This is a genomic window from Streptomyces actinomycinicus (assembly GCF_016741775.1).
Classification (GTDB): domain Bacteria; phylum Actinomycetota; class Actinomycetes; order Streptomycetales; family Streptomycetaceae; genus Streptomyces; species Streptomyces actinomycinicus.
On sequence record NZ_JAERRK010000016.1, the window covers coordinates 1 to 115343 of the forward strand.

Below are 115343 nucleotides of genomic sequence, written 5' to 3' on the forward strand. Positions count from 1 at the left end.
CTTCGGGTCCTTCGGGTCCTTCGGGTCCTTCGGGTCCTTCGGGTCCTTCGGGTCCTTCGGGTCGACCGGTGCCTTGGGGTCCTTCTTGCTGTTGTCGTTGTTCTGGGTGACGACCACCGTGGTGTTCTGGACCACGGTGCTGCTACCGCCGCCACCGCCGCCGCCACCGCCACCGCCATGGCTGCCGCCTCCGCCGTGACCGCCACTGCCCCCGTGGCCGCCACTGCCGCCGTGACCGCCGCTGCCGCCGTGACCGCCACTGCCGCCGTGGCCGCCGCTGCCGTGGTGGCCGGAGCCGTGCCCGTGCCCGCCCTTCCTGCACCACTTCTTGATCTTGCTCTTGTTCTTGCTCTTCTTGGCCTTGTGGCACTTCTTGCCGTGGTGCGAGCCATGCTCGACGACACTCACCGCCGCCTGCTCGTGCTGCGGAGCCGCTACGGCCGAGGTGGCCGGCAGGACGAGGCCGCCGGTTATGAAGGCGGAGGCGACCAGAGTCGAGAGGCGAACGCGCCGGCGCTTAGCACGGGTGGCTTCGGAGATTTCAACGGTACGGTTCATGGCTTTTCCTATCTGAGAGGAGCGGTTTCGCCGGGGATCGGCGGTTCCAGGAAAGGGAGAATCCTTGGTGAGGATTTCCGCTTGCCTGCGGCCCATTTCGTTGCCGCACCTCAAGTAAGCCAAAACGCCATGACGGGGACACGTTCCGAGGACTCGGGACTTGTCAGCGCAGGATTCGCCTGGTAAAAGGGCGCCCGCGGGTCGTACCGGCTGTCAGGCAGGCCCTCGGAGCACGGGTACCGCCCAGGCCGGCGGCTCGGGTACGACGACCCGCGCCGCCTCCGCCTCCGCTTCGGCTCCGGGATCGGCACAATCGGCACCCACCCGCATGTCGACCAGCGTGGGCGTACGGCCGCGTGGGCCCACCTCGCCGACGGCCGTGCGCAGGGCCGACACGAACTCCATGCAGGTGTCGTAACGGTCGTCCGGCACCTTCGCCAGCGCCCGGAACATGACCTCGTCGGCCTCGGCGGGGATGTCCGGCCGCCCCTCGCTCAGGGCGGGCGGCTGGTCGCACTGGTGGGCCCAGAGCAGCTCGAGGTGGTCCTCGCGGTGGAAGGGCGGGACGCCGACGAGGGTCTCGTGGACGACACAGGCGAGGCTGTACAGGTCGGACCTGCCGTCCACCGGCCGGCCCGTGATCCGCTCGGGCGCCACGTAGTCCAGCGTGCCGACGAACTCGCCGGCCGAGGTGAACCCGGTGAGCGACAGCGACTTCTTCGCCAGACCGAAGTCGGTGAGGTAGACGTGCTCGGGGTGATCGCTGTCGATACCCTTGGCGACCAGCACGTTCCCGGGCTTGACGTCCCGGTGCACCAGGTCGCGCGCGTGGGCCGCGTCGAGCGCGGAGGCCAGCTGGGCGGCGATCCGCAGCGCGGCCGGCACCGTCAGCCGGCCTTCGCGGTCGATCAGGGCGCGCAGGTCGAGGCCGGACACGAAACACATGGCGATGTAGAGGATGCCGTCCGCCTCGCCGGCCTCGAAGACGGGGACGATGTTGGGGTGGTCGATGGCGGCGGCCACCCGGGACTCCTGGGCGAAGCGGCTGCGGAAGGCCTCGTTGCGGGTGTACTCGGGGGCGAGGAGCTTGAGGGCGACCGTGCGGCCGAGGCGCAGGTCCTTGGCGCAGTAGACGACGGCCATGCCACCGCGTCCGAGTTCGCGCTCGACCCGGTAGCCCGCGATCTCGGCCCCGATCAGTCCGGAGGCGCTGCGGGGCGGCCAACTCGCCTGCCTGGACGCCGTGTTCATCGAGACACCACCCTCACCCCGGTCGGCCACGGAGGGCTGGCTTCTACCTGAATCCTATCGATTGATCCCCGTATGTGCCGCATCTGTGTCCGGGTACGGCGGGGCCCGGGCCTCCCTCACGGGACCCGGGCCTCGCCTTTCCCGCGGCGTCCGTCACGCCGCCACGGGAACCTCCGGCGTCGCGCCGTCCGTGGCGGGCGCGAGGGCCAGCTCCAGGACCTGGCGGACGTCGGTCACGGTGTGGACGTCGAGCTTGTCCAGCACCTCGGCCGGGACGTCGTCCAGGTCGGGCTCGTTGCGCTTGGGGATGAACACGGTGGTCACCCCGGCGCGGTGGGCGGCGAGCAGCTTCTGCTTCACGCCGCCGATGGGCAGCACGCGGCCGGTCAGCGAGACCTCGCCGGTCATGGCCACGTCCGTGCGGACGAGCCGGCCGGAGAGCAGCGAGGCGAGGGCCGTGGTCATCGTGATGCCCGCGCTCGGGCCGTCCTTGGGCACCGCGCCCGCCGGGAAGTGGATGTGCACGCCCCGGTCCTTGAGGTCGGCCACCGGCAGCTCCAGCTCGGCGCCGTGGCTGCGCAGGAAGCTCAGCGCGATCTGCGCCGACTCCTTCATCACGTCGCCCAGCTGCCCGGTGAGGGTCAGGCCGGACGCGCCGGTCTCCGGGTCGGCGAGGGACGCCTCCACGAAGAGCACGTCACCGCCGGCGCCGGTGACCGCGAGACCGGTCGCCACACCGGGCACGGCCGTACGCCGCTCGGCCGGGTCCTGGGCGGACTCGGGCACGTGGTGCGGCCGGCCGATCAGCCCGCGCAGGTCACCGTCCGTCACGGTGAACGGCAGCTCTCGCTCCCCGAGTTCGTGCTGTGCGGCGACCTTGCGCAGCAGCCGCGCGATGGACCGCTCCAGGGTGCGTACGCCCGCCTCGCGGGTGTACTCGCCGGCGAGCTTGCGCAGCGCGCTCTCGTCGAGCGTGACCTCGTCCGCGCCCAGGCCGGCCCGCTCCAGCTGGCGCGGGACCAGGTGGTCGCGGGCGATGACGACCTTCTCGTCCTCGGTGTAGCCGTCCAGCCGGACGATCTCCATGCGGTCGGCGAGCGCCTCCGGGACGGCCTCCAGCACGTTGGCCGTGGCCAGGAAGACGACGTCCGACAGGTCCAGCTCGACCTCCAGGTAGTGGTCGCGGAAGGTGTGGTTCTGCGCCGGGTCGAGCACCTCGAGCAGGGCGGCGGCCGGGTCGCCCCGGAAGTCGGAGCCCACCTTGTCGATCTCGTCCAGCAGGACCACCGGGTTCATCGAGCCGGCCTCCTTGACGGCCCGCACGATCCGGCCGGGCAGCGCACCGACGTACGTTCGGCGGTGACCGCGGATCTCGGCCTCGTCGCGGACGCCGCCGAGGGCGACCCGGACGAACCGCCGGCCCATGGCGTGGGCGACACTCTCCCCCAAACTGGTCTTTCCGACCCCGGGCGGCCCCACCAGTGCGAGTACGGCACCGCCGCGCCGGCCGCCGATGACGCCCAGTCCGCGGTCGGTGCGCCGTTTGCGCACAGCCAGGTACTCGGTGATGCGTTCCTTCACGTCCTCCAGGCCCGCGTGCTCGGCGTCGAGCACCGCCTTCGCGCCCTGGATGTCGTAGGCGTCCTCGGTGCGCTCGTTCCAGGGCATCTCCAGGACGGTGTCCAGCCAGGTGCGGATCCATGAGCCCTCGGGCGACTGCTCGGAGGCGCGCTCCAGCTTGTCGACCTCCTTCAGGGCGGCCTCGCGGACCTTCTCGGGCAGGTCGGCGGCCTCGACGCGGGCCCGGTAGTCGTCGGACTCCTCGGCGGAATCCTTGGAGTTCTCGCCGTTCAGCTCGCGCAACTCCTTGCGGACGGCCTCCAGCTGACGGCGCAGCAGGAACTCGCGCTGCTGCTTGTCGACGCCCTCCTGGACGTCCTTGGCGATGGTCTCGGCCACGTCCTGCTCGGCGAGGTGGTCGCGGAGCTGCTGCGTGGCGAGCTTGAGGCGGGCCACCGGGTCGGCGGTCTCCAGCAGGTCGACCTTCTGCTCGGTGGTGAGGAACGGCGAGTAGCCGGAGTTGTCGGCGAGCGCGGAGACGTCGTCGATGGCCTGGACGCGGTCCACGACCTGCCAGGCCCCGCGCTTCTTCAGCCAGGTGGTGGCGAGTGCCTTGTATTCCTTGACCAGTTCGGCGACCTGGCCCGGCAGCGGGTCGGGCAGGTTCTCCTCGACGCGGGTGCCCTCGACCCATAGTGCGGCGCCCGGACCGGTGGTGCCGGCGCCGATGCGCACGCGGCTCCGGCCGCGGATCAGGGCTCCCGGGTCGCCGTCGGCGAGCCGGCCGACCTGCTCGACCGTGCCGAGGACGCCGGTACCGGCGTACGTGCCGTCGATGCGCGGCACCAGCAGCACCTTGGGCTTCCCGGGCTCCGACCGGGCGGCGGCCTGAGCGGCCTCCACCGCGGCCCGCACCTCGGCGTCGCTCAGGTCCAGCGGAACCACCATGCCGGGCAGCACGACCTCGTCGTCGAGCGGCAGCACGGGCAGCTTCAGCGTGAACGCCGGTGACTCAGTAGCCATGATCTCCCCTTAGGCAGTCAACTTGAGCTATGCCGACTCAATGTTCTGCGCGTGGTGATTGTTCCCAGGGAGTTGTTCGCTCTGAGCGATCATGCGCCTCTACGAGTGTGACCTGCGCGAACCCGCAGTCCCTCCGGGCCGGTCGGGACTGCGCACGCGGTTCCCCGCATTCCGTCAGGCGGGCCGGTGCCGGCGGCGGACCAGGGGCCAGCAGGCCACGCCGATGGCCAGGGCTATGACGTGGCCCCAGTCGGTCAAGGGGTCCGTGTAGGCGATCAGGTCGTCCAGGAGCAGGCCGGCCGCGAGGACCAGCAGGGGCCAGCGCACCCAGGGGCGGAGCAGCCCCGCGAGGGCGGCCGTGCTGGTGGCCACGCCGAAGCTGATGCCGTAGTCGAGGCGGTGCAGCGAGGTCGCGGGCAGGTGACCGAAGAGGACGGCGAGGCCCACCGGGACCTCGGTGGCGAGGGTCGCCAGGACGTGCCCGGCCAGGAAGACACCGGCGGTCCGTGGCCCGCCGGTCCGCCGCTCCAGCGCGGTGAGCACCAGCACGCACACGATCGCGTACGGCGAGAGCACCCCGCCCGCGATCCACAGCGCGCTCGCCAGCAGCACGGGCACGGGCGCGCTCAACAGGTGGGCGACGTCCGTGCTGGAGCCCTGGTGGAGGGCGTGCAGCAGGCCCGGGCCGGCCAGGGCCGCGACCGCCGAGGTGAAGGCGAGGACGGACACGTAGGCGAAGGTGAACGGGGTGCCGGCCGGGGTGGGCAGCAGACGCCACAGCCAGACCCACAGCCGCGACAGCGGCAGGAGCGGCGCGGCGGCGGGGGGTGCGGCGGCGGGAACGGCGGGTGCGCCGGGGGCCGGGAGAGCGGCCGGGGCGGCGCCGCGCTGGCGCGGCATTCCGTCCAGCAGCCCGGCGAGTGCCGGGGGCGGGACGACGGCGGTGCCGTCGGGAAGGGGCGTACCCGTCACGTGCGGGGACGCGTCCGTCGCAGGGCCCGGCGTGATCCGTTCCACGGTGAGGCGCTCCTTCCGTCGCACCCCACCCTTCGTGTTCGGCATGCCGCTGTCTATGACCGGCGCCACGCGAGAGCGGATTCACAGCAACCTCTCAGCCACCGCTTGCGTCCGGCCCCCGCCATCGGCCACCCGTCCGTGGGCGTCATGCGCAATTCGCATGAATGCCGGGCTCCGTTCAAGCAGGATGGGCTCATGACTGCCGTGTACGACTCCCCCGTGGTCCTGGACCGGCGCGACGGCCCGTACGGCGAGGTGGTGCTGCGCAGGCACGGTGGGCTGCTGCAGATCATCGCCAACGGCTGCTTCCTGATGGACACCTCCGACGGCCGCTCGGAGCGGCTGCTGATCGATGCCGCGCGCGACGCGCTGGACGACAGGCCGGTGCCGGACGTGCTGGTCGGCGGCCTGGGAGTGGGATTCTCGCTCGCACACGCCGCCGCCGACCCCCGGTGGGGGCGGATCACCGTGGTGGAGCGCGAGCCCGCCGTCATCGGCTGGCACCGTGACGGTCCGCTGGCCGAGATGACCGCGGACGCGCTCGCCGATCCGCGGACCGCACTGGTGGAAGCGGATCTCGTGTCGTACGTCAATGAGACATCGGACACGTTCGACGCCTTGTGCCTCGACATCGACAACGGCCCCGGCTGGACGGTCACGGAGGACAACGGCAGCCTCTACTCCCCGGCCGGAATCGCCGCTTGTGCACGGGTGTTGAGGCCCGGCGGAGTGCTGGCGGTATGGTCGGCGGAACCCTCTCCGGTATTTGAAGGAAGCTTGCGGAATGCCGGGTTCCGGCAGGTGCGTACCGAAGAGGTGCCCGTTGCCCGGGGCGTTCCCGACGCCGTGCACCTTGCCGTCAGACCTGGATAGCGACAGCGCGGTGAGTCCCCGTAATGTGCTGCCCTGACGCGGATCATTCAAGCGTCAAACGCAGACATGGGATCACCCCACGGATTCCGGAAAGCAACAACAGGGGCGGGCGATGGAGCAGACACACACCTCCCAGAGCGGCGCGGCGACGACCACCCCGGGCGCACAGCGCCGGGTGCTGGTCGTCGAGGACGACCCGACGATCGTCGACGCTATCGCGGCCCGGCTCCGCGCCGAGGGATTTCTGGTGCAAACAGCGGCCGACGGTCCGGCCGCGGTCGACACGGCCGAGGCCTGGCAGCCCGACCTGCTGATCCTCGACATCATGCTGCCCGGCTTCGACGGGCTCGAAGTGTGCCGGCGGGTGCAGGCACAGCGGCCGGTGCCGGTGCTCATGCTCACCGCGCGGGACGACGAGACGGACATGCTGGTCGGGCTCGGCGTCGGCGCCGACGACTACATGACCAAGCCGTTCTCGATGCGGGAACTGGCGGCGCGCGTGCACGTGCTGCTGCGCCGGGTGGAGCGGGCCGCGCTGGCCGCCACCACGCCGCGCTCCGGCATCCTGCGGCTCGGTGAGCTGGAGATCGACCACGCGCAGCGCCGGGTGCGGGTGAAGGCGGAGGACGTCCATCTGACGCCGACCGAGTTCGACCTGCTGGTGTGCCTGGCGAACACCCCGCGCGCGGTGCTCTCCCGGGAGCAGCTGCTGGCCGAGGTGTGGGACTGGGCGGACGCCTCCGGCACCCGCACGGTCGACAGCCACATCAAGGCGCTGCGGCGGAAGATCGGCGCCGAGCGGATCCGCACCGTGCACGGCGTGGGCTACGCGCTGGAGACACCGAACCCATGACCGGCGACGGGCGCCGGACCGCACGGAGGAGCCCCGGGAACCTCGGCGAGGAACCCTGGGGCGGCGTACGCCCGTTCTCGATCAAGACCAAGCTGGGCGCACTGGTCGTCATCGCGGTACTGATCACCACCGGACTGTCGATCGTCGCGGTGCACACCAAGACGGAGCTGCGCTTCATCACGGTCTTCTCGATGATCGCGACCCTGCTGATCACGCAGTTCGTGGCCCACTCGCTGACGATGCCGCTGGACGAGATGAACGCGGTGGCCCGCTCCATCTCGCACGGCGACTACACGCGCCGGGTCAAGGAGAACCGCCGGGACGAGCTGGGCAACCTGGCCCAGACGATCAACGTCATGGCCGACGAGCTGGAGGCCCAGGACAGCCAGCGCAAGGAGCTGGTGGCGAACGTCTCGCACGAGCTGCGCACCCCCATCGCCGGTCTGCGCGCCGTGCTGGAGAACATCGTCGACGGGGTCACCCAGGCGGATCCGGAGACCATGCGGACGGCCCTGAAGCAGACCGAGCGGCTCGGCCGGCTGGTGGAGACCCTGCTGGACCTGTCCCGGCTGGACAACGGCGTCGTCCCGCTGAAGATGCGGCGGTTCGAGGTGTGGCCGTACCTCTCGGGCGTGCTGAAGGAGGCCAACATGGTCGCCTCCGCGCGCGCGGGCATCGCCTCCGGCTCCGGCAGCCACACACGCACCGACGTCCATCTGCACCTGGACGTCTCGCCGCCGGAGCTGACCACCCACGCGGACCCCGAGCGCATCCACCAGGTCGTCGCCAACCTGATCGACAACGCGGTCAAGCACAGCCCGCCGCACGGCCGGGTGACGGTGAAGGCGCGGCGCGGGCCGCAGCCGGAGTCGCTGGAGCTGGAGGTCCTGGACGAGGGACCCGGCATCCCGAGGTCGGAGTGGCACCGGGTGTTCGAGCGGTTCAACCGCGGGGCGGCGACCCGGCCGCACGGGCCGGGCAGCGACGGCGGCACGGGACTGGGGCTGGCCATCGCCCGGTGGGCGGTGGATCTGCACGGCGGCCGGATCGGTGTGGCCGAATCCGAGCGGGGCTGCCGGATCATCGTCACTCTCCCGGGACTGACTTCCGTCCCAAGTTGACGTAAAGTCCGAACCGGAAGCACAAGATCCATGAGCGTCCGCGCATCGCCGTGCAGCTGGACACGTGTGATCAGGGGCAGGCCCGCGCCACCCGTCGAACGAAGACGCGCAGGGCCCGGACCGGTGCACCCTCTCTCATGCGGAACCACGCTTGTTTCCCGCCATATCAAGCCCTGAAACAAGATTTCCGATGTGACTTACGCGACGATGAACGGGCCCGACCTGACCTTCACGGTCTTGGAGGCGTAGCCTTTATTCCCGCTGTCCATCACCTTGTGAAGCGGAAGAGGGCGGTTGCCGCCGTGTCGCCACAGTCCCCCAGTAACTCGAGCATCTCGACCGACGACCAAGCCGGGAAGAACCCCGCTGCCGCGTTCGGTCCGAACGAGTGGCTCGTCGACGAGATCTATCAGCAGTACCTCCAGGACCCGAACTCGGTAGACCGAGCCTGGTGGGACTTCTTCGCCGATTACAAGCCGGGTGCTCCTGCCACCCCGGCTCCGGCGGGTACTGCGGCCGCGGGGGCCGCAGGTACCACCTCCCCCACGGTCGACTCCGCTCCCGCGGGGGGAGCCCCGTCGGCCGCTCCGGCCCCGCAGCCCGCCGCTCCGGCCGCTGCCCCGGCCCCGGCCGCGAAGGCCCCCGCCCCGGCTCCCGCTCCCGCGGCGAAGGCCGCCCCCGCCCCGGCCAAGCCGGCGCAGCCCGCACAGGCGCCCGCTCAGCCCCAGGCGAAGGCCGCCCCCGCGACGGCGGCGCCCGAGGGTCCCGAGTACGTGACGCTGCGTGGTCCGTCCGCGGCCGTCGCGAAGAACATGAACGCCTCGCTGGAGCTGCCGACCGCCACCTCGGTCCGCGCGGTCCCGGTGAAGCTGCTGTTCGACAACCGCATCGTCATCAACAACCACCTGAAGCGCGCCCGGGGCGGGAAGATCTCCTTCACGCACCTGATCGGCTTCGCGATGGTGCAGGCCATCAAGGCCATGCCGGCGATGAACCACGCGTTCGGCGAGAAGGACGGCAAGCCGACCCTCATCAAGCCGCCGCACGTCAACCTCGGCCTGGCCATCGACCTGGTCAAGCCGAACGGTGACCGCCAGCTCGTCGTGGCCGCCATCAAGAAGGCCGAGACGCTGAACTTCTTCGAGTTCTGGCAGGCCTACGAGGACATCGTCCGCCGCGCCCGCGACGGCAAGCTGACGATGGACGACTTCACCGGCGTCACGGTCTCCCTGACCAACCCCGGCGGCCTCGGCACCGTCCACTCCGTGCCGCGTCTGATGCCCGGCCAGTCCGTGATCATGGGCGTCGGCTCCATGGACTACCCGGCCGAGTTCCAGGGCACCAGCCAGGACACGCTGAACAAGCTCGGCATCTCGAAGGTCATGACGCTCACGTCGACCTACGACCACCGGGTCATCCAGGGCGCCGCCTCCGGCGAGTTCCTGCGCCAGGTCGCGAACCTGCTGCTCGGCGAGAACGGCTTCTACGACGACATCTTCGAGGCCCTGCGCATCCCCTACGAGCCGGTCCGCTGGCTCAAGGACATCGACGCGTCCCACGACGACGACGTCACCAAGGCCGCCCGCGTCTTCGAGCTGATCCACTCCTACCGGGTCCGCGGCCACGTCATGGCCGACACCGACCCGCTGGAGTACAAGCAGCGCAAGCACCCCGACCTGGACATCGTCGAGCACGGCCTCACCCTGTGGGACCTGGAGCGCGAGTTCGCCGTCGGCGGCTTCGCCGGCAAGTCGATGATGAAGCTGCGCGACATCCTCGGCGTGCTCCGCGACTCGTACTGCCGCACCACCGGCATCGAGTTCATGCACATCCAGGACCCCAAGCAGCGCAAGTGGATCCAGGACCGCGTGGAGCGCCCGCACTCCAAGATGGAGCGCGAGGAGCAGCTGCGCATCCTGCGCCGGCTGAACGCGGCGGAGGCCTTCGAGACCTTCCTGCAGACCAAGTACGTCGGCCAGAAGCGCTTCTCGCTGGAGGGCGGCGAGTCCGTCATCCCGCTGCTCGACGCCGTGATCGACTCGGCCGCCGAGTCCCGCCTGGACGAGGTCGTCATCGGCATGGCCCACCGTGGCCGCCTGAACGTCCTCGCCAACATCGTCGGCAAGTCGTACGCGCAGATCTTCCGCGAGTTCGAGGGCAACCTCGACCCGAAGTCGATGCACGGCTCCGGCGACGTGAAGTACCACCTGGGCGCCGAGGGCACCTTCACCGGCCTGGACGGCGAGCAGATCAAGGTCTCGCTGGTCGCCAACCCCTCGCACCTGGAGGCGGTGGACCCGGTCCTGGAGGGCGTCTCGCGCGCCAAGCAGGACATCATCAACAAGGGCGGCACGGACTTCACCGTCCTGCCGGTGGCGATCCACGGCGACGCGGCCTTCGCGGGCCAGGGCGTGGTGGCCGAGACCCTGAACATGTCGCAGCTGCGCGGCTACCGCACCGGCGGCACGGTCCACATCGTCATCAACAACCAGGTCGGCTTCACCGCGGCCCCCGAGTCCTCGCGTTCGTCCATGTACGCGACGGACGTGGCCCGCATGATCGAGGCCCCGATCTTCCACGTGAACGGCGACGACCCCGAGGCCGTCGTGCGCGTCGCGCGGCTCGCCTTCGAGTTCCGCCAGGCGTTCAACAAGGACGTGGTGATCGACCTCATCTGCTACCGCCGCCGCGGTCACAACGAGTCGGACAACCCGGCCTTCACCCAGCCGCTGATGTACGACCTGATCGACAAGAAGCGCTCGGTGCGCAAGCTCTACACCGAGTCCCTGATCGGTCGCGGCGACATCACCCTGGAAGAGGCCGAGCAGGCGCTGCAGGACTACCAGGGCCAGCTGGAGAAGGTCTTCACGGAGGTCCGCGAGGCCACCTCGCAGCCGGCCTCCGGTGACGTCCAGGCCCCGCAGGACGGCTTCCCGGTCGCGGTCCCGACCGCGATCTCCGCGGAGGTCGTCAAGCGGATCGCCGAGTCCCAGGTCAACGTCCCCGACCACATCACCGTCCACCCCCGTCTGCAGCCGCAGCTGCAGCGCCGTGCGGCGATGGTCGAGGACGGCACGATCGACTGGGGCATGGGCGAGACCCTCGCCATCGGCTCCCTGCTGCTGGAGGGCACCCCGGTCCGCCTCGCGGGCCAGGACTCCCAGCGCGGCACCTTCGGCCAGCGCCACGCGGTGCTCATCGACCGGGAGACCGGCGAGGAGTACACGCCGCTGCAGTACCTCTCGGAGGACCAGGCCCGCCTGAACGTCTACAACTCGCTGCTCTCCGAGTACGCGGCGATGGGCTTCGAGTACGGCTACTCGCTGGCCCGTCCCGACGCGCTCGTGATGTGGGAGGCGCAGTTCGGCGACTTCGTCAACGGCGCGCAGACGGTCGTGGACGAGTTCATCTCCTCGGCCGAGCAGAAGTGGGGCCAGACCTCCGGCGTCACCCTGCTGCTGCCGCACGGCTACGAGGGCCAGGGCCCGGACCACTCGTCCGCGCGTCCGGAGCGGTTCCTCCAGCTCTGCGCCCAGAACAACATGACGGTCGCGATGCCCACGTCCCCGTCGAACTACTTCCACCTCCTGCGGTGGCAGGTGCACAACCCGCACCACAAGCCGCTGGTCGTCTTCACCCCGAAGTCGATGCTGCGCCTGAAGGCCGCCGCGTCGAAGGCGGAGGAGTTCACCACGGGCCAGTTCCGTCCCGTCATCGGCGACAGCACGGCCGACCCGGCCGCGGTCCGCAAGGTCGTCTTCTGCGCCGGCAAGGTCTACTACGACCTGGAGGCCGAGCGGGTCAAGCGCGGCGCCACGGACACGGCGATCATCCGCATCGAGCGCCTGTACCCGCTGCCGGGTGAGGAGCTGCAGGCGGAGGTCAACAAGTACCCGAACGCCGAGAAGTACCTGTGGGTGCAGGAGGAGCCGGCGAACCAGGGTGCCTGGCCGTTCATCGCGCTCAACCTGATCGACCACCTGGACCTGGCGGTCGGCGCGGACATCCCGGCCGGCGAGCGGCTGCGGCGCATCTCGCGCCCGCACGGCTCGTCCCCGGCGGTGGGTTCGGCCAAGCGTCACCAGGCCGAGCAGGAGCAGCTGGTGCGCGAGGTGTTCGAGGCGTAACGCCTCCGGCGGTTCGCCGAAGTGTGCGGGCCCGGTACCGAGTTGTCGCTCGGTACCGGGCCCTTCGCCTGTCCGGTCGGCCGACTGGGACCCGTAGGCGGCTGCGGGTCCGTCCCGGCCGGTCGCGCAGTTCCCCGCGCCCCTTCGGGGCGCTTCAGCCGAGGTACGGCTCGAAGTCCCAGTACGGCCGGGTGCGTTGGCGGGCCGAGATGGTGTGGGGGTGCTGGGCGCCCAGGCTGCGGGTCAGCGCCAGCAGGCCGTCGTCCTCCAGCTTTCCGGCCTCCTCGTCCTCCCGTGCCGCCCTCAGGTCCGCGGCGAGAGCCACCTGGCCGGAGAGCGTCAGCGGATGGTCGTGGCCGAGCGTGTGCCGGGCCCGGCGCAGGGTGTCCCGGCTCAGTTCCACGGCCTCCGGGATCCGCCCGTTGAAGTTGCGCCCGCTGGCCGTGTTGAGGGCGCAGCCGAGGACCCACGGGTGGTCGCCGCCCAGGGTCGCGGTGAGCCCGGCGAGTGCCGCCTCGAACATCGACAGGGCCTCGGCCCGCTCACCGGCGGCCTGCATGACCAGCCCGGTGTTGGAGAGCATGCCGGTGGCCACCGGGTGGGCCGGCCCGAGCAGGCTGCGGTAGCCGGCCTCGGCCTTGTCGATCAGTTCCCGCGCCTGGTCCAGGTCGCCGTGTTCGCGCAGGAAGTTGCCGTAGTTGGTGACGAAGGCCAGGGTGCGGTAGTGGTCCGGGCCGTGCACCTGCTGCAACTGCTCCAGCAGGCTCGCCATGTACGGCCCCACGTCCTGTTGGTGGCTGCCCTCCCGGCGCCGGCACATGGCCAGGTGGGTGCGGGCGCCGAGGGTCTGCGGATGCTGCGGGCCGAGCACCTGCACATGCAGCCGGACCAGCGGTTCCTGCCGGGCGAGCGCATCGCGGTAGCGGCCCAGCAGGCGCAGGTCGTGGGTGACGGCGCTGCCGGAGTTGAGGGTGCTGATGTGCCGGGCCCGCAGCACGTTCTCCCGCCGGGCCAGGGTCTCCAGGTCGAACTCGTACGCCTGCTGGTACCGGCCGAGGAGCCGCAGGCCGACGGCGACGTTGTGCCGGGACACCAGCGTGGGGACCTCGTCCGGGCCGAGCAGCGCGGTGTAGCCGTCGAGGACCTGCCGCTGCACCTCGTCCGCCTCGGCGTACCGCCCGAGGTGGCGCAGGCTGTTGGCCATGTTGCCCTGCACGGACAGCTCGGCCAGCGGGGCGGACCGCCCGGCGGTCAGCAGGCGCTGGTGGATGCCGTGGTCGAGGTCGTAGGCGTCGCGGAACCTGCCGCTGGCGCGCAGGATGTTGCTCTCCTGGTAGGTCAGGTCGAGCATCAGCTGGGACAGCGGGTCCATGGTGCGGGACCAGCGTTCGCGGATCCGCTGGGCCAGGTCGAGGCCGCTCTTGTACTCCCCGCTGCGGAAGCAGTACCGCAGACAGTTGAGGACCATCTGCTGGACCCGGGGCTGGGTGCTCTCCAGCGCGCCGGACGGCTCCAGGTGCGGGAGCAGTTCGGCGTACCGGGGCCAGTTCCTGCTGTCCATGGGGTTGCCCGGGTCGGCCTCGGCGAGCAGGCTGCGCACGACCCGCTGGTGGGCGGTGCGTCCGGCCTCTCCGGTCAGCTTGGAGACGATGTCGTGGACGAGCCGGTGCATGTGCACCGACTCCTGGTGCGGGCCCATGTCGGCGCCGACCGGGCCGCGGGTCTCCCGGGTGAGGACCGAGTAGTTGACGAGCGTGTCCAGGGCCCTGGTCCAGGCGGGCAGGTCGGTCGTCATCCAGCGGAGTTCTTCGGGGAGGTCGATCTGCGGGTAGGCGCGGATGAGGCCGATCGGGATGCGCCCGGGGGCGAACGAGGTGCACAGGCCGAGCACGTCGATGGCGTGCGGCTGCGACACCCGGAGCCGGTTGAGCAGTATCGACCAGGACGTCATGGAGGACTGCGGGAACCCGTCGCCGGTGGCGGGCTCGTCGACCGTGGAGAGCCGGCGCTCGCGCACCATGCGCAGGTACTCGGGCACTTCCATCCCCGACTCGCCGAGCCAGGAGGCGGCCTGCACCAGTGGCAGCGGTACGTCCCCGAACTCGGCGGCCACCTCGTCGGCCTCGGCCGCCGTGATGTGCGGGGCGCGGCGCATCAGGTAGCCGGTGGACTCGGGGCGCAGGAAGGCGGGGATCTCCAGGATGTCGGTGTGCTCGCTCCAGCCGCGGTTGCGGGAGGTGATGAGGACGTGGCCCGGGCCCTGGGGCAGCAGGGTGTCCATGCCCGCCGTGTCGTCCCAGCCGTCGAAGATGATCAGCCAGTTGGTGTGCGGCTCGCCGCGCCGCAGGCAGTCGCGCACGGCGCGGATGCGTTCGCCCGGCTCGCTGCCGATGCTCAGGCCGAGGTCGACGGCGAGTTCGCCGAAGCGGTCGCGCTGGATGTTCCGGTCGTCGGAGTTGACCCACCACACGAGGTCGTAGTCGGTGCTGAAGCGGTGCGCGTACTCGGCGGCGAGCTGGGTCTTGCCGATGCCCGACATGCCGAGCAGGGTGCAGACGGCGTTGCCGCGCTCGGCGTCCGCGAGCCGCTGGTGGAGATCGGTGAGCAGGTCGTCGCGGCCGGTGAAGCGCGGGTTGCGGCGCGGGACCTCGCTCCAGATCTCGCAGCGCGTGTCGGGGAAGCGTACGCCGCCGGGCAGCACGCGTGGGGTGCGGCGGCGGTCGACGCCGAGCCGGGCCAGCAGCCGCTCCTCGGCGGCCTCCTCGCTGAGTCCCCACAGGCTGGCGGGTTCCAGGACGGCCGTGGCCGGCAGCAGGGAGCGGTTGGTCAGGTTGACGGCGGCGAAGCGGTCGGCGTGTGCGGCGACGAAGCCGCGCAGGACGTCGTTCCACTCGCCGGCGGGCCGGGGGCCGAGTTCGAAGAACCAGTCGTTGAGGACCAGCAGGATACGGCCGGTGGACAGCAGCAGGTCGCCGAGCGAGTCCTCCAGCGGCACCTCGCGGGGCGGGTCCCAGCGTTGCAGGGTGGTGCGGTGGCCGTGGCGCTCCAGGGCCTGGGCGATCCATGCCGCCCAGGAGCGGTGGTAGCCGGGGAAGACCACCAGGAAGTGTTCGGGTGCCGTCGCACCGTCCGTGTCCGACCGCCGCTGTACCACCATCGTCACTCCCTGTTCCCGCGCCTGTCGCATGCCCGGAGAGCCGCTCGCATAACGTAACGCAACCGCACGCTCATGCAGCGTCACTCGCGGCTGTGCGCCATCGAGCCGAGGCCGGCGTGATGTCCGCTCATCGCCCGGACGAACTTCCTTCCGGCACAGGTCAGTTCATCGGAGTCGCGGAGCACGGACAAGGCGCCGCCGACCTCGTCGCGGTACCGGTCGAACTGCTGGGCCGCCCGGGCCCGCCACGCCGGGGGCAGCGCGCCCGTGGTCCGGGCCCGCCACCACAGGTCCGCCAGCGCCAGATGGGCGTAGGCCCCCTGGAGCACCCCGGGCACGGGGCGCGGGTCGGGCCGCCAGGCCACGCGGTGCAGTGTCCCGGCGCCCGGGCGGCACAGCGGGACGAGCCCTTCGAGGACGGCGAGCTTGGTGTGGTGGGTCTCGTGCACCAGGCACTCGGCCAGTTCCTGTGCGTCCCCGGGGAGCTGGGCCAGTACGGCACCCGGGGCGGCGCGCAGGGTGGCGGTCATCGGCTCGCCGGCGCCCCGGCCGGCCGGTTCCAGCGGGACCACGGCCCGGACCAGCGCGGCGATCTCGGCGAGCCGGCCCGGGTCGGTCGCGGCGAGCAGCTGCCGGGCCTCCCGCCAGCGCCGGGCCCACGCCTCCGGGGCGGAGTGGGGCCGCTCGGCACCCGGTACGCCCTGCGGCCCGATCCCGGCCGGCGGCACCCGGTAGGGGTCCAGATCGTCGAGTACGGCGTCACCGCCGGGCAGGGTGCGCAGCGCGGTCCAGCCGTGCGGCTCGCCGGCCGGGGCCACGCCCGCTCCGGGCTGTCGGCGCAGGGCGACACCGCTGCCGCCCCCGGCGTCGTCGATCCGCAGCAGTCCGGCGCCGCCGCTGAGCCGGGCCCGGCCGGAGGGCACGCCGAGCACGCCGAGCCCGGGCAGGACCAGCGTGCCCGAGGGCACGGCCAGCGTGCCGCCGACGTGGGCCCCGGCGCGTACGGCGGCGGCGACGGCGAGTCCGCCGAGCCGGGCCAGGTGCTCCTCGAAGCGTGGCCCGTCGGCCGCGGTGAGGGTCTCGGCCAGCCAGGTGCCGGTCGTCGGGTAGTCGACGGTGTCCCGGACCGCGTCCGCGTCGATGCGCTCCAGCAGCCCCCAGTCCCGTTCGAACCGGCGCCGGGCCGCGGAACTGGTCCGGGCCCGCCGGCGTTCCACCCGGACGAGGAGGGCCTTGAGATGGAGCATGCGACGCGCGTGGAGTGCGGCGCGGAGTGTCCCGGTGTGCGCGGGCCGGGGACGGGTGCTGGCCACCTCGGTGAGGGTGCCGGAGGTGACGTCCGGCCCCGTCATCCCCCGCTGTCCTCGTCCGGGGCGCGCCTTCCGAGTCCGGCCGGAAATGACCGTCGCAGGCCCTCGCCGCTGCCGGAGTACCACACCTCCTGGAACTCACCGGTACCGCTCAGCACACGCTCCACGGCGGCGACGAGCACGGGATCGTCCATGGCACGCAAGGACGCCAGATCGACGCCGGTCAGGTCGGGCAGGAACTCGGTCCGTCCGGCGTCCTCACCAGGGCCAGCCGCCCATGTCCTGTGCTCCCCCACCCTCTGCTCCTCCCTGCCTGCGCCCGCCCCGCACGGCCACCATGGCTGCCCAGTTCTTCCCGACAGAGCGGAACCAGAAACCCTGCCCGGATCAACTCCGGTCAACCTCGGGCCAGTTGTTCCAGGCCTGCGACCACGGCCACCAGGGCGGGGCCAGTTCGGCCCACTCGCCCGGCACCGGCGCCGGGACCCCGGCGGCCACCGGCTCCCGCTCGGCCCGCCGGGTCAGCTCCACGTCCGCCCAGTCCACCTCCCGCAGCGATCCGACCAGCCGCCGCCACTGCTCCCCGGCCGCCCGGAACGCGCTCCGGGCTGCACTGGGCCGCCCCAGCAGCGCCAGCACCGTCCCGCTGCCGTGCCGGGCGCGTGCGGCCGTCACCGAGCCCGGGTCGCCGCCATGGGCGGACTCGGCGTCCCGTTCGGCGTTCTCGTACGCCTGCAGCGCGTCCATCAGCACCGGCGCGCCCGCCTGGTGCCAGCCCTCCAGCCGCACCCGGGCCAGTTGCAGCCACGCCTCGGCCCGTACGGCCGCGTCCCTCGTCGCGCGCACCGCCTGCCCGAGCAGGTGCCGGCTCTCGAACAGGTCGGGCAGGAAGCCGACGTGGCGGAACCGCTGGGCGAGCGCGCTGCCGACCAGGCCCTGGAGCCGGCCGCGCTGCGCGGACCGGGCGGGCAGTGACTTCAGCGCCTCGCGCAGCACGCGCTCGGCGTGGTCGACCACGTCGGCGCCGTCCGGTGCGGAGGCCCGCCGGAGCAGGGATTCGCCCCAGGCGGTGAGGAGCGGTACGCGTCGTGCGCCGTCCGCCTGGGCGAGCAGTACGGCACGTTCCCAGGCGGCGTCGGCCTCGCCGTACTCCGCCGCCGCGTCGTGGAACGCGGCCAGCGCGGCGAGGCACGGCAGCAGCAGCGCCGGGTCGTCCCCGGCGGCCCGGCGGGCCTCGCCGAGCGCCTGGCGGACCTCGGCGTCCTCGGCCCCGGCCCCGCGCAGCGCCCGCGCCAGATCGAGCAGGGCGGGTGCCCGTACGGCGTCGGAGGCGCTCGTCCGGCTCAGCAGTGCGCAGGCTTCCCGCAGTTCGTCTGCGGCCGCGCCGGGCCGCCGCAGATCGAGCAGCAACCGGCCCCGCAGCAGGAGACGCGACCGGTGAGCGCCCACCTCCCAGGCCCCGGCGGCCACCTCCCGGGACCCGGTCTCCCCGTGCGCCCCGCCGGCTGCCCGCCCACCCCGCGGCGAAGCATCCCCGACCGCCACGACGGCCCCGCCTTCTTCCCCGCCGCCCTGCGCAACGGCGGCCCGCTCACCTCGGTCGCCCTGGACGACGTCGGCTGCCTCACCGTCACCGCCGCCCTGCGCAACGGCGGCCCGCTCACCTCGGTCGCCCTGGACGACGTCGGCTGCCTCACCGTCACCGCCGCCCTGCGCAACGGCGGCCCCCTCGTCGCCCCGCTCACCGTGCGCCACGCCGGGCGCGTCGTCGTTCCGGGCCTCCTGCGCCGGGCCGGTGTGCGGGGTGCGGGCGTGGGTGGCGACGTACGGCCAGGGCGGGGTGGCGGGGTCGAGGGTGCGGAGCGCCTCGGTGAGGTGGCCCGTCTCGGCCGTCAGCTGCCACAGCTCCCGTCGGCAGGCGGCCAGTTCCAGGGCCGCGTCGGCCCGCTCCCGGCTGTCGGCGGGGGCCGACGCGTACGCCCCTGCCAGTTCGGTCACGGCCTCCCGCAGCAGCCCGGCGCGCCTGCCCTCCGACCGCGCGCCCGCCGTACCGGCCTCGGCGCGCAGCACGCGGCCGAGGACGAGGCGCGCCCGCACCGCGGGTGCGGGGCCGTCGCCGGGGGCGGGGGCGGGGGTGGGAGTGGGAGTGGGGACGGTGCCGGGGGTGGCAGCGTTGCCTGGAGCGGCTTCGGCGCCTGCGGTGGTGCCGGTGCCCGTGTCGGTGCCGGTGCCCGCGTCGGTGGCGGTCCTCGTGTCGGCTGTGGCGGCGCGGGCCTGTTCGCGGGCGCGGCGCAGCATCTCCGGGTCGGCCAGCCGGTGCCACTGGTCGAGCAGCCGCTCGGCCTCGGCGAGCGGGTCCGGGGTGACGAGGTCCGGCAGGTAGAACCGCAGCACGCGCGCGGGGATGCGGGCGAACAGTTCCGCCTCCACGCTGCCGCCGCCCCGCGGACCTGGGTCCTCGGCCGGGTGCCCGCTGCCGGCGGCCGGATCGTGGTCGGCGAGCCGGGCCGCGGCCAGCGCGGCGAAGTTGCGGGTGCCCTTGCCGAAGTGCCGTTCCACGTAGGCCGAGCAGTGCTTGAGGACGAGGCCGGCGGTGTCCTGGTCGAGGGAGGCGAGGAGCAGGTCCTGTACCCGCGGCGGGTAGGCGAAGCAGGGCTGGCTCTCGGTGCCCGGCAGTTGCCGCAGCAGTCCGCCGAGAAGCACCTCGGCCAGTTCCATGGGTCCGGTGTCGGGCAGCATGGCGCGCTGGACCAGCTGCATCACGGGCAGCGTGAGCGGCGCGGCGGCGAGGTAGACGGCCAGCCGCAGGGCGCCGGTGGAGGCGCAGGCGCGGAAGGCGCGCAGCAGTTCGTCATCGCTGCGCACCGGCGGCGCCGCGGCCGCGGCGCCCGGTGCCGTGGCGGGGTGGGCGAAGGCCGCCCAGGCGTGCTCGCGGGTCGGACCGGTGCCGGCGAGCAGCCGGGCGAAGGCCTCGAACGCCTCCGGGGTGGGCTGGAGCACGGGCACGGGCCGGGCGCCGGGCGGCGGGTCCTCCCAGGGCTCGTCCTCGGGCCGGAACTCGAGGCGCCCTCCGGTCTCACCGGTGCGGACGAGCAGCCCGGGTTCCGCGGGCAGCGCGGTACGGCCCCACAGCCGGGGCGGCAGCGGCTGGACCACGGCGAGCGGGGCGGTCCGCGGCCAGCCGTGCAGCAGGCGCGGGGCGGCACCGTTCTGCCACAGGGGGCCGACGCAGTCGCTGATGACGAGGGTGAGCCGGCGCCCGCTGGGATCGTGCAGCTCGTCGGCGGGGCGCAACCGGGTGTGCCGGCCGGGACCCGCGGTCGTACCGACGAGGGGGCGGCCTGAGTCGTCGGCGTACAGCTGGTGGACGGCGACGGAGGCGAACGCGCCGGACTGCTGGCAGGCCTGGCGCAGTTCCTCGACCATCTGTGCCCAGACGGCCATGGCCGGCCCGGTGTCCATGAGCAGCTGGATGTCGCAGCGCCGGCGGCGGCCGGGCCGGGTGACGGGGAGCAGGATGCCGCTGGCGGCGGCCCGGTCGGCGGTGGCCGTCTCGTCGATCCGCTCGTCCCGGCCGCGCGGGGAGGCGATGCGGTAGCGGCCGAGGGCGCGCAGGGCCTTCTGCAGGTCGAGCAGTCCGGGCAGGGCGGCCGCGGCGGGCGCGCGGACGGGGAAGGCCGTGGCCGTGCCGTCGGCACGCGCGCGCGGGCCGGTGCTCGGGGTGTGCAGCGCGACGGCGCGGGCGAGGGCGTCCGGGGCGGAGGTGGCCGGGGCGGCGGGACCGTCCGCCGCGCGGTCACCCGGCGGGGCGGCGTCCTTCCCCGGCCCCGGCCCTGGCGGTACGGCGTCCGCTCCCGGGCCGGGCGGTACGGCCGGGCCGGTGCCGTCCGTACCGGGTCCGGGCGTGCCGCTGCCGGTGCCGGGCGTGCCGGTGCTGTCGTCGGGTGTGGCCGCGCCGAGCCGGCGGGCCAGCCAGAGCGCGTCCGCCACGTCCTCGGCGGTCGGCTGGAGCCCGCCCTGGCGCAGCTTGCCGATCAGCTCCTCCAGGCGCATCCCCGGCACCCGCCTCTCACCTAGTGCGGTCGAGCGGTTGCATGAGCATCTCGGTGATCCGCTCCCGGGTGAGGCCCTGCGCATGCGGATCGTGCTGGGTGAGGAACAGGGCGTTCAGGAGCTGGTCGGCCGCGAGCACCTCGCCGGGTTCGCGGTCCAGGAAGCGGCGGATCAGGTCGGCGCCGGCGGCGACGCCGTCCGCGCCGAGGTGGGCCTCGACCATGGCGGTGAGCTGCTCCTCGCCGGGCGGGTCCAGCTCCAGCTGGATGCAGCGCCGCAACAGCGGGGCGGGGAAGTCGCGTTCGCCGTTGGAGGTCAGCACGATCACCGGGAATGCGGTGCAGGCGATCCGCCCGCCGTGCACGGCCACCCGGTCGCCGTCGTGCGTGAGGACCTCGACCACGGGTTCCCGGTCGGCCAGCCGCTCCAGCTCGGGGATCGAGAACTCGCCTTCCTCCAGCGTGTTCAGCAGGTCGTTGGGCAGGTCGAGGTCGCTCTTGTCCAGCTCGTCGATGAGCAGCACGCGGGGCCGCGCGGTGGGCAGGAGAGCGGTGCCGAGCGGCCCGAGCCGGATGTAGGAGCCGATGCCCGAGGCGCCGCCGCCGTCGTCCCCCCGGGCCCGCTCCAGCTGGACGTCCTGGAGCCGGGCTATGGCGTCGTACCGGTACAGGCCGTCCTGGAGGGTGGTGCGGCTGACGATGGGCCAGCGGAGCACCTTGCCCAGGCCGAGTTCGTGGGCGATCGCGTACGCCATGGTCGACTTCCCCGTCCCGGGGTTGCCGGTGACCAGGAGCGGCCGGCGCAGGTAGAGGGCCGCGTTGACGGCGTCCACCTCGGCGGGGCGTGGAGCGTAGTTCTCGACCAGCCGGCGGCGCACACCGAGCCGGCGGGCGCTGCTGGGGTCCTCCGGGCCGTTGTCCGGGCCTTCCCGGGAGGCGGCGAAATCGCGCCAGGGCGGCGGCGCCGGCAGTCGTTGCATGCCGTCGTGCGGCTGACCCACTCCGCGGTAGATCCGCCAGTCGTTCACCTTGGGCTCCTCCCGGATCTGGTGATCGTGCAGCGGGCCGGGCCGTCCGACGTACGAGCGTACGCCCCCGCCGGCCCTCCCCGCGGAAATTCGGGGCGTCCGACGGCTGCCTTTCCCTCCGGCGAACACCCGTACGGCTCAAGGCGGTTGACGGGGCGTCCGCCACGAGCGCCGGGGTCACCGGCGGTGTCAGCCGCCGGGTGCGGCCAGCGGCGGCGGTCGCATGGTCTCCGTCCCGTACGGGGGCCGGTCCGGTGGATCGAACAGGACGGCGATCTTGCCGCGCAGGCCGTGCGCCCGGGCGGTGTCCGGGTCTGCCAGGCGGATGCGCAGGTCCCGGACCGGGCCGTGCAGGCCGTCCGCGTGCGCGGCGAGACCCAGCAGGGCGGCGGCCTGGTGATGGAAGTCGAGGCATTCGGCCGGGTCGTGGCCGTCGCGGCGCCACAGCACCAGCGGGTGCCCGGCCCGTAACGCGTCCCGCATCGCCGCGTATCCCTCGCCACTGCCGACGGGACCGCAGTAGAGGGGCACGGTGGCGTCGCCCATCGCCGACAGGGCCCCGTAGTACGGGTACTTCCCGCCGGTCCGGGGTCCCGCCGGACGGCACTCGCCCGGGGGCCGCCCGTGCAGCGTGCCGGGTTCCAGCGGGCCGCGCTGGACTCCCTTCCAGCGCCGGCGCCATTCCGGAGAGGGCGGCAGGCCGTTGCGCCGGACGTCCCGGACGACGACGGTCCGCCGTATGCCGAGCGGCAGCGCCCGTTCGTCCACGAAGTCGTCGTCCTCGTCGTCCTCGCCGCTGTAGGCGTCCTCGGCGCCGTAGCCGTTCTCGCCACGGTGGGTGTCCTCGTCGCCGTGGTCCGGGGTGCCGGACGGCGGGCCGAACGCGTCCGCGCCCGGGGCGGACAGCAACTGCCACTCGTCCACCGGCAGATCGAACAGCTTGCGGGGCAGGAAGACCTCGATCGCGGCGAGGTGCTCCCCGTGGTCCCCCTGGCTGAGCGCCCGGGCCACCGGTTCCCGCAGCACGCGCGCCAGTTCCTCGGGCCGCGCACCCCGGTCGTCACCGTCGACCGGCGTGACGTCCTGCCCGTCGTAGATCAGCTGCACACTCCAGGGATGCCGGCCGTACGTGGCGGGGCCGACCTTGACCAGGACGTCGGTGGGTGTGCCGGAGGACGGTGTGACGACGGGCGGCGCCCCGCGGTCCCACTCGGGCGCCCGGCCGGGGCCGTTTCCGGCGGGGACGGCCCCCGGTGCGGGCACGGCGGTCGCCGGGCCGCCTCCGGCCGGGAGCGGCGCTCCGGCGAACCCGGCGGGCCGCGGCGTACCGGCGTACTCGGCGGGAGCCGGCACCTCGACGGCCGCGCCCTGCGACGGCACTCCGCCCGGCCCGCCGCCGGCGCCGTCCAGCAGCGCGCGTATGGCGTCGCCGACCGCCCAGTGCCGGTGGTCCGCCGCCTGCCCGGCTATCCACTCCCCGAACGCCCGCAGCCGCCCCTCGTCCACGCCCCCGGGGCGCTCCCGGCCGGCCCGGCGGGCGACCCGCGCCGCGTACAGCAGTACGGCGTCCAGGTCGACCAGCGTTCCGCCGCCGCCCGCGTCCAGGGTGCGCAGCCCGTACAGCAGCGCGGCGCCCTCGCGCCAGGTCCGCACGTTCCGCAACACCAGTGAGCGCAGCCGCTCGCCGCGCACCTGCTCCTTCACGTCCTCCACGAGGTGGACGACCTCTCCCGCGCCGGCCGGCGGCGGAAGCTGGGCGAGGTGGCCGTAGAGCCGTGTCCGCAGCTCGGCGGTGATGCCGGAGACCTCGGGGGCGTGGCCGGGCAGCGCGGCCTGGAACGCGGTCCAGTCCGGGTACGGCGAGGGTCGGCCGAGGAGGCCCGCGTGGTGCAGTTCATGCGCGCGCAGCACCTCGCGCACCACCCGGCCGGCCTCGCGCGAGTCCAGCAGTTCGTACAGCGCGGTGACCGGAACGGCGACGCCCTCCTCCCGCCGGCGGCCCTTGATCACGCCGATGACGGAGCCGTGCCGCAGGTCGAGCACCGGCCCACCGGACAGCCCGCCGATCGGCAGGCTCCCGGCGAGCAGCAGGGCCCGGGCGTCGGACCCGGCGAGTTCGCCGGTGGCCTCGCGGATGCCCAGCTCGCCGGTCTGCACCGACCAGCCGTAGAGCCCGAGCGGGCTGCGCGGGCCGGCCTCCCGGTCGCCGAGCCACAGACAGCGCACGTCGTCGGCGCCGGTCACGCGGACGAGTGCGAGATCGGGGAACGGCCACGGGTCACGCGCCTGTCCCGCTCCGTCGGGCCGGGGCACGACGACGACGGCGGTCCCGGTGCCGCTGCACGGCTCCCAGGCGCCGACGGCGGTGCGCTCCTGCCAGGTCACGCTCAGGGGGCTCTCCCCTCGGCACACCGCGGCTCCCCCCTTCCCCACGACGTGGGCGCAGGTCAACAGCCAGCCCGGGGCTACGAAGAACCCCGACCCCCAGTACGAGTCACGGTCCGTTGCATACCCGTCACCCGGTGCGCCGATGCGTGCCAGCGAGGGGCGCACCATCTCGTCGAAGGCGCTCATACGACGTCGGGGGCCGGGGACCGGGGCGCTACGACACCGCCGCCCGGCGCCCCGGGGCCGGTGCCGTCCGTCGTCGCGGCGGGTTCCGTCCAGGTCAGGGACACGGTGAGCGAGGAGGTGCCGCCAGCCTCCGCGATGGCGCTCACGATCTTGCCCGACTGCGCCGTCAGTTCGATTCCGAAGCTGACCGAGACCTCGACCGGGGCCGGTGTGTCCAGACCGGCGCGCAGGGAGCGCACGACACCACCGACGGTTCCGGCCAGCCCCCCTGCCATGTCGAGGACCCTGCTGCCGAGTCCGGTGTCCCGGAAACCGTCGTCCTCGAGCGCGTCCTCGTCCGCCGCGCCGATCCTGGCCCAGACGACGGTTCCGTCGTCCAGACGCACACGTTCGACTCCTCCAGCCATGACGCCCCCGTTCGCCGATGGGAGGAGAAGGCTAACTCCCGGGGAGGGAGAGAGGGAGGGGAAAGGGAGGGGAAGAGGACAGCCGACGACCGACACGGTGAATACGGCCGATGATCGCCCTTGAGCCGCGCCACGCTCACCGGGTCCCGGGCGGACCGGCCGCCGGCTCCCCGTACCCCCGATCGCCGTAGCCCTGTCGCGCCTGCGCGCCCGTGCGGCTGTGCGCCGGCACCGGCGGGCGCGCACCCGCGGCCTGCGCGCCACGGGCGTCGCGGCCCGCGTGCCGGCGTGCCTGCTCACGCCCTGCCTCGTACGCCCTGCGCCCTTACTCGTCGTCCTCGTCGTCGAGACGCGCGAGCCACGTGGCCAGTCGCTCCACGGGCACCTCGAAGTCCGGGTTCAGATCCACAAACGTGCGCAGCTGCTCGGCAAGCCACTCGAAGGTGACCTCTTCCTCGCCACGCCGCTTCTCCAACTCCTCGATACCGCGGTCGGTGAAGTACATGGGCTCGCATCTCCTGCGTATACATCCAGCCTGCTGAAACTCCTCACCAGCCTAGACGCCGCCGGCCGGGCCCCGACGCCCCGCCCGACACCCCTGCCCGGCACCCCGCCCGGCCCGGCCCTACCGGCTGCGGCCCGTGACACGGAGGAGCGCCTTGACTTCCCACAGGCGCGATATATCGTGTTTGACGGAGGACGCGATATGGCGTGTCCGCCCCGCGTCCGCGCCCCTAGGAGGCCCCATGCCCGAGTGGTCCGTCACCGAGGCTCAGAAGCTGACCTTCGACACGCCCCTGCGCGACCTCCGGGTCCGCATCGTCAACGGCACCGTGAACGTCGTGGGCACGGACGACCGTTCCGCCCGACTGGAAGTCTCGGAGATCGAAGGGGCGCCCCTGGTGGTCACCCAGAAGGGCGACACCCTGACCGTTGCGTACGAGGACCTGCCTTGGAAGGGCTTCCTCAAGCGGCTCGACCAGAAGGGCTGGCGCCGCACCGCCGTCGTCTCCCTCGCGGTCCCCGCCGACACCCGCGTGGAGGTGGGCGTGGTCGGCGCCGCCGCCGTCGTCTCCGGCATCCGGGGTCCCGCGGTGATCAAGGGCGTGAGCGGCGACACCACCCTGGTCGGCATCTCGGGCCCGGTCCGCGCCGACACCGTGTCGGGCAACCTGGAGGCCCAGGCGGTCACCGGTGATCTCCGCTTCCGCTCGGTCTCGGGAGACCTGACGGTGGTCGAGGGCTCCGGCCCTTCCGTCCGGGCGGACTCGGTCAGCGGTTCCATGATCGTCGATCTGGACCCGGGCGGCCCCACGCAGGTGGGCCTCTCCAGCGTCTCCGGCGAGATCGCCGTCCGCCTGCCGCATCCGGCCGACGCCGAGGTGGAGGCGAACACGGCGAGCGGCACGATCTCCAACGCCTTCGAGGGGCTGCGGGTGCACGGCCAGTGGGGAGCCCACAAGATCACCGGCCGGCTCGGCGCGGGCACCGGCCGGCTCCGCGCCACCACGGTCTCCGGCTCCATCGCCCTCCTGCGCCGCCCGCCCCGGGCCGAAGCGGAGGGCACTGCGTGGGAGACGGAACCCCCACAGACCCCGGACCCCGGCACCGACACCGGCACCGGCACCGGCACCGCCACCAGCTGCGGCACCGACTCCGGCACCCGCTCCGGCTCCGGCTCTGGCTCCGATACCCGCTCCGGCTCCGGCTCCGACATGGAGGCCGGCACAGGCGCTGGCACCGACTCCGGCACCCGCTCCGACTCCGGCCCGCACACCGGTCCCGCACCTCACCCGGTCACCGGTGCCCCGGCCGCTTCGGGGGACAATTCCGTCTCCGGCCAGGACGCCGGCGCCAGCGGCGCCCCGGCCGACGGCACGACCGACAAGAAGGTGCTCTGACATGCCTCCCGTCTTCGCCCACGGACGCCTCCGCCTGTACCTGCTCAAGCTGCTCGACGAGGCCCCGCGCCACGGCTACGAGGTGATCAGGCTCCTGGAGGAACGCTTCCAGGGGCTGTACGCCCCGTCGGCGGGCACGGTCTATCCCCGCCTGGCGAAGCTGGAGGCGGAGGGCCTGGTCCGGCACACCAGCGAGGGCGGCCGCAAGGTGTACGCCATCACGGACGCCGGCCGCGCCGAACTGACCGAGCGCAGCGGCGAGCTGGCGGACCTGGAGCTGGAGATCCGGGAGTCGGTCGCGGAGCTGGCCGCCGAGATAAGGGCCGATGTGCGGGGCGCGGCGGGTGACCTGCGCCGCGAGATGCGGGCGGCGGCCTCCGAGGCCCGCCGGGGCACCGACGCAGCCGGCACCGGCCCCTTCGGGGAGCACACCGAGCCGGGTGACAAGGAGGCCTGGAAGGCCGCCAAGGAGGAGATGCGCCGGGCCAGGCAGGAGTGGAAGGAGCAGGCCCGCCGCGCCAAGGACGAGAGCCGCCGGGCCCGCGACGAGGCCCAGCGGGCTCGCCGCCAGGCCCAGGAGGCACAGGCCCGGGCGCAGGCCCAGGCCCAGGAGGAGGTCCAGCGCATCGCCCGCCGGGTCCAGGACCGGGTACAGGACCACTTCACGCGCGGCGACTGGCCGACCGGCGTCCGCGAGGGCCTGACGGAACTGGCCAAGGAGTTCGGCGAGTTCGGGAAGGACTTCGGCAGGGGGTTCGGCAAGGACCGGGGCTTCGGCCGCCCGGCAGGGGACCCCGGCACGGGCAGGCCGGCTGCCGCCGCGGGACCGGAGTACTCCACGACGCCGGACGACTTCCCCGCCGGGTACGAACCGTCGTGGGCCCATGAGCCCCCCACCGGTGACCCGGCCCGCGATCTGGACCGCCTCCTCGACCGCTTCCGCGACGACATCCGTGACGCCGCCCGCGACCACGGCGTCACGGAGGACCAGTTGCGCGACGCCCGCGGCCATCTGTCGGCGGCGGCGACCCGCATCGGGGCGATACTGCGCGGCCCGAAGACCTGAACCGTCCGGTCCGAAGGCCTGAACCGTGCGCGGCCCGACGGCCTGAACCGTGCAGCCCGAAGACCTGAACCGTGCACGCCCCGAAGACCTGCACCGTCCGGCCCGGAGCGGCACACCCCGCCGAGCCGGCACCGCCCGTCCCGCGCGTATGCCGTCGTCCGGTCGCACGGCCGGATCGTCGGCCGGTCGTACGGCCGGGTCGTCGGCCGGTCGTACGGCCGGGTCCGCTCCGGCCGTCCGCGCGGGTGCCGTCAGCCCGCCTGTGCTGTTCCCCGGCCGTACAGCACCCGCCGCACCGACTCGTAGGTCACCCCGTGGTCGGCGAGCACCTCGGCGGGCACGCCGGCGCGGACGGTCAGGGCCAGGAGGATGTGTTCGTCGCCGATGTGCCGGTCACGGCGGTCGAGGGCGGCGCGCAACGCGCCCTCCAGGACACCCTTCGCGTCGCGGCCGAAGGAGCGGCGCCCCGACCACCAGCCCCGCTCCCGGTGGTCGCCGGACATCGCTCCGGCACCGTGCACCTCCTCGACCCGGGCGACGACCTCCGTGACGTCGATCCCGAGCCCGGCCAGGGCGTCCGCCTCGGCCCGGGACAGTCCGGCCCGTCGCCGCGCCCCCTCCAGCGCTTCCCGCACGGACTCCTTGCGGTCCGCGAGCCCCAGCGCGGCCAGGGCAAAGGAGGCACGGCTCGCCTCGCGGTCGAGGAGGGCGAGCAGCAGGTGCTCGGCGCCGACGGACCGCAGCCCCTCGCGCCGTCCGTGCTCGACCGCGCCCTGTACGACCTCGCGGGCGTCCCTGGTGAAGCGTTCGAACATCACTGCCTCCCGTACTTCTTGTGCACGGCCTGCCTGCTGACACCCAGCTCCGCGGCGATCTCCTGCCACGACCAGCCTTGATTGCGCGCGCTGCGCACCTGTACCGCCTCCAGCTGCTCCAGCACCCTGCGGAGCGCGGCCACGGCACGCAGCCCCACCCGCGGATCGCGGTCACCGGCACGCTGGGCGAGATCCGTCGCCTCGGTCATGATGTCAACTTACGTTGACACTCACGGTTACGTCAACCAAAGTTGACAGCGGGGGTGAGAGAAAGGCGGGCCCGGCACTGCGGACCCGCCCGGCCGTCCCTCCGGAGGGAGTTCAGGAGTTGGTGAGCACGATCTTCCCGAACTGCTCCCCCGAGGCGAGCCGCTCGAAGCCCTCGCGGGCCCGGTCCAGCGGCAGCTCCTCGTCGATGACGGGCCGTACACCGGTCGCGGCACAGAAGGAGAGCAGGTCCTCCAGTTCGTCCTTGGTGCCCATGGTCGAGCCGACGACCTTCAGCTCCAGGAAGAAGATCCGGGTCAGCTCGGCGTGCGAGGGCCGGTCCCCGCTGGTCGCACCGGAGATGACGAGGGTGCCCCCGGGCCGCAGGGACTTCACCGAGTGGGACCAGGTGGCGGCGCCCACGGTCTCGATGACGGCGTCCACCCGCTGCGGCAGCCGCGCGCCGGGCTCCACGGCCTCCACGGCCCCGAGTTCGACGGCTCGCTTCCGCTTCGCCTCGTCCCGGCTGGTGGCGAAGACCCGGAGCCCGGCCGCCTTGCCGAGGATGATCGCGGCCGTGGCCACGCCGCCGCCCGCGCCCTGGACGAGGACCGAGTCACCGGGCCGCACGCCGGCGTTGGTGAACAGCATCCGGTACGCCGTCAGCCAGGCGGTCGGCAGACAGGCGGCCTCCGCGAAGGACAGCTCCTTCGGCTTGGGCAGGACGTTCCAGGTCGGCACGGCGACCTGTTCGGCGAAGGTGCCCTGATAGCGCTCGGTGAGGATGGAGCGCGGCTCGTCGGGGCCGACGCCGTGGCCGCTCTGGCCGATGACGGAGTGCAGGACGACCTCGTTGCCGTCCGCGTCGACGCCGGCCGCGTCGCAGCCGAGGATCATCGGCAGCCGGCCCTCCGGGAGGCCGACGCCCCGCAGGGACCAGAGGTCGTGGTGGTTGAGGGAAGCGGCCCGCACATTGATGGTGCTCCAGCCGGGCCGGGCCTCGGGAGCCGGACGCTCCCCCAACTCGAGGCCGGTGAGCGGCTGGTCGCGGTCGATTCGGGCGGCGTAGACAGCGAACATGCAGCCGACGATAGGGGCACTGATCAGCGGGCGGAACGGCGATGGCCTGTGACACATGCCCTCTTGCGCAGCGGCACCCGTCCAGCGCAGCCCCATACCGAGGCCCACCGCGGCCCCCGACCGCGGGGTGCCTCGTCGACGCGCGAGACGGGTGCGCGGGGGGAAAGGAAATGGCCCCGCCCAGACGGACGGGGCCATGCGAGCGCGACGTCAGCGACGAGCGACGCCCTCGGCACGAGCAGCCGCAGCCACCGCCGCGGTAACCGCCGGAGCGACCCGCTCGTCGAACGGCGAGGGAATGACGTAGTCGGCGGCGAGGTCGTCACCGACCACCGCGGCCAGCGCCTCCGCCGCCGCGATCTTCATCCCCTCCGTGATCCGCGTGGCCCGCACCTGCAGCGCGCCCGCGAAGATCCCGGGGAAGGCCAGCACGTTGTTGATCTGGTTCGGGAAGTCCGAACGCCCGGTGGCGACGACCGCCGCGTACTTGTGCGCGACGTCCGGGTGCACCTCGGGGTTCGGGTTGGCCATCGCGAACACGAAGGCACCCTCGGCCATGGAGGCGACGGCCTCCTCGGGGACCGTGCCGCCGGAGACACCGATGAAGACGTCGGCGCCCGCGAGGGCGTCCTCCAGCGAGCCGGTGATGCCGGCCTTGTTCGTGAACCCGGACAGCTCGCGCTTGACCGGGGTCAGGTCCTCCCGGTCCGCCGAGACGACGCCCTTGCGGTCCGCCACGGCCACGTCCCCGATGCCGGCCTCGACCAGCATCTTGGCGATGGCGACACCGGCCGCACCGGCACCCGAGATGACGGCGCGCAGCTGCCCGATCTCACGCCCGCTGAGCCGCGCCGCGTTCCGCAGCGCCGCGAGCGTCACGACGGCCGTACCGTGCTGGTCGTCGTGGAAGACCGGAATGTCCAGACGCTCCTGCAGCCGGCGCTCGATCTCGAAGCACCGGGGCGCCGAAATGTCCTCGAGGTTCACTCCGCCGAACGAGGGAGCGAGCCGGACGACGGTCTCGACGATGTCGTCCACGTCGGTGCAGTCGAGCGCGATCGGCACCGCGTCGACACCGCCGAACTGCTTGAAGAGGATGGCCTTGCCCTCCATCACGGGGAGGGAGGCCTGCGGACCGATGTCTCCGAGTCCGAGCACGGCCGTACCGTCGGTCACGACGGCGACCACCGACGACTTCCACGTGTAGTCGTTGACCAGCTCCGGCTGTTCCGCGATCGCGGTGCACACGCGCGCGACGCCGGGCGTGTACGCGAGGGAAAGGTCGTCCTTGTCGCGGACCGGCACGGTGGCCTGCACGGCCATCTTGCCGCCGCGGTGAAGCGCGAACGCCGGATCGAAGGAATCGAGGGGCTCCGCCCCGCCGTCCTGGTCCGTTTTGCCGTCGCTGCGAGGATTGACGATCTCCGCTGCCACTTTGTCTTACCCCTTAGGTATGCATGGTTTGAGGGTCGACCACTCCTGGTGAGGGGTGGGCGGGCACCACGTACGGCTCGATTGCGGATACGTACGAGCTGTACGCGACGGGCGCGCCGCACACGCGCCCTGAGCCCCGGATGAGGGGTGTAAAGAACCTTCTTACCGGACGGACGGTGCCCGCGACGAGTCCATTAGGTGCAAGGTCACATCTCGGAACCGGAAAGCGACGGCAAGGTGACGCCCGGCCGACGGGCCGGATCGGCGCGAAAACACCCAGGCCCGGACTGCCCGCATCGTGAGACACGCTGAAGATTTTCCGGCTGGAACGCTGGATTCCCGTAGATGGTTCGGTGGCTATGGACCGGTGTTGTACCGACCTGATGCGATTCGGGGGCCACCCGTTATCCGATTTTGACATAGCGACGACCCTGAATGGCGTAGTCCGAATGGCAAGATGCCGTAAACCCACGAGGTCGCGACACCCGAAGGTGTGTGTTTCCGTCGACCCATCGGCAACTCTTCCCATCCGCCGGAGGAACCACGATGACCGCAAGCTCCACCCGTCGTACCAGCGCCGTGCGCTCCCGTCTGGCCGCGGTCGGTGCGATCGCGGTCGCGGGCGCCCTGCTGCTCACCGGTTGCGGTGACCAGACCCAGGACAAGGACAAGGACTCCGGCAGCGCGTCCAGCAACAGCGCCCCGCTCGCCGACAAGCTCCCGCAGGACATCCGCAGCAAGGGTGTCATCCGGGTCGGATCCGACATCGCGTACGCCCCCGTGGAGTACAAGGACGACTCCGGCAAGGTCGTCGGACTGGACCCCGACCTCGCGGAGGCCCTCGGCAAGCAGCTCGGCGTGAAGTTCGACTTCCAGAACGGCACGTTCGACGCCCTGCTCACCGGTCTGCGCTCCAACCGCTACGACATCGCGATGTCGGCCATGACGGACAACAAGAACCGTCAGGAGGGCATCGACCCGGACACCGACAAGAAGGTCGGTGAGGGCGTCGACTTCGTCGACTACCTGACCGCCGGTGTCTCGATCTACACCCGCAAGGGTGACACCAAGGGCATCACGACCTGGGACGACCTGTGCGGCAAGAAGCTCGCCGTGCAGCGCGGCACCACCTCCGAGGACCTGGCCAAGGCGCAGGCCAAGAAGTGTCCGGGCGGCAAGAAGCTCTCCATCGAGGCCTTCGACGACAACCAGCAGGCCCAGACCCGGCTGCGCTCGGGCGGCGCCGACGCCGTCTCCGCCGACTTCCCGGTGGCCGCGTACGCCGTGAAGACCTCCGGCGGCGGCAAGGACTTCGAGATCGTCGGTGACCAGGTCGAGGCGGCCCCGTACGGCATCGCCGTGGCCAAGAAGGACACCCAGCTGCGCGACGCCCTCCAGGCCGCGATGGACGCGATCATCAAGAACGGCGAGTACAAGCAGATCCTCGAGAAGTGGGGCGCCCAGGACGGCGCCGTCACCAAGTCCGTGATCAACGGCGGCAAGTGATCCGCGACAGCCTGAGCGGCCACTGAGAGGCAATACCCGTGACTGACATCGACAAGACGGCGGGGCCGACGGACACGCCCCCGGCCGGCGCGGAGGCCCTCAAGGCCATCCCGGTCCGGCACTACGGACGGTACGTCGCCGCCGTCATAGCGATCGCGATCTTCGGTGCGATCATCTACGCGTTCAGCCAGGGCCAGATCAACTGGCAGGCGGTCCCCGACTACTTCTTCGACGACCGGATCACGACCGGTGTCTACAAGACGCTGCTGCTGACGGTCCTCTCGATGCTGATCGGCATTGTCGGCGGCATCCTCCTCGCGGTGATGCGGCTGTCGAAGAACCCGGTGACCTCGTCCATCGCGTGGTTCTACATCTGGTTCTTCCGCGGCACCCCGGTCCTGGTGCAGCTGTTCCTCTGGTTCAACCTGGGCCTGGTCTTCCAGTACATCAACCTGATGCCGCTCTACAAGGACGAGTGGTCGAACTTCATGACGCCGCTGCTGACGGCGTTGCTCGGCCTGGGTCTGAACGAGGCGGCGTACATGGCCGAGATCTGCCGGGCCGGCCTGCTCGCGGTGGACGAGGGCCAGACCGAGGCGGCCCACGCCCTCGGCATGAGCCACAGCAAGACCCTGCGCCGGATCATCATCCCGCAGGCGATGCGCGTGATCGTGCCGCCGACGGGCAACGAAGTGATCAACATGCTGAAGACGACCTCGCTCGTGGCGGCCGTCCAGTATCCCGAGCTGTTCCGCTACGCCCAGGACATCGGCCAGAACTCCGGCGCCCCGGTGGAGATGTACTTCCTCGCCGCTGCCTGGTACCTGATCATGACCTCCGTCCTGAGCGTGGGCCAGTACTACATCGAGCGCTACTACGCCCGCGGCTCCAGCCGCCAGCTGCCGCCCACGCCGTGGCAGAAGGTGAAGACGAACATGCTCTCTCTGGGCCGTCCTAGTGGAGGCATGGGATGACCGACAAGCTCAGCAAGACGCAGGACACCCCGCCGAAGGGCACCGTCCCGATGGTCAAGGCGGAGGGCGTCCACAAGTCCTTCGGCCATGTCGAGGTGCTCAAGGGGATCGACCTGGAGGTGAAGCCGGGCGAGGTGTTCTGCCTCATCGGCCCCTCCGGTTCCGGCAAGTCGACCTTCCTGCGGTGCATCAACCACCTGGAGAAGGTCAACGCCGGGCGGCTGTACGTCGACGGCGAGCTGGTCGGCTACCGCCAGCAGGGCGAGAAGCTGTACGAGTTGCGCGACCGCGAGGTCGCCATGAAGCGGCGCGACATCGGCATGGTCTTCCAGCGCTTCAACCTGTTCCCGCACATGACGGCTCTGGAGAACGTCATGGAGGCGCCGGTGCAGGTCAAGGGCGTGAACCGGACCCAGGCCAAGGAACGCGCCATGCAGCTGCTGGACCGCGTGGGCCTGGCCGACCGGGCGGGGCACTACCCCTCGCAGCTCTCCGGCGGCCAGCAGCAGCGGGTGGCGATCGCCCGGGCCCTGGCGATGGACCCGAAGCTGATGCTGTTCGACGAGCCGACCTCGGCCCTGGACCCGGAGCTGGTCGGTGACGTCCTGGACGTCATGCGGGACCTCGCCGAGTCCGGCATGACCATGGTCGTCGTCACCCACGAGATGGGCTTCGCCCGCGAGGTGGGCGACAGCCTGGTGTTCATGGACGGCGGTGTGGTGGTGGAATCCGGCCACCCTCGGGACGTCCTGACGAACCCGCAACACGAGCGGACGCAGTCGTTCCTGTCCAAGGTGCTGTGAGGCTCCGCCGGTAGCCGTCGTTTCGGTTGCGGGTCGGCTGTGGCCGGCCGCGCGGTGTCCCGCGCCCTTCGGGGCTCGGCCCGGACGTGCGGAGGGGCGGTACGAGTGTTCTCGTACCGCCCCTCCCGCATGTCCGGACCGACGCGTTCTACTTCACGGCGAGCAGCAGGCTGTCGGACGGCGACGCCCACACCGCCCGGGCCTCCGCGAACCCCTTCTCCTTCAGCACCGCGGCGTGCCACGCCGCCGACGGCGTGTCCCCGTCCGCGTGCTCGCCGTAGATCTCGAAGCGGCGGGCGGTCGGCTCGGCGAGGACCGGGTCCTCGGCCGCCAGCTGCCACCACTGCGCCCAGTCCAGGGCACCGTCCCGCTTGGCCTGATCCATGCGGGCGTGTCGCTGGGCGCGCTCGGCCGCGTTGATCCGGGGCGTGGACTCGTCGATCATGTGGTCCGCGTTCATGAAGACACCGCCGTCGCGGACCAGCTCCGCGACCCGACCGTAAAGGGCCGCGAGGGGTGCTTTGTGCAGCCAGTGCAGGGCCGTGGCGGTCAGGACGGCGTCGTAGGAGTCGTACGGCAGCTTCGCCGCCCAGTCGGGGTCCTTGAGGTCGGCGGTGACGAAGGAGACGCGGCCGTCGCCCTCGAAGGTGCCGCGCGCGATGGCCAGCAGGGCCGGGTCGAGGTCGACGCCGGTGCTGGTCGCCTCGGGGAAGCGCCGGAGCAGCCGGGCGGTGATGGTGCCGGTGCCGCAGGCGAGGTCGAGCACGCGCGGGGCCGTGCCGACGAGCGCCTCGACCATGTCGAGCATGATCCGGAAGCGCTCCTCGCGGTCCGGCATGTACCACTCCTGCTGCCGGTCCCAGCTCTCCTGCCAGGCGGACCAGTCGGTTCCGGTACTGGTGGTCATGGAAACACCGTCTCCTCGCACTCGCGTAATACCCTGGAAGCACGACCGGCTGTTACCCCGCTCGCAGCCACGACCATAGAGCGCCCCCGTAAGGACTACAAGTGGAACTGGCCTATTACTCGGATTACGCCGTACGTCTCGTGAACAGCGAGGAACCGGCCCGGGGCAAGGACTCCCTGACCTCCGTCGAGGCCGTCCGCGACCTGTTCGGCGACAACTCGTCGGCGGCCCGCCGCGCCACCGACGCCGATGTCACCCGCTTCCGCTCGGTCCGGGGCCGGCTGCGCGCGGTCTTCGAGGCCGCCGACAAGGGCGACGAGACCCTCGCCGTGGACCTGCTGAACTCACTGCTGCTGGAGTTCCCGGTCAGCCCGCAGATCTCCGGGCACGACCACCGCGACGAGGACGGCCGCCCGCTGTGGCACATGCACCTGGCCGACCACCCGTCCAACGCCACGGCGGGCTACGCGGCGATCGCGGCGATGGGCCTGGCCTTCCACCTCACCGAGTACGGCGTGGACCGCCTCGGCTTGTGCGAAGCCGCCCCCTGCCGCAACGCCTACCTCGACACCTCCACCAACCGCTCCCGGCGCTACTGCTCGGACCGCTGCGCGACCCGCGCCAACGTGGCCGCCTACCGGGCCCGCAAGCGCCTGGAGGCCGACCGGTCGGGCAGCAGCGGCCTGGCGGCGGAGAGCGTCCAGCGCAGCAGCGCGAGCGGCGAGCGCTGACCGGCCTTGCGCGGCCGGAACCGGAACCACGCCTTCCCGAGGATCAGCTCCTCGGGCACGACGCCGTAGTCGGTGCTGTCCCCACCCGCGTACGGGTTGTCCCCGAGCACCCACCAGCCACCCTCGCGCCGCTCCACGGCCCGCTTCACGACGAGCAGGTCCTGCTGGAACGGATGACGCAGGACCACGACGTCACCGGGCCTGACCCCGCTCCCGTAGCGCACCAGCAGCTGATCCCCGTGGTGCAGCGTCGGCACCATGGACGGCCCCGTCACCTCCGCGATCCCGAAGGGCGCCACGGCCCTCCCCCGTTCGGTCTCCTGCGACGGCTCCGGCATCCCCGGCACCTCCCCGGTCCGTTCCTCCACCAGTCTCAGTCTCACCCTGGACTTTTGTCCTAAGCCCTAGGGGGCACCCGAGAAATCGCCTTCCACAGGGAGTAATGTCGCACCTGAGAAGACGATCACGAGGAAGGAATGCTCCATGCTTTCCCGCCTGTTTGCCCCCAAGGTCAAGGTCAGCGCCCACTGCGACCTGCCCTGTGGCGTGTACGACCCGGCCCAGGCCCGCATCGAGGCGGAGTCGGTGAAGGCCGTCCAGGAGAAGATGGCCGGTAACGACGACCCCCACTTCCAGGCACGCGCCACCGTCATCAAGGAGCAGCGCGCGGAGCTCGCGAAGCACCACGTCTCCGTGCTCTGGAGCGACTACTTCAAGCCCCCGCACTTCGAGAAGTACCCGGAGCTGCACCAGCTGGTCAACGACACCCTGAAGGCCCTCTCGGCCGCCAAGGCGTCCACCGACCCGGCGACGGGCCAGAAGGCCCTGGACTACATCGCCCAGATCGACAAGATCTTCTGGGAGACCAAGAAGGCCTGACCCCAGAGCCTTTCGTCTCTGCCCCGCGGCCGTCCGCCACGGGACAGAGGTCGCGCGTGAGCGGCCCGTCCGGGATTTCCGGGCGGGCCGCTTCCGGCTGTCCGCCCGGCGGACCTAGTGGAACTGCGGCACGATCAGCCAGATCCCGTACCCCACCACCGCCGCGCAGGCGAGGAAGCACAGGGCCGCCTGCGCCCGGCCGACGGCGGAGCCTCCGGTACCGGAACCCTCCGCGCGGGACAGGCCCAGGACACCGAGGGTGAAGACGACGACCACGGCGAGGGTGACGCCGAGGCTGACCGCGGCGACCTGGCCGAGGGCGGACCAGTCGACATGCATGCAGGGCTCCCGGGGTTCAGGCGGCCGGGCCGGCGTGGGCCGGGGCCGGGTGGCGGACGGTGACCTCGTGGTGGTCGTTGACGTTGCCGGCGCGCACCGGGTTGCGCCGGGACAGGGCGAAGATGGTCGCGGCGAGGGCCAGCGCGACCAGGGCGATGACGACGGTGCCGACGTTCCCACCGTGCTTGACCACGCTCGCGGCCAGTCCGCCGACCAGCGCGGCGGCAGGCAGCGTGATCAGCCAGGCCAGCGCCATGCGGCCGGCCACGCCCCAGCGGACCTCGGCGAGCCGTCGGCCGAGGCCGGCGCCGAGGATGCTGCCCGAGGCGACCTGCGTGGTGGAGAGCGCGAAGCCGAGGTGGGCGGAGGTGAGGATGACGGCAGTGGAAGCCGTCTCAGCGGCGAAACCCTGCGGCGAGTGGATCTCCGTCAGGCCCTTGCCCATCGTGCGGATGATCCGCCAGCCGCCCAGGTAGGTGCCGAGGCCGATGGCGAGGCCCGCGGAGGCGATCACCCAGACCGGCGGGCCCGCGTCCTGACCGAGCGCGCCCGCCGAGATCAGCGTCAGCGTGATGACGCCCATGGTCTTCTGCGCGTCGTTGGTGCCGTGCGCGAGCGAGACCAGGGACGCCGACGCGACCTGGCCGAGACGGAAGCCCTTCGTGACCGCGTCCCGGCGGGCGCGGGCGGTGAGCCGGTAGGCGAGGTAGGTGGCGGCCAGGGCCGCGACACCGGCCACCACCGGGGAGGCCACGGCCGGGATCAGCACCTTGTCGACCACCTTGTCGAAGTGCACGGCATGGGAGCCCGCACCGACCCAGACTGCTCCGATGAGCCCGCCGAAGAGGGCGTGCGAGGAGCTGGAGGGCAGCCCGACGAGCCAGGTCAGCAGGTTCCAGAGGATCGCCCCGACCAGCCCCGCGAAGATCATCACGGGGGTGACCTGGGCATCGTCCACGATGCCACCGGAGATCGTCTTGGCGACCTCGGTGGACAGGAAGGCCCCGGCGATGTTGAGCACACCGCTGATCAGGACCGCGGTTCTGGGCTTGAGCGCACCGGTGGCGATGGAAGTGGCCATCGCGTTCGCGGTGTCATGGAACCCGTTCGTGAAGTCGAACGCCAGTGCCGTGACGATGACGACCGCCACGAGGAACGTGATGTGGTCCATCCCTCAAGCCAAGCAAGGACAGGCCAATGCCGCGATAACTGGAGGGAAACGCTCCACCGATCGCGGGGACTGCGGTGTGTGGTCCTGTGCGAAGCTGAGGGAGTGACCGCCCTGGAGGACCTGAGACGGCTTCGCCGCGTGCGCGACCGTATGGACCGCGAGTACGCCGAGCCGCTCGACATGACCGAACTGGCCCGTGACGCCCTGATGTCCGCGGGCCACTTCCAGCGCAGCTTCCGCAGGGCGTTCGGGGAGACTCCGTACAGCTATCTGATGACCCGCCGTATCGAGCGGGCCAAGGCGCTGCTGCGCCGGGGCGACCTCACGGTGACCGAGGTGTGCATGGCCGTCGGCTGCACCTCGCTCGGTTCCTTCAGCTCCCGCTTCACCGAGCTGGTCGGCGAGACCCCGAGCGCCTACCGTGCCCGCGACCACGAGGAGAGCGCGGTCATCCCGTCCTGCGTGGCCCGTCGGCTGACCCGTCCGCGCCGCCGCCCGTACTGAGGCACGGCCCGTCCGTCGGCTCTAGGGTGAGTGCATGGACGTGAAACTCGCGCAATGTTTCATCGCCGTGGACGACCACGACAAGGCCATCGCCTTCTACCGTGATGTGCTCGGTCTGGAGATCCGCAACGACGTGGGCTTCGAGGGGATGCGCTGGGTGACCCTGGGCTCTCCGCTCCAACCGGACGTGGAGATCGTCCTGGAGCCCCCGGACGCGAGCCCGGACGCCTCCCCCGCGGACAAGCAGGCGCTGAACGAACTCCTCGCCAAGGGTCTGCTGCGCGGGGTCATCTTCACCACGCCCGACTGCGACGCGCTGTACGAGCGGGTGCGGGAGTCCGGCGGCGACGTGCTGCAGGAACCGACGGACCAGCCGTACGGGGTGCGCGACTGCGCCTTCCGGGACCCGGCCGGCAACCAACTCCGCTTCCTCGAACGCCCCTCGACGTGAATCCCGCCGTGCGCCCCACGGCCTACGTCCCGCCGGGCGCGCCACGGCCTACGTCCCGCCGGGCACCCCGCGGCCCGGATCCCCGCCCGTGACCGCGGCAGGGCCCGCCTACACTCCGGTCATGGTCATTCGCTGGACGTACGCCTTCGCCGACCGCCCCGTCGCGCGCTTCGCCGGCGCGTGCGCGTTCTGGACGTCCGTCACGGGGACGCGGCTGTCCGAATTCCGCGGTGCCGACGGCGAGTTCGTGACGCTGCTGCCCGAGGGCACGGATCCGGGCGTGAAGCTGCAGGGCGTCCGCGAGGGGGACGGCGGCGCTCACATCGACCTGTGCGCCGAGGACGTGCGGAAGCTGACCGCACTCGCCCGCCGGCTCGGCGCCGCCCTCGTGGCGGACCACGGGGACTGGGCCGTACTGCGTTCTCCCGCGGGCCAGTTGTTCTGCGCCGTGCCCTGGCACGGGGAGGCGGTACGGCCGCCGGTGGTGTCCGGCAGCCGCCTGGACCAGGTGTGCCTGGACATCCCGCCGTCCCGGTACGACAGCGAGGCCGCGTTCTGGTCCGGACTGACCGGATGGGAGCAACGGGCAGGCTCCCGCCCGGAGTTCCGGGTACTGCAGCCGCCGGCGGGCTTCCCGGTCCGGCTGCTGCTCCAGCGGCTCGACGAGGAGCGGCCGGCCTCCGCCCACCTCGACCTCGCCTGCGCGGACATCGCCGCGGTCCGAGCCCGGCACGAGGAGCTGGGCGCCTCCCTCGTCCGCAAGGGAGCCCACTGGGCCGTGATGCGTGATCCGGCGGCGGGCACGTACTGCCTGACCGGACGCGACCCGGAGACGGGCGGCCTGCCGGACGGCGACGCGCGGGGCCGTACCGCCGCCGTGTAGAACGCCGGCCCGCCCCGACGGCCACGGCCACGGCCACGGCCACGGCTCACATCGTCACCCCCAGGGCTCCACGTCCACCACGGCCTCGACCGGCACCGGACCGTACACGTGCGGGAACTCCTCCCCGCCCGGCTCGGCGGACTCGTACTTCACCGGCACCCCGACCAGGGCCGGGTCCACGACGAGGACGACCAGGGCGTCCGGGCCGTCGTAGTCGCCGTAGAGGAACTCGGCGATGCGCGGGAGCTGTTCACGGGTGGAGAAGTGGATGAAGCCCTCCTGCTGGAGGGTGCGGCCCCGGGTCGACACCTCGTAGGCGCCGTGCTCGCGCGCCGCCTCCCACAGGGAGCGCTCGGTGACGTGCACGATGTAGGGAAGTTTCGGCATGCGCCCACGCTACGGCGTCCCCGGGCTGCCGACGCGGTCAGAGCGCGTGATCCTCCGCGCCCGCCTCCGACGGCTTCCCGGGTCCGGAGGGCCGCTGCGCCGCGTCGGCGTTCCGGCCGGCCTCGGCGGGGGGCCGGCCGTCGTCGACGTGGGACGGGCAGTCGGGGTTGTGGCACGGGCCCGGGCCCCAGACCGGCACCCATGCGCCCAGGGTCTTGTGCCGCTTGACGACCGTGTCGACGGGCTGTCCGCAGTCGGGACAGACACGTGGCTCTCTGTCCATGTCCTCAGGGTAGAGCCGCGGCGGGCTCAGCGCTTCCTGCCGCACGTACGGCCGAGAGCCACTCCGCCTGTAGTGGTTCGGTTGTCGTACTCCCGTCGTCGCGCCGCACGCTCCCCTCGTCGTGGTGCGGGGGCTCGGCAGGCCGCGCGGGCCGTTTCGGGCGCCGGACACGACGACGGGCCCCGCACACCGTTGATGTGCGGGGCCCGCCCGGCCGGAGCCCCGGTGGCGTGCGGGGTCAGGAGCCGCACGGTCCGGGGTCTCCGGGGTCTGCTCGGCCGCCGGGAACAGCGGCGTTCAGCTGTGGCGCCGGGTCATGCACCCGATCCGCGGTTCAGCTGTGGCGCCGGGTCACGAACTCGGCGAGTGCCAGCAGGCCGCCGGCCGCCTCCGGATCGGGCACCGCCCGGGACAGTTCCTGCACCGCGAGGGCCATCCGGTCGGCCGCCTCCGCCTGGGCCCAGTCCCGGCCGCCGGCCCGCTCGACCACCAGTGCCGTACGCGCTATCTCCCCGGCCTCTGCCTCCTCCTCCAGGTACGGCTTCCCGTACAGCGCGGCGAGTTCGGCCGCCTCCGGGGTGCCGGAGCCGAGCGCCGCCACCACCGGCAGGGACTTCTTGCGGGCGGCGAGATCCGCACCGGCCGGCTTGCCGGTGTGCTGCGGGTTGCCCCATATGCCGATGACGTCGTCGATCAGCTGGAAGGCGAGCCCGGCCTGGCGGCCGAAGCCGTTCAGCGCGGCCACCTCCTCCTGCCCGGCGCCCGCGTACAGCGCGCCCATGGCGCAGGCGCAGCCCAGCAGGGCGCCGGTCTTGGACTCGGCCATGGCGAGCACCTCGTCCAGGGTGACCGCGTCGGGCGCGCGCTGCTCCAACTCGGTGTCGGCGTGCTGGCCGGCGCACAGCTCCACGACACAGTCCGCGAGCCGGGCCGCGGCCGGCACGGCGGCCGGGTGCGGGTCCTCGGCGAGCAGCCGGAGGGCCAGCGCCTGGAGGGCGTCACCGGCGAGGATCGCGTCGGCGTCGCCGAAGACGGTCCACGCCGTGGGCCGGTGCCGGCGGGAGGTGTCCCGGTCCATCACGTCGTCGTGCAGCAGCGTGAAGTTGTGGATCACTTCGACCGCCGCTGCCGCCCGCACGGCCGCCACCCGGGCCGCCGGGCCGCCGAGCGCCGCGGCGGCCGCGAGGACCAGGGCGGGCCTTATCGCCTTGCCCGCGTTGCCCGCCGCCGGGGTGCCGTCCGCGTGCTCCCAGCCGAAGTGGTAGAGCGCGACCCTGCGCATGGAGCCGGGCAGCGACTCGACGGCCGCACGCAGTTCCGGGTCGACCAGGGCGCGGGTGCGTTCCAGCAGCACGGCCGCCTCCTGCCCGTCGAGCGGACCGGTGTCACCGGCCTTCTCCCGCGGCTCCCCCGCCGTACCGGGCCGCACCTCCCCCGCCGTACCGGGCCGCGGCTCCCCCGCCGTGCCGGGCCGCGGCACACCGGGGGAACGCTGTTCGGTTTCCGTCATGAACTCGGCCATGCAACCCCCTCGCCAGGTCCGCGGAGGCCGGCGTCGCCGGCCCGGCCGGACGTGTATCCCCAGGGGTTACCCGCCTCGGCGGGTGAAGACACGGCCGCGAAGTGCGGAAACGTCACCTCCACCGGCCGATCTCGACGTTCTCCAGCACACCCAGCGCGTCCGGCACGAGGACGGCGGCCGAGTAGTACGCCGTCACGAGGTACTTGATGATGGCCTGTTCGTTGATGCCCATGAACCGCACGGAGAGGCTGGGCTCGATCTCGTCCGGGATGCCGGACTGCCTCAGGCCGATGACGCCCTGCTCCGACTCGCCGGTACGCATGGCGATGATGGAGGTCGTCCGGGCCTCGCTGATCGGGATCTTGTTGCACGGGTAGATCGGCACACCGCGCCAGGTGGGAATGCGGTTGCCGGCCATGTCGACGGTCTCCGGCACCAGGCCCCGCTTGTTCAGCTCGCGTCCGATCGCCGCGATCGCGCGCGGATGGGCGAGGAGGAGCTTGGTGCCCCGGCGGCGGCTGAGCAGCTCGTCCAGGTCGTCCGGGCTGGGCACGCCGTCGTGCGGCTGGATCCGCTGGTCGTACTCGCAGTTGCTGAGCAGGCCGAACTCCGGGTTGTTGACCAGTTCGTGCTCCTGGCGCTCCTTCAACGCCTCGACCGTGAGCCGCAACTGCTGCTCGGTCTGGTTCATGGGCTGGTTGTACAGGTCGGCCACGCGGGAGTGGATGCGCAGCACGGTCTGGGCGATGCTCAGCTCGTACTCACGGGGCCGTGCCTCGTAGTCCACGAAGGTGTGCGGGATGTCGGGCTCGCCGGAGTGGCCGGCCGCCAGCTCGACCTCCTTCTCGCCGTACTTGTTGGTCCGCTGGTCCGGGATCGAGCGGACCTGCTCCAGGTGCGCGCGGAGGGTGTCGGAGCGCTCCGCGACCTGCTCGACGTCCTGGCGGCTCAGGATGAGCACCGTGCACGCGGTGTCGGCGCGGGCGGTGTACTCCCAGATGGCGTCCGGGTCGAGCAGCGCCTGGTCGCCGAAGTAGGCGCCGTCGGCGAGGACACCGAGGACGGCGTCGTCGCCGTAGGGACCGGTGCCGACCTTCTCCACGCGGCCGTGGGCCAGCAGGTAGACGTCGTCGGTCTGGTTACCGAAGTCGGCGATCACTTCGCCGGGTGCGAAGTCACGCTGTCGGCAGCGCCGGGCCAGCTCGGTCAGGACCTCCTCGTCCTCGTACGACCGCAGGGCCGGCAACTCACCCAGCTCGGCCGGGATGACCTCCACCTGGTCGCCGGTCTTCACGAAGGTGATACGGCCGTCGCCGACGGCGTAGGTCAGCCGCCGGTTCACCCGGTAGGTACCGCCCTGGACGTCCACCCAGGGAAGCGTGCGCAGCAGCCAGCGGGAGCTGATCTCCTGCATCTGTGGAACGGACTTGGTGGTGGTGGCCAGGTTCCGCGCTGCCGCCGTCCCGAGGGACTGCTGCGGCTTGCCCTGCTCCGTGCGGACCTCTTCGCCTACCGACATAGAGAAATGCCCTCCCGTGTATTCCGGTGCCGTATCGCACCCGCACCGGTCTTCGGACCGAGCCTTTCAGCACGGAACGTGGTCGCGCCATTACCCGAACGAGCGGGAATGGATCATCTGATTACTGGGCACGAAGAGGCCTCTCGCCCCGGTAGGTACCGGATGTGCCGTCTGCACTGTCTGTCCGGATCGGCTCGCACAGCGTGCGAACGATGTGTTCCACGACGTCCGGTTTCGGTAGAAGTCCGCTGGACGAAACGGCCGCGACCGGCGGCCGGACGGGCACGGCACGAAGGAGTCGGTCATGGCCCCACCCATGTCGGCGAGCGGGTTTCTGGACGCATTGCTGGCGGAGGGCGTCACGGTCGTCGAGGTCGGCGACTGGCGGCACCACAACCGCAACCACAAGGGCCCGTGGGGCCCGGTCCACGGCGTGATGATCCACCACACGGTGACGCAGGGCAGCGCGCGCACGGTGGAGCTGTGCCGGGACGGCCACGCCGACCTGCCGGGGCCGCTGTGCCACGGCGTGATCACCAAGGACGGCACGGTCCACCTGGTCGGCTACGGCCGCGCCAACCACGCCGGGCTCGGTGACGACGAGGTGCTCCGCGCGGTCATCGCCGAGAAGGGGCTGCCCCCGGACAACGAGGCGAACACCGACGGCAACCGGCACTTCTACGGCTTCGAGTGCGAGAACCTCGGCAACGGGAAGGACCCTTGGCCGGAGGAACAGCTGGACGCGATCGAGCGGGTCGCCGCGGCGGTGTGCCGGCGGCACGGGTGGACGGAACGGTCGGTCATCGGGCACCGGGAGTGGCAGCCGGGGAAGGTGGACCCGCGGGGGTTCACGATGGCCTGGCTGAGGGAGCGGGTGCGGGAACGGCTGAAGGGATAGCGCCCTCGGGGGCGGGCACATCGCGGGTACGGGAACGGCTGAAGGGACAGCGCCCTCGGGGGCGGACGCATCGCGGTACGGGAACGGCTGAAGGGACAGCGCCCTCGGGGGCGGACGCGTCGCGGGTACGGGAACGGCTGAAGGGGGTAGCGCCGTCAGGGGGCGGGGGCATCGCGTACTGCGACGTGGGCGGACGTGGGGCTGGTTCTCGCGGTTCCCCCGTTCCTCCGGGGTGCTGCCGCCTGGCGCCGTCCCTCATCCGGGCGACAATGAAGTTGTGACCAGCCCCGACCCGCTCACGCCCCGCCTCCCCTCGCCCCTCCAGGAGATACGCGACGACCGTTTCGCCCGGTACGGGCTGCGGCTGCTGCTCAAGCGCGACGATCTCATTCACCCGGAGCTGATCGGCAACAAGTGGCGCAAACTCGTGCCGAACCTCGCGGCGGCCCGGAACCGTCCGCTGGTCACCTTCGGCGGGGCCTACTCCAACCACCTGCGGGCCACCGCGGCGGCCGGCCGTCTGCTGGGGCTGCCGACCGTCGGGGTGGTCCGCGGCCAGGAGCTGGCCGACCGGCCGCTCAACCACTCCCTGGCCCGGTGCGCGGCCGACGGCATGCGGCTGCACTTCACCGACAGGTCGACGTACCGGCGCAAGTCCGAGCCGGAGATTCTGGCCGCGATCCTGCACGCGGCCGGCGCCGAGGGCGCGTACGTCGTCCCCGAGGGCGGCAGCAACGCCGAGGCGGTGCGCGGCTGCCGTGCCCTCGGCGAGGAACTGCGCGGCCGGGCGGACGTCGTCGCGGTCGCCTGCGGCACCGGCGGCACCCTCGCCGGCCTCGCCGCCGGCCTGCCGGCCGGACAGCGCGCGCTCGGGGTGCCGGTCCTGAAGGGAGGCTTCCTGGAAGCCGGTGTACAGGCCCTGCAGGAACGTGCCTTCGGAGCCCGCACCGGCACCTGGTCGCTGGACGACCGCTTCCACTGCGGGGGTTACGGCCGTACGACACCGGAACTCACGGCGTTCGCACAGGACTTCGAGGAGCGGCACGGACTCCCCGTCGAGCGTCTCTATGTCGCCAAGTTGCTGTACGGACTCGTCACCCTTGCGGGCGAGGGCGCCTTCGCGCGCGGGACGACGATCGCCGCCGTCGTCACCGGGCGCCCGTTCCCGGCGGACGGCCTCGCTCCCGCGGACGCGCCGGGGCGCTAGCCGGCCTCCCGGAAGGCGGCAGCCTCCTCCAGGTCCAGCCGTCTGAGCAGGGCGCGCAGCATCTCGTCGTCGATGTAGCGGTGGTCGCGGAGCCGGACGAAGACCTCGCGCTCGGCACTGATCATCTCGCGGGAGAGCCGGCGGTAGGTGTCGTCCACGGATTCGCCGGTGACCGGGTTGACCTGGCCGAGTCGCTCCCAGACGGCGTTGCGGCGGCGCTCCAGGACCATGCGCAGCCGGTCGGCCAGCGGCGGCGGCAGGGCGTTGCGCTCGTCGGAGAGGAGTTCGTCGAGCCGGGTCTCGGCGGCGCGGGAGGCCTGCGCCTGCGCGTTGGCCTCGGCGAGCGTCTCGGCCTGCTGATTGCGGCCGGGGAACTTCAGCATCCGGATCAGCGGGGGCAGGGTGACGCCCTGCACGACGAGCGTGCCGATGACGGTGGTGAAGGTCAGGAAGATGATCAGGTTGCGCGGGCCGTCGGGCATGGACGACGGGATGGCGAAGGCGATGGCGAGGGAGACGACACCGCGCATGCCGGCCCACGAGGTGACCATCGCCCCCCGCCAGGTGGGGTTGTCCTCACGCTCCCTGATGCGCGCCGACAGCAGCCGGGGCACGAAGGTGGCCGGGTAGACCCAGACGAACCGGGCCACGACGACGACCAGGAAGACGGCGACCGCGTACCAGGCCGCGGACCCGCCCTCGTACTCCCCGAGCCGCTTGAGGACGATCGGCAGCTGGAGTCCGATCAGCGCGAACACCGCGGACTCCAGCACGAAGGCGACCATCTTCCACACCGCCTCCTCCTGCAGGCGCGTGGCGAAGTCGACCTCCCACGCACGGTGGCCGAGGTAGAGGGCGACGACCACGACGGCGAGCACTCCGGAGGCGTGCGCCTGCTCGGCGACCCCGTAGGCGACGAACGGGATCAGCAGGGAGAGGGTGTTCTGCAGGAGCGGTTCGGTGAGGTGGGTGCGCAGCCAGTGCAGGGGGGCCATGAGGACGAGGCCGACCCCCACGCCGCCGACCGCGGCGAGCAGGAACTCGCCGATCCCGCCCGCCCAGGTGGCCCCCTCACCGGTGGCCGCGCCGAGCGCGACCTTGTACGCGGTGATCGCGGTGGCGTCGTTCAGCAGGGACTCGCCCTGGAGGATGGTGGTGATCCGGGAGGGCAGGCCGACCCGGCGGGCGACCGCCGTGGCGGCCACCGCGTCCGGCGGGGCCACGACCGCGCCCAGCACCAGCGCGGCCGGCAGCGACAGCCCGGGGACGATCACATAGGCGGCCCAGCCGACGACGAAGGTCGCGAAGAGCACGTAGCCCACCGAGAGCAGGGCCACCGGCCGCAGCTGGGCGCGCAGGTCGAGGTAGGAGCTGTCGGTCGCGGAGGTGTACAGCAGCGGGGGCAGCAGCAGCGGCAGGACGACGTGCGGATCGAGGGTGTAGGACGGCACGCCGGGGACGTAGGAGACGGCCAGACCGACCGCGACCAGCAGCAGGGGCGCCGGCGCGGGGGTGCGCCGTGCCGCGGCGGCCACCGCGGCACTGCCCGCCACCAGCAACAGCAGCGGCATCACGACCATCGACCTCGCCCACCCTCGTTTTTCCGCGCGGCCACCCGCACACCCGTCGTAATCTGGCAATCATGAAACAGTGCACGCACGCCGACGCGCTGCCGCACCCGGAACCGGAGCCGCTCGACGAGACCTGTCCGGAGTGCCGGCGGGACGGCACACATCCGGTGCAGCTGCGGCTGTGTCTCAGCTGTGGTCACGTCGGCTGCTGCGATTCCTCGCCGGGACGGCACGCGACGGAGCACCATGCGACGTCGGGACACCCGGTGATGCGCACGTTCGAGCCCGGCGAGGACTGGCGGTGGTGCTTCGTGGACCACGTGCTGGTCTGAGCGGGGCGCTCCGAGGGGCGCCGCGGAGATCGCTCCAGGGAGCCCCGCGAGGTGTTCTCGCCGAGAGCGTTCTCATCCGACCGCGTTCTCGTGTGACACTGCATTCGGCGGCGGCCGCACGACGGTTCGAGCGTCTGACGTCTGGGTACGTCAACCCGGCGCGCGCTCTTCCCATTTGGGCCCGCAGACCCTCTAGACACGGAGCGTATCCACAGCTTTACTGTGAGTGACGCCAGGGGGTTGGGGTCCCGGGGACAGGAACGTTCGGAGCGCGATAGCGTCACCGCTTGAACCACGTACGCGTTACCCCGGGGGGCAACCCTCGGCCCCGTAAAGCTTGTACCACCATGGAGGTGAGGGTGTCCCAGATCGCAGGCGAGCCCGCGGCGAACCAGGACTTCGTGGAAGTCCGGCTTCCGGCTGCGGGTGCCTACCTGTCGGTGCTGCGGACGGCCACGGCCGGTCTGGCGGCCCGCTTGGACTTCACCCTGGACGAGATCGAGGACCTGCGCATCGCCGTCGACGAGGCCTGCGCGATCCTGCTGCAGCAGGCCGTGGCCGGCTCGGTCCTCAGCTGTGTCTTCCGGCTCGTCGACGACTCGCTGGAGGTCACCGTGTCGGCGCCGACGACGGACGGCCACGCCCCTTCACGCGACACCTTCGCCTGGACCGTGCTGTCGGCCCTCGCGGGCAAGGTCTCGTCCGCCGTGGACGAGGACAAAACGGTGTCGATCAGCCTCTACAAACAGCGCGGCGCGGGTCCCGGGCCGGCGTGAGGAACGGGGACGGGCCGGTGCGGGACGAAGAGCGCGGCACACGGGAGCTGCCGACCGGGGACGGGGGTGCCCCCTGGTCCGGAGCCGAGACGTCCGGGGAGGTCCCCCGGGACGGTTCCCGGCGCATGGCGGACGGCATCGACGGCATCCCCGAGCAGGCCAGGCCGCACCCGGAGGGCGACTCAGCACGGGTCGACGGTGACGACGCCGGCCAGGCCGCCCCGCCGGAGGCGCGCGGCGGCGCCGGGTCCGCCGACCGCGCGGGGGCGAGGGCTCGGGGAAGGGCTACGGGCGGGACGATGAGCGAGCACGAGCGGTACGCCGACGACGACGCGCTGGGCGCGGAGGCCGTGCAGGCCACACAGCACGACCCCCAGGACCGCAGCGGGGCGCGGGCGATGTTCGTGGAGCTGCGCAAGCTGAACGCGGGCAGCGCGGAGTACGCGGAGCTGCGCAACCAGCTGGTCCGTATGCACCTGCCGCTCGTGGAACACCTGGCACGCCGCTTCCGCAACCGCGGCGAGCCGCTGGACGACCTCACCCAGGTCGCCACGATCGGCCTGATCAAGTCCGTCGACCGGTTCGATCCGGAGCGCGGCGTGGAGTTCTCCACGTACGCCACCCCGACCGTCGTCGGCGAGATCAAGCGGCACTTCCGCGACAAGGGCTGGGCGGTCCGGGTGCCGCGCCGGCTCCAGGAGCTGCGGCTCGCGCTGACCACGGCGACCGCCGAGCTGTCCCAGCTGCACGGCCGCTCCCCCACGGTTCACGAGCTGGCCGAGAAGCTCGCCATCTCCGAGGAGGAGGTCCTGGAGGGCCTGGAGTCCGCCAACGCGTACTCCACGCTGTCCCTGGACGTGCCCGACACGGACGACGAGTCGCCGGCGGTCGCCGACACCCTGGGTGCCGAGGACGAGGCGCTGGAGGGTGTGGAGTACCGCGAGTCCCTCAAGCCGCTGCTGGAGGACCTGCCGCCGCGCGAGAAGCGGATCCTGCTGCTGCGCTTCTTCGGGAACATGACCCAGTCGCAGATCGCGCAGGAGGTCGGCATCTCCCAGATGCACGTCTCCCGGCTGCTGGCCCGCACGCTGGCCCAGCTGCGCGAGAAGCTCCTCGTCGAGGAGTGAGCCCCGCTCACCGGGCCCCACGCGTGAACCGTGCCCGGTGAGCCCGCTCGCCGAGCGTGCTCCGTGAGCCCTTACTCGGCCCTGCCCGGTCCCCTGATCCCGAGGGCCCGGGTCGTCTCGCCGTTGACCAGGAGCACCAGCGCCGCCACGGCGATCACCCCGAGGACGATCCCGGCCGGGATGGCCATGCTGTCGGCCCGGAGCAGGTTGTAGGCCACCGGCAGCGCCATGACCTGAGTGATCACGGCCGGGCCACGGCTCCAGCGGCGCCGCAGCAGCAGACCGCGCGCGGCGATCAGCGGCAGCAGCGCGAGCACGACCAGGGTGATCCCGAGGGACACGGCCTGCTGCCGGTCGTCCGGGTCACCGGTGATCCCGAGGACCAGCGCGTACAGGCCGCCGGCCACGAGTGCGGCGCCCTCCAGCGCGGCGAGCACGGCCGCGTACGTCAGCCGGCGCGGGCGCGGCTCGGCGGTGCCGGCTTCGGCGGTGTCCTGGACGGGCTTCTGCTGACTGCTCACCCCAGCAGGGTAGCCGCCCGGTACCCTGGGCGGCCGGTCGGTACGGGAGGCCGCGCCCGCACCCGTCACGGACGGTTTCCCGACCTGTACCTGTCACGGACGGCCCGCCCGTGACAGCGCCACGTGTCCAGACTCACGCCCCCACCTCTTACCGGATCCCTACCTCGGTCTGGGCCGGGTACCCCCCAGTAGGTACGCTGCCATGCATGCGTGCACTTCTCGTGGTCAATCCGGCGGCAACCACCACAAGCGCACGCAGACGTGACGTCCTGATCCACGCGCTGGCGAGCGAGGTGAAGCTCGAGGCGGTCACCACCGAGTACCGCGGCCACGCGCGCGATCTCGCCCGGCAGGCGGCGGAGAGCGACGACATCGACATGGTCGTCGCCCTCGGCGGCGACGGCACGGTCAACGAGGTCGTCAACGGTCTCCTGCACGACGGCCCCGCACCGGAGCGGCTGCCCGGTCTCGCCGTCGTCCCCGGCGGTTCCACGAACGTCTTCGCCCGCGCCCTGGGTCTGCCCAACGATCCCGTCGAGGCCACCGGCGCCCTGCTGGACGCGCTGCGCGAGGGCAGCGAGCGGGTCGTCGGACTCGGGCTCACCTCCGGCACACCGGGCACCGAGGACGAGGCGGTGCCGGCCCGCTGGTTCACCTTCAACGCCGGGCTCGGCTTCGACGCGGGCGTGGTGGGGCGGGTGGAGCAGCAGCGCGAGCGCGGCAAGAAGTCGACGCACGCGCTCTACGTCCGTCAGGTGCTCCGGCAGTTCCTGGGCGAGCCGAACCGCCGGCACGGCACGATCACCCTGGAGCAGTCCGGTGCCGACCCGGTCGAGGATCTTGTCGTCGCCATAGCCTCGAACACGTCCCCTTGGACGTATCTCGGCAATCGCCCGATGTACACGTCACCTAAGGCCTCGTTCGACACGGGCCTCGACGTACTCGGTCTCAGCCGTCTGTCGACGGCCGCGGTTGCCCGGTATGGCACCCAGTTGCTCACTTCGTCCCCCGAGCGCGGACCCCATGGCAGGCATGCCGTCTCACTGCACGATCTGGACCAGTTCACCTTGCATTCGAAGGTGCCCCTGCCCCTTCAGATGGACGGTGACCACCTGGGGCTGCGTACCAGCGTGACGTTCACAGGCGTACGCCGCGCACTGCGTGTGATTGTGTGAGCGGAACGGGCGAAAGTCCTTTCACTCGAACGTTTAGGCCAGGATCCACCCCATGGAAGTACGGCTGTGACCCAGTCGACACCGAGGAATCAAAAAAAACTTTCCGGAAGGGGTTGTATCCGTCGCTGAGGTTTGCGAGTCTCTACGTGGCGATCGGGACGGCCCGCAACACCGGCCTCCACTGATCACCGGAACCCCTCTTCAAACCAAGGACCACGCCGGGGAAGACTCGGCGGTCGGCCCTTCACTTGTTGAGGGATTCGTGAAAGCGTTCACATTCACAAGCAACCTGCATGTAATACCAAGGAGAGGTAGCAGCCATGGACTGGCGTCACAACGCCGTTTGCCGCGAGGAAGACCCCGAGCTCTTCTTCCCCATCGGCAACACCGGTCCTGCGCTGCTGCAGATCGAGGAAGCCAAGGCCGTCTGCCGTCGCTGCCCGGTGATCGAGCAGTGTCTGCAGTGGGCGCTCGAGTCCGGTCAGGACTCCGGCGTCTGGGGTGGTCTCAGCGAGGACGAGCGTCGCGCCATGAAGCGCCGTGCCGCCCGCAACCGGGCCCGTCAGGCCTCCGCCTGACACACCCACCCCTGCTGACAGCCTGAGCTTGGCGGCGCGCACAGCACGTGCGCATCTCCCGCCCCCGAGCCGCAGCGCGCAGTATCCCCCGATGCCGCTAGCGATTTAGCAGAGCAGCAACGAGCACGAGCCTCGGACCCATGGCGGTCCGGGGCTTTTTGCTGTCCCCACTCCCGACTCCCACGGATCCGCCGCCCACACCCGCCCTGCTCGTCGCTCCCCAGGGCCGCCCGCGACACGCCGACACCCCAACGGCCCAACGCCGCTGCACAAAAGGCCGATCCGTCACTTCTGGGCACGTACCGGGATGTCCAGGATCACCCGCGTCCCGCGCTCCGGCGCCGGGACCATGTCGAAGGTGCCTCCCAACTCGCCTTCCACGAGGGTCCGTACGATCTGCAGCCCGAGGTTGCCCGAGCGGTGGGGGTCGAAGCCCTCGGGCAGACCGACGCCGTCGTCCTGGACGGTGACCAGGAGGCGAGCCTCCTTGGTGGTGCCGCCACGCACCGCGGACACCTCGACCGTGCCGGTGTCGCCCGGGCGGAAGCCGTGCTCCAGGGCGTTCTGCAGGACCTCGGTGAGGACCATGGACAGCGGCGTGGCGACCTCGGCGTCGAGTATGCCGAAACGTCCGCTGCGCCGGCCGGTCACCTTGCCCGGCGAGATCTCGGCGACCATCGCCAGGACCCGGTCGGCGATGTCGTCGAACTCCACCCGCTCGTCCAGGTTCTGAGACAGCGTCTCATGCACGATGGCGATCGAGCCGACCCGGCGGACCGCCTCCTCCAGTGCCTCCCGGCCGCGCTCGGAGTCGATGCGCCGGGCCTGGAGCCGCAGCAGTGCGGCGACCGTCTGGAGGTTGTTCTTCACCCGGTGGTGGATCTCCCGGATGGTGGCGTCCTTGGTGATCAACTCACGTTCGCGGCGGCGCAGTTCGGTGACGTCCCGGCACAGCACCAGCGAACCGATACGGGCACCCTTGGGCTTGAGCGGGATGGCCCGGAACTGGATGACGCCGTCGTTGGCCTCGATCTCGAACTCGCGCGGCGCCCAGCCGCTGGCCACCTTGGCGAGCGCCTCGTCCACCGGGCCGCGGGTCGGGGCGAGTTCGGCGGTGGTCTGCCCGAGGTGGTGCCCGACCAGGTCGGCGGCGAGGCCGAGGCGGTGGTAGGCGGACAGGGCGTTCGGGGAGGCGTACTGGACGATGCCGTCCGCGTCCAGCCGGATCAGGCCGTCGCCGACGCGCGGGGAGGCGTCCATGTCGACCTGCTGGTCGGGGAACGGGAAGGCGCCGGCCGCGATCATCTGGGCGAGGTCGGAGGCGCTCTGGAGGTAGGTCAGCTCCAGGCGGCTCGGGGTGCGGACGGTGAGCAGGTTGGTGTTGCGGGCGATCACACCGAGGACGCGGCCCTCGCGCCGTACGGGGATGGACTCGACCCGCACGGGGACCTCTTCGCGCCACTCCGGGTCGCCCTCGCGGACGATCCGGCCCTCGTCCAGCGCGGCGTCCAGCATGGGCCGCCGCCCGCGCGGGACCAGGTGGCCGACCATGTCGTCCTGGTAGGAGGTCGGGCCGGTGTTGGGGCGCATCTGGGCGACCGAGACGTACCGGGTGCCGTCCCGGGTGGGGACCCAGAGGACCAGGTCGGCGAAGGAGAGGTCGGAGAGCAGCTGCCACTCCGAGACCAGCAGGTGGAGCCACTCGAGATCGGAGTCGTCGAGGGCGGTGTGCTGGCGGACCAGTTCGTTCATGGAGGGCACGTGTGCGAGCGTACCCGGGGCCTGGTGGGTGGCCGAAAAACACCCGCGGGCCGCGGCGCCTGGAAGGGACCCTCAACCCTCCCGGCACCGCAGCCCGGAGCATCATCGGCCGTGGGGTGTGCGGTCCCGGTCGGCCGAAGGTCGAGGAGCCGGGGCAGTCAGGGCAGAGAGCACCGGTTCCTCGGTCCGCCTTCCTGTGCGGGGAAGACGGAGGCTGTGTTCTATTGGATTGTGGACTAGACCACGCGGGCGTGTCCATGGCCGGGGAAGAGCCCGGTAGCGGCCACTGGCACGCGATGCCACGCAGCCTAGCCCGCCCGGGTCACTCATGGGGCCAGATGGCCATGGCAATTTCCGCAAGTGCTTCCAATTGCTCCCGGCTCGCCCCGTCCCGCGCCCGCTGGGACGTGCCCTGGATCATCGCTCCGGCGTGCCGGGCGAGAGGGGAGGCGTCGGTGCCGGGCGGCAGCAGGCCCGCGGCGACGTCCGCCCGGATCCGGGATCGGCGCGCCGGCGGATGTCGCGGACGGGGCGGCGTTCCCGGCCTCCGAGGACGGGCACCGGGTGACCTGGCACTGGCTGGACGCGACGGCAGGATCCCTCCTCCGACCCCCGGAGAGCTGGGTTCTCGAACGCCGATTCTGTTAGATTGGTCTAAACCACATAGAGACGCACAGAGCCCTCTCCAGAACGGCAGGCCCAGCGTGGAAGTTGTCATCGTTCCGGACGCCGCGACGGGCGGCGAACTGATCGCCGAGGCCATGGCGCAGCTGCTGCGACGCAAGCCCGACGCCCTGCTCGGCGTGGCCACCGGCTCCACCCCGCTGCCCATCTACCAGGCACTGACCGGCAAGGTGCGCTCCGGCGCCGTGGACGTCTCGCGGGCCCGGATCGCGCAGCTCGACGAGTACGTGGGGCTGCCCGCCGACCATCCCGAGTCCTACCGCTCGGTGCTGCGCCGTGAGGTGCTGGAGCCGCTCGGCATAGGCATGGACGCCTTCATGGGACCCGACGGCACGGCCGAGGACGTCCAGGCGGCGTGCGAGGCGTACGACCGGACGCTCGCCGAGGCCGGCGGGGTGGACCTGCAGCTGCTCGGCATCGGCACCGACGGGCACATCGGGTTCAACGAGCCGTGCTCCTCGCTCGCCTCGCGCACCCGGATCAAGACGCTGACCGAGCAGACGCGGGTCGACAACGCCCGCTTCTTCGACGGCGACATCGAGCAGGTCCCGCACCACGTCATCACCCAGGGCATCGGGACGATCCTGGAAGCGCGGCACCTGGTGCTGCTGGCGACCGGTGAGGGCAAGGCGGACGCGGTCGCCGCGACCGTCGAGGGCCCGGTCGCGGCCGTGTGCCCGGCCTCCGCGCTCCAGCTGCACCCGCATGCCACGGTGGTCGTCGACGAGGCCGCCGCGTCCAAGCTGAAGCTGGCCGACTACTTCCGGCACACCTATGCCAACAAGCCGGAGTGGCAGGGGATATAGACGGGAGCACCGGCGGCAGCGGGAGAGGGGGGTGCGGGCTGCCGTGACCCGCTGGCCCGTGCGCCCCTCGCGCTCCCCCGCTCGATGGACTAGACCAACAACGGGTGCAACGGTATACAGAGGGGATCACGGAGCGTGCAGGGGGAGTCCTGACCCGGCAACCCGTGCCACGATGTGTGCCGTGGCCGATGGGATGTCGGTCCGCTTTCGGCATTCGGAGCCGGGAAGGCAGAGCATGAGCACCGACGTCAGCAGTGCGGAGAACGAGGCCGGCACGACCGTCCGTGCCGCGCGCGTCCCCAAGTACTACCGCTTGAAGAAGCACCTGCTCGACATGACCGAGACGCAGGCGCCCGGTACGCCGGTCCCGCCCGAGCGCACCCTGGCGGCCGAGTTCGACACCTCCCGCACCACGGTCCGCCAGGCCCTGCAGGAGCTGGTCGTGGAGGGCCGGCTCGAGCGCATCCAGGGCAAGGGCACCTTCGTGGCCAAGCCCAAGGTCTCCCAGGCGCTGCAGCTCACCTCCTACACCGAGGACATGCGGGCCCAGGGCCTGGAGCCGACCTCGCAGCTGCTGGACATCGGGTACATCACCGCGGACGACCGGCTCGCCGAGCTGCTGGACATCGCCGCCGGCGGGCGCGTACTGCGCATCGAGCGGCTGCGCATGGCCAACGGCGAACCGATGGCGATCGAGACCACCCACCTGTCGGCCAAGCGCTTCCCGGCCCTCAGGCGCTCCCTGGTGAAGTACACCTCGCTGTACACGGCGCTCGCCGAGGTCTACGACGTCCACCTCGCCGAGGCCGAGGAGACCATCGAGACCTCGCTGGCCACCCCGCGCGAGGCGGGCCTGCTCGGCACGGACGTCGGCCTGCCGATGCTGATGCTCTCCCGGCACTCGCTGGACCACGAGGGCAAGCCGGTGGAGTGGGTGCGGTCCGTATACCGGGGCGACCGGTACAAATTCGTGGCACGGCTGAAGCGTCCCGCGGAGTAACGGCCGGGCCCGTTCGCAGAATCGACATACCGTTATGCGGACGAGGTCTTCCACTGGCGCGACACCGTCACCTAGATTGCCTGCGCATTACACAGGTGATCAGCGAGGGGACGGAGCCGTGGCATGTCCGAAACGCCTGAAGTGAGGCCACCGGTGGTGACACCGGTCCGGGTGATCATCGCCCTGTGTCTCGTCGCGCCCTTCGTGGCGATGCTGTGGGTCGGCTCGTACGCCAAGACGGACCCCGCGTTCATCGGGATCCCGTTCTTCTACTGGTACCAGATGCTGTGGGTGCTGATCTCCACCGCGCTCACGATGCTCGCGTACCAGCTGTGGCAGCGTGACCAGCGCGCCCGCAAGGCCGCGGCCGGCCGGGACGAGGAGGCGGCGAAGTGAAGGACGTCAACGGCGTCGCGCTCGGCGTCTTCATCTTCTTCTTCCTGGCCGTCACGGTCATGGGGTTCCTGGCCGCGCGCTGGCGCAGGGCGGAGAACGACCAGTCCCTGGACGAGTGGGGTCTGGGCGGACGGTCGTTCGGCACCTGGATCACCTGGTTCCTGCTCGGTGGTGACCTGTACACGGCCTACACGTTCGTCGCCGTACCGGCGGCGATCTACGCGGCGGGCGCGGCGGGCTTCTTCGCGGTGCCGTACACGATCCTGGTGTACCCGCTGATCTTCACCTTCCTGCCGCGCCTGTGGTCGGTCTCGCACCGCCACGGCTACGTCACCACCTCCGACTTCGTGCGCGGCCGGTTCGGCTCGAAGGGGCTGTCGCTGGCCGTCGCGGTCACCGGCATCCTGGCGACGATGCCGTACATCGCGCTGCAGCTGGTCGGCATCCAGGCGGTGCTGGACGTGATGGGCGTCGGCGGCGGCGAGAACACCAACTGGTTCGTGAAGGACCTGCCGCTGCTCATCGCCTTCGGCGTGCTGGCCGCCTACACCTACTCCTCCGGCCTGCGCGCGCCCGCGCTGATCGCGTTCGTCAAGGACACGCTGATCTACATCGTCATAGCGGTGGCGATCATCTACATCCCGGTCAAGCTGGGCGGGTTCGACGACATCTTCGCCAAGGCGGGCGAGGCGTTCAGCCAGACCAACCCGGTCACCCAGGCTCCGCGCGGTGCGCTGGCCCCGGCGGAGAAGGGTCAGTGGACGTACGCCACCCTGGCGCTGGGCTCGGCACTGGCGCTGTTCATGTACCCGCACTCGATCACCGCGACGCTGTCCTCCAAGAGCCGTGACGTGATCCGCCGCAACACCACGATCCTGCCGCTGTACTCGCTGATGCTGGGCCTGCTGGCGCTGCTCGGCTTCATGGCGATCGCGGCCGGAGTGAAGGTCACCAACGGGCAGCTGGCGATCCCGCAGCTGTTCGAGGACATGTTCCCGGACTGGTTCGCGGGCGTGGCCTTCGCGGCGATCGGCATCGGCGCGCTCGTCCCGGCGGCGATCATGTCCATCGCGGCAGCGAACCTGTTCACCCGCAACATCTACAAGGACTTCATCAAGCCGGACGCCACGCCGCAGCAGGAGACCAAGGTCTCCAAGCTCGTGTCGCTGCTGGTGAAGGTCGGCGCCCTGGTCTTCGTCCTCACCATGGACAAGACGGTCGCCATCAACTTCCAGCTGCTGGGCGGCATCTGGATCCTGCAGACCTTCCCGGCCCTGGTCGGCGGTCTGTTCACCCGCTGGTTCCACCGCTGGGCGCTGCTGGCCGGCTGGGCGGTCGGCATGGTCTACGGGACGGTGGCCGCGTACGGGATCGCCTCGCCGACGCAGAAGCATTTCGGCGGCAACGCCAAGGAGATCCCGGGCATCGGCGAGATCGGCTACATCGGCCTCACGGCGTTCGTGCTGAACGTCCTGGTGACCGTGGTGCTGACCTTCGTCCTGAAGGCCCTGAAGGCTCCCGAGGGCCTGGACGAGACACGGCCGGAGGACTACACGGCGGACGCGGGCGATCCGGGCGTCCAGGTGGAGCTGCCTCCGGCCACGGCAGGCGCCGGCCACTAGGCAGACCCGCAGCGGGCCGCCGTGAAGCACGTGCCACGGCGGCCCGCTCGCTTGCGTGCCGCCCGCCGCATCTACGAACGCCTGGGCCTCGTCCGCGTCCCGGACCGTGACCGGAACCCGGTCCCGGACCTCGACGGCATCACTCTCCTCACCTACGAGTTGACGCTCTGAGACTGTCGCGACACAACATCTGGGGGTGCCACGGCAGCCCGGCACTAGATGTATGCTCGTCCTCGCTGTCGCCGCAGGGGAATCCGGTGCGAATCCGGAACTGTCCCGCAACGGTGTACTTGCGTGTATCCGCACGCCTGTTCAGTCCGAGGACCTGCCGACGGCGCGCACCCGACCGTCCGGTCCGGGTGCCTTGAGACGTCCGGGCCTCGCGGAGTGGGCCGGTGGACTCGACGCCGTGCGCGCTCGTGGCTGCCCCCTGCCCTCCGCCAGGCCCCAGTGCCGAGCGAGGGAGAGCCCCACGTGACCATCGCGCCAGTCGACCCGGCTTCAGTCCGCGAGCAGGAGACCGACGGTCCCGGTGCCGCGCTGCTGCGGACCCTGACCGAGCTGACCGCCGACCTGCCCGACGCCGACCCCGGCCGGGTCGCAGCCGCCGCGCTGCGCGGCCGGTCCGCGCGGGCCGACGAGGCGGAGCTGCGGGAACTGGCCACGGAGGCCGCCGCCGGGCTCATCTCCGAGGACCCCGCCTACTCGAAGCTGGCCGCCCGGCTGCTGACCCTCGCGATCCGGGACGAGGCCGCCTCGCAGGGCGTGACGTCCTTCACCGAGTCCGTCGCGGTCGGGCACCGCGAGGGCCTCGTCGCCGACCGCACCGCGGACTTCGTGCGGCAGCACGCCGAGCGGCTCGACGCGCTGATCGACCGTACCGCCGACGACCGGTTCGGCTACTTCGGCCTGCGCACCCTGCACAGCCGCTACCTGCTGCGCCACCCGATCACCCGCAAGGTCGTCGAGACGCCCCAGCACTTCATGCTGCGGGTGGCGAGCGGTCTGGCCGAGGACGACTCGGCCCGCTCCGTGGACGAAGTCGCCTCGCTGTACGGCCTGATGAGCCGCCTGGACTATCTGCCGTCCTCCCCCACCCTGTTCAACTCGGGTACGCGGCACCCCCAGATGTCGTCCTGCTACCTGCTCGACTCCCCGCTGGACGAGCTGGACTCCATCTACGACCGCTACCACCAGGTGGCCCGGCTGTCGAAGCACGCCGGCGGCATCGGTCTGTCGTACTCCCGCATCCGCAGCCGCGGTTCGCTGATCCGCGGCACCAACGGGCACTCCAACGGCATCGTCCCGTTCCTGAAGACCCTGGACGCCTCGGTGGCCGCGGTGAACCAAGGCGGCCGGCGCAAGGGCGCGGCCGCGGTCTACCTGGAGACCTGGCACTCCGACATCGAGGAGTTCCTGGAGCTGCGGGACAACACCGGTGAGGACGCCCGCCGTACGCACAACCTGAACCTCGCGCACTGGATCCCGGACGAGTTCATGCGCCGGGTCAACGCCGACGCCCCGTGGTCGCTGTTCTCGCCGGCCGACGTGCCCGAGCTGGTGGACCTGTACGGCGAGGAGTTCGACGCCGCCTACCGCAAGGCGGAGGCGGCGGGCCTGGCGAAGAAGACGCTTCCGGCGCGCGAGCTGTACGGCCGCATGATGCGGACCCTCGCGCAGACCGGCAACGGCTGGATGACCTTCAAGGACGCCGCCAACCGCACGTCCAACCAGACCGCGCTCCCGGGACGTGTCGTGCACTCCTCCAACCTGTGCACGGAGATCCTGGAGGTCACCGACGACGGCGAGACCGCGGTCTGCAACCTGGGCTCGGTGAACCTGGGCGCGTTCGTGGACACCACGACCGGGGACATCGACTGGGAGCGGCTGGACCGGACCGTCCGCACGGCCGTCGTCTTCCTCGACCGCGTGGTCGACATCAACTTCTACCCGACCGAGCAGGCGGCCCGGTCGAACGCCAAGTGGCGCCCGGTGGGCCTCGGCGCGATGGGCCTGCAGGACGTCTTCTTCAAGCTGCGGCTGCCGTTCGACTCCGCGGAGGCGAAGCAGCTCTCCACCCGGATCGCCGAGCGCATCATGCTCGCCGCGTACGAGGCATCGGTCGACCTCGCCGAGGCCAACGGCCCGCTGCCGGCCTTCCAGGAGACCCGCACCGCCCAGGGCCTGCTGCACCCGGACCACTACGACGTCGAGCTGACCTGGCCGGAGCGCTGGGCCGCCCTGCGCGAGCGGATCGCGGCCTCCGGTATGCGCAACTCGCTGCTCCTGGCGATCGCGCCGACGGCCACGATCGCCTCGATCGCGGGCGTGTACGAGTGCATCGAGCCGCAGGTCTCCAACCTGTTCAAACGCGAGACCCTGTCCGGCGAGTTCCTCCAGGTCAACTCGTACCTGGTCCAGGACCTCAAGGACATGGGCGTGTGGGACGCCCGCACCCGCGAGGCCCTGCGCGACGCGAACGGATCGGTGCAGGACTTCGTCTGGATCCCCGAGGACGTCCGGCGGCTGTACCGCACGGCCTGGGAGATCCCGCAGCGCAGTCTGATCGACATGGCCGCCGCCCGCACGGCGTTCCTGGACCAGGCCCAGTCGCTGAACCTCTTCCTGGAGACGCCGACCATCGGCAAGCTCTCCTCGATGTACGCGTACGCCTGGAAGTCCGGACTGAAGACGACGTACTACCTGCGCTCGCGCCCCGCGACGCGCATCGCCCGTGCCGCCCAGGCGCAGACCCCCGCCGCCATCCCCGTGCAGCAGGCCGCCGACCCCGACGCGGTCGCCTGCTCCCTTGAGAACCCCGAGTCCTGCGAGGCCTGCCAGTAATGTCCAACCGTCCCCAGAACCTGCTCGACCCGGGCTTCGAGCTGACGCTGCGCCCCATGCGCTACCCCGACTTCTACGAGCGCTACCGGGACGCCATCAAGAACACCTGGACCGTGGAGGAGGTCGACCTCCACTCGGACGTGGCCGACCTCGCGAAGCTGACCCCGGAGGAGCAGCACCTCATCGGCCGGCTGGTCGCGTTCTTCGCGACGGGTGACTCGATCGTCGCGAACAACCTGGTGCTGACGCTGTACAAGCACATCAACTCCCCGGAGGCGCGCCTGTACCTGTCGCGCCAGCTCTTCGAGGAGGCCGTGCACGTCCAGTTCTACCTGACGCTGCTGGACACCTACCTCCCCGACCCGGAGGACCGGGCGGCGGCCTTCGCGGCCGTCGAGAACATCCCCTCCATCCGCGAGAAGGCGCAGTTCTGCTTCAAGTGGATGGACTCGGTGGAGAAGCTCGACCGGCTGGAGACGCGCGCCGACCGCCGCCGTTTCCTGCTCAACCTCATCTGCTTCGCCGCGTGCATCGAGGGGCTGTTCTTCTACGGTGCCTTCGCCTACGTGTACTGGTTCCGCAGCCGCGGCCTGCTGCACGGTCTCGCCACCGGCACCAACTGGGTCTTCCGTGACGAGACCATGCACATGTCCTTCGCCTTCGAGGTCGTCGACACCGTCCGCAAGGAGGAGCCGGACCTGTTCGACGACGAGCTGCGGCAGCAGGTCACCGACATGCTCCGGGAGGCCGTCGAGGCCGAGCTGCAGTTCGCGCGCGACCTGTGCGGGGACGGCCTGCCCGGCATGAACACCGACTCGATGCGGCAGTACCTCGAGTGCGTCGCCGACCAGCGCCTCACGCGCCTCGGCTTCGCCCCGGTGTACGGCTCGGAGAACCCCTTCTCCTTCATGGAGCTGCAGGGCGTTCAGGAGCTGACGAACTTCTTCGAGCGCCGCCCGTCGGCGTACCAGGTGGCGGTGGAGGGCACGGTCGACCTGGACGAGGACTTCTGACGCCTCCCCTCCCCACGGGGCTGCTGAGCCTCCCTGAGCTGTCGGTCGGTGCGCCTGTCACGCGGGACGCCGAGGGCGGAGGGGAGGATCAGGAGGACCAGGACCAGTGGGTCCGGGCGCTGGGTACGGCCCCCAACGCCTACCGGCGCGCGTTCCGGGGCCCTCGGGCCGCCTGAGCGCGCGCCGGTACCAGGTGTCCTACCAGGGCATCGCCCGCAGCAGCAGGTTGTGCGGGCGCAGCGTGATGCCGACGCGGGTGGTGTCATCGGACCCGCTGACCTGCTCGAAGCGGTACTTGGCCGAGATCGCGGCGGTGATCAGGCTCAGCTGGGCCATGGAGAAGTGGTCGCTGGGGCACTTGCGGTTGCCCACGCTGAACGGGCTCATCGCGTGCTTCGGGACCTCCTTGGCCCGCTCGGGCAGCCAGCGGTCGGGGTCGAAGTCGAGGTGGTGGTCGTAGGAACGGCCGTCGCGCTGGATGGCGTAGGGGCTGTAGACGATGTCCGCCCCGGCCGGAATGCGATAGCCCCCGAGAGCGGTGTCGGTCACCGCGCGGCGCGTCAGAATCCATACGGCGGGCCTGAGCCGCATGGCCTCGACGACGACATTGTTGGTGTGCGTGAGTGAGCGGACGTGCGCGAATCCGACGGGCCGGCCACCGGTCACGGATTCGACCTCGGTCCGTACCTTCTCGGCGTGTTCGGGATGTTCGGCGAGGACCTGCAGCAGCCACATGATCGTGGACGCCACAGTTTCGCTGCCCGGGGTAACTATCGCCACCACCTGGTCGTGGATCTCCTGTTCGCCGATGGGGGCGCCATTGTCGTCCTTCGCCTCCAGCAATGCCGTCAGCAAATCGTCCGGCTTTTGACCAGACGCCCGCCGCTCGGCGACGATCTCGTCCACCAGCAGATGCAAATCGGCCAGCGCCCGGTTGAATTCCCGGTTGGCCGGGAACGGCAGCCGGTAGAGCGGCCCGAGTGGGATCACCATCCTGCGGTACATGCCGCGGAAGACGGTGGCGAGGTCGATGCTGAGCCGCTCGGCGCGCTCGTCCATGAAGTCGCCGCGCAGCAGGCAGCGGGCGGCTATGCGGACGGCGACCCGGAAGGACTCGGAGGTGCAGTCGATGGTCTCGCCGGGCTGCCAGCGGGTGGTGAGCCGGTGTGCCTCCTCCTCCATGACCGGACCGTAGCCGGGTATCGCGCCGAGCCGGAACGCCGGCTGGATGGTGCGTCGCTGGCGCCGGTGCCGGGGACCGTTGGCGGTGGCCACGCCTTCCTTGCCGAGCAGGCCTTCGAGGGACTCCCACAGCGGCCCGTCGATCTTGAAGTCGGGGCTGAGGGCCAGGGCGCCGGTCAGCTCCGGCGTGGTGACGGCGTACACCGTCTTCGGGCCGAGCTTCAGCCGCACGACGTCGCCGTGGTCGCGCAGTGCGGACATGAAGGCCAGCGGGTCGCGGACCATTTTCAGGCCGTGCCCGAGGACCGGCACGGCTCCTCCGGCCAGGGGCGGTTCGCACAGTCCGGGCACCTCGGGGATCCGGGGCTTCACCGACTCGACGGTCATTTCTCACCTGCCGCTTCGTTCGTGACGTACGGGGGCGTGGACCGGTCGTCCCAGTTGTCGACCATGTACCGGCCGGACTCGTGGTGGAACCAGTAGGCGGAGCTGAACCAGTTGCGCATATTGTCGACGCAGGTGCGGACCGTGGCGCCCAGTTCCTTGCCGCGGACCGTTCCGTCGTCGATCTCGTGGGCGAGTCTCAGGGTTTTCCGCCGGGCCACGAGGAATTCGTCGATGCATTCCTCTATGCGCCGCCTGAGTTCGTCCACCGCTTCTTCCAGGGTCAGCCCCTCATGAGTGATGAGGCTGATTCCCAGATTGTGCACCTCGTCGCCCGCTATTTCTTTCGGCAGCGAGCAGAGGTCGTTGTACCAAGCGGCGAATTCCTGACTGAGGAGTGCCGCACGCCGGTATGCCGGGTGTTTCCGTACACGGTCCGGGAGTTCATACCCGGCACTGGCTTCGAGCAGGTCCGTCCATATCCAGTGCGCGAAGGTGTGGCGGCGCAGGGCGAGATATTCGCCGACGCCGGGCACATACCCTTCGGTACGGTTGCGGAATTCCCGGTCGTAGGCCTCGATCACGGCATGGAAGTGCCGGGCGAACCGCAGGTTCCAGGTGCGCGACAGGATCCCGTACAGCCGCAGCACGCTGTCCGCGAAGCCCGCGACCAGCGGGTCGGGGTGGTGCAGGTGGTGCCTGGGCGCGTCGACGGCGGCGTGCAGCCGGTGCCGCAGCCGCCGCCAGTCCCCGGACCGGCCGTGCACGACGAAACGGTCGTGGTGGTCGTCCCATACGAAGAACCACGCACTGTAGTCGGCTATGGCCTGCAGGACCTCGTCGGGGGCACCCACGTAGAAGCCCGCCATGAGGTCCGTGTAGCAAAGTCCGTCGGCATATTCCTGCACCTTGTCCGCCGGCATGAGCCGTTTTTCCAGGAGCCAGCGCCGTGTCTCCTGCTGAAGCCTCGGCCAATACGGGTGCAGTCGCCGGGGAAAGGCGGACTCGATCACCGGGAGTGCCAGTGAGGGCGGGACCACGACCGCCGCCGGTGTCGCTGTGGTGCTGTGTGGGAAAGCTTGCACAGAACAAACCCCTCTCAGCCGCCAGATGCGCACACCCCTCCCGTTGTGCCGGGCGTGCGCCGTTGCGTATCCCCGCACTTCCATTCAGCACCACAACTGACCGCCGTGGGAACGGATTTGCTTCACTCACTACCCCAAGGTGCCGAGAATCCCCCCTTCTGTGACTGATTAGGGATCACTAGGCACACGCAAGAGATCAGATGTACGACGCACGCATGAGCGAACAACGGCAAGACGAAGGCGCCCGGCCAGGAAGGATCCCGGCCGGGCGCCCCAACTGCGCGGTGCTGCTCAGTCGTTGGCGACCACGGGGTAGCGTGGCTCGTTCTCGGCCATCTGCCGCAGCGCGTCCTTGCGGTCCCGCTTCGACAGCCGGTCGATGTACAGGTAGCCGTAGAGGTGGTCGGTCTCGTGCTGCAAACAGCGTGCGAAGTAGCCGGTGCCGCGCACCTTGATCGGGTTGCCCCGCTCGTCCTGGCCGGTCACCTCCGCGTAGTCGGGACGGGCCAGCTCCGCGTACGCCGTGGGGACGGACAGGCAGCCCTCGTTGCTGTCGTCCAGCCGGCGCTTGTCGGCCGGCAGGTCGACCAGCTTCGGGTTGCACACCACACCGACGTGCCGGGCGCCCGTGTCGTCCTGGCAGTCGTAGACGAAGACCTTCAGATCGACACCGATCTGGTTGGCCGCCAGGCCCACGCCCTCGGCGGTGCGCTGGCTGGCGAACATGTCGGCGACCAGCTGCTGCAGCTCCTCGCCGAACTCGGTGACGTCCTTGCACTCCTTGTGCAGCACCGGGTTGCCGACGACCGTGATCGGCCGCGAGGTGCCGCGCTCGCGCCAGGCGGTCTCGCGCTCCTCACAGTCCTCCGTGTCGACGACGTACCCCTCGTCGTCGACGGGGAGCACGCCCGCGTGCTGCTGATCGGTGTCCTGCTGCGCCATGACCGACGTACGCCTTCCTCACATGAACAGGGGGTGTTGCTGCTGATACAGGGTACGCGGGACGCGCCCCGGAGGGGCGCCGGGAACGGCTCGACCAGCCACGGCGAACCCGCAGCCGGCCGCCGCCCTCAACACACCTCTTCGAGGTCCCGCCAGTCGCGCGAGTCCGGGCTGTCGGCGACCCACCCGTCCAGCAGCCCCCGCACCAGCGAAGCCGGCGCGGCCACCCCGCACTCCCGCTCCGGCACCCACAGCTGCCCGTCGGTGCGGTGCCCCAGCGGGCCCGGGTGACCGGGTTCGCTGTGGTCGTGCGGGTCCAGGTGCACCCCTTCGCCCTCGTCGGAAGGCATGCGGGACTCGCTGCACATCCGGCACAGCAGGCGCACGGAGGACGACCAGTCCTCCGCGGCGAACCCGGCGTCGGCGGCCAGCTGCTCCAGGGCGTCCCGGTCCGCCTCCGTGGCCGCCTCCAGCAGGACCACCCAGGTGGGGACGGGGGACGGCGCCCACAGCTCGATCTCGTCGAAGACCGGGTAGCTGTGCCCGGTGGACGTCGTGCGCTCACCGTGCGGGACACCGTCGTGCAGTACCACCTCGCCCCAGCGTCGCCCGGACGAGGGAAGCGGGATCGACAGGACCTCCATCCGGGCCGGGTCCAGCCTGCGGCCCCACACGACCTCGGCCTCGCCCTCCGGGGAGAGCCGTACGGCCGCGCTGCCCAGCTCCATGCCGAGCGGTTCCCCGGACACGGCGGCGCCACCGGGCACCTTCAGCCCGTACGCCTGCCAGGCGCGGCGGGCCAGCGGCCAGTCCTGCAGGGCGGTGGCGGCGATGCCGACGTTCCACCAGTCGGGCGCCCCGGTCTCCCGGTCGAGCAGCGCGACGGCGCGCAGTCCGGCGGCCCGGGCCTGCTCCCAGTCGTGCCGGAACTTGTGCAGCAGCGCGAGGTTGAACCAGGACTCCGACAGCCAGGGCTCGAGATCGGCGGCGCGTGTCAGGAGTTCGCCCGCGTCCTCGTACCGGCCGTCGCCGATCAGCGTGAACGCCCGGTCGGTGGCCTGCCGCCAGGAGGCGGAGGGCCGGTGCCGTCCCTTGCCGAAGATCCTCACGATTCCCGCCTGCCAGTTCCATTTCCGCACAGTGGGCTGGCTTGTGCCCCCGGACACCCTCTCCCTCGCATCCAACCACGTACGACGGGAAAGGCGCTCATTACCCATGGGTTACCCAGCCGGGAGCAGGGTCAGACAGTCCCGTTCGCCGCGCGGGCACCCGCTCGCGCAGGCCCCGGGGCCGGGCCAGGACCCGGGCGAGCGACTCCACGACCTCCGGAGCGTAGTCCCCGGCGGTGCCCAGGCGCAGCTCCGCCAGCGCATGCAGGGGACCTGTGGGGCCGGCGTCCCGGGTCTTCTCCTCGTAGGCGTTCACGGCCCGGACGATACGGGCGGCGACCGGCTGCTCCGGGTAGGGGTCGGCCTGCCGCTCCACGACGACGGCGACGGCCGCGTCGACCCCGGTCTGCCGGACGACGGCCCCGCCGAGCAGCGCGATCCGCCGCTGCTCCGCGGCGGGCAGGCCGGCGGTGGCACCGGCCGGGACCGGGTCGACCAGGCTGAGCTGGCCGATGTCGTGCATGAGGGCCGCGTACTCCAGAACGGTCAGTTCGGGTCCGGTCAGGCCGAGGTCACGGCCGACGGCGAGGCTGAGCGCGGCGACCCGGCGGGCGTGCCCGGCGGGCGTGCAGCCGGCGATCTCGGTGGCGCGCGCGAGGGAGGCGATGGTCTGCCGGTAGGTCGCGCGGACGGCCGCGTACCGGTGCACGGACAGCTGGACCAGGAGCAGGGGCAGGCAGAACACGGGCAGCGCCCACAGCCCGATCACGGCGACCGCGAGCGCCATCACCGCGCCGGTCGCACAGACGGCGGAACCGATGCCGAGCAGCCCGCGCAACTCCTCGCGCAGCAGCGGACCGAACGGCCATCGGGTGCGGCAGTGGGCGAGCGCGGCGGCCAGCACCGCGCCGCACAGGGAGGTGAGGCCGAGCAGGGTGAGCAGCAGCAGGGCGTGCGCGGGGCCGCCCCAGGCGGCGAACACCCCCTGATGGGAGAGGGGTTGGTAGCAGACGGCGGCGAAACCGGCGGTGAGGATGCGACGGGCCAGGTGGTCGGGGGTGTGACCGCGGCCGGACCAGATGTGCGGGACGGCACCGAGCAGGCCGGCGACCAGGACGACGGTGACGACCTGGGCGGCGTCGTGCTGGGCGGGCCGCCCGGCGTCGGCGCCCAGCAGGGCGTACGAAAGGGAGCCGGCGGCGCCGAGGGGCGCGGTCTGCCGGGTCTGTGACGCGTTCCACCGGGTCAGCTCGCCGACGGCTATGAGTACCCCGAAGGCGAGCGCGACGCCCCGGTCGTCCAGGCCGGTCCACAGGGTGACGGCGAGGGAGCCGGCGGCGGTGAGGGCGGCGGCGGCGTGGATCAGCCGCAGCGGTGTCACCGGGGCGCCCCGGTGCTGGGGGCCCGCTGCGCGGGTCCGCCGCCGTGGGACGGTTCGTCGGCGGTGACCGCCGGGTGCCAGCCGCAGCGGTGCAGGGCGCGGACGAGGGCGCCGACCATACGGGGGTCGAACTGGGTGCCCGCGCAGCGCTCCAGCTCCGCGACGGCCGCCTCGACCGGCCGGGCCCTGCTGTAGGTGCGGGTGGAGGTCATGGCGTCGAAGGCGTCCGCCACGGCGACGATCCGGGCGCACTCGGGGATCCGGTCGCCGGCCAGGCCGTACGGATAGCCGCTGCCGTCGAGGCGTTCGTGGTGGTGGAGGATGGCCGCGCGGGCCTCACCGAGGAAGGAGATCCCGCGGACCATCTCGTGGCCGTACTCGGGGTGCAGCTCGATGATCCGCCGTTCCTCGGGGGTGAGCGGCCCGTCCTTGCGCAGCAGCCGGGTGGGCACGCCCAGCTTGCCGACGTCGTGCAGGATGCCGGCGAAGCGCAGCACCTCGACGCGGTCGTCGTCCATGCCGAGTTCGCGGGCGATCAGCACGGAGGCCTGTCCGACGCGTTCGCTGTGGCCGCGGGTGTAGCCGTCCTTGATGTCGACGGCCTGCACGAGGGCGCGGATGGTGGCCTGATGGGCCGCGCGCTCGCGGTGGTACTGGGCGAACACCCACCAGGAGACGCACATCGGCAGCAGCACGAGCAGGGCGGCGACCGGGCCGTACGGGCTGCGCCACAGCACGGCCATCATCAGCCCGGCGAGTCCGTGCACGGCGACGGGAGCCAGGGTGCGGGTCAGCAGCCCGCGCCAGGCCCGCCGCGGCGGCACCAGTCCGGCGGCGGCGCGCAGGCCGCCGTCGAGCGCGGTGAGCACCAGGCAGAAGGCGAGGACGGCGGCACCGGCGGGCAGGAGGGCGTAGGGGAAGTCGCGGCCGACGACGGCGTCCCGGCCGCCGAGCGTGCCGTGCACCTGGGCGGCGCACCACACGGCGAGCGCGGGCTGCGCGGCCCGCCAGACGCGTCGGGGCACGACGGGCGGGTGTTCGACCGGGGAGAGCAGGGCGGCGGGCAGCGGGACGAGCGCGGCGGCCGACGGGGGCAGCAGGAATGCGCCGGCGAGCAGGACCGGGTAGAACGTGCCGCCGAAGCCGCGCCGCACGCCGTGCTCGCAGGCCGTGCAGAGCGCCGCGAGCAGGCCGGTCGCCCACCAGGGGGCGTGGGTCGCCGGCAGGGGCAGGAGACACGGCACGGCCAGCAGGGCGACGCAGGCCACGTAGACCCGTGCCCTCGGCGGTACCGCGTCCATCGCATCCCTCCCCGACCATGCCGGTCCAGGCTCGGAGCCTAGGGCGGGAGGTCGGGGGCGCGGCGCCTATGACCTGAGGATTAGCACATTCGGGTGACGGCCCGGTGGCCGGTTCTCCGGTGCGGTGGCGGTGGCGCCCGGGGGACGGCGCGGGGGCCGGCCGTCCGGTGCGTGGCGTCCGGGGACAGCCCGGTGGTCAGCTCTCCGGTGCGGTGACGCCCGGGGGACAGCGCGGGGGCCGGCCGTCCGGTGCGTGGCGTCCGGGGACAGCCCGGTGGTCAGCTCTCCGGTGCGGTGGCGGTGACGTCGTGCTCCGGCACCGTCTGGCCGGAGCGGATCAGGTCGATCCGCCCCATGACCTTGGCGCGCAGGTCGGCGGGCACGTCGTCATGCCCGCAGCACCGCTTGACCAGCTTCTTCACGGCCTGCTCCAGGCCGTACTTCTCCAGGCACGGCGAGCATTCCTCGAAGTGGTGCTGGAACTTGTCGCGATCGATGTCCGGCATCTCGCTGTCGAGGAACTCGTACAGGTGGTCGAGGACCTCACTGCAGTCCGTCTCGTGCGGCTCTCCGCAGCTCATGAGCCCGAGCCTTTCGCTTCGTTCGACTCTCCGGCGCCGGCCGGGACCAGTCCGCGTTCACGGGCGTAGTCCTCCAGCATGCCGCGCAGTTGACGGCGGCCCCGGTGCAGCCGGGACATCACCGTTCCGATGGGTGTCCCCATGATGTCCGCGATCTCCTTGTAGGCAAAGCCCTCTACATCCGCGAGGTAGACGGCGATGCGGAACTCCTCGGGGATCGCCTGCAGTGCTTCCTTCACGTCCGAGTCGGGCAGGTGGTCGAGCGCCTGCGACTCGGCGGAGCGCAGACCCGTCGACATGTGCGACTCGGCGCGGGCGAGCTGCCAGTCCTCGATCTCCTCCGCGGCGGAGCGCTGCGGCTCACGCTGCTTCTTGCGGTAGGAGTTGATGAAGGTGTTGGTGAGGATCCGGTACAGCCACGCCTTGAGGTTGGTGCCCTCACGGAACTGGTGGAAGGACGCGTAGGCCTTGGCGTACGTCTCCTGCACCAGGTCCTCGGCGTCGGCCGGGTTGCGCGTCATGCGCAGCGCGGCCGAGTACATCTGGTCGAGGAATTCGAGCGCGTCCCGCTCGAAGCGCGCGCTGCGCTCCGCGCCGGTCTCGGAGGGAGCCTCCGCGCTCACGCCCTGGCCCTCGGGCAGCTCCGCCTGGCCGTTGTCGGTCCCTGCGTCGGTCCCAGTGACCGGACCCACCTCCTCAAGATCCCGGGCAGGACCGAGACCGGTCCCACTCGTTTCGGAGGATAGAACACGACCCGTGCCTGCCGCCCCTCGAATAGACGCGGTCTTGGCCGCGTGAAGCACCGTCCAGTCCAGGTCAGTGCTGCGCTGGCGGCTCGGGCATACGGTCGAACCCATGCGGCGGACTTCCTCTCCTGCGACGTCGGTGCCGAGGCCTCAGCACTTCTGTCCGCCACAACAGCGGGCCGCCACCCGGCATTCCCGGCCGTCACCCGAGTGACGCGGCCCACTGCACCACGGCGCCGGTGATGACCTCCAGGGCCCGCTCCTGTGTGATGTCCGCCCGCTTGGGCACGGCGAAGCCGTGATCGCCGGACGGCACCTCGACCAGCTCGTAGGACCCCTCGGGGAACTCCGCCGGCTTCCCGAAGGGGTCGTTGCCGCCCTGCACGACCAGCGTGGGCACCCCCGCGTCCAGCAGCTCCTGCGCGCGGGACTTCTCCGGCTTGCCCGGGGGGTGCAGCGGGAAGCTCAGGGCGAGCACGGCGTGCGCGCCCAGCTCCGTCGCCGTGCGGCAGGCGACCCGGGCGCCCGCGCTGCGGCCGGCGGAGATCACCGGCAGGCCCGGCCCGGTGAGCGCGGGCCACACCCCGCGCCAGCCGGTGTCCAGGGTCTTCGGCGCGGGCGCGACCTTCTTCCCGGCGACCCGCCAGGGCTGCTCGACGAGGGCGACGGTCACGCCGTGCGCGGGCAGTGTCCGGGCGAGGGCCTGCAGGTCCCGGGCCTCGACACCGCCGCCGGCGCCGTGGCTCACGGCCAGGACCAACCGGGGCTGCCGCGCCGGGCGCCAGGTGATGCGCGCGTCCCCGGCATCGGTACGGACCACCTCGGTCCCGCCTCCGGCCGCCCTTCCGGGCGCCTCTTCGGTCACGTCTCCGGTCACCTCTCCGGCCGTCCCTTCGGACACGTCTCCGGTCACCTCTCCGGCCGCCCCTTCGGACACGTCTCCGGTCGCCTCTTCGGACACGTCTCCGGTCACCTCTTCGGTCACGTGGTCGATCACGTCAGAAGAGTGTGCCTTCTTCCGGTGCCTCCAGCTCCTTCAGCAGCTCCGGGCCGTTGTTGCGGACGTTGCTGACGGCCGTGGAGACCGGGTACGCGCGCATCAGGCCGGCCGGCGGCGGGGCCAGCAGGTCGCGCAGGTCGTCGGGGTCGGTGCGCCCCGGGTCCAGCCAGGCGTCCCAGCGGTCCGGGGTGAGCATCAGCGGCATCCGGGGGTGGATCTCGGCGAGCGCGTGCGGGCCCTCGGCGGGGGCCACGGCCAGCGGGGTGCTCTCCGCCTCCGTGGTGATCACCGAGCAGGTGACCCACCAGGCGCCCGGGTGGTCGTCGGGCAGGGTGCGGTCGCGCCAGAACTCGTACAGGCCGGCCATCGCGAACACCGAACCGTCGGCGGGCAGCACGAAGTACGGCTGCTTGCGCGGCCGCTTCTTCCTGCCCTCGACCTCCAGATCCCGTTCCTGCGTGCCGGTGACCCACTCGTAGTAGCCGTCCGCCGGGATGATGCAGCGGCGGGCGGCGAAGGCCCGGCGGTAGGAGGGCTTCTCGTGCACGGTCTCCGCGCGCGCGTTGATCATCCGGGCGCCGCCCTCGGGGGTCTTGGCCCAGGACGGGACCAGGCCCCACTTCAGCTTCCGCAGCTGCCGAACCGGGCGCGGGGAGTCCGCGTCTTTCACGGGACGGTCGAGGACGGCGTAGACCTCCTTGGTCGGCGCCACGTTGTAGTCGGGCTCCAGGGTCTCCTCGGGCTCCCACTTCTCGATCTCAAAGATTCCTGCGAGATCCTCGGGCCTACGACTCGATGCATACCGTCCGCACATACGTGCCACACTGCCAGACTCCGTACGAGAACAGGGGGCCACTCAGACATATGGTCAGCCTCGCCGCCACCGCGCTGCCCGACATCTGGGACCGGCTCACCGGTACCCAGCCCGACCCCGACCTGTGGGTGGTGCTGGCCACCCTGGCCGCCGCGCTCGCCGTGGTCGTCCCGCACCCGCTGTGGCGGATGTCCCGCAACGCGATCACCATCGCGCACGAGGGCGGCCACGGCCTGGTCGCCCTGGTCACCGGCCGGCAGCTCACCGGCATCCGGCTGCACTCCGACACCAGCGGCCTCACCGTGAGCCGGGGCAAGCCGTACGGACTCGGCATGATCCTGACGGCCGCCGCTGGATACACCGCGCCCTCGCTGCTCGGTCTCGGCGGGGCCGCGCTGCTGGCCGCCGGCCGCATCACGGTGCTGCTGTGGGTGGCCACGGCGCTGCTGGTGGCCATGCTGGTGATGATCCGCAACGCGTACGGCGTCCTGACCGTGGTCCTGGCCGGCGGGGCGTTCCTGCTGGTGTCCTGGCTGGCGGGGCCGCAGGTGCAGGCGGCGTTCGCGTACGCGGTGGTGTGGTTCCTGCTGTTCGGCGGGGTACGGCCGCCGTTCGAGCTGCAGGCCAAGCGGTCGCGGGGCGGCGCCGGGGACTCGGACGCGGACCAGTTGTCCCGGCTGACGCACGTGCCGGCGGGCCTGTGGCTGTTCCTGTTCCACGCGGTGTCGCTGTGCTCCCTGATCGGCGGCGGGCGCTGGCTGCTGGAAGGTTGACCCCGGGCCCTCCTTATAAAGTGGCCCCATGGCCCCGAACACCGCCCCCACCGCCCTCTGGCCCGCCCCGCACGCGAGCGGGGCCGTCGACGCGACGGTCCACGTGCCCGGGTCCAAATCGGTCACCAACCGCGCCCTGGTGCTGGCCGCCCTGGCCTCCGAGCCCGGCTGGCTGCGCCGCCCGCTGCGCTCCCGCGACACCCTGCTGATGGCCGGTGCGCTGCGTGCGATGGGCGTGGAGATCGAGGAGGGGGTGGGCCCGGACGGCACCGGCGAGGCCTGGCGGGTACTGCCCACCGGCCTGCGCGGCCCCGCCACGGTGGACGTCGGCAACGCCGGCACGGTGATGCGCTTCCTGCCGCCGGTCGCCGCGCTGGCCGACGGTCCGATCCGGTTCGACGGTGACCCGCGGTCCTACGAGCGTCCCTTGAACGGCGTGATCGACGCGCTGCGCGCGCTCGGCGCCCGGATCGACGACGACGGCCGCGGCGCGCTGCCGCTGACCGTGCACGGCGGCGGGGCCCTGGACGGCGGCCCGGTGTCGATCGACGCCTCCTCGTCCTCCCAGTTCGTGTCGGCGCTGCTGCTCTCGGGGCCGCGCTTCAACCAGGGCGTCGAGGTCCGGCACACCGGTGCCTCCCTGCCCTCGATGCCGCACATCCGGATGACGGTCGACATGCTGCGCGCGGTCGGCGCCCAGGTGGACACCCCCGAGTCGGGTGGCGAGCCGAACGTGTGGCGGGTGACGCCGGGCGCGCTGCTCGGGCGGGACCTGACGATCGAGCCGGACCTGTCCAACGCCCAGCCGTTCCTCGCGGCGGCCCTGGTCACCGGCGGCAAGGTGCTGATCCCGGACTGGCCGGCCCGCACCACCCAGCCGGGTGACCGGCTGCGGGAGATCTTCACCGAGATGGGCGGTTCCTGTGAACTCACCGAGTACGGGCTCGTGTTCACCGGTTCGGGGGCGGTGCACGGCATCGACGTGGACCTGAGCGACGTGGGCGAGCTGACCCCGGGCATCGCGGCGGTCGCCGCGCTCGCCGACTCGCCGTCCACCCTGCGGGGCGTGGCCCATCTGCGGCTGCACGAGACGGACCGGCTGGCCGCGCTCACCAAGGAGATCAACGAGCTGGGCGGTGACGTCACGGAGACGGCCGACGGCCTCCACATCCGCCCGCGCACGCTGCACGGCGGCGTCTTCCACACCTACGAGGACCACCGTATGGCGACCGCCGGCGCGATCATCGGCCTGGCGGTCGAGGGCGTGCAGATCGAGAACGTGGCGACGACCGCGAAGACCCTGCCCGACTTCCCCGAGCTGTGGACCGGGATGCTCGGGCAGTAGGGACGTAACGCCATGCGCCGCTACGGCAAGCACACCGACGAGGACGACATCCGCAGCCGCCCCAATCGCAAGGGCAACCGGCCGCGGACGAACATCCGGCCCAAGCACGAGGACGCCGCGGAGGGCATGGTCCTCACCGTCGACCGGGGACGGCTGACCTGCCTGGTGGAGGACCGGGCCGTGGTGGCGATGAAGGCCCGCGAACTCGGCCGCAAGGCAGCCGTGGTGGGCGACCGGGTGGCCCTGGTCGGCGACCTGTCCGGCAAGAAGGACACCCTCGCGAGGATCGTGCGCATCGAGGAGCGCAGCTCGTTGCTGCGCCGTACGGCCGACGACGACGATCCGTTCGAGCGGGTGGTCGTCGCCAACGCCGACCAGCTGGCGATCGTCACGGCCCTGGCCGACCCGGAACCCCGCCCCCGCCTCATCGACCGCTGTCTGGTCGCGGCCTTCGACGGCGGCCTGGAGCCGCTGCTGGTCATGACCAAGTCGGACCTGGCCCCGCCGGACTCACTGCTGGAGCTGTACGGCGCCCTGGACATCCCGTACGTCGTGACCAGCCGCGAGGAACTGGAGAACGGGGACGCCGCGGACCGGGTGCGCGCCCACCTGGACGGCCGGGTCACCGCGTTCGTGGGGCACTCGGGCGTCGGCAAGACGACCCTGGTCAACGCGCTCGTCCCCAAGGAGCGCCGGCGTACGACGGGACATGTGAACGCGGTGACCGGCCGCGGCCGGCACACCACCACCTCGGCGCTGGCCCTGCCGTTGAGCGGCGCGGACGGCTGGGTCGTCGACACCCCGGGCGTCCGTTCCTTCGGCCTCGCGCACATCGATCCCTCCCGGGTGATCCACGCGTTCCCGGACCTCGAGGCCGGCACGGAGGGCTGCCCGCGGGCGTGCAGTCACGACGAGCCGGACTGCGCTCTGGACGCCTGGGTCGCGGAGGGTCACGCGGACCCGTCCCGGCTGTACTCGCTGCGCCGGCTGCTGGCCACGCGGGAGCGCCGGGAAGGCGACTGACCACCGCGTTGTTTGCCTGGGCGGCGGGCCGGTAAGTGCATAATCGCACCGAGCCGGAGAGCCGGACCAACGGGAGGACCGTACATGGCGTGGCTGCTGGTCATAGTGGCCGGGATTCTGGAGACCGGATTCGCCGTGTGCCTGAAGCTCTCGCACGGGTTCACCCGTCTGTGGCCGACGATCGCCTTCGCGACCTTCGCGCTGGGCAGCTTCGGTCTGCTGACCCTCTCCCTCAAGAAACTCGACGTCGGCCCCGCCTACGCCGTGTGGACCGGCATCGGCGCCGCCGGCACCGCGATCTACGGCATGGTCTTCCTGGGCGACCTGGTCTCCACCCTGAAGATCGTCTCCATCAGCCTGGTCATCGTCGGGGTCATCGGACTCCAGCTGTCGGGGTCGGCGCACTGAGACGCAGCCAGGCGCGCCAGGGCCGTGGCCGGCGGTGGGTCACACCGTCTGCCGGGGCAGTACCGCGCGGACCAGTTCCGCCATGCCGCCCTCGCCGGGGGGTGCCGCCACGCAGGACAGCGCGAGGCGTACGACCAGCTCGCAGGAGCGGAGCAGTTCGGCGGTGTCGGCCCGGCCGGTGCCGGCGGCGGGGCCGGCCAGCGCGGTCACCGCGCGGTCCCGGACGATCCGGACGAAGTCGCGGGGTGCGGGCAGCGGCCCGTCCGCCCGGCGCTGTGCGGGCACCGCGGACGTGGAGGGCACGGCGGTGAGCACCGGGGTGGGCAGCCGCTCGCTCCAGCAGCCGGTGAGCATGGCCCGGACCAGTGCGTTGTCCCGGGCGGCCACGGCCGTCCACTCGACGGTGGCGGTGAGCCGCTCCCCCGGTTCCGCGGAACTGCCGAGCGCCCGTTCCACGCCGGCCAGGTAGCCGTCGGCCTCGCGCCGGACCAGGGCCCTGGCCAGCCCGTCCTTGCTGCCGAACTCGTTGTACAGGGTCTGCCGGGACACCCCGGCCGACGCGGCGACGTCGACCATCCGTACCGCGGACCACGGCCGGCGCGCGAGCGCCGTGTAGGCGGCGTCCAGCAGGGACTCCCGAGCAGCAGGCATCCTGGCCTCCCTGGGCCACAGCGACTCTGCGCCCAGATTTGACGCGCTCGTATGCACTGTCAAGGGTTCGCGGCAGCACGTGGTCGTGGACCGGCCGTCCACCGCCCGCCCGTGCCGGGCTTCCCCCGCGCCCCGGCGCGTCCGGCCCCGCCCGCGCCCCCGCCTCGATCCGCCCGCCCCGCCGCGCCCCCGCCTCGATCCCCTCGCCCCGCCCCGCCCTGCCCCTTGTGGCCCCGTGCCCGTCGGGACCGATACCGTTCCTCACATGCCGGACTACCTCGACGACCTCCGCCTCGCCCACGTCCTCGCGGACGCGGCCGACGCCGCCACCATGGCCCGCTTCAAGGCCCTCGACCTGAAGGTGGAGACGAAGCCGGACATGACCCCGGTGAGCGAGGCGGACAAGGCGGCGGAAGAGCTGATCCGCGGCCAGCTCCAGCGCGCCCGTCCGCGGGACGCGGTCCTCGGCGAGGAGTACGGCGTCGAGGGCACCGGCCCCCGCCGCTGGGTCGTCGACCCCATCGACGGCACCAAGAACTACGTCCGCGGCGTCCCCGTCTGGGCCACGCTGATCTCCCTGATGGAGGCCGGCGGTGGGGATACCTCCCGTTCGGGCGAAGCCGGGAACGGGGGAGGCTACCAGCCGGTCGTCGGTGTGGTCTCCGCCCCCGCCCTGGGCCGCCGCTGGTGGGCCGCGAAGGGGCACGGCGCCTTCGCCGGCCGCAACCTCACCTCCGCGACCCGCATCCACGTCTCCCGTGTCGGCAAGCTCGCGGACGCCTCGTTCGCGTACTCCTCGCTCTCCGGCTGGGAGGAGCGGGGCCGGCTCGACGGCTTCCTGGACCTCACCCGCCAGGTGTGGCGCACGCGCGCCTACGGCGACTTCTGGCCGTACATGATGCTCGCCGAGGGTTCCGTCGACATCTGCGCGGAGCCGGAGCTGTCCCTGTGGGACATGGCCGCCAACGCGATCGTCGTCACCGAGGCGGGCGGCACCTTCACCGGTCTCGACGGCCGTCCGGGCCCGCACAGCGGCAACGCGGCGGCGTCCAACGGCCTGCTGCACGACGAGTTGCTGGGGTATCTCGGCCGGCGCGGCTGAGGAACGGGAGCACTCCCGGTACGCCCTCAACTGGCGTCGCGCGCCCCCTTGTTGACCCGCCCTTTACCTGTCACTCTGAGGCCACCCCCGCTTGTGAACTTGTGCAGTGCCGAACGGGTGCCTCCGGTGCCGGGCCCGCACCACCGCGGGGATTCCTAGGAGGTGGCCCATCCATGCTCGTCCGTGACGCCATGAGCACGGTGATACTCACCCTCGGCCCCGCTCACACCCTCCGCCAGGCAGCCGCCCTGATGTCCGCGCGCCGCGTCGGCGCCGCCGTGGTCCTCGATCCGGACGCCGGCGGCATCGGCATCCTCACCGAACGCGACATCCTCAACTCCGTGGGCCTCGGCCAGAACCCGGACACGGAACGCACCCACGCCCACACCACCACCGACGTCGTCTTCGCCGCACCGACCTGGACGCTGCAGGACGCGGCCCGTGCCATGACCCACGGCGGCTTCCGGCACCTGGTCGTCCTGGACCGCGGCGAGGTGGCCGGGATCGTCTCGGTCCGCGACATCATCCGCTGCTGGCTCCCGGCCCGCGAACCCACACCCGCGCTCTGAGATGCGAAGCGGGCCGGACCCCGAGCACCGTGGGGTCCGGCCCGCCCAGCCGCGAAGGCGGCCGGCTCAGCCGCGCAGCGCCCGTACCGCCGTCTCCAGACGCTTGCCGAAGTCGGCGTCGGCGCTCGCGAAGTTACCGATCGCCCGCTCGACGATGTCGTCGCGCGAGACCGGCGCCATGGCGCCCGCCAGGTTGGCGACCAGCCGGTCCTTCTCCTCCTGCGACATCAGCCGGTAGAGGTTGCCCGCCTGCACGAAGTCGTCGTCCTCGGCGTGCACCGGAGTCGGGTGGTTGCCGGTGCCGCCCGTGAAGCCGTCGAACGGCTGCCACAGCGGGCGGCCGGTCTGCCGCGGCCCGCCGAAGCTGTTCGGCTCGTAGTTCTTCGCGCCGCCGTGCCGGCCGTCGTAGAGCAGTCCGTCCCGGGAGTTGGTGCGCGCCTCGGTGGCGTGCGGGCGGTTCACCGGCAGGTGGTCGGCGTTGATGCCGACGCGGTAGCGGTGCGCGTCGCCGTACGCGAAGAGCCGGCCCTGGAGCATCTTGTCGGGCGAGGGTCCGATGCCGGGCACGAAGTGCGCCGGGGAGAAGACCGACTGCTCGACCTCGGCGAAGATGTTCCGCGGGTTGCGGTTCAGTTCCAGCTTGCCGATCTCGACGACCGGGTAGTCCGCGTGCGGCCACACCTTGGTCAGGTCGAACGGGTTGAAGCGGTACGTCGCCGCGTCCGCCGCCGGCATGATCTGCACGCCCACCGTCCAGCTCGGGAACTCGCCGCGCTCGATCGCCTCGCGCAGGTCGCGCTGGTGCGAGTCGGGGTCCTTGCCCGCGAGCACCTCCGCCTCCTGGGCGGTGAGGTTCCTGACCCCCTGGTCGGTCTTGAAGTGGTACTTGACCCAGAAGGCCTCGCCCGCCGCGTTGTTCCACTGGAAGGTGTGCGAGCCGAACCCGTCCATGTGCCGGTACGAGGCCGGGATGCCGCGGTCGCCGAACAGCCAGGTCACCTGGTGCGTCGACTCCGGCGACAGCGACCAGAAGTCCCAGACGTTGTCGGCTTCCTGACTGCCGGAGTACGGGTCGCGCTTCTGGGTGTGGATGAAGTCCGGGAACTTGATCGCGTCCCGGATGAAGAAGACCGGGGTGTTGTTGCCGACGAGGTCGTAGTTGCCCTCTTCGGTGTAGAACTTCAGCGCGAAGCCGCGCGGATCGCGGACGGCGTCCGCGGCACCGAGGTTGCCGGCCACGGTCGAGAAGCGCAGGAAGACCTCGGTCTGCTTGCCGGCCTCGGAGAGGAAGGCGGCGCGCGTGTACGGAGTGACATCGGCGGTCACCGTGAAGGTGCCGTAGGCGCCGGCACCGCGTGCGTGCACCACGCGCTCCGGGATGCGTTCCCGGTTGAAGTGGGCCAGCTTCTCCAGCAGCAGCTGGTCCTGGACGAGGACCGGCCCGCCGACGCCCGCCGTCTCGCTGTTCTGGTTGTCGGCGACCGGGGCACCGGCCCCGGTGGTGAGCGGTCCCTGCGACACGTGCGCCTCCTGTGTCATCACTGACGTTCCTGTCCTGCCTGCCTTGCGGCCAAAGCCAGTCTCGATCCTACAGTGGACTTTGTCTAAGTCAAACATCGATCCAAAGTCACACCTATTCCCGACCTGGTCGGTCCTCCTGTTAGGCTGGTGGCCATGAGCGACCTTCTGGAACGGCTGCGTGGACGCGGATGGCGGATGACCGCGCAGCGACGCGTGGTGGCCGAGGTCCTGAACGGCGAGCACGTCCATCTGACGGCCGACGAGGTCCACGCGCGGGCCGTCACGAAGCTGCCGGAGATCTCCCGGGCGACCGTCTACAACACGCTGGGCGAGCTGGTCTCCCTCGGCGAGGTGCTGGAAGTCACGACGGACAAGCGCGCCAAGCGGTACGACCCGAACGCGCACCGGCCGCACCACCACCTGGTCTGTGCCCGGTGCGGCGCGATCCGCGACGTCCACCCGACGGGCAACCCGCTCGCCGACCTCCCCGACACCGAGCGCTTCGGCTTCACGGTGTCGGACGTCGAGGTGACGTACCGGGGGCTGTGCCCGGACTGCGCGGGCGCGTAGCCACACCCCACTCCAGGAGCCCCGGCCGACGCCGGGGCTCTTCGTGCATGCGCCCGCTCTCCCCCGGCCGCGCCGAGCACCGGGGACGCGCCGAAGGCACCGGGGACGCGCCCAAGGCACCGGGGACGCGAGAAGCGGGCGCGCGGAACCCGGGCGCCGAAACCCTGGTGCGCAAAAACACCGAGGGCCGGAATCCGTTTCTGGATTCCGGCCCTCGGCCTTCAGTAGCGGGGACAGGATTTGAACCTGCGACCTCTGGGTTATGAGCCCAGCGAGCTACCGAGCTGCTCCACCCCGCGTCGGTGAACACGACATTACGCGGAAGAAGCTCCGGGAAGCAAATCGGTCAGGGGCCGAGTGACCAGGGCCACTGCGCGGCCGACCTGGCAGGACGGACAGGGCGGACGGGGCGGACGGGGTGCCGGTCGCGGCGTGACGCCGCTGCGGGCAGCGGCGTCACGCCGACAGTTCTTCCCGCAGCGCGTCCCGCAGGCGTCCCGCCCGTTCGGCCACCTCCGCCGGTCCCAGCACCACCGCCCGGTCGGCCCACCGCTGCCCCTCCGCCAGCTCGCCGCGACGCGCGTAGACAAGGGCCAGCCGCAGCGCCGCCCGCCCATGCCCGGCGTCGGCGGCCCGGGTCCACCACACCGCCGCCTCCGGCTCGCTCCCCTCGCGCGCGAGGAGCAGCCCCAGGTTGAAGGCCCCGTTGCGCGACCCGGCCTCGGCCGCCGCCCGGTACCACCGGGCGGCCTCGACCACGTCGCCCCGCACCGCCGCGAGCATGCCGACCCGCACCTGCGCCCGCCGGTGCCCCTGCGAGGCGGCCCGCTCGTACCACTCCTCGCACTCGGTCTTCTCGTGCACGACCTCACCCAGCTCGTGCGCGGGCTCCGGCGGCCGGCGCGCATCCAGCAGGGCGGCCAGCCGGTAGGCGCCCTCCGCGCTCCCGCCGCCCGCCGCACAGCGCAGGTGCCGTTCGGCCTCCGCCTCGTCGCCCTCACGCAGCCGGGCGATCCCGACCTGGAGCGCGGCCTCGGTGTGCCCGGCGGCAGCCGCCCGCTCGTACCAGCGCAGCGCCGTCGTCTCCTCGTCGCGGCCCGCGTAGAGGATGCCGAGGTTGAACGCCGCGTCCACGCTCCCGGCCTCGGCGGCCTTGGAGAACCAGGGCTCGGCGCCGGTCGTGTCGCCGCCCTGCAGCAGCAGGATGGCGAGTGCGTTGGCGGCTTCCCGGTGCCCGGCGTAGGCGGCCCGCCGGTACCACTGCTCGGCCTGTGCGGTCCGCCCCTGCTCGGCGCAGAGCAGCCCGAGGTTGTAGGCACCGTTGTCGTCGCCGGCGTCCAGCGCGGCCCGGTACCAGCGCTCGGCGGTCTGGGTCTCGCCACGCTCGGCGTGCAGCGCGCCCAGCGCGTTGGCCGCGTTTCCGTCGCCCTCCTGGGCGGCACGCAGCCACCACACGGCCGCGCTCTCGGTGTCGCCGGCGTCGCGCAGCAGGAAACCGAGGGCGCAGGCGGCACGCGGCTCACCGTCCTTGGCGGAGGTCAGGTACCAGCGCCCGGCCTCCTTCAGCTCCCCGCGCTTCTCCAGGATCGCCCCGAGGTGCAGTGCGGCCCGCCGGTGTCCGCGTGCGGCGGCCTGCCGGTACCACTGCTCCGCTTCCGCGACAGCGTTGTCAGCGGCGGCCTCCTCCCCGTGTCCGGACTTTCCGTCGAGCGCGCGGGCCAGCCGGTAGGCGGCCTCCCGGTGCCCGCGCTCGGCGGCGGCCCGCATCCAGTGCTCGGCGCCGACGTCCCCGCGGTGCTCCAGCAGGTCGGCGAGCGCGTAGGCGCCGAGGACATGGCCCTGCTCGGCGGACTGGCGCAGCCAGTACTCGGCGGCCGGCTCGTCGCCGCGCTCGCGGTGGTGGCGGCCGAGCGCGTGCGCGGCGGCGGCGGAACCGGCGACTGCGGCGATCCGCCACCAGCCGGCCGCCTCCTCGGGGTAGCCGCGCTGGTGCAGCAGGACGCCCAGGTTGTTGGCGGCGGCCCGGTCACCGGCCGCGGTCGCGGCCCGCAGGTGGGGTTCGGCTCCGTCGAGATCACCGCGGCGCAGCAGCATGGCCCCGAGGACGCTCGCGGCTTCGGCGTCGCCGCTCTGCGCGGCGACCGCGAGGCGCGTCTCCTCGGCGGCTTCCCCCATGTCCACCATTTCGTCGCGGGCCGGCTCCGTACCGGAAGGCTGCACAAATCGCCCTGTCTCGAACAGAGTTGCCTTGTCCCCCATAACGTCCATCGTCGCACCACCTGCAACCTGGGTACACCCGGTATACCGCAGCCCGTGAGGTCACTTCAGCGTTTTGTCGACATGCCCACAGGGAGACAAGTCAAACACACACCGCCCAACTCCCCACGGCGGCGCGGCCGTCCTTCCCCTCAGCACATGAGTTCGCACACCACGAAGGCCCGGATCCTTGTCGGATCCGGGCCTTCGACTTCAGTAGCGGGGACAGGATTTGAACCTGCGACCTCTGGGTTATGAGCCCAGCGAGCTACCGAGCTGCTCCACCCCGCGCCGTTGCACGTCAACCGTACCACGGCTCGGAGGGGGCTTGATCAACTCCCGTTCTCGTCGCTCACTTTGTCGCTGTTCTCACCGCTCGTCTTGTCGCCGCTCGTCTTGTCGCCGCTCGTGTTATCACCGGTCTTGCGGTCACCGGTCTTGTCACTCGTCTTGTCGGTCTTGTCGGTCTTTCCGGCGTCGGACTGTGCCGCCTCGGCCCGCTTCAGCGCCTCCTGCAGGTCCTTCTGCGCCTTGGCGTACGCGTCCCAGTCCGGTCCGTCCTTCAGCGCCTGTTGCCCTGCGTCGAAGGCCTTCTGGGCATCCTGCAGCGCCTGGTCGACCGTCGGATTACCGGTCTCGGGCGGGTTCGTGGTGCCCGTGTCCGGTGGACTGGTCGAACTCTTCACCCCGAACACCTCGTTGAGGGCCTCGTCCAGGGTGTTCTTGAAGGCGGTCCTGCCCTCGTAGGTGACCAGGACCTTCCTCAGCAACGGGTACTTGAGGGAGCCACCGCGGACGTAGACCGGCTCCGCGTACAGCAGTCCCCCGTCGAGCGGCACGGTCAGCAGATTGCCGTACTCGACCTTCGAGTGCCCGCGGCTGAGCAGGCTGATGGTCTCGGCGATGTCCGATTCGGAGTTGAACTGGCTCTGCACCTGCTTGGGTCCGTCGACGGTCGTGCTCGTCGGCAGCTTCAGGACTCTGATCTTGCCGTAGTCGCTGGTCCGCGGGTCGGAGTCGACGGCCATGAAGGCACTGAGGTTGTCCCGCCCGCTGGGCGTGAGTGTGGTCGTCAGCGAGAACGCCTTGGTGTTCTGGCCCGGCATCTTCATGCTCAGGTAGTACGGCGGCACCGCGCTGCCCGAGTCGTTGGTCGGGTCGTCCGGGACCTCCCACACCTCGCTGCCGCTGAGGAACGTCTGCGCGTCCGGCACGTGGTAGCGGGTGAGCAGCTCGCGCTGGACCTTGAACAGGTCCTGCGGGTAGCGCAGGTGGGCCATCAGGTCCGGGGAGATGTCCGAACGGGGCTTGACCGTGTCGGGGAAGGCCTTCATCCAGGTCTTCAGGACGGGGTCCTTGGTGTCCCACTGGTAGAGCTTCACGTCGCCGGTGTACGCGTCGACGGTCGCCTTCACCGAGTTGCGGATGTAGTTGACCTGGTTCTGCTGTGCCACGACCGCGCGGGAGTTGTTGGTCGCGGTCAGCGAGTCGGCGGTCGTGTCACCGAGGGTCGTCCGGGAGGCGTACGGGTATCCGTTCGTGGTCGTGTAGGCGTCCACGATCCACTGGATCCGGTGGTTCACCACGGCCGGGTATGCGTCGCCGTCGATGGTGAGCCAGGGGGCCACCGCCTCCACGCGCTCCTTGGGCGTGCGGTTGTAAAGGATCCGCGAGCCCTCGCCGATCGCGCCCGAGTAGAGGATCTGCGGTTCGTTGAACGCCACCGCGTACGCGGCCCGGTTCACCGGGTTGTCGAGGTTGACCCCGCTCTTGCCCTTGTAGCTGGTGGTCTCCTCGCGCTCGTTGTCGGAGTAGTCGACCTCCTTCTGGGGTCCTCCGACGATCGAGTACGTGGAGGTCTTCTCGCCGTAGTAGACCCGCTGCTCGTACGACCCGAGGTCGCCCTGGGACGGCAGGTTCTTCTCGGTGAAGACCGGCCGGCCCTTGGCGTCGGCCTCGGTGCCCTTGGCGGCGACGACGCCGAAGCCGTGCGTGTACCGGAAGTGGTCGTTGATCCAGTTGTTCTTCGGGACACCGTCCAGGTTCAGCTCGCGCAGGCCGAGGACGGTGTCCTGCTCCTTGCCGTCCTTCGGGTACCGGTCGACGTCGAGGTTGGTCGGGAACCCGTAGTAGCCCTTCATCTGCTGGAGCTGCTGGAACGTCGGCGAGACGACGTTCGGGTCCATGATGCGGATGCTGGCCGTGTCGTCGACCTTGTCACGCAGCACGGTCTTGTCCGGGGTCGCGGACTTGCCCGTGTACTCGGTGACGTCGGCGTCGTCGATGCCGTACGCCTCACGGGTCGCCTTGAGGTTCTTCTGGACGTACGGCGCTTCCTTGGCCTGCTCGTTCGGCTCCACCTGGAACTTCTGCACGATGGCCGGGTACAGGCCGCCGATCAGGATGGCCGACAGGACCATCAGGCCGAAGCCGATGACCGGCAGCTGCCAGGTGCGCCGCCAGAGGGTGGCGAAGAACAGCAGCGCACAGATGAGGGCGATGCAGAACAGGATCGTCTTCGCCTGCAGATAGGCGTTGGCGTCGACGTAGCGCAGGCCGGTCCAGTTGTCGGTCGCCTTGAAGTCGCTGGACTTGACGGCGAGCCCGTACCGGTCGAGCCAGTAGGCGACCGCCTTCAGGGCCACGAAGATGCCGAGCAGCACCGACAGGTGACCGGTCGCTGCGGCGGTGGCCCGCGCCCCGGGGCTGGTGACGCGCAGTCCGCCGTACAAGTAGTGCGTGAGCGCGGCGGCGATCAGGCACAGGATGGCCGCGGCGAACCCGAACCCCAGCAGGAACCGGTACCAGGGCAGGTCGAAGGCGTAGAAGGCGACGTCGAGGTGGAACTGCGGGTCCTGCTTGTGGAAGGGCACGCCGTTGACCCACATCAGCCAGGTCCGCCACTGGCTCGACGCGGAGGCGCCGGCGACGAGCCCGACGAGGGAGGTCACCGCGAGCAGCAGCCACTTCTTGTACGGCGCGATGCCCATCCGGTAGCGGTCGAGGCTCTGCTGTTCCATCGACATGGCGCTCAGCGGGGGCCGCAGCCGGTGCGCGAGCCAGATGTTGAAGCCGACCGCGAGCGCCATCAGCAGGCCGAAGACGAAGAACAGCCCGATCTTGGTGGACAGGGTGGTGGTGAACACGGACGAGTAGTGCACCGACCGGTACCACAGCCAGTCCGTCCAGAACCCCGCGAACATGGTGAACGCCATGCCGAGAACGGCAAGGACGCCCAGTGTCACGAGCAGGGTCCGGACGCGCCGGGACGGGCGGGCCGCTCTGATCCGCGGCCCCGTCGGGCCTCCACCGCGGTCCGGCATCTGGAAAGCCAAGGTGCGCACCTCGAAGTTCGCTGTCGTTCCGTCAGGCCCTCGGGTTCGCGGGCCCGCCGTGGCCCCCCGTGATCGTGGGCCCACACCTATGCAACTTACTCACGGTTTACTCGGTTCCCGATTCCGGCCGGGAACGAGGCAGGATTGTGACCATGTCCAACACTCCCATGGCAGCGAGCCCGCTCACCCGGGCCGTACTCGAGATCGACGAGTACGTCTCCGGCCTCGGCTGGGACCAGCCCGCTCGCCTCTTCGCCCTCGTAGACACCGCACGGCTGCGGGCTCAGGAACCTTCGCTCGCGGCCCAGCTGGGCCTCGCGGACGAGTCCGAGACCGCCGCCGGTCTCACCCCTATCGAGCAGGACGAGATCCCGTCCGCCAAGCCGCTGGACGAGTTCCTCGGCACCATTGCCTGGCCCGACGCGGTGACCGGCTGCGCGCTCAGCGTGGAGCGCCTGATGCTGCCGCCGTCCGCCGAGGCACAGGTCCCCTCCGGCCTGAACGAGGCCGCGCTGACGAAGTGGGTGGCCCAGCACCCCGAGCGTCAGGAGGTCCGCATGACGGTCGCGGTGCTGCGGGACGGCACCCGTGATTCCGCGGTGCGGCTGCGCGAGAAGGACTCCCCGACGGAGGTCCTGACCGGCCCCGACCTGGTGCCGGGTCTGGCGGAGGCGCTGGCGGCGACGTTCGCGGACTGATCCCGCCCGCCGCGGTACGGCGACGGGGGCGCCCCTGATGCACAGGGAGCGCCCCCAGCCGTGCCGGATGCCGGGAGGGCCCCAACCACCTCGGACCGGGGGAGGGCCCCAGCCGCCTCGGACGCGAGGATCACCCCAGCCGCCTCGGACGCGCGAGGATCGTCCCGGCCGCCTCGGATGAGGGGGCTCGCCCCGTCCCCTTGCACGCGGAGGACCGCCCTCACCCGTTTCCCGGGCCGATCAGCCCTTGGTGGTGCACTTCGGCAGGTCGGCGGTGTTCCCGCTGCGGATGTCCTTCAGCGCGTCGAGAGCGTCCCCGATGTCCTTGACCTTGACCAGCGTGAGGCCGCCCGGGGTGTCCTTGGCGGCGGACGCGCAGTTGTCGGCGGGGGTCAGGAAATAGCGCGCGCCCTTCTCGCGGGCGCCGACGGTCTTCATCTCGATGCCGCCGATCGGGCCGACCGTGCCGTTGTCGTCGATGGTGCCCGTGCCGGCCACGAACGTGCCGCCGGTGAGGCTGCCCGGGGTGAGCTTGTCGTAGATCCCGAGCGCGAACATCAGACCGGCGCTCGGGCCGCCGACGTCGGCGAGCTTGATGTCGATCGTGAACGGGAAGGTGTGGTCGGTCCCCGCGGAGATGCCGACGACGGCCCGTTTGGCGCCGCTGTCGTCGGAGGTCGCCGTGGTGATGGTGACGTCCTGCGTCTTGGTCGCCGTGCGGTTCGCCTTCTCGGCGGCGGCCTGCTCCTTGGCCGGCACGACGGTGAAGACGGTCTTCTGTCCGGGCTTGTGCCTGGTGACGAGCTTGGCGACGTCGGAGGGCTGCTTCACGGCCGTGCCGTCGACGGCCTTGATCACGTCCCCGGCGTGCAGCCGGCCCTCGGCCGGGGAGTCCTTGACCACCGTGGAGACGATCACCCAGGACTTCACCGGGATGCCCAGCTCCTTCAGGGCGGCGACCTTGGCGCTCTCCTGGGACTGGCTGAATTCCTCGGCGTTCTCCTGGGTGGACTGCTCCTCCGTCTTGCCGTCGGGGTAGAGCGTGTCGTGCGGGACGATCTTGCTGTCGTGCGCCAGCCAGCCGTAGACGGCCTCGACCAGGTTCATCCGGTACTCCGCGCTGGTGACCCGGACGGTGGTCATGTTCAGATGGCCGTCCGTCGGATAGGTCTTGTGCCCGGAGATCTGCAGCACCGGCTCGCCGTCGTGCTCCGCCAGCGTGTTCACGGTCGGGCCGGGAGACATCTCCGCGTACGGCACGGGGATGAGTACTCCCGCGCACAGGAGCGCGATCAGCATCAGGGTGGAGGCGAGCATCGTCGCGGTGCGGCGTGGCATGCCTCGACAGTACGGGACGCCTCTGTCAGCGCACCGTCAGGGCTACCCCGTCAGGCACCGCCCGCACCGGAGCGTGGCTTCTCCATGGCCTCCCGGAAACGGGCGTATCCGTCCAGCTCAGGACCGTCACTGCGCACCTTGCGCGTCCGGTTGGCCCAACTGCCCCAGAGCCCGGCGCCGATCGCAGCCACCAGCGGAATCAGCAGCCAGACAAGCACCGCCATGCCGACCTCCCTACGCCACGAGCGTCCGCAACTGACTGATCAGCAGATTAACCATCCGCACGGACAACGCTCACGCTAGGGTGCCGGTTACGCAACCGGAGTGGACCGTGCACCTGATGTGACGCAAAAGGAGGACCAGCGGGCGCCGATCGGGGCAGTGGCCGCCCGGCCGCTCCCGGCGTCAGCGGGCGCGGCTCGGCAGAGGCGGATCGGCAGGCGCTGATCAGCAGGCGCCGACCCATTCCTCGGTGCCGTCCGAGAACTTCTGGTGCTTCCAGATGGGCGCCTCGTGCTTGAGGTCGTCGATCAGCTTGCGGCAGGCCTCGAACGCCTCGCCGCGGTGCGGGCAGGCCACGGCGACGACCACGGCGAGGTCCCCGACCTCGAGGTCCCCCACCCGGTGGACGGCGGCCAGCGCCCGCACCGGGTAGTCCGCGACGACCTTCTCGGCGATGCGCCGCATCTCGGCCTCGGCCGTCGGGTGGCACGAATACCCGAGCGCGTCCACGTCGGCGCCCCCGTCATGGTTCCGCACGGTGCCCACGAACAGGGCGATGCCGCCGGCCGCGTCGTCCCCGACGGCCCGGAACACCTCGTCCACGGAGAGCGCGGTCTCCCGGATGCCGAGCAGCTTGATGGGCTCCTGGGCCGCATGCTCACCGGGGTGGTCGTTCGTGAGTGCCATGCGTCCATCGTGCCGCACGCCCCCGACCGGAGGGAATGCGAGATTCACCAGTCACGCGCGCGTGAGCGCTTGGAGTGTCCTACAGGCGCCTCACACCCGCCGCCGGGCCTTGCGGGCCCGGCGGACCACGGCGGCGGCGCCGAGCAGCGCCACCGTCGCCCCCGCCGCGCCGGCGGCCGTCGCGTCCTTGCGTCCCAGCCGCCGCCCGGCCACGGTGTGCCGCCCGGAGACCTCCTCCAGCAGCTCCGCGAGCACTTCCTCGTTGGTCCACTGCGGGCGCCACCCGGCATCGTGCAGCCGGCTCCCGCTGACCACCCAGGGGTACATCGTGTACGCCAGGTCCCCCGCCGGCGACGGAGTGAGCCCGATCCGGTGCAGCCGGGCCGCCGCCCCCAGCGCGACGGCGGACGGCAGCTCCATCCGCCGGATCCCGCTCAGCTCCTCGACCTCCTCCTGCTCCAGCCACCCGTCGCAGCCGACGGCCAGTTCCCCGTCGACCTTCTCCAGCACGGCGTACTCCAGGGCGCTGCACAGATCCTCGACGTGACAGAACTGCCAGGCGGGCCGCGACCCGGCGACGACCAGCAGCCGCGGCGACTCGAAGTACCGGGTCAGCGCGGTGTCGGTACCGCCCACCAGCACCGCGGGCCGCACCACGGTGACGTTGAGGCCGGGGTGCGCCCGGGGCGCGCGCCGCGCCAGCCGTTCGATCTCCAGCAGGTCGCCGACACCGGTGGCCTCGGCGGTGGCGCGCAGCTCGGCGTCCTCCGACAGCGGCAGCTCGTTGTCCTGCAGCGCGCCGTAGACCATCGCCGAGGTGCACAGCACCACCCGGTGCACGCCGGCCGCCGCGGCGGCGGTCAGGACGGTCTGCGTCCCCCGGACGTTGTAAGCGGTGCGCGCGGCCGGATCGGTCTCCAGATCGAGGTCGAGCGCGAGGTGGACGACCACGTCGGCGCCCCGCAGCTTGTCCGCGATCGCGGGGTCGCGGACGTCGAGGATGTGCCACTGCGCCCCGGCGCACTCGCCGCGCCGCTCGTCGATGGCGAGGACCTGTTTGATCTCCTCCGACGCGGCGAGCCGCTCGGTGAGCAGGGCGCCGACCCCGGTCGCTGCGCCGGTCACCGCGACGACGGGCCCGCGCACGGCGGGAGGGGTTGAAGGGTTTCGCGCTGCGCGAACCTGCGGATCTGGGGAACTCACCGGGCGTCTCCAGCGGTTGTCTTCAATACGAGCGCGAGTGACGCGTACGTACCAGGTGCATCCATCCTGCCGCAGGCCTTCCGTGGGCGAAGCACCGAGGCCCGATCGGGTTCAGGTGTCTACGCTGGGTGGTGTTGTCGGGCAGCCGCGCCGCCGGAGCGAAACCGGTGGCCTTACCAGCCGAGGAATCCCGTGAGTGACACCCCATTCGGTTTCGGCCTTCCGCCGGAGGAGCCGGAAGACGGCGACGAGGGCAAGAAGAAGGACCAGCAGAGCGGTGGTGGGCAGGGACCGGCCAATCCGTTCGGTTTCGGCGGCCTGCCCGGAGCCGGCGGTTTTGGCGGCCCCGGCGCCGACAACCCGCTCGCGGCCATGTTCGGTTCCCTGAACCCCAACGACCTGGGTGCGGCCTTCCAGCAGCTGGGCCAGATGCTCTCGTACGAGGGCGGCCCGGTGAACTGGGACATGGCCAAGCAGATCGCCCGCCAGACGGTCTCCCAGGGTGCCCCGGACGGCACGAAGGACGCCAGCGTCGGCCCCGCCGAGCGCAGGGCGGTCGAGGACGCCGTCCGCCTGGCCGACCTGTGGCTGGACGACGCCACGTCCCTGCCCTCGGGCTCCGCCTCGGCGGTGGCCTGGTCGCGTGCGGAGTGGGTGGAGGCGACGCTGCCGGCCTGGCAGGAGCTGGTCGACCCGGTCGCCGAGCGGGTGGGCGCGGCCATGGGCGACGTCCTGCCGGAGGAGATGCAGGCCATGGCGGGCCCGCTGATCGGCATGATGCGCTCGATGGGCGGCGCCATGTTCGGCACGCAGATCGGGCAGGCCGTCGGCGTGCTCGCGGGCGAGGTCGTCGGCTCCACCGACATCGGCCTGCCGCTGGGTCCGGCCGGCAAGGCCGCCCTGCTCCCGGCCAACGTGGAGGCCTTCGGCAAGGACCTGGGCGTGCCGCAGGAGGAGGTGCGGCTCTACCTGGCCCTGCGCGAGGCCGCCCACCAGCGCCTGTTCGCGCACGTGCCGTGGCTGCGCTCGCACCTGTTCGGCGCGGTCGACGGCTACGCGCGCGGGATCAAGGTCGACACGGCCAAGCTGGAGGACGTGGTCGGCCAGTTCGACCCGCAGAACCCCGAGCAGCTGCAGGACGCACTCCAGCAGGGCATGTTCCAGCCCGAGGACACGCCCGAGCAGAAGGCTGCCCTGGCCCGTCTGGAGACCGCGCTGGCGCTCGTGGAGGGCTGGGTGGACGCGGTGGTGCACGCCGCCGCGAAGCCGCGTCTGTCATCCGCCGACGCCCTGCGCGAGACGCTGCGCCGCCGCCGCGCCACCGGCGGTCCTGCGGAGCAGACGTTCGCCACGCTGATCGGCCTGGAGCTGCGCCCGCGCCGGCTGCGCGACGCCTCCCGCCTGTGGGCCTCGCTCACGGACGCCCGCGGGGTGGACGGCCGGGACGGCCTGTGGGCCCACCCGGACATGCTGCCGACGGCGACCGACCTGGACGACCCGGACGGCTTCGTCCACCGCGAGCACATGGACTTCTCCGAGCTGGACAAGATGCTCGGGGAGGCGGCGGGCGGCTCGCAGGACAAGCCGGACCTGCACAAGCGGGACGAGAGCGACAGCAAGGGCGACGACACCGAGTGAGCCTGTACGACGACGCGGTCCTCGTGCTGAAGGGGTACGAGGGCCAGGACGACCTGCGCCAGGCCTACCTGGACCATCTGGCCGACCATCCGGACGGCATGTGGAAGGCCTGCCACGCGGGCCATGTCACGGCGAGCGCCCTGGTGATCGATCCCGAGGGCGGCCGGGTCCTGCTCACCTTGCACCGGAAGCTGCGGATGTGGCTCCAGATGGGCGGCCACTGCGAGCCGGGTGACCCCACGCTGGAGGCGGCGGCCCTGCGCGAGGCGACCGAGGAGTCCGGCATCGCCGGACTGACGCTGCTGCCCGGCGGCCCGGTCCGTCTGGACCGGCACGCGATCCCGGCGCCGTGCCACTGGCACTTCGACGTCCAGTACGCCGTCCTGGCCCCGGCCGGCGCTGTGCAGACGATCAGCGAGGAGTCGCTCGAGCTGCGCTGGTACGGCTACGACGAGGTGGCGGGCGTGGCGGACGAGTCGGTCGTGCGGCTGCTGGAGGCCACGCGCGGCAGACTCTGACCGCGCGGAACGGGTGAGGGGTGAGCGCCCATGCGCTCACCCCTCGCCCGTCCTGCCTCGCGGGCCGCGGCTCAGCTCCAGACGTTGCCCTGGTTCTGGCCGCGCGCGCCCTGCTGCCCCATGCCGAACTGGGCCGCGAGGCCCTGTCCGATCACGGCGTTCTGCGGCGGCAGCAGCTCACTGGGCTGTACGAGCGCGAAGCCGGAGCCCATGAAGCTCAGCTCCCAGCCCTCGCCGGTGCTGCCGCGCCGGCGCCACACGCCGGAGCTGTGCGTCTGGGCCTGCATCTGCACCCGCAGTCCCGTCGACCAGGCCACGATCGCGTCGGCGTCGCAGTTGACGTACTTGTCCGGGGTGACCTGCATCAGCAGCGGCGCGCCCGAGGTCATCAGGGCGACCTTGCCGCGACCGGTGATGTTGAGCTGGTACTTCCCGGAGCCGGAGATGCCGTAGAGGCTGTCGACGGCGATGACCTCGTGGTGCAGCGAGGAGTCCATGGCGAGGACGTAGGAGCTGTCGACGGTCAGCCCGTCCTGATCGACGTCCATGACGTGCACGTGCTGGCCGAGGTTGGCGAGGTAGACCGTGCCCTGTCCGTGACAGCGCATCAGGTCCAGGCCCTCGCCGGTGTGCGCACGCGCGCGTGCCTGGTTGTTGCTGCGGTACTCGGCGTCGAACTCGACCAGGCCCTGGTAGGCGACCATGGTGCCCTTGCGGGCGAGGATGTCGTCGTGGCCCTCCAGGGTGACGCGGAGCATCTGCTTGTTCTGCAGGCTCCAGCGCTCCTGGGTCTGCTGGTCGTTGTGGGCGAAAAGCGGGCTCTGCATGGTGTTCTGGCTCCCCCTCAGCCCCGGAACCGGAGGCGGTCGGTGCTGTCCTCGCTGGGCTGGACGACGACGATGCCCTGGCCGGAGAAGGCCATCTGGTAGGCCTCTCCGCTGCCGCGGCCGATCAGCGACTGCGCCTTGAAGCTGCGCTTGCCCTTGACCTTCAGGTTCGGGGACCAGGCGACGAGCGCGTCCGGGTCGACGTAGGTCTCGTCCTCGCCGCCGCCGCAGTCGACGACGATCGGCTTGCCCCGGGAGGTCAGCGCGACCCAGCCCTGTCCGGAGATCTTCGTGTTCCACAGGCCCTGCCCGGCGAACTTCGCCAGCCCCTTGACGCGCTCGACACCCCAGGTGAGATGTGCGTCGAAGGCGAGCAGGTTGGTGGCGTTGACGGAGATGCCGTCGCCGTTGAGGTTGATGACGACGACGTCGGCGCCGTAGTCGGCGAGATAGAGCAGGCCGTCCCCGGAGCACTTCATCAGCGGGGCGCCCTCGCCGGTGATCCAGTCGCGGGCGATCTGGCGTACGGCCGGCGGGTTGGGCTCGTACTGGATGAAGCCTTCGTAGGCGACCATCGACCCCACTCGCGCGAGGAGGTCGTTCCCGGTCTGCATGGCGACCTTCAGCATGTGGTTGCCGTGGTTCTCCATGCGGGCGGTGACGGGTGCGGGGGCGTAGCCCGCGAGCGGCTGGTTCATGACGGGCTCCCTCAGACCTCGTAGGGCTGGACGACGATGAAGTTGCCGGGGGCGCCCCGGAACTGGAGGTTGACGCTCTCGCCGGTGTCCCCCGGGTAGGCGTTGCGGCGCATCCGGACCTGGCTGGAGACGATCACCTGGGAGGCGGCCGACCACGCGACGACGGCGTTGCAGTCGGCGAAGGTGGTCGGCGTGACCGGCAGCACCACGGGCGTGCCGTGCGTCTTGACGACGATCGTGCCGGTGCCCTGGAACTGCATCGTGAACAGGGCGCCACCGGGGATGCCGTGGCCCTCGACGCGGCGGACCTCGTACTGGAGGCTCTCGTCGAAGGCGAGGACGTTCTCGGCGGACACACAGATCGCGTCGCCCTGCAGCTCGACCGGGTGCAGGTGGGTGGAGTTCTCGGCGAGGAAGACCTGGCCCTGGCCGGTGCAGCGCATCAGCTGCATCTCCTGACCGGTGGCGTTGCCGACGATGCGGCCGGCGAACCCGGCGCCCTTGTAGCTGAAGTCGACCTTGCCCTGGTAGAGCACCATGCTGCCCTGCCGGGCCAGCACCGGCTGGCCGCCGATGCCGAGGTCGACGCGGATCAGCTTCTTGTTCTGCTGCGTCCAGCGCTGCCCGGTCGGCGTCTCCTTGAACGCCTGGAGCGCGGCCGTCACTCCGGCACCGCCCTGGGGCGCGCCCTGCGGCACTCCGTAGGGTGCGGCCTGCTGGCCGGGGACCTGGCCGTAGCCCGGCGGCATGGGCGGGGTCGCCTGGCCGCCGTAGGGGGCCGGCTGCTGGCCGTAGCCCGGGGGCATCGGGGCGCCGGGCTGGCCGCCGTACGACGGCTGCTGGGGCTGCTGGCCGTACGGGGGCTGCTGCGGCTGCTGGCCGTAGGGCGCGGGGGCCGGGGGCGTGGCCGGCGGCGGGACGGTGCCGCCGGCGGGCGGCGCCATGGGCGCGATGATCGTCGGCGCGCCGTGCACGCTGGGCGCGGGCGCCGGGGGCGGGGTGTGGCCGGGCGGCGGCGTGTGGCCGGGCGGCGGGGCGAAGCCCTGCGGGGCCGGTGCGGGCGCCGGAGCAGGCGCGGGCGCCGCCGGGACGCCGAACGCGGGCGGGGCGAAGCCCGGGGCCGCGCCGGACTGCGGCTGGGGCTGGGGCTGGGGCTGCTGGGGTTCGGCGGGCGTCTCCTCCTCGAGCACCTCGCCGCCGAAGTTCTTCAGCAGCGCCTCCAGACCGCCGTCGAAGCCCTGCCCGACCGCGGCGAACCGCCACACGTCCTTGAAGTAGAAGTCACCGAGCATCACGGCGCGCTCGGTGGAGAACTCCGAGCCGCTGAACGAGTACCGGGCGACTTCCTCGCCGCCCGCGACGATGCGCAGGTAGCCGGGGGCGATCTGCGACATCTGCCCGTTGCCGTCGACGGTCGCCGTGAAGGAGAGCTTCCGGATGTGTGCGGGGATCCGGTCGAGCGTGATCCGGAACGACTCCGTGTCCCCCGCCTGGGCACCCAACAGCTGGATGGACTCCTCCGGGGACTTCGGCTGGTTGAAGAAGACGAAGTACCGGTCGTCCGAGAGACGCTCGTCGGCGTCCAGACCGAAGCAGCTGATGTCGAAGGTCAGCCCGGGGGCGGAGATCTGCACGCCTACGTACAGATCCGTGCCCGCCGTGAGGTCACTGATCCTGGCCTTGTGGCCGCGTTGGAATTCCCTGGCCATGCGTTACGACCGTCCCCCATCCCGAATGTGAGTGCGTCGCGCCAGGCTAACGGCTGAGACCGACATCGGCCCCAGCCGGTCGTGGTCGGTACAGACCCGGTACACAACCGCACCCGGCCGCTCACACGGGAGGCTCAGGCGTCGCGCTCACCGCGCGCGCCGGGCACATGCGGCAACCGGTCGGCGGCGACGACCCCTTCGAGGTAGCCGCGGGCCCGCTCGGTCCGCGGATAGGCCTCCAGCAGCCGCCAGAAGTCGGGCCCGTGCCCGGGGACCAGCAGATGCGCCAGTTCGTGGCAGAGCACGTAGTCGACGACGTACTCCGGCATCCCCTGCAGGCGGTGCGAGAGCCGGATGCTCCCCTCGGCCGGGGTGCACGACCCCCAGCGGGTGTTCTGGTTGGTCACCCAGCGCACGGAGGCGGGCCTGGCCCGGCCGTCGAAGTACTGGGCCGACAGCCGCTCGGCGCGCTCGGTCAGCTCGGCGTCGCCCAGTACCCGTTTGCTCTCCTGGGCGGCCAGCTTGTCGAGCATGAGGGTCACCCAGCGCTGCTCCTCCGCCTTCGACATCCGAGCGGGGATCAGTACGACGGTGCGATCGCCCTCGCGGTACGCGGAGACCGTCCGGCGTCGCCGGGCACTCCTGCGGACCTCGATCGCGCTCGCCCCCGAGCCGCCGGGCGGCTGGCTCGTCGTACTGCGCTGTGGCTTTCCGGCGCGGTGCAGTGGGTCGGCGGGCACGCCCCGACGTTACCCGGTGGGGATGGGCAAAGTCCCGGCCCCGGGACGGTTCACTGCCGAACCCCCGCCATGTGTTTGATTCGTACGACCGGCGGCCGGGTGGGGTTTGCGCGCGTTCACCCGACTGACGAACGTTTGGCATGTTCCCGATTCGTACGACGAATTCCTGCGCCTGTGGACAACTTTCTGCGGCCGGCCGGGCGGGCGGGCATGCTGGCAGGCATCGGCGGAGCGCGACCGGATCCGCCGGGAGGACGGACCGCCGCGGACGTTCCGGGGCGGCACAACCGATACGGGGGCCAGGCATGCATCCGGTGGTGAAACCCGCGCTGCGGCGCGGCTGGCGTGATCTCAACACGGTGCAGTTCGGGATGACCCCGGCTCACGCGCTGACGCTGGGTCCGGTGGACACCGCGACGGGCAGCTTCCTGGAGCTGCTCGACGGCACCCGGGGACTGCCGCTGCTACGCGAGGAGGGCAGCCGCATGGACGTGCCGGCCTGCCAGGTCGACGCGCTGGTGGGGCGGCTGGCCCGGGCCGGTCTCGTCGACGACGCGCGCGGCGGCGGCCCGGACGCGGACGCGCTGCGGGAGAAGACGGACGTGATCGAGCGGCTGCGACCCGACCTCGCCACGTTGTCGCTGACCACGCAGGAGCCGGGCGGCGCGCTGGCCCGGCTCGCCGCCCGGCGCGCCCTGCGGGTGCAGGTGCGGGGCGCGGGCCGGGTCGGCGCCCTGCTGGCGTCGGTGCTCTCGGGTGCGGGCGTCGGCGAGGTCGACGTGCGTGACGTGGGACGCGTGGAGCCGTGGGACGTGGCACCGGGCGGGCTGCCCGCCGAGTCGCTCGGCACCCGCCGGGACACGGCCGCCCGGGCCGCCGTCCGCCGTGCGGCCCCCGACCGCCCGCCGCGCCACGTCCACTCCCCGGGCTCCGGTGCCGGGGAGCCCGGGTTCTCCCTGGTGATCCTCGCGCCCCGGGACGACGTCGCCGTGCACGCCCCGGATCCGTTCACCGCCGAACCGCTGATGGCCGCCGGCACACCCCATCTGTACGCCGGTGTGGTGGAGGGCACGGGCGTCGTGGGGCCGCTCGTCCTGCCGGGCGAGTCCGGCTGCGCCCGCTGCCTGCACGAGGACCGCACGGACCGGGACCCCGCCTGGCCCCGGCTGGTCGCCCAGTGGCGGTCCGGCCGGGCCCGTCGGGTCGGTGCGTGCGACGTCACCCTGGCCACGGCGGTCGCCGGCCTCGCCGCGGCACACGCCCTGACCTTTCTCGACGGTGAGTCGCCGTCCGGCGCGGGAGCCCGCTGGGAGGTCTCCGTACCCGGCCTGAACTGGCGCGCTCGGCCGGTCCGGCCGCACCCGGGGTGCGGCTGCGGTGCGGCGCGGAGAGCCGCGGAGAGAGCTGAAAGGGAGGACTCCTCAACGGACGGGGAGCCACGCGCGACAATGGCGGTGCAACGGCCGTCGACGAAGCGAGGACGCGAACCAGGCGCGGCACGGCCGACTGGGACTTGGAGGGCGCATGTCTGATCTTCCCCGGAAGGCGGTCACCCGGACCGCCAAGCTCGCCGCGCTCCCGCTCGGCTTCGCCGGCCGGGCGACCTGGGGGCTGGGCAAGCGGATCGTGGGCGAGTCCGCGGAGATCGTCGGCCGCGAGCTGCAACAGCGCACGGCTGAGCAGTTGTTCAAGGTGCTCGGCGAGCTGAAGGGCGGTGCGATGAAGTTCGGGCAGGCCATGTCCGTCTTCGAGTCGGCCCTGCCCGAGGAGATCGCCGGCCCCTACCGCGCGGCCCTGACCAAGCTCCAGGACGCGGCCCCGCCGATGCCGACCCGCACGGTGCACGCGGTGCTGGAGGAGCGGCTGGGACCGGACTGGCGTGATCTGTTCGAGGAGTTCGAGGACAAGCCGGCCGCGGCGGCCTCGATCGGCCAGGTGCACCGGGCGGTGTGGGCCGACGGCCGCGAGGTGGCGGTCAAGGTGCAGTACCCGGGTGCCGGCGAAGCCCTACTGTCCGATCTGAGCCAATTGAGCCGTTTTGCACGTCTCTTGGGGCCGCTCATCCCGGGCATGGACATCAAACCGCTGATCGCGGAGCTGAAGGACCGCGTCTCCGAGGAGCTGGACTACGGGCTGGAGGCCCAGGCCCAGACCGTGCACGCGGAGGAGTTCGCGGACGATCCGGACGTGGTCGTCCCGGCGGTGGTGCACCAGTGCGAGCAGGTGCTGGTGACCGAGTGGATCGACGGCATCCCGCTGTCCGAGATCATCTCGGACGGCACCCAGGAACAGCGTGACCGGGCCGGCCAGCTCCTGGCCCGCTTCCTCTTCTCGGGCCCGGCCCGCACCGGCCTGCTGCATGCCGACCCGCACCCGGGCAACTTCCGCCTGCTGCCCGGCGGGCCGGCAGGAGAGGACGACTGGCGTCTCGGCGTCCTGGACTTCGGCACGGTCGACCGGCTCCCCGGCGGCCTGCCGGCGCCGATCGGCATCTCCCTGCGGATGACGCTGGACGGCGACGCCGAGAACGTTTACGAGTTGCTGTGCGCCGAAGGGTTCGTGAAGGAGACCATAGATCTGGACCCGGACGCGGTCCTGGACTACCTGCTGCCGATCATCGAGCCGGCCCGGGTGGACGCCTTCACCTTCGCCCGCTCCTGGATGCGCAGCCAGGCCGCCCGTGTCGCCGACCCGCGCTCCCCCGCCTACCAGCTGGGCAAGCAGCTCAACCTGCCGCCGGCCTACCTGCTGATCCACCGGGTGACCCTGAGCACGATCGGGGTGCTGTGCCAGCTGGGCGCCACGGTACGGCTGCGGGAGGAACTGGAGGAGTGGCTGCCGGGCTTCGTGACCGACCCGGCCGCGGATCTGGCCGAGGAGGAGCCTGCGGCCGGGGCGTGATCACCGGCCGGCGGACGTTCCCCCTCACCACCAGGCCGAGTCCAGCCGCCCCTCGATCGCCCGCAGGTTCTCCCGGGAGCAGCCGTCGCAGAAGTACTGGCGCATGCCGTTCTCCACGGAGCAGGTCCAGGTGACCGGCGGGGGGCCGTCGGCGGGAGTTCCGCAGCGCGCGCACACGAGGGGACGCCGCTCCGCGGTGGAGCCGCCCTGATCACTTTCCCCGGGAAGACTCGTCACCTGGCGACGATAACCCCGTGCCCCGCGGATCATGGTGCACAACGCACCGCGGGGGCCGGTCCGTTCGGCCGGACCGGCCCCCGCGGGGATGCTTCGCCTCCCTGGGCCGGGAGGCCACCGCTCTCAGGTGTGATCGTTACTGCATGACGGCCATGGCGAGCGCCCGCCGGGCGCGCAGCGAGGCGCGCTCGGCCCGGCGCTGCATCCGCCGGGCGGTGGCCAGGCGCACGGCCCGGCGTTCTCGCACGGCCTCATGGAGTCGCTCGTGCATATGCGCACGAGCCAGGGCTTCTTGCATGAGTTGCATCTCACGGTTCCTGTTCTGACGCGCTTCGGTCGCGCCGGAGGTGGTGAAGTCTTGGGTCGCGGAGCCGGTGGGCTCGTTGGTGGACGGCTTCATCGGGGCCTGCTTCATGGGGTCGTGCGTGAGGGGGCGGTCGATCGTTCCTGCGGTGTTCATGCCGTGACCGGGTTCTTGCGCGGACGGCCACGCGGCCGCTTCCGGGCGACGACGACACCCTGGACGAACAGCTCGCCACCCCAGACGCCCCAGGGCTCACGCCGCTCCTTGGCGCCGGCGAGGCAGGCCTCCATCAGCGGGCAGGTGCGGCAGAGGGACTTGGCGTACTCCACGTCCGCGGGCGACTCGGCGAAGAAGACCTCCGGGTCGTACGAGCGGCAGGGGACGGGTACGCCGAGGTTCTCGATGGCGTCGTCGAGCGCGGTGAGCGCGGTGAGGGGGGTCAAGGTGGAGTCCTCCGTGAGGCCGGGCGGGGGGATCGTTTGCGAAGGCGGTACGGACGGGGCGTGCGCTTCGAGTTGCACGATTGGTCTTCCTCGTCTGGTCGTTCCGGCCTGTTGACCGGGTGTCGGCTGGTACCGGGTTCTTTTCTTGTCCCGAGGCTCCTTCGCTCCGTCCTCCCCGTTGGGGGAAAACAGAAGGGCCGCGGATCCCGGGTGGGGTTCCGCGGCCCTGAAGGCGCCGGCCTGATTGATCAGGCTGGATCACTCCAGGGTTCTGGCCCACGGAAGGCCCACATCAGGTGGTGCTGCGTCGTCTGCTTCCGGAATCCGGCACCGGCCGCCGCAAAGGCATAGGCCTGCGCCTGTGCCTCTACCGCTTCCAGTGCCTTGGTCGGTCGCTCATTGCGCTCGCCGACAAGGCCGACGAGGGCAACGGAGGACGCCGGACGCACGGCACGAATGCCGGACAGACCGGTGCCCTGGTTCGAGGCGCCGAGCATGCACGTGGAGACGGTCGAGCGATCGGTCAGTTTGGCCGTGCTGGTGGTGCTGATGTTGATGCTGATCACTGGACTCGCCTCCTCTCGGCGTCTCTGGGACTGGGGTCAACCAGTCCGTTCGGTTGTGTAAGTACATCACGGAGCCGCAGCCTTCGAGAAGGCCGCTGCTTCCGTGCCTAGAACCTATGGGGATTGCCGGGGCATGCGCAAACTATTTTTTCGACGAGTTCGCATCAGTCCCCCACGTCGTCCGCCACACCCTCCTGACCTGCACAGATGGCCAGAACGTCGGCTCCGTAGCTGCGTAGCTTGCGACTGAGGACACCGGGGATGCGGGAAAGTTCGGCGGAGTCCTCCGGGCGGGCTTCCGCGATGGCCATCAGGGTCCGGTCGGTGAAGACGCAGAAGTCCGGCTGCCCGCTGCGCCCGGCCTGGACCGCCCGCCACTCCCGGAGCCGCTCGTAGAGCCCTTCGTCCATGTCGGAGGGGCAGTCCTCGCAGCGCATCAGCTTCATCTCGCCCGCGTCGGTGAGCGTCCGGCCGCAGACCCGGCAGCGGGCCGGGGTGCGCTGGATGCGGCGGGGGGCAGCGGCGGCGCTCCCCGCCGTCCCGCGCTCGACGCCTCCGCCGGCTCCCGTGCCGGTGCGGCCCGCGGTCGCGGTGGTGCCGGGCCGCAGACCGTCGAGGAAGCGGCTCGGCCTGCGGCCCGGGCGCCCGCCGGGCGACCTGGACAGGGCCCAGGAGACGTGGAGCCGTTCCCGCGCGCGGGTGACGCCGACGTAGAGGAGTCGGCGTTCCTCCTCGATCTGCTCGTCGGTCCTGGCGTAGGTGATGGGCAGCATGCCCTCGGCGACACCGACCAGGAAGACAACGTCCCACTCCAGGCCCTTGGCGGCGTGCAGGGAGGCGAGGGTGACGCCCTGGACCGTGGGGGCGTGCTGGGCGTTCGCCCGCTCGTCGAGTTCCGCCACGAAGTCGGCGAGGGTGGCTCCCGGTGTGGCGGCGGCGAGGTCGTGGGCGAGGTTCACCAGGGCGGCCAGGGATTCCCAGCGCTCTCTGACGGCGCCGGAGCCCGCGGGCGGCTCGCGGGTCCAGCCCTCGCCGGAGAGGACGGCACGCACCTGGGAGGGCAGATCCACGACGTCGTCCAGCAGGGAGTCGTTGCCGCCGAAACGGGCCGCGCCGCGCAGGGCGATGCCGGCCTTGCGGATCTCGGGCCGGTCGAAGAAGCGCTCGGCTCCGCGCAGCTGGTACGGGACCCCGGCGTCGGCGAGGGCCTGCTCGTAGGTCTCGGACTGGGAGTTCGTGCGGAACAGCACCGCGATCTCGGCGGCCGGGACACCCGCGTCGATCAGCTCGCGGATCCGGCGGGCGGCGCCCTCGGCCTCGGCGGGCTCGTCGGTGTACTCGGTGTAGACGGGTTCGGGTCCCGGGGAGCGCTGGGAGACGAGTTCCAGCCGGTGGTCGGCGGCACGGCCGCGGGCCTGGGCGAGCAGGCCGTTGGCGAGGCGGACGACCTGGGGAGTGGAGCGGTAGTCACGGACCAGCTTCACGACGGTGGCGCCGGGGTGCCGAGCGCGGAAGTCGAGGAGATGGTCAGGTGTTGCTCCCGTGAACGAGTAGATCGTCTGGCTGGCGTCACCGACGACGCAGAGGTTGTCGCGGTCGCCCAGCCACAGGTCCAGCAGCCGCTGCTGCAGCGGGCTGACGTCCTGGTACTCGTCCACGACGAAGTGCTGGTACTGGCCACGCACCTGGTCGGCGATGTCGTGCCGGTCCTGGAGGACGGCGACCGTCAGCAGCAGGACGTCCTCGAAGTCGATCACCGCCCGGTCGCGCTTGAGGTCCTCGTAGGCCGCGTAGAGGTGGGCGATCTCGGCCGGGTCGCGCGGGACCTCGCGACCGGCCTTCGCAGCCGCATACGCGTAGTCGGCCGGGACGGTCTGGGTGACCTTGGACCATTCGATCTCTGCTGTCACGTCCCGCAGCTCGTTCCGGTCGAGCCGGGTGCCCAGGGCGGCGGCTGCGTCCGCGACGAGCTGGATCTTGCGGTCGACGAGCCGGGGCATGGAGCCGCCGATCGCTTTCGGCCAGAAGTACTGGAGCTGACGCAGCGCGGCGGAGTGGAAGGTGCGGGCCTGGACCCCCTGGGCGCCGAGCTGGCGCAGCCGGCCGCGCATCTCTCCGGCGGCGCGGTTGGTGAAGGTGACGGCCAGCACGCTGGACGGCTGCAGGATGCCGGCACGTACCCCGTAGGCGATGCGGTGGGTGATCGCCCGCGTCTTGCCCGTGCCCGCTCCGGCCAGGACGCACACCGGCCCGTGCAGGGCGGTGGCCACCTCGCGCTGCTCGGGGTCGAGCCCTGCGAGCACCGCGTCGGCCGAGTCCGGTACCTGCGGGAAGAGGGGGGAGTGCGTTGCTGCTGTCACACCGCCATGCTGCCAGGTCGCCCGGGACGGCTGCGCCGGTTGTCCACAGGCGGGTACTGATAGTCGTACCAATGCGGCAGGTGTCACACGGGGGGCACATACCCCGGGCGGGAATGGCCGGCCGATGCAATACGTTCTCCCCCTGGACGATCTTTTCCGAGCTGCCTGAGGAGCGCGAGAGACATGCAGGGCACTGTGACGATGTACAGCACGACTTGGTGCGGCTACTGCCGGCGGCTGAAGAGCCAGCTGGACCGGGAGGGCATCGCCTACACCGAGATCAACATCGAGCAGGACCCGGAGTCCGCCGCTTTCGTGGAGAAGGCGAACGGCGGCAACCAGACCGTCCCGACCGTGCGCTTCGCGGACGGCTCCACGCTGACCAACCCGTCGCTGGCCCAGGTCAAGCAGAAGCTCGCGGCGTAACGCCCCGAACGCCGGACGGCGGTTCCCGAACCCACGGGGGGTTGGGGAGCCGCCGTTCCGCTGTCAGACGAAGCTGCGCATGGGCAGGGGCTTGCCGTACCACATCTCGATCAGGCGGGCCGCGATGGAGATGCCGTACGGCGGGAGCACCTCGCCGGACTCGAAGGCCGAGTGCAGCTCCTCGCGGGAGAACCAGCGGGCCTCGTGGATCTCGTCCCCGTCGACGTCGATCGCGGTGGACGTGGCGCGGGCCATGAAGCCCAGCATCAGGCTGGACGGGAAGGGCCAGGGCTGGCTGGCGACGTACTCGACCGGCCCGACGGTGACGCCGACCTCCTCGCACACCTCGCGGCGCACCGCCTGCTCGATGGACTCCCCCGGCTCGACGAAGCCCGCGAGGGTGGAGAAGCGGCCCTCGGGCCAGTGGACCTGGCGGCCGAGCAGGATGCGGTCGTCCTCGTCGGTCACCGCCATGATCACGGCAGGGTCCGTGCGCGGGTAGTGCTCCGCGCCGCAGGCCTGGCAGCGGCGGATGTGGCCGGCGGCGGCGATGACCGTGCGCTCACCGCAGCGGGAGCAGAAGCGGTGGGTGCGCTGCCAGTTCTCCAGGCCGACCGCGTGCACCATGAGCCCGGCGTCACGCGGCGACAGCAGCAGGCCGGCCTCGCGCAGGCCCGCCGGGCGCGCCGACTGGTCGATACGGCCGGGCAGCGCGTCCTTCTGGAGCGCGAAGTAGCTGACGCCGTCCGCGTCGATGCCCAGAAAGTAGCGGTGCGCCTCGGTGAGCGGGGCCTCGAACGAGGGGGTCATGACCAGTTCGGTCCGCCCGTCCGGGGTCTCGTCGATGAGTACCTGGCCGCCGGAGACCACGAAACACCGGGTCGTGGGGTGGCTCCACGCCGCCGCGAGCCAGGCCTCGTCCAGCCGGTGGTGGGCGGCGCGGTCGATGCCGCTCGGGGCGGTCAGCGAGATGGGTCGATCGGCTGTGTGGTCGGTCCAGGTGGTCACGGGTGCTTCCAACTCCCCCAGTGCAGCGGTTCTTTCGGCGGGCGGTTCGGCGGGACGTAGGGCGGGAGGGCACCGGGCCGGGCGCGGGCGGCACGGGCGGGCGGTTCCTCCAGTGTGCCCGGACGCGGTGCCCTCCCGTGCGGCTCCGGCCGGTCAGGGCGCGGGACGCCAGTTCTCGGCCAGGTCACCCCACAGGTAGGCGCTGGTCTCGACGCCCTTCAGGAGGAGGTCCAGTTCGACCTTCTCGTCGGGGGCGTGCCAGCCGTCGGAGGGGACGGAGATGCCCAGGAAGAGCACGGGGACGCCGAGGACTTCCTGGAGGTCGGCGGCGGGTCCCGAACCGCCCTCGCGGGTGAAGCGGACCGGGCCCTGGAAGGCGCGGCCCATGGCGCGGGCCACGGACTGCAGCGCGGGGTGGTCGAGCGGGGTCAGGCACGGGCGGGTGGCCGAACCGAAGTCGATCTCGTACCGGATCCCGGCGGGCACCTGCTCGGCGGCCCAGCCGCGCACGGCCTTCTCGATGTGGTCGGGGTCCTGGCCGGCGACCAGCCGGAAGGACAGCTTCACCATGGCCGAAGAGGGGATGATCGTCTTGCTGCCCGGGCCCTGGTAACCCCCGCCGATGCCGTTGACCTCGGCGGTCGGCCGCGCCCAGATGCGCTCCAGGGTGGAGTATCCGGCCTCGCCGTGGAGGGCGTGCGACTTGGCGGTGGACAGCCAGCGCTCCTCGTCGAAGGGCAGCTCGGCGAAGAGTTCGCGCTCGCGGTCGGTCAGCTCGACGATGCCGTCGTAGAAGCCGGGGACCGCCACGCGCGCGTGCTCGTCGTGGAGGGCGGCGACCAGGCGGGCAGCGGCGGTGGCCGGGTTGGGCACGGCACCGCCGAAGGAGCCGGAGTGGATGTCCTGGCCGGGGCCGTACAGCCGGATCTCGCACTCGGCGAGGCCGCGCATGCCGGTGCACACCGTCGGGGTGTCCTCGGCCCACATGCCGGTGTCGGAGACGATCACGGCATCGGCGGCGAGCCGCCCGGCCCGCTCCTCGACCAGGGCCCGGAAGTGCGGGGAGCCGGACTCCTCCTCGCCCTCGATGAGCAGCTTGAGGTTGACGGCCGGCGCGGTCCGGCCGGTGGCGGCGAGGTGGGCGCGGACACCGAGTGTGTGGAAGAACACCTGGCCCTTGTCGTCCGCCGCCCCGCGCGCGTAGAGCCGGTTCCCGCGGACGACCGGCTCGAAGGGGTCGCTGTCCCAGCCGTCCTCGCGGGCGGCGGGCTGCACGTCGTGGTGGCCGTACACGAGGACCGTGGGCGCCTCCGGGTCGCCCGAGGGCCACTCGGCGAAGACGGCCGGGGCGCCCGGGGTCTGCCAGACCTCGGCGGTCGGAAAGCCGGTCTCCTCGAGCTTGGCGGCGAGCCAGTCGGCGCTGCGCCGCACGTCGGGCGCGTGATCGGGCTGGGCCGACACGGAGGGGATGCGCAGCCACGCGGCGAGGTCGTCGAGGAAAGCGGCGCGGTGCTGCTCGATGTACGTGCGGACGGCGCTGTCCGGGGTCTGGCTCATGCTCCGAGCCTATCCGTCCGCACCGGCATCCTCGGCGGGCGGTTCGTCACACTCAGCTCGCCCGGTGTGCCGTTTCGGAGTCTTCCGTGAGGAGGCGTTCCAGGGCGGCACGGTCCGGCAGGTCCCGCGGCCGTACGACCTCGCCGCTGCGCACGTAGAGGACGGCCGCCGTGACCGACTCGGGTGGTATGCCCTGCTGCTCGGCCCAGGCCAGCCGGTAGACGGCGAGCTGGAGCGGGTCGGCGGTGCGGGCGCGGCCGGTCTTCCAGTCCACGATCTCGTACGTCGTCCCGTCGCCGTCACCGTTGCGGTAGACGGCGTCGATACGGCCTCGTACGACCCGGCCGGCGAGGGTGAGCTGGAAGGGGGTCTCAACCCGGTAGGGCGTGCGCCGGGCGTACTCGGTCCGTTCGAAGGCTTCCTTCAGGGCTTCCAGGTCGCGTTCGTCGTCGATCTCGGCCTCGCTGCCGGGCAGCTCGTCCGGTTCCAGCAGGGGCAGGGCCAGTTCCTCGAAGCGGGCCTCCACCCAGGCGTGGAACCGGGTGCCCCGGCGCGCGGCCGGTTGCGGGGGGCGCGGCATGGGGCGCGCGAGTTCCTGGGCGAGCCCGTCCGGGTCCTCGGCGAGACGCAGCAGCTGGGAAGCGGTGAGCGTGGCGGGCAGGGGGACGTCCGTGACGGTCTGCCGGGCGCGCAGCAGCTCACCGGTGAGCATGTCCAGATCACGATCCCAGGAGGCGATGGTGCGGGCCTCCTCGGGAGTGAGCGTGCGGCGGGCCTTCGGGAAGGCGGGCGTAGTTCGGGCCTCCATGGAGGCGGGCGTGGTGCGGGCCTCCTCGGAGGCGGGCGTGGTGCGGGCCTCCTCGGGAGTGGGCGAGCCGGAGCCGTCGGAGGGGGGACCGTCGTACGGGAAGTCCCCGTACGAGAGATCGTCGTACGGGAAGTCGTCGTACGGGAAGTCGCCCTCGTGCTCCTGCGGGAAGTCCCCCTCCGGAGGGAACGGGTCCCCAGGAGGCAGGTCCCCCGGGTGGGGGAAGTCCTCGTACGGGTCGTCGGGCAGGTCGTCGTCCGGTGGCGCCGGCCAGTCCGGGTCCTCGATGCCGGCTAGGTCGTGCGGGGCCGGGGCGTGGCCGTCGGGCCGGGCGGTGAGGGTGTTCAGGTGGGCGAGGACCGTGTCGGCCGCGGCACGCCGGCGGGCCAGGGCCGCGGCGTCCAGCGGGAGCGGCCACACCTGGTCGGCACCGGCCGTGTGCAGGGCCGGGTTCTCTTCGTCCTCGGCCGGTTCGTCCGCCCACGCCTCGATCTCGCCGTACCCGGCCGCGCAGTGGTCGTACAGGGCCTGGAGGAAGTCGGACGGGCCGCGCGGCTTCTTCTGGCTGGGCCCCCACCAGTGGCCGGAGCCGAGCAGGAGCGAGCGGGGGCGGGTGAAGGTGACGTAGCCGAGGCGGAGTTCCTCGGTGTGCTGGTGGTCCTTCATGGCCTCGTGGAAGGCCTTCATGCCCCGGGAGTCCCAGGAGCCGGGGTCGGGCAGGGTGTCGCTGTCGCCGCGCAGGGCGTGCGGCAGTACCTTCGCCTGGGCGGTCCACTTCTCGCGGCCCTGGCCGCTGGGGAAGGTGCCCCTGACCAGGCCGGGGACGGCCACGACGTCCCATTCGAGGCCCTTGGACTTGTGCGCGGTGAGCACCTTGACCGTGTTCTCGCCGCCGGGCAGGGCGTTGTCGAGGCCCTTCTCGTACTGGGCGGCGGTGCGCAGGAAGCCGAGGAAGGCGAGCAGTCTGGCCTCGCCGTCGCTCGCGGCGAAGGCGGCGGCCACGTCGAGGAAGTTGGAGAGGGTCTCCCGGCGGCGGGCGGCGAGGGCCTGCGGGGACGCCGACAGCTCCACTTCCAGGCCGGTGACGGCGAGGACGCGGTGCAGGACGTCCATCAGCGGGTCGGACAGCGAACGGCGCAGGTCGCGCAGCTCGGTGGCGAGCCGGGCGAAGCGCACGCGCGCGTCCGGGGAGAACGGCAGCCCGTCGTCGTACTCGTCGCCTACCGTCGGGGCCTCGAGGAACGTGTCCAGAGCGTCCGCGAGGGATATCACCTCCGACGGGTCGACGCCCTCCACTGCCGCGGCGAGCCGGCGGTCGGGGTCGTCGGTGTCGTCCACGCGCGCGTGGGCGACCAGCAGGCGGGCGCGCCGGCCGAGCAGGGCGAGGTCGCGGGGGCCGATGCGCCAGCGCGGCCCGGTGAGCAGGCGTACCAGGGCGGCGTTGGCGCCGGCGTCCTGGAGGACCTCGCAGACGGCCACGAGGTCGGCGATCTCGGGCAGGTGCAGCAGCCCGGACAGGCCGACGACCTCGACGGGGACGTCGCGGGCGACGAGGGCGCCCTGGATCTCGGCGAAGTCGGTCGCGGTCCGGCACAGCACGGCGATCTCGCCCGGGGCCGTGCCGGTGCGCACCAGGTGGGCGAGGGAGTCGGCGATCCAGTCGATCTCCTCGGCGTGGGTGGGCAGCAGCGCGCAGCGGACCGTGCCGTCGTAGTCGGCGCCGGGGGCCGGGCGGAGGGCCTCCACGCCCGCGTGCATGGCGCGCAGCGGCTCGGCGAGGCCGTTGGCGAGGTCGAGGAGGCGACCGCCGCTGCGGCGGTTCTCGCTGAGCGCCTGCCGGGTGGCGGGCCGGCCGTCGGCGTGGGCGAAGTGCTCGGGGAAGTCGTCCAGGTTCGCGACGGAGGCGCCGCGCCAGCCGTAGATGGCCTGGCAGGGGTCGCCGACGGCGGTCACCGGGTGGCCGGTGCCGTTGCCGAACAGGCCCGCGAGCAGGACGCGCTGGGCCACGGAGGTGTCCTGGTACTCGTCCAGGAGCACCACGCGGAACTCCTCGCGCAGCAGGCGGCCCACCTCGGGGTGCTGGGCGAGGCGGGCGGACAGGGCGATCTGGTCGCCGAAGTCGAGCAGGTCCCGCTCGCGCTTGGCGGCCCGGTAGCGCACGGCCAGGCCGGCGAGTTCCCTGCGGGCCGCGGCCGCCTCGGGGACCTTGCGCAGGTCGGCGTTGGTGAGCTTGGCGCCCGCCAGGGTGTGCAGCAGGCCGGCGTCCCAGGTGCGCAGTTCCTCGGGGTCGACGAGGTGCTCGGCGAGTTCGGAGTCGAGGGCGAGCAGGTCGCTGACCAGGTCGGCGAAGGAACGGGTCAGTGCCGGGTAGGGGCCGGGGGCCTCGCGGAGCACGCGGGCGGCGAGCTGGTAGCGGGTGGCGTCGGCCAGCAGCCGCGAGGTGGGTTCGAGGCCGATGCGCAGGCCGTGGTCGGTGAGCAGGCGGCCGGCGAACGCGTGATACGTCGAGATGACCGGCTCGCCGGGCGGGTTCTCCGGGTCCGGCCGGGCGGGATCGGTGCGGGGAGGCGTCGTCGAGGGGTGGTGGCCTGGTGGCGGGAGTGGCTCGGGGTCGGTGACGCCGGCCTTGATCAGCGCCTTGCGGACGCGCTCGGCCAGCTCACCGGCGGCCTTGTTGGTGAAGGTCAGGCCGAGGACCTGTTCGGGGGCGACCTGCCCGGTGCCGACCAGCCAGACCACGCGGGCCGCCATCACGGTGGTCTTGCCCGACCCGGCGCCGGCCACGATCACCTGTGGGGCGGGCGGCGCGGTGATGCAGGCCGTCTGCTCCGGGGTGAACGGGATCCCGAGAAGCTCCTTGAGCTGCTCGGGGTCGGTGATACGGGCGGACATGTCGAAAGAGGCTAGCGGCGGGCACTGACAGCCGAGCGCACAGCAGCCTTGCGGGACCGAGGAAGCGCAGGTCAGCGGGGGCGGCGGCGGAACGGGTGGTGCCCTACGTCACTCCGCCGTGCGGACCTCGCCGTGTCTCGCTCACACTCGGCCGTGCGGCACCTCGCCGTATCTCACTCACACTCGGCCGTGCCGCACCTCGCCGTATCTCACTCACACTCGGCCGTGCCGCACCTCGCCGTATCTCACTCACACTCGGCCGTGCCGCACCTCGCCGTATCTCACTCACACTCCGCCGTGCGGCACCTCGTCCGTCTCACTCGACCACGTGCCGCCCCTCCGGCCGGGCGCTGCACGAGGCGCGGAACGCGCAGTGTGTGCAGTGCTGGCCGGTGCTCGGTGTGAACCGTTCGTCGAGGACCTTGCCGGCGGCGGTGGCGAGCAGCTCGCCGACCCACTCCCCCGCCAGGGGCTCCTGGCTCTGTTCCTTGGGCAGGCTGTCGCCCCCGTCGCGCTTGGCGGCGCCCTGTCGCAGGTGGACCAGCTCGGCGCCGCCCGGCTCGGGGCGTACTCCGTCGAAGGCCGGGTCGACGGCGCCCTCGCGGACGGCGAGCTGGTAGACGGCGAGCTGCGGGTGCCGCTCCACCTCGCGGGCGGTGGGAGCCTGCTTGCCTGTCTTGAAGTCGACCACGTAGGCCCGGCCCTCGGCGTCCGTCTCCACACGGTCCATCTGGCCGCGGACGCGGACCTGGTAGTCACCCGCTTCGAGGGTGACGTCGAAGTCCTGCTCGCTCGCCACGGGCGTGCGGCCGGCACGGTCCAGCACGTGCCAGTTCAGGAAGCGTTCGAGCGCCACGCGCGCGTTGTCCTTCTCCTGCTGCGACTTCCAGGGCGCGTCGAAGGCGAGCGCGTTCCACACGGAGTCCAGGCGCTCCATGAGCACGTCGAGGTCGGCGGCGGTGCGGCCGGAGGCGACCTCGTCGGCCAGGACGTGGACGACGTTGCCGAAGCCCTGTGCGGCGGTGGCCGGGGCGTCGGCCTTCACCTCGCGGCCCAGGAACCACTGCAGCGCGCAGGTGTTGGCGAGCTGGTCGAGTGCGCTGCCGGAGAGCACGACGGGCTGGTCGCGGTGGCGCAGCGGCACCTTGCTCTCGGTCGGCTCGAACATGCCCCACCAGCGGTAGGGGTGCGCGGACGGCACCAGCGGGCGGCCGTCCTCGTCGGCGAGCGCTGCCAGCCGGGCCAGGCGGCGGGCGGCGGCCTCGCGCAGCACGGCGGACGCGCGCGGGTCGACCGTGGTCGCGCGCAGTTCGGCGACGAGCGCGGCGACGGACAGCGGGCGCCGGGGCTGCCCGGTGACGTCCCTGGGCTCGACGCCCAGCTCGGTCAGGAAGCGGGAGGGCTGGTCGCCGTCGTCGGCCGGTGCCTTCACGGCGGTGACGACGAGCCGGTCACGCGCGCGCGTGGCGGCGACGTAGAACAGACGGCGTTCCTCGGCGAGCAGCGCGCCCGGGGTGAGCGGCTCGGCGAGCCCGTCGCGGCCGATGCGGTCGGCCTCCAGCAGCGAGCCACGGCGGCGCAGGTCGGGCCACAGACCGTCCTGGACACCGGCGACGACGACCAGCCGCCACTCCAGGCCCTTGGAGCGGTGCGCGGTCATCAGGCGGACGGCGTCGGGGCGCACCGCGCGGCGCGTGAGCGTGTCGGCGGCGATGTCCTCGGCCTCGATCTGCTCGAGGAAGTTCAGGGCGCCGCGGCCCCCGGTGCGCTCCTCCGCGCGCGCGGCGGTGGCGAACAGGGCGCAGACCGCGTCCAGGTCCCGGTCGGCGTTACGGCCTGCCGCACCACCGCGCCGGGCGGCGCGTTCCAGGCGTCCGGGCCACGGCGTGCCCTCCCACAGGTCCCACAGCGCCTCCTCGGCCGTACCGCCGCCCGCGAGGCGCTCGCGGGCGGCGCGCAGCAGCGCGCCGAGGCGCTGCGCCCCGCGCGCGTACGCCGGGTCGTGCACAGCCAGGCGCTCGGGCTCGGCGAGCGCCCGCGCGAGCAGCTCGTCGGACGGCGGCGGCACCGGGTTGCCGCCGGCCCGCTCCTCCTCGCGCAGGGCACGCCCGAGGCGCCGCAGGTCGGCGGTGTCCATGCCGGCGAGGGGGGAGGCGAGCAGCGTGAGGGCGGTCTCGGTGTCGAGCCAGGGGGTGCCGTGGGCTCGCGATGCGGCGGACCCGGGGGCGGACTCCGGGGCGGAACCGGGAGCAGACTCCGGGGCGGTTTCCGAGGCGGGGTCCCGGTCGGACGGTGCCGTCCCGGTGGCGGACGCGGCAGGCTCTTCAGGGCTCGGCTCGGCCCCGGCGGGCCCCCCCTCGACGGGTTCCTGGGCGGCGGGCTCCTCCCCGCCCTGCCGGGCCGCCGCCGTGGCCACCGCGCGGAGGGCCGTCAGCAGCGGTGCCACGGCCGGCTCGTGGCGCAGAGCCAGGTCGTCGCCGTCGACGTCCAGGGGAACCCCGGCCGCGGTGAGGGCACGGCGGAGGGTCGGTATGCGGGATCCGGCACGCACCAGGACGGCCATCTCGCTCCAGGGGACGCCGTCCTCCAGATGCGCGCGGCGCAGGATGTCGGCGACGTTGTCCAGTTCCGTGCCGGACGTCGGGTACGTGTAGACGTCGACGCGCCCCCCGTCCCGTACGGGGGCCGGCTCGCGGTGGGCCCGGACCTTGTCGGCGGGCAGCCTGACCAGCGGCATCCGCTGGGTGATCAGCCGGGTCGCGGCCAGCAGGGCGGCGCCGGAGCGGCGGGAGGCGCGCAGCACCTCGACGGCGGCGGGCCGGCCGTCCGCGCGTGGGAAGGCCTCCGGGAAGCCGAGGATCCCGTTCACGTCGGCGCCCCGGAAGGCGTAGATCGACTGGTCGGGGTCGCCGAACGCGACCAAGGTGCGGCCGCCCCCGGCCAAAGCGTGCAGGAGCCGTACCTGGGCGGGGTCGGTGTCCTGGTACTCGTCGACGTACACGGCGTCGTACTGCGCGGCGAGCCGCACGGCGGTCTCGGGGCGGCGGGCGAGCAGGACCGCGCGGTGGACCAGTTCCGCATAGTCGATCACGCCTTGGAGGTCGAGGACGTCGAGGTACTCGGCGAGGAAGGCGGCTGCCGCACGCCAGTCGGGGCGGCCGATACGGCGCGCGAACGCGTCCAGTGCGTCCGGGCCGAGGCCCAGCTCGCGGGTGCGGGCGAGGACGGCACGGACCTCGTCGGCGAAGCCGCGCGTGGTCAGGCAGGCGCGCAGTTCGTCCGGCCAGCGCACGTGGTTCAGCCCGAGCCGCTCCAGCTCGGGCTGCCCGGCGAGCAGCTCGCGGACGGTGACGTCCTGCTCGGGGCCGGAGAGCAGGCGCAGCGGCTCGGTGAACTGGGCACTGTCCTGGTGGGCGCGGACCAGGGCGTAGCTGTACGAGTGGAAGGTGGTCGCCCTGGGCGCGCGAGCCGCGCCCAGGCGCAGGGCCATGCGGTCGCGCAGGTCGACGGCGGCCTTGCGGCTGAAGGTCAGCACCAGGATGCGATCGGGGTCGCCGCCCCGGGCGATCCGCGCGGCCACGGACTCGACCAGGGTGGTGGTCTTGCCGGTGCCGGGTCCGGCGAGGACGAGCAGCGGTCCGCTCCGGTGGTCAACCACGGCACGTTGCGCAGCGTCCAGAGGAGGGGGATCCACGGTGGCCGGCGACGTTCGGACCAGCCGGTAAGCGCCACGGCTCCCCTGCCGCACCGAGGGGTGCGGCAGCTGGCTGGTGGAGGAAGAGGAGCTCACGTGGTTGGCCGGTCCTGGTGGTTGTGCTGGTGGGCAGGCGGTCACGCGTGCGAGACGGTGGCCGCGGGGTGAGGGGGACACGTGCTGCCGACGCTATGTCGCCGCACCGGGCGGAAGCGGAGCTTCCGGTACTTCCCTTGCGGCGCTCGCGCCACGCGAGTCCCACAGCTCACGAACGTACGGCATGCCACGGACGTCCCCCACGTCACCCGTACGAGCCACAGGTTCTCCCTGGGGGCATCCGATGGCGGAAGCTGTCAGGTGTGACCCCCCGCGTCCGCGCCGCCGTCCCACCGGGCACGCCTCATGTCGAGCCGCGGCAGATGCCCCTCCGCGCTCCTGCCGGCCTGCTTCAGCGGTGTGCCCTCCGCGCGGTAGTGGGCGAGGGCGCGCAGCTCGTGCCCCGGCAGCAGTGCGCCGTCGGCGCGTACGACCCGCCACCACGGGACGGCGCCCCCGTAGAGGGCCATCACCCGGCCGACCTGGCGCGGGCCGCCCTCCTCGAGCCACTCGGCGACATCGCCGTAGGTCATGACCCGGCCCGGCGGAATCCGCTCGGCGACGTCGAGGACCCGCTCGGCGTACTCCGGCAGCGTGTCGGCATGCCCTTCGCGCGCGTCCCGGGCCCGGCTCTGCTCACTCATTCACCCCATCCTGCCGCACTGTGCCGGCGTCCCGGCGGGGTCCGTGAGGAACCGTCCTCTCGCCCCCGCGCGGTCCTTCCGGCAGACTGTGCGCCCGCGCATCCACACCCTGATGCCCGTGTGTGTCGGTGGGGCATGCCACCATCGTGCGGGCGGTGACTGGTGATACGAGACCAAGAAGAGACCATGAAGGAGCAGGGCGTGCACCCCGAAGGACCGGCGGGCACCCCTGACGCCTCGGCGCGCCCTGACGCCTCCGCCCACCCGGGCGCCGCCCGCGCGGCCGGTGGCGGCACCGACGCGCACCGCGCCGGCACCGGTCCGCAGCACGACAGCGGTGCGCAGGACGACATCCGTCCGCGAGGGCAAACCGGCCCGGGCCAGGACGACGGCACGCGCGCGGGCGAGAACGGCGCCACGCACGAGAACCACGCCGCGGGCGAGAACGGCGCCACGCACGAGAACCA

At 71.9% G+C, this 115343-nt stretch carries 100 protein-coding genes, 2 tRNA genes, 2 pseudogenes and 1 riboswitch (1 of these 105 running past the window's edge); of the genes and pseudogenes, 42 read left to right on the forward strand and 62 right to left on the reverse strand.

The genetic code is table 11. From position 1 onward, the window contains the following. The 4 genes from JK359_RS26140 to JK359_RS26155 all read right to left on the reverse strand — a co-directional run. Positions 1-558 (reverse strand): hypothetical protein (locus tag JK359_RS26140; protein ID WP_201840458.1); only part of this gene is annotated, 558 nt, incomplete at its 3' end. A gap of 213 nt (positions 559-771) precedes the next feature. After that, entirely contained in the window at positions 772-1809 is a 1038-nt protein-coding gene (locus tag JK359_RS26145; protein ID WP_201840460.1) for a serine/threonine-protein kinase, read from the reverse strand. Positions 1810-1962: 153 nt separating this feature from the next. Then, positions 1963-4392 (reverse strand): endopeptidase La, encoded by a 2430-nt coding sequence (lon, locus tag JK359_RS26150; RefSeq protein WP_201840462.1) that lies wholly within the window; start codon positions 4390-4392, stop codon positions 1963-1965. Between the two features lie 174 nt (positions 4393-4566). Then, the gene (locus JK359_RS26155; RefSeq protein WP_307788288.1) at positions 4567-5409 is read right to left on the reverse strand and encodes a rhomboid-like protein; all 843 of its coding nucleotides are present in this window, start codon (positions 5407-5409) and stop codon (positions 4567-4569) included. A gap of 195 nt (positions 5410-5604) precedes the next feature. On the opposite strand from JK359_RS26155, the gene JK359_RS26160 reads away from it, so the two are divergent. The 4 genes from JK359_RS26160 (at position 5605) to JK359_RS26175 (ending at position 12383) form a co-directional block, all read left to right on the forward strand. Then, positions 5605-6282, forward strand: coding sequence for a spermidine synthase family protein (locus JK359_RS26160; RefSeq protein ID WP_201840464.1), 678 nt, complete (start codon positions 5605-5607; stop codon positions 6280-6282). Positions 6283-6394: 112 nt separating this feature from the next. Then, positions 6395-7135, forward strand: coding sequence for a response regulator transcription factor (locus JK359_RS26165; RefSeq protein ID WP_201840467.1), 741 nt, complete (start codon positions 6395-6397; stop codon positions 7133-7135). Next, the gene (locus JK359_RS26170; RefSeq protein WP_201840470.1) at positions 7132-8256 is read left to right on the forward strand and encodes a HAMP domain-containing sensor histidine kinase; all 1125 of its coding nucleotides are present in this window, start codon (positions 7132-7134) and stop codon (positions 8254-8256) included. Before JK359_RS26165 ends, JK359_RS26170 begins: the two co-directional genes overlap by 4 nt. Positions 8257-8558: 302 nt before the next feature. Further along, positions 8559-12383: a multifunctional oxoglutarate decarboxylase/oxoglutarate dehydrogenase thiamine pyrophosphate-binding subunit/dihydrolipoyllysine-residue succinyltransferase subunit gene (locus tag JK359_RS26175; protein ID WP_201840472.1), complete on the forward strand. Its 3825-nt coding sequence runs from the start codon at positions 8559-8561 to the stop codon at positions 12381-12383. A gap of 154 nt (positions 12384-12537) precedes the next feature. Here the strand turns inward: JK359_RS26175 and fxsT are convergent, their stop codons facing one another. The 8 genes from fxsT to JK359_RS26220 all read right to left on the reverse strand — a co-directional run bounded on the left by fxsT (position 12538) and on the right by JK359_RS26220 (position 25416). Continuing rightward, a complete protein-coding gene (gene fxsT, locus JK359_RS26180; RefSeq protein WP_201840474.1) occupies positions 12538-15540 on the reverse strand; it encodes an FxSxx-COOH system tetratricopeptide repeat protein in 3003 nt (1000 codons plus the stop codon). An 80-nt stretch (positions 15541-15620) separates the two neighbouring features. Further along, positions 15621-16892 carry an aKG-HExxH-type peptide beta-hydroxylase gene (locus JK359_RS26185; RefSeq protein ID WP_201840476.1) on the reverse strand — a complete coding sequence of 424 codons (1272 nt, stop codon included), beginning with the start codon at positions 16890-16892 and terminating at the stop codon, positions 15621-15623. Next, entirely contained in the window at positions 16889-17146 is a 258-nt protein-coding gene (locus JK359_RS26190) for an FxSxx-COOH-like cyclophane-containing RiPP peptide (protein ID WP_201840478.1), read from the reverse strand. The genes JK359_RS26185 and JK359_RS26190 overlap by 4 nt, the downstream gene beginning before the upstream one ends. Positions 17147-17237: 91 nt before the next feature. Continuing rightward, the gene (locus JK359_RS39340) at positions 17238-20903 is read right to left on the reverse strand and encodes an SAV_2336 N-terminal domain-related protein (protein WP_236678492.1); all 3666 of its coding nucleotides are present in this window, start codon (positions 20901-20903) and stop codon (positions 17238-17240) included. A 16-nt stretch (positions 20904-20919) separates the two neighbouring features. Continuing rightward, positions 20920-21930, reverse strand: a complete 1011-nt coding sequence (locus JK359_RS26205) for an AAA family ATPase (protein WP_201840480.1) — start codon at positions 21928-21930, stop codon at positions 20920-20922. Between the two features lie 189 nt (positions 21931-22119). Beyond that, a complete protein-coding gene (locus JK359_RS26210) occupies positions 22120-24504 on the reverse strand; it encodes a VMAP-C domain-containing protein (RefSeq protein ID WP_307788289.1) in 2385 nt (794 codons plus the stop codon). Further along, positions 24501-24890, reverse strand: coding sequence for a CU044_2847 family protein (locus tag JK359_RS26215; RefSeq protein ID WP_201840483.1), 390 nt, complete (start codon positions 24888-24890; stop codon positions 24501-24503). Before JK359_RS26215 ends, JK359_RS26210 begins: the two co-directional genes overlap by 4 nt. 346 nt (positions 24891-25236) lie before the next feature. Further along, positions 25237-25416, reverse strand: a complete 180-nt coding sequence (locus JK359_RS26220) for a DUF6104 family protein (RefSeq protein ID WP_003992906.1) — start codon at positions 25414-25416, stop codon at positions 25237-25239. A 241-nt stretch (positions 25417-25657) separates the two neighbouring features. Here JK359_RS26220 and JK359_RS26225 point away from each other — a divergent pair, with 241 nt between their 5' ends. Both JK359_RS26225 and JK359_RS26230 read left to right on the forward strand, forming a co-directional pair. After that, on the forward strand, positions 25658-26812 hold the full coding sequence (locus tag JK359_RS26225) for a DUF4097 family beta strand repeat-containing protein (protein WP_201840486.1): 1155 nt from the start codon (positions 25658-25660) through the stop codon (positions 26810-26812). A 1-nt stretch (position 26813) separates the two neighbouring features. Continuing rightward, on the forward strand, positions 26814-27878 hold the full coding sequence (locus tag JK359_RS26230) for a PadR family transcriptional regulator (RefSeq protein ID WP_201840488.1): 1065 nt from the start codon (positions 26814-26816) through the stop codon (positions 27876-27878). A gap of 251 nt (positions 27879-28129) precedes the next feature. On the opposite strand, the gene JK359_RS26235 is transcribed toward JK359_RS26230, so the two are convergent. The 4 genes from JK359_RS26235 to JK359_RS26250 all read right to left on the reverse strand — a co-directional run bounded on the left by JK359_RS26235 (position 28130) and on the right by JK359_RS26250 (position 31414). Further along, entirely contained in the window at positions 28130-28693 is a 564-nt protein-coding gene (locus JK359_RS26235; protein ID WP_201840491.1) for a Clp protease N-terminal domain-containing protein, read from the reverse strand. Then, entirely contained in the window at positions 28693-28902 is a 210-nt protein-coding gene (locus JK359_RS26240) for a helix-turn-helix domain-containing protein (RefSeq protein ID WP_201840494.1), read from the reverse strand. The genes JK359_RS26235 and JK359_RS26240 overlap by 1 nt, the downstream gene beginning before the upstream one ends. 112 nt (positions 28903-29014) lie before the next feature. After that, positions 29015-29980 carry a zinc-binding dehydrogenase gene (locus tag JK359_RS26245; RefSeq protein WP_201840497.1) on the reverse strand — a complete coding sequence of 322 codons (966 nt, stop codon included), beginning with the start codon at positions 29978-29980 and terminating at the stop codon, positions 29015-29017. A 210-nt stretch (positions 29981-30190) separates the two neighbouring features. Further along, positions 30191-31414 (reverse strand): NAD(P)-dependent malic enzyme, encoded by a 1224-nt coding sequence (locus JK359_RS26250; RefSeq protein WP_201840499.1) that lies wholly within the window; start codon positions 31412-31414, stop codon positions 30191-30193. 546 nt (positions 31415-31960) lie between these two features. On the opposite strand from JK359_RS26250, the gene JK359_RS26255 reads away from it, so the two are divergent. Genes JK359_RS26255 through JK359_RS26265 form a run of 3 tightly spaced genes read left to right on the forward strand, consistent with a single transcriptional unit; the run spans position 31961 to position 34697 of the window. Further along, the gene (locus JK359_RS26255; RefSeq protein WP_201840501.1) at positions 31961-32920 is read left to right on the forward strand and encodes an ABC transporter substrate-binding protein; all 960 of its coding nucleotides are present in this window, start codon (positions 31961-31963) and stop codon (positions 32918-32920) included. 38 nt (positions 32921-32958) lie between these two features. After that, positions 32959-33894, forward strand: a complete 936-nt coding sequence (locus tag JK359_RS26260; RefSeq protein WP_201840503.1) for an amino acid ABC transporter permease — start codon at positions 32959-32961, stop codon at positions 33892-33894. Positions 33895-33944: 50 nt separating this feature from the next. After that, positions 33945-34697, forward strand: coding sequence for an amino acid ABC transporter ATP-binding protein (locus JK359_RS26265; protein WP_201840827.1), 753 nt, complete (start codon positions 33945-33947; stop codon positions 34695-34697). A 148-nt stretch (positions 34698-34845) separates the two neighbouring features. On the opposite strand, the gene JK359_RS26270 is transcribed toward JK359_RS26265, so the two are convergent. After that, positions 34846-35604 carry a class I SAM-dependent methyltransferase gene (locus JK359_RS26270; RefSeq protein ID WP_201840504.1) on the reverse strand — a complete coding sequence of 253 codons (759 nt, stop codon included), beginning with the start codon at positions 35602-35604 and terminating at the stop codon, positions 34846-34848. 101 nt (positions 35605-35705) lie between these two features. Here JK359_RS26270 and JK359_RS26275 point away from each other — a divergent pair, with 101 nt between their 5' ends. Next, a complete protein-coding gene (locus JK359_RS26275; RefSeq protein WP_201840506.1) occupies positions 35706-36335 on the forward strand; it encodes a CGNR zinc finger domain-containing protein in 630 nt (209 codons plus the stop codon). Here the strand turns inward: JK359_RS26275 and sodX are convergent. Further along, on the reverse strand, positions 36239-36673 hold the full coding sequence (gene sodX / locus JK359_RS26280; protein ID WP_201840830.1) for a nickel-type superoxide dismutase maturation protease: 435 nt from the start codon (positions 36671-36673) through the stop codon (positions 36239-36241). The two genes, JK359_RS26275 and sodX, sit on opposite strands and share 97 nt — an antisense overlap. Positions 36674-36818: 145 nt before the next feature. On the opposite strand from sodX, the gene sodN reads away from it, so the two are divergent. Then, positions 36819-37214 (forward strand): superoxide dismutase, Ni, encoded by a 396-nt coding sequence (gene sodN, locus JK359_RS26285; protein ID WP_004983535.1) that lies wholly within the window; start codon positions 36819-36821, stop codon positions 37212-37214. A gap of 114 nt (positions 37215-37328) precedes the next feature. On the opposite strand, the gene JK359_RS26290 is transcribed toward sodN, so the two are convergent. Both JK359_RS26290 and JK359_RS26295 read right to left on the reverse strand, forming a co-directional pair. Further along, on the reverse strand, positions 37329-37553 hold the full coding sequence (locus JK359_RS26290) for a hypothetical protein (protein ID WP_201840508.1): 225 nt from the start codon (positions 37551-37553) through the stop codon (positions 37329-37331). A gap of 16 nt (positions 37554-37569) precedes the next feature. After that, a complete protein-coding gene (locus tag JK359_RS26295) occupies positions 37570-38724 on the reverse strand; it encodes an inorganic phosphate transporter (RefSeq protein ID WP_201840511.1) in 1155 nt (384 codons plus the stop codon). Between the two features lie 150 nt (positions 38725-38874). On the opposite strand from JK359_RS26295, the gene JK359_RS26300 reads away from it, so the two are divergent. The 3 genes from JK359_RS26300 (at position 38875) to JK359_RS26310 (ending at position 40562) form a co-directional block, all read left to right on the forward strand. Continuing rightward, positions 38875-39228: a helix-turn-helix transcriptional regulator gene (locus JK359_RS26300; RefSeq protein WP_201840831.1), complete on the forward strand. Its 354-nt coding sequence runs from the start codon at positions 38875-38877 to the stop codon at positions 39226-39228. A 34-nt stretch (positions 39229-39262) separates the two neighbouring features. Further along, positions 39263-39679 carry a VOC family protein gene (locus JK359_RS26305; RefSeq protein WP_201840513.1) on the forward strand — a complete coding sequence of 139 codons (417 nt, stop codon included), beginning with the start codon at positions 39263-39265 and terminating at the stop codon, positions 39677-39679. Between the two features lie 121 nt (positions 39680-39800). Then, complete coding sequence (locus JK359_RS26310) at positions 39801-40562, forward strand: VOC family protein (protein WP_201840516.1); 762 nt, start codon at positions 39801-39803, stop codon at positions 40560-40562. Between the two features lie 54 nt (positions 40563-40616). Here the strand turns inward: JK359_RS26310 and JK359_RS26315 are convergent, their stop codons facing one another. The 4 genes from JK359_RS26315 to JK359_RS26330 all read right to left on the reverse strand — a co-directional run bounded on the left by JK359_RS26315 (position 40617) and on the right by JK359_RS26330 (position 44273). Then, complete coding sequence (locus JK359_RS26315; protein ID WP_201840519.1) at positions 40617-40949, reverse strand: DUF952 domain-containing protein; 333 nt, start codon at positions 40947-40949, stop codon at positions 40617-40619. A gap of 37 nt (positions 40950-40986) precedes the next feature. Then, a complete protein-coding gene (locus JK359_RS26320; RefSeq protein ID WP_201840522.1) occupies positions 40987-41232 on the reverse strand; it encodes a hypothetical protein in 246 nt (81 codons plus the stop codon). A gap of 334 nt (positions 41233-41566) precedes the next feature. Then, positions 41567-42754, reverse strand: a complete 1188-nt coding sequence (locus JK359_RS26325) for a family 2 encapsulin nanocompartment cargo protein polyprenyl transferase (protein WP_201840525.1) — start codon at positions 42752-42754, stop codon at positions 41567-41569. A gap of 112 nt (positions 42755-42866) precedes the next feature. Further along, the gene (locus tag JK359_RS26330) at positions 42867-44273 is read right to left on the reverse strand and encodes a family 2B encapsulin nanocompartment shell protein (RefSeq protein WP_201840528.1); all 1407 of its coding nucleotides are present in this window, start codon (positions 44271-44273) and stop codon (positions 42867-42869) included. Between the two features lie 304 nt (positions 44274-44577). Here JK359_RS26330 and JK359_RS26335 point away from each other — a divergent pair, with 304 nt between their 5' ends. Both JK359_RS26335 and JK359_RS26340 read left to right on the forward strand, forming a co-directional pair. Then, positions 44578-45171, forward strand: coding sequence for an N-acetylmuramoyl-L-alanine amidase (locus JK359_RS26335; protein WP_201840530.1), 594 nt, complete (start codon positions 44578-44580; stop codon positions 45169-45171). 277 nt (positions 45172-45448) lie between these two features. Beyond that, positions 45449-46378, forward strand: coding sequence for a 1-aminocyclopropane-1-carboxylate deaminase/D-cysteine desulfhydrase (locus tag JK359_RS26340; protein ID WP_201840532.1), 930 nt, complete (start codon positions 45449-45451; stop codon positions 46376-46378). Here the strand turns inward: JK359_RS26340 and JK359_RS26345 are convergent. Beyond that, entirely contained in the window at positions 46375-47958 is a 1584-nt protein-coding gene (locus JK359_RS26345) for a Na+/H+ antiporter (protein WP_201840534.1), read from the reverse strand. The two genes, JK359_RS26340 and JK359_RS26345, sit on opposite strands and share 4 nt — an antisense overlap. A 62-nt stretch (positions 47959-48020) precedes the next feature. Here JK359_RS26345 and JK359_RS26350 point away from each other — a divergent pair, with 62 nt between their 5' ends. From JK359_RS26350 to JK359_RS26360, 3 genes are all read left to right on the forward strand, one after another. Further along, complete coding sequence (locus JK359_RS26350; RefSeq protein WP_201840536.1) at positions 48021-48281, forward strand: UBP-type zinc finger domain-containing protein; 261 nt, start codon at positions 48021-48023, stop codon at positions 48279-48281. A 359-nt stretch (positions 48282-48640) separates the two neighbouring features. Beyond that, positions 48641-49057 carry an ATP-binding protein gene (locus JK359_RS26355; RefSeq protein ID WP_201840538.1) on the forward strand — a complete coding sequence of 139 codons (417 nt, stop codon included), beginning with the start codon at positions 48641-48643 and terminating at the stop codon, positions 49055-49057. A 17-nt stretch (positions 49058-49074) separates the two neighbouring features. After that, complete coding sequence (locus JK359_RS26360; RefSeq protein ID WP_201840540.1) at positions 49075-50184, forward strand: RNA polymerase sigma factor SigF; 1110 nt, start codon at positions 49075-49077, stop codon at positions 50182-50184. Positions 50185-50255: 71 nt separating this feature from the next. Here JK359_RS26360 and JK359_RS26365 read toward each other — a convergent pair whose 3' ends face one another. After that, positions 50256-50705, reverse strand: a complete 450-nt coding sequence (locus JK359_RS26365) for a hypothetical protein (protein WP_201840543.1) — start codon at positions 50703-50705, stop codon at positions 50256-50258. Positions 50706-50911: 206 nt separating this feature from the next. On the opposite strand from JK359_RS26365, the gene JK359_RS26370 reads away from it, so the two are divergent. Together JK359_RS26370 and JK359_RS26375 are read left to right on the forward strand one after the other, a co-directional pair. Beyond that, complete coding sequence (locus tag JK359_RS26370; RefSeq protein ID WP_201840546.1) at positions 50912-51880, forward strand: diacylglycerol/lipid kinase family protein; 969 nt, start codon at positions 50912-50914, stop codon at positions 51878-51880. A gap of 320 nt (positions 51881-52200) precedes the next feature. Next, on the forward strand, positions 52201-52458 hold the full coding sequence (locus JK359_RS26375) for a WhiB family transcriptional regulator (RefSeq protein ID WP_003992873.1): 258 nt from the start codon (positions 52201-52203) through the stop codon (positions 52456-52458). A gap of 285 nt (positions 52459-52743) precedes the next feature. On the opposite strand, the gene JK359_RS26380 is transcribed toward JK359_RS26375, so the two are convergent. Both JK359_RS26380 and JK359_RS39345 read right to left on the reverse strand, forming a co-directional pair. Further along, positions 52744-54210, reverse strand: a complete 1467-nt coding sequence (locus tag JK359_RS26380; RefSeq protein WP_201840832.1) for a sensor histidine kinase — start codon at positions 54208-54210, stop codon at positions 52744-52746. A gap of 331 nt (positions 54211-54541) precedes the next feature. Continuing rightward, a pseudogene (locus tag JK359_RS39345) lies at positions 54542-54730 on the reverse strand (TetR/AcrR family transcriptional regulator); the annotation flags it as partial. Between the two features lie 193 nt (positions 54731-54923). Between JK359_RS39345 and nagB the strand changes: the two are divergent. From nagB to JK359_RS26415, 7 genes and pseudogenes are all read left to right on the forward strand, one after another. Beyond that, the gene (gene nagB / locus JK359_RS26385; RefSeq protein WP_201840549.1) at positions 54924-55709 is read left to right on the forward strand and encodes a glucosamine-6-phosphate deaminase; all 786 of its coding nucleotides are present in this window, start codon (positions 54924-54926) and stop codon (positions 55707-55709) included. A gap of 235 nt (positions 55710-55944) precedes the next feature. After that, positions 55945-56709, forward strand: coding sequence for a GntR family transcriptional regulator (locus JK359_RS26390; RefSeq protein WP_201840551.1), 765 nt, complete (start codon positions 55945-55947; stop codon positions 56707-56709). A gap of 123 nt (positions 56710-56832) precedes the next feature. Then, positions 56833-57105 carry a DUF3311 domain-containing protein gene (locus JK359_RS26395; protein ID WP_201840553.1) on the forward strand — a complete coding sequence of 91 codons (273 nt, stop codon included), beginning with the start codon at positions 56833-56835 and terminating at the stop codon, positions 57103-57105. After that, positions 57102-58727 carry a monocarboxylate uptake permease MctP gene (mctP, locus tag JK359_RS26400; protein ID WP_201840554.1) on the forward strand — a complete coding sequence of 542 codons (1626 nt, stop codon included), beginning with the start codon at positions 57102-57104 and terminating at the stop codon, positions 58725-58727. The genes JK359_RS26395 and mctP overlap by 4 nt, the downstream gene beginning before the upstream one ends. A 51-nt stretch (positions 58728-58778) precedes the next feature. Then, positions 58779-58898: pseudogene (locus JK359_RS26405) on the forward strand (GNAT family N-acetyltransferase); the annotation flags it as partial. Positions 58899-58944: 46 nt separating this feature from the next. Further along, a riboswitch (cobalamin riboswitch) is annotated at positions 58945-59074 on the forward strand. Between the two features lie 127 nt (positions 59075-59201). Further along, positions 59202-61571: a ribonucleoside-diphosphate reductase subunit alpha gene (locus tag JK359_RS26410; protein ID WP_201840556.1), complete on the forward strand. Its 2370-nt coding sequence runs from the start codon at positions 59202-59204 to the stop codon at positions 61569-61571. Continuing rightward, positions 61571-62584 (forward strand): ribonucleotide-diphosphate reductase subunit beta, encoded by a 1014-nt coding sequence (locus JK359_RS26415; protein ID WP_201840558.1) that lies wholly within the window; start codon positions 61571-61573, stop codon positions 62582-62584. Before JK359_RS26410 ends, JK359_RS26415 begins: the two co-directional genes overlap by 1 nt. Before the next feature lie 198 nt (positions 62585-62782). On the opposite strand, the gene JK359_RS26420 is transcribed toward JK359_RS26415, so the two are convergent. The 10 genes from JK359_RS26420 to JK359_RS26465 all read right to left on the reverse strand — a co-directional run bounded on the left by JK359_RS26420 (position 62783) and on the right by JK359_RS26465 (position 73109). Next, the gene (locus JK359_RS26420) at positions 62783-64153 is read right to left on the reverse strand and encodes a bifunctional albaflavenone monooxygenase/terpene synthase (protein ID WP_201840560.1); all 1371 of its coding nucleotides are present in this window, start codon (positions 64151-64153) and stop codon (positions 62783-62785) included. After that, positions 64150-65235, reverse strand: a complete 1086-nt coding sequence (cyc1, locus tag JK359_RS26425) for an epi-isozizaene synthase (RefSeq protein ID WP_201840833.1) — start codon at positions 65233-65235, stop codon at positions 64150-64152. The genes JK359_RS26420 and cyc1 overlap by 4 nt, the downstream gene beginning before the upstream one ends. A 291-nt stretch (positions 65236-65526) precedes the next feature. After that, complete coding sequence (gene def / locus JK359_RS26430) at positions 65527-66177, reverse strand: peptide deformylase (protein WP_201840563.1); 651 nt, start codon at positions 66175-66177, stop codon at positions 65527-65529. Between the two features lie 128 nt (positions 66178-66305). Continuing rightward, the gene (locus JK359_RS26435; RefSeq protein WP_201840567.1) at positions 66306-67286 is read right to left on the reverse strand and encodes a hypothetical protein; all 981 of its coding nucleotides are present in this window, start codon (positions 67284-67286) and stop codon (positions 66306-66308) included. Positions 67287-67386: 100 nt separating this feature from the next. Then, positions 67387-68667 (reverse strand): HD-GYP domain-containing protein, encoded by a 1281-nt coding sequence (locus tag JK359_RS26440; RefSeq protein ID WP_201840570.1) that lies wholly within the window; start codon positions 68665-68667, stop codon positions 67387-67389. Further along, positions 68664-69968 (reverse strand): HD-GYP domain-containing protein, encoded by a 1305-nt coding sequence (locus JK359_RS26445; protein ID WP_201840573.1) that lies wholly within the window; start codon positions 69966-69968, stop codon positions 68664-68666. Before JK359_RS26445 ends, JK359_RS26440 begins: the two co-directional genes overlap by 4 nt. A 278-nt stretch (positions 69969-70246) precedes the next feature. Beyond that, positions 70247-70549, reverse strand: coding sequence for a mycothiol system anti-sigma-R factor (rsrA, locus tag JK359_RS26450; RefSeq protein WP_201840575.1), 303 nt, complete (start codon positions 70547-70549; stop codon positions 70247-70249). Further along, the gene (locus JK359_RS26455; protein ID WP_201840576.1) at positions 70546-71241 is read right to left on the reverse strand and encodes a sigma-70 family RNA polymerase sigma factor; all 696 of its coding nucleotides are present in this window, start codon (positions 71239-71241) and stop codon (positions 70546-70548) included. The genes rsrA and JK359_RS26455 overlap by 4 nt, the downstream gene beginning before the upstream one ends. 256 nt (positions 71242-71497) lie before the next feature. After that, positions 71498-72160 carry an alpha/beta hydrolase family protein gene (locus JK359_RS26460; RefSeq protein WP_201840834.1) on the reverse strand — a complete coding sequence of 221 codons (663 nt, stop codon included), beginning with the start codon at positions 72158-72160 and terminating at the stop codon, positions 71498-71500. A gap of 133 nt (positions 72161-72293) precedes the next feature. Then, on the reverse strand, positions 72294-73109 hold the full coding sequence (locus JK359_RS26465) for an SOS response-associated peptidase (protein WP_201840578.1): 816 nt from the start codon (positions 73107-73109) through the stop codon (positions 72294-72296). Between the two features lie 50 nt (positions 73110-73159). On the opposite strand from JK359_RS26465, the gene JK359_RS26470 reads away from it, so the two are divergent. The 4 genes from JK359_RS26470 to JK359_RS26485 all read left to right on the forward strand — a co-directional run bounded on the left by JK359_RS26470 (position 73160) and on the right by JK359_RS26485 (position 76658). Continuing rightward, positions 73160-73882, forward strand: coding sequence for a M50 family metallopeptidase (locus JK359_RS26470; protein ID WP_201840580.1), 723 nt, complete (start codon positions 73160-73162; stop codon positions 73880-73882). A 28-nt stretch (positions 73883-73910) separates the two neighbouring features. Beyond that, entirely contained in the window at positions 73911-75227 is a 1317-nt protein-coding gene (gene aroA / locus JK359_RS26475) for a 3-phosphoshikimate 1-carboxyvinyltransferase (protein WP_201840582.1), read from the forward strand. Positions 75228-75239: 12 nt separating this feature from the next. Then, positions 75240-76250, forward strand: coding sequence for a ribosome small subunit-dependent GTPase A (gene rsgA, locus JK359_RS26480; protein WP_201840583.1), 1011 nt, complete (start codon positions 75240-75242; stop codon positions 76248-76250). 84 nt (positions 76251-76334) lie between these two features. After that, positions 76335-76658: a DMT family transporter gene (locus tag JK359_RS26485; protein ID WP_201840586.1), complete on the forward strand. Its 324-nt coding sequence runs from the start codon at positions 76335-76337 to the stop codon at positions 76656-76658. A 39-nt stretch (positions 76659-76697) separates the two neighbouring features. On the opposite strand, the gene JK359_RS26490 is transcribed toward JK359_RS26485, so the two are convergent. Continuing rightward, positions 76698-77309 (reverse strand): TetR/AcrR family transcriptional regulator, encoded by a 612-nt coding sequence (locus JK359_RS26490; RefSeq protein ID WP_201840589.1) that lies wholly within the window; start codon positions 77307-77309, stop codon positions 76698-76700. A 265-nt stretch (positions 77310-77574) separates the two neighbouring features. Here JK359_RS26490 and hisN point away from each other — a divergent pair, with 265 nt between their 5' ends. Both hisN and JK359_RS26500 read left to right on the forward strand, forming a co-directional pair. After that, positions 77575-78411 (forward strand): histidinol-phosphatase, encoded by an 837-nt coding sequence (gene hisN, locus JK359_RS26495; RefSeq protein ID WP_201840591.1) that lies wholly within the window; start codon positions 77575-77577, stop codon positions 78409-78411. 173 nt (positions 78412-78584) lie between these two features. Further along, positions 78585-78980: a CBS domain-containing protein gene (locus tag JK359_RS26500; RefSeq protein ID WP_201840593.1), complete on the forward strand. Its 396-nt coding sequence runs from the start codon at positions 78585-78587 to the stop codon at positions 78978-78980. Positions 78981-79046: 66 nt separating this feature from the next. On the opposite strand, the gene JK359_RS26505 is transcribed toward JK359_RS26500, so the two are convergent. After that, on the reverse strand, positions 79047-80501 hold the full coding sequence (locus JK359_RS26505) for a catalase (RefSeq protein WP_201840595.1): 1455 nt from the start codon (positions 80499-80501) through the stop codon (positions 79047-79049). Between the two features lie 153 nt (positions 80502-80654). Between JK359_RS26505 and JK359_RS26510 the strand changes: the two genes are divergently transcribed. Next, complete coding sequence (locus JK359_RS26510; RefSeq protein ID WP_201840597.1) at positions 80655-81071, forward strand: Fur family transcriptional regulator; 417 nt, start codon at positions 80655-80657, stop codon at positions 81069-81071. A gap of 225 nt (positions 81072-81296) precedes the next feature. On the opposite strand, the gene JK359_RS26515 is transcribed toward JK359_RS26510, so the two are convergent. The 4 genes from JK359_RS26515 to JK359_RS26530 form a co-directional block, all read right to left on the reverse strand. Then, positions 81297-81370: transfer RNA gene (locus JK359_RS26515), tRNA-Met, on the reverse strand. Between the two features lie 157 nt (positions 81371-81527). Beyond that, positions 81528-83339 (reverse strand): tetratricopeptide repeat protein, encoded by a 1812-nt coding sequence (locus JK359_RS26520; RefSeq protein ID WP_201840599.1) that lies wholly within the window; start codon positions 83337-83339, stop codon positions 81528-81530. Between the two features lie 205 nt (positions 83340-83544). Beyond that, positions 83545-83618, reverse strand: a tRNA-Met gene (locus tag JK359_RS26525). Positions 83619-83659: 41 nt separating this feature from the next. Then, a complete protein-coding gene (locus JK359_RS26530) occupies positions 83660-86650 on the reverse strand; it encodes a UPF0182 family membrane protein (protein WP_201840835.1) in 2991 nt (996 codons plus the stop codon). Between the two features lie 164 nt (positions 86651-86814). Between JK359_RS26530 and JK359_RS26535 the strand changes: the two genes are divergently transcribed. Beyond that, on the forward strand, positions 86815-87360 hold the full coding sequence (locus JK359_RS26535) for a PPA1309 family protein (protein ID WP_201840601.1): 546 nt from the start codon (positions 86815-86817) through the stop codon (positions 87358-87360). A 240-nt stretch (positions 87361-87600) separates the two neighbouring features. Here the strand turns inward: JK359_RS26535 and JK359_RS26540 are convergent, their stop codons facing one another. From JK359_RS26540 to JK359_RS26555, 4 genes are all read right to left on the reverse strand, one after another. Beyond that, entirely contained in the window at positions 87601-88698 is a 1098-nt protein-coding gene (locus JK359_RS26540; RefSeq protein WP_201840603.1) for a YlbL family protein, read from the reverse strand. A gap of 50 nt (positions 88699-88748) precedes the next feature. Further along, positions 88749-88922 carry a hypothetical protein gene (locus JK359_RS26545; protein WP_201840605.1) on the reverse strand — a complete coding sequence of 58 codons (174 nt, stop codon included), beginning with the start codon at positions 88920-88922 and terminating at the stop codon, positions 88749-88751. A 223-nt stretch (positions 88923-89145) separates the two neighbouring features. After that, entirely contained in the window at positions 89146-89607 is a 462-nt protein-coding gene (locus JK359_RS26550) for a molybdenum cofactor biosynthesis protein MoaE (RefSeq protein ID WP_201840607.1), read from the reverse strand. Positions 89608-89697: 90 nt separating this feature from the next. Then, positions 89698-90810, reverse strand: coding sequence for an SDR family oxidoreductase (locus JK359_RS26555; protein WP_201840609.1), 1113 nt, complete (start codon positions 90808-90810; stop codon positions 89698-89700). Positions 90811-91002: 192 nt separating this feature from the next. On the opposite strand from JK359_RS26555, the gene JK359_RS26560 reads away from it, so the two are divergent. Continuing rightward, a complete protein-coding gene (locus tag JK359_RS26560; protein WP_201840611.1) occupies positions 91003-92448 on the forward strand; it encodes a zinc-dependent metalloprotease in 1446 nt (481 codons plus the stop codon). Continuing rightward, positions 92445-92966 (forward strand): NUDIX hydrolase, encoded by a 522-nt coding sequence (locus JK359_RS26565; protein WP_201840614.1) that lies wholly within the window; start codon positions 92445-92447, stop codon positions 92964-92966. Before JK359_RS26560 ends, JK359_RS26565 begins: the two co-directional genes overlap by 4 nt. Before the next feature lie 71 nt (positions 92967-93037). Here JK359_RS26565 and JK359_RS26570 read toward each other — a convergent pair whose 3' ends face one another. The 4 genes from JK359_RS26570 to JK359_RS26585 all read right to left on the reverse strand — a co-directional run bounded on the left by JK359_RS26570 (position 93038) and on the right by JK359_RS26585 (position 96940). After that, entirely contained in the window at positions 93038-93793 is a 756-nt protein-coding gene (locus tag JK359_RS26570) for an AIM24 family protein (RefSeq protein ID WP_201840617.1), read from the reverse strand. 17 nt (positions 93794-93810) lie between these two features. Then, positions 93811-94491, reverse strand: coding sequence for an AIM24 family protein (locus tag JK359_RS26575; RefSeq protein WP_201840620.1), 681 nt, complete (start codon positions 94489-94491; stop codon positions 93811-93813). 11 nt (positions 94492-94502) lie between these two features. Further along, positions 94503-96200, reverse strand: a complete 1698-nt coding sequence (locus tag JK359_RS26580) for a TerD family protein (RefSeq protein WP_201840622.1) — start codon at positions 96198-96200, stop codon at positions 94503-94505. Positions 96201-96334: 134 nt separating this feature from the next. Further along, positions 96335-96940, reverse strand: coding sequence for a M48 metallopeptidase family protein (locus JK359_RS26585; protein WP_201840624.1), 606 nt, complete (start codon positions 96938-96940; stop codon positions 96335-96337). Positions 96941-97245: 305 nt separating this feature from the next. Here JK359_RS26585 and JK359_RS26590 point away from each other — a divergent pair, with 305 nt between their 5' ends. After that, positions 97246-98472 (forward strand): TOMM precursor leader peptide-binding protein, encoded by a 1227-nt coding sequence (locus tag JK359_RS26590; RefSeq protein WP_201840626.1) that lies wholly within the window; start codon positions 97246-97248, stop codon positions 98470-98472. After that, positions 98465-99841, forward strand: coding sequence for an ABC1 kinase family protein (locus tag JK359_RS26595; protein ID WP_201840627.1), 1377 nt, complete (start codon positions 98465-98467; stop codon positions 99839-99841). The genes JK359_RS26590 and JK359_RS26595 overlap by 8 nt, the downstream gene beginning before the upstream one ends. Before the next feature lie 24 nt (positions 99842-99865). On the opposite strand, the gene JK359_RS26600 is transcribed toward JK359_RS26595, so the two are convergent. The 5 genes from JK359_RS26600 to JK359_RS26620 form a co-directional block, all read right to left on the reverse strand. Beyond that, positions 99866-100078 (reverse strand): hypothetical protein, encoded by a 213-nt coding sequence (locus tag JK359_RS26600; protein ID WP_201840629.1) that lies wholly within the window; start codon positions 100076-100078, stop codon positions 99866-99868. 136 nt (positions 100079-100214) lie between these two features. Beyond that, positions 100215-100538, reverse strand: coding sequence for a putative WhiB-interacting protein (locus JK359_RS26605; RefSeq protein ID WP_201840632.1), 324 nt, complete (start codon positions 100536-100538; stop codon positions 100215-100217). Further along, complete coding sequence (locus JK359_RS26610; RefSeq protein WP_103817702.1) at positions 100535-100903, reverse strand: WhiB family transcriptional regulator; 369 nt, start codon at positions 100901-100903, stop codon at positions 100535-100537. Before JK359_RS26610 ends, JK359_RS26605 begins: the two co-directional genes overlap by 4 nt. Before the next feature lie 170 nt (positions 100904-101073). Next, positions 101074-101391, reverse strand: coding sequence for a hypothetical protein (locus JK359_RS26615; protein WP_201840635.1), 318 nt, complete (start codon positions 101389-101391; stop codon positions 101074-101076). 164 nt (positions 101392-101555) lie between these two features. Then, complete coding sequence (locus tag JK359_RS26620; protein WP_201840638.1) at positions 101556-103751, reverse strand: ATP-dependent DNA helicase UvrD2; 2196 nt, start codon at positions 103749-103751, stop codon at positions 101556-101558. Between the two features lie 183 nt (positions 103752-103934). On the opposite strand from JK359_RS26620, the gene JK359_RS26625 reads away from it, so the two are divergent. Then, positions 103935-104177: a mycoredoxin gene (locus JK359_RS26625; protein ID WP_061924256.1), complete on the forward strand. Its 243-nt coding sequence runs from the start codon at positions 103935-103937 to the stop codon at positions 104175-104177. A 63-nt stretch (positions 104178-104240) separates the two neighbouring features. Here JK359_RS26625 and nudC read toward each other — a convergent pair whose 3' ends face one another. The 5 genes from nudC to JK359_RS26650 all read right to left on the reverse strand — a co-directional run bounded on the left by nudC (position 104241) and on the right by JK359_RS26650 (position 114876). Next, positions 104241-105185, reverse strand: a complete 945-nt coding sequence (gene nudC / locus JK359_RS26630; protein ID WP_201840641.1) for an NAD(+) diphosphatase — start codon at positions 105183-105185, stop codon at positions 104241-104243. A 153-nt stretch (positions 105186-105338) separates the two neighbouring features. Then, positions 105339-106742: a dipeptidase gene (locus JK359_RS26635; RefSeq protein WP_201840644.1), complete on the reverse strand. Its 1404-nt coding sequence runs from the start codon at positions 106740-106742 to the stop codon at positions 105339-105341. A gap of 52 nt (positions 106743-106794) precedes the next feature. Beyond that, a complete protein-coding gene (locus JK359_RS26640; protein WP_201840646.1) occupies positions 106795-110442 on the reverse strand; it encodes an ATP-dependent helicase in 3648 nt (1215 codons plus the stop codon). A 316-nt stretch (positions 110443-110758) separates the two neighbouring features. Further along, entirely contained in the window at positions 110759-114232 is a 3474-nt protein-coding gene (locus JK359_RS26645; RefSeq protein WP_201840649.1) for an ATP-dependent helicase, read from the reverse strand. Between the two features lie 257 nt (positions 114233-114489). Then, positions 114490-114876, reverse strand: coding sequence for an MGMT family protein (locus JK359_RS26650; protein WP_201840652.1), 387 nt, complete (start codon positions 114874-114876; stop codon positions 114490-114492). 186 nt (positions 114877-115062) lie between these two features. Between JK359_RS26650 and JK359_RS26655 the strand changes: the two genes are divergently transcribed. Further along, positions 115063-115343 carry the 5' end (the start) of a lysylphosphatidylglycerol synthase domain-containing protein gene (locus JK359_RS26655; protein ID WP_201840660.1) on the forward strand. 2758 nt of this gene lie beyond the right edge of the window, so the window shows 281 of its 3039 coding nt (coding positions 1-281); the start codon lies at positions 115063-115065; its stop codon lies beyond the right edge, outside the window.

Bases quoted from the DNA above. Each gene is read 5' to 3' on its own strand.
- JK359_RS26145 (WP_201840460.1), bottom strand. From the start codon at position 1,809: ATGAACACGGCGTCCAGGCAGGCGAGTTGGCCGCCCCGCAGCGCCTCC.
- lon (WP_201840462.1), bottom strand. From the start codon at position 4,392: ATGGCTACTGAGTCACCGGCGTTCACGCTGAAGCTGCCCGTGCTGCCG.
- JK359_RS26160 (WP_201840464.1), top strand. From the start codon at position 5,605: ATGACTGCCGTGTACGACTCCCCCGTGGTCCTGGACCGGCGCGACGGC.
- JK359_RS26165 (WP_201840467.1), top strand. From the start codon at position 6,395: ATGGAGCAGACACACACCTCCCAGAGCGGCGCGGCGACGACCACCCCG.
- JK359_RS26170 (WP_201840470.1), top strand. From the start codon at position 7,132: ATGACCGGCGACGGGCGCCGGACCGCACGGAGGAGCCCCGGGAACCTC.
- fxsT (WP_201840474.1), bottom strand. From the start codon at position 15,540: ATGGTGGTACAGCGGCGGTCGGACACGGACGGTGCGACGGCACCCGAA.
- JK359_RS26185 (WP_201840476.1), bottom strand. From the start codon at position 16,892: ATGACGGGGCCGGACGTCACCTCCGGCACCCTCACCGAGGTGGCCAGC.
- JK359_RS39340 (WP_236678492.1), bottom strand. From the start codon at position 20,903: ATGCGCCTGGAGGAGCTGATCGGCAAGCTGCGCCAGGGCGGGCTCCAG.
- JK359_RS26210 (WP_307788289.1), bottom strand. From the start codon at position 24,504: ATGAGCGCCTTCGACGAGATGGTGCGCCCCTCGCTGGCACGCATCGGC.
- JK359_RS26220 (WP_003992906.1), bottom strand. From the start codon at position 25,416: ATGTACTTCACCGACCGCGGTATCGAGGAGTTGGAGAAGCGGCGTGGC.
- JK359_RS26225 (WP_201840486.1), top strand. From the start codon at position 25,658: ATGCCCGAGTGGTCCGTCACCGAGGCTCAGAAGCTGACCTTCGACACG.
- JK359_RS26230 (WP_201840488.1), top strand. From the start codon at position 26,814: ATGCCTCCCGTCTTCGCCCACGGACGCCTCCGCCTGTACCTGCTCAAG.
- JK359_RS26235 (WP_201840491.1), bottom strand. From the start codon at position 28,693: ATGTTCGAACGCTTCACCAGGGACGCCCGCGAGGTCGTACAGGGCGCG.
- JK359_RS26240 (WP_201840494.1), bottom strand. From the start codon at position 28,902: ATGACCGAGGCGACGGATCTCGCCCAGCGTGCCGGTGACCGCGATCCG.
- JK359_RS26245 (WP_201840497.1), bottom strand. From the start codon at position 29,980: ATGTTCGCTGTCTACGCCGCCCGAATCGACCGCGACCAGCCGCTCACC.
- JK359_RS26255 (WP_201840501.1), top strand. From the start codon at position 31,961: ATGACCGCAAGCTCCACCCGTCGTACCAGCGCCGTGCGCTCCCGTCTG.
- JK359_RS26265 (WP_201840827.1), top strand. From the start codon at position 33,945: ATGGTCAAGGCGGAGGGCGTCCACAAGTCCTTCGGCCATGTCGAGGTG.
- JK359_RS26270 (WP_201840504.1), bottom strand. From the start codon at position 35,604: ATGACCACCAGTACCGGAACCGACTGGTCCGCCTGGCAGGAGAGCTGG.
- sodX (WP_201840830.1), bottom strand. From the start codon at position 36,673: ATGCCGGAGCCGTCGCAGGAGACCGAACGGGGGAGGGCCGTGGCGCCC.
- sodN (WP_004983535.1), top strand. From the start codon at position 36,819: ATGCTTTCCCGCCTGTTTGCCCCCAAGGTCAAGGTCAGCGCCCACTGC.
- JK359_RS26290 (WP_201840508.1), bottom strand. From the start codon at position 37,553: ATGCATGTCGACTGGTCCGCCCTCGGCCAGGTCGCCGCGGTCAGCCTC.
- JK359_RS26295 (WP_201840511.1), bottom strand. From the start codon at position 38,724: ATGGACCACATCACGTTCCTCGTGGCGGTCGTCATCGTCACGGCACTG.
- JK359_RS26300 (WP_201840831.1), top strand. From the start codon at position 38,875: ATGGACCGCGAGTACGCCGAGCCGCTCGACATGACCGAACTGGCCCGT.
- JK359_RS26305 (WP_201840513.1), top strand. From the start codon at position 39,263: ATGGACGTGAAACTCGCGCAATGTTTCATCGCCGTGGACGACCACGAC.
- JK359_RS26310 (WP_201840516.1), top strand. From the start codon at position 39,801: ATGGTCATTCGCTGGACGTACGCCTTCGCCGACCGCCCCGTCGCGCGC.
- JK359_RS26315 (WP_201840519.1), bottom strand. From the start codon at position 40,949: ATGCCGAAACTTCCCTACATCGTGCACGTCACCGAGCGCTCCCTGTGG.
- JK359_RS26320 (WP_201840522.1), bottom strand. From the start codon at position 41,232: ATGGACAGAGAGCCACGTGTCTGTCCCGACTGCGGACAGCCCGTCGAC.
- JK359_RS26325 (WP_201840525.1), bottom strand. From the start codon at position 42,754: ATGGCCGAGTTCATGACGGAAACCGAACAGCGTTCCCCCGGTGTGCCG.
- JK359_RS26330 (WP_201840528.1), bottom strand. From the start codon at position 44,273: ATGTCGGTAGGCGAAGAGGTCCGCACGGAGCAGGGCAAGCCGCAGCAG.
- JK359_RS26335 (WP_201840530.1), top strand. From the start codon at position 44,578: ATGGCCCCACCCATGTCGGCGAGCGGGTTTCTGGACGCATTGCTGGCG.
- JK359_RS26345 (WP_201840534.1), bottom strand. From the start codon at position 47,958: ATGGTCGTGATGCCGCTGCTGTTGCTGGTGGCGGGCAGTGCCGCGGTG.
- JK359_RS26350 (WP_201840536.1), top strand. From the start codon at position 48,021: ATGAAACAGTGCACGCACGCCGACGCGCTGCCGCACCCGGAACCGGAG.
- JK359_RS26370 (WP_201840546.1), top strand. From the start codon at position 50,912: ATGCGTGCACTTCTCGTGGTCAATCCGGCGGCAACCACCACAAGCGCA.
- JK359_RS26375 (WP_003992873.1), top strand. From the start codon at position 52,201: ATGGACTGGCGTCACAACGCCGTTTGCCGCGAGGAAGACCCCGAGCTC.
- JK359_RS26380 (WP_201840832.1), bottom strand. From the start codon at position 54,210: ATGAACGAACTGGTCCGCCAGCACACCGCCCTCGACGACTCCGATCTC.
- JK359_RS26390 (WP_201840551.1), top strand. From the start codon at position 55,945: ATGAGCACCGACGTCAGCAGTGCGGAGAACGAGGCCGGCACGACCGTC.
- JK359_RS26395 (WP_201840553.1), top strand. From the start codon at position 56,833: ATGTCCGAAACGCCTGAAGTGAGGCCACCGGTGGTGACACCGGTCCGG.
- JK359_RS26415 (WP_201840558.1), top strand. From the start codon at position 61,571: ATGTCCAACCGTCCCCAGAACCTGCTCGACCCGGGCTTCGAGCTGACG.
- JK359_RS26420 (WP_201840560.1), bottom strand. From the start codon at position 64,153: ATGACCGTCGAGTCGGTGAAGCCCCGGATCCCCGAGGTGCCCGGACTG.
- def (WP_201840563.1), bottom strand. From the start codon at position 66,177: ATGGCGCAGCAGGACACCGATCAGCAGCACGCGGGCGTGCTCCCCGTC.
- JK359_RS26445 (WP_201840573.1), bottom strand. From the start codon at position 69,968: ATGGACGCGGTACCGCCGAGGGCACGGGTCTACGTGGCCTGCGTCGCC.
- rsrA (WP_201840575.1), bottom strand. From the start codon at position 70,549: ATGAGCTGCGGAGAGCCGCACGAGACGGACTGCAGTGAGGTCCTCGAC.
- JK359_RS26465 (WP_201840578.1), bottom strand. From the start codon at position 73,109: ATGTGCGGACGGTATGCATCGAGTCGTAGGCCCGAGGATCTCGCAGGA.
- JK359_RS26470 (WP_201840580.1), top strand. From the start codon at position 73,160: ATGGTCAGCCTCGCCGCCACCGCGCTGCCCGACATCTGGGACCGGCTC.
- aroA (WP_201840582.1), top strand. From the start codon at position 73,911: ATGGCCCCGAACACCGCCCCCACCGCCCTCTGGCCCGCCCCGCACGCG.
- rsgA (WP_201840583.1), top strand. From the start codon at position 75,240: ATGCGCCGCTACGGCAAGCACACCGACGAGGACGACATCCGCAGCCGC.
- JK359_RS26485 (WP_201840586.1), top strand. From the start codon at position 76,335: ATGGCGTGGCTGCTGGTCATAGTGGCCGGGATTCTGGAGACCGGATTC.
- JK359_RS26490 (WP_201840589.1), bottom strand. From the start codon at position 77,309: ATGCCTGCTGCTCGGGAGTCCCTGCTGGACGCCGCCTACACGGCGCTC.
- hisN (WP_201840591.1), top strand. From the start codon at position 77,575: ATGCCGGACTACCTCGACGACCTCCGCCTCGCCCACGTCCTCGCGGAC.
- JK359_RS26500 (WP_201840593.1), top strand. From the start codon at position 78,585: ATGCTCGTCCGTGACGCCATGAGCACGGTGATACTCACCCTCGGCCCC.
- JK359_RS26510 (WP_201840597.1), top strand. From the start codon at position 80,655: ATGAGCGACCTTCTGGAACGGCTGCGTGGACGCGGATGGCGGATGACC.
- JK359_RS26520 (WP_201840599.1), bottom strand. From the start codon at position 83,339: ATGGACGTTATGGGGGACAAGGCAACTCTGTTCGAGACAGGGCGATTT.
- JK359_RS26530 (WP_201840835.1), bottom strand. From the start codon at position 86,650: ATGCCGGACCGCGGTGGAGGCCCGACGGGGCCGCGGATCAGAGCGGCC.
- JK359_RS26535 (WP_201840601.1), top strand. From the start codon at position 86,815: ATGTCCAACACTCCCATGGCAGCGAGCCCGCTCACCCGGGCCGTACTC.
- JK359_RS26540 (WP_201840603.1), bottom strand. From the start codon at position 88,698: ATGCCACGCCGCACCGCGACGATGCTCGCCTCCACCCTGATGCTGATC.
- JK359_RS26545 (WP_201840605.1), bottom strand. From the start codon at position 88,922: ATGGCGGTGCTTGTCTGGCTGCTGATTCCGCTGGTGGCTGCGATCGGC.
- JK359_RS26550 (WP_201840607.1), bottom strand. From the start codon at position 89,607: ATGGCACTCACGAACGACCACCCCGGTGAGCATGCGGCCCAGGAGCCC.
- JK359_RS26570 (WP_201840617.1), bottom strand. From the start codon at position 93,793: ATGCAGAGCCCGCTTTTCGCCCACAACGACCAGCAGACCCAGGAGCGC.
- JK359_RS26575 (WP_201840620.1), bottom strand. From the start codon at position 94,491: ATGAACCAGCCGCTCGCGGGCTACGCCCCCGCACCCGTCACCGCCCGC.
- JK359_RS26580 (WP_201840622.1), bottom strand. From the start codon at position 96,200: ATGGCCAGGGAATTCCAACGCGGCCACAAGGCCAGGATCAGTGACCTC.
- JK359_RS26590 (WP_201840626.1), top strand. From the start codon at position 97,246: ATGCATCCGGTGGTGAAACCCGCGCTGCGGCGCGGCTGGCGTGATCTC.
- JK359_RS26595 (WP_201840627.1), top strand. From the start codon at position 98,465: ATGTCTGATCTTCCCCGGAAGGCGGTCACCCGGACCGCCAAGCTCGCC.
- JK359_RS26605 (WP_201840632.1), bottom strand. From the start codon at position 100,538: ATGAACACCGCAGGAACGATCGACCGCCCCCTCACGCACGACCCCATG.
- JK359_RS26625 (WP_061924256.1), top strand. From the start codon at position 103,935: ATGCAGGGCACTGTGACGATGTACAGCACGACTTGGTGCGGCTACTGC.
- JK359_RS26635 (WP_201840644.1), bottom strand. From the start codon at position 106,742: ATGAGCCAGACCCCGGACAGCGCCGTCCGCACGTACATCGAGCAGCAC.
- JK359_RS26640 (WP_201840646.1), bottom strand. From the start codon at position 110,442: ATGTCCGCCCGTATCACCGACCCCGAGCAGCTCAAGGAGCTTCTCGGG.
- JK359_RS26650 (WP_201840652.1), bottom strand. From the start codon at position 114,876: ATGAGTGAGCAGAGCCGGGCCCGGGACGCGCGCGAAGGGCATGCCGAC.